Source organism: Photobacterium indicum, assembly GCF_003026215.1.
GTDB lineage: Bacteria > Pseudomonadota > Gammaproteobacteria > Enterobacterales > Vibrionaceae > Photobacterium > Photobacterium indicum.
Genome location: NZ_PYOC01000008.1, coordinates 115,344 through 229,586, shown reverse-complemented (window position 1 = coordinate 229,586; position 114,243 = coordinate 115,344). Strand labels below are relative to the sequence as shown.

Genomic DNA, 114,243 nt, shown 5'->3' with positions numbered 1-114,243 from the left:
TCACCCGTCCGCCGCTCGTCAGCAAATTAGCAAGCTAATTCCTGTTACCGCTCGACTTGCATGTGTTAGGCCTGCCGCCAGCGTTCAATCTGAGCCATGATCAAACTCTTCAATTAAAGTTTTGTTGGCCGCTCTTGTTAAAAGGCGACCGGCTCAATGATTTTTACTGATATTCTTGTTTCATTCTTCTTGCGAAGAAATGAAGCATAAATTGACTGTGTCATCTTTCGATGATTAAGGTCACTCAGTTCATTGATAAATCTTTCGACTTAAAATCTTACGAGTGCCCACACAGATTGCATGGTCAAATTGTTAAAGAACATACTGACTAGGTTGCTGGCTAAGCGCCGTGCTCCGTGTCAGTGAGGTCGCATTATAGGGGGATTTTTGCGAGTGACAACTCTTTTTTAAACAAAAAAAACCAACCGTTCAAAATTTGAACACGATTGGTTTTTGTGGGCTAAATCTTACTCGCAAGACGTAATTTTAAAGGCTAATCAAACTCGCTATATTTAGATATGACAGTATCTAAATCCACTGTCTGGGGGGTATTCCAACGATCAGTCCAGTTTACTGATACTTTAATGTGTTTAGTACCAAGTACAGGAAAATCATTTTTTACGACAACGACTCTACTGACTGTTGTTCCAGCCATTGATAGCGATTCAGTACTACCCTTTATGTCGCTATATAACATAGTGCCAGTTCCTGCACTTTGTGAGCGGGTCCGAAATAACTCTAGTTTTTCTTCTGCTAAGTATAAAGTATCAATGCTGTGAAGCGCATTTTCAGATTTCACTTCCATATAAGCTTGAAGCTTTACAAGACCAAGTACACCGACAGTAAGAACAACAAAGGAAATCAGTACCTCAATAAGACTAAAACCTTTCGATTTAGAGATCATACCAAGATCCCTCAAGCCAAGTTAATTTACCATTAATAAACTCACCTGATTTACCTGCATTATATGAAGGAATGATAGAGCCATTAATTCTAACGGTTCTATCAGGAGCATCAATACCAATAGCTCCATCAATATAAGTTGAGCCATTGACAAAAAAGCTTACATTTAAAAAATTAGGATCTATATCCGATTTATTAAACGCTCTGACAGGAAATGTAATATTATCAACTCGGTCTTCCCATATTGATTTTGCATTTAGTGCTATTGATGCATATTGATATAACAGCCCATTAAATGCACCCGAAGCATTAAACTCCACAAAACCATCATGAATCACCAACATGATTGACTTGTCAGAAACCACACCGCCAAAAATATTAGCACCTAATGCACATGACCCATCAACCCAGATCTTTTTATTTCCAGCTAAAAAGGAAGCTTCAACTAATTTCGAACATTCTGTAATCCATCCTTGCGCTGTAACTGCATCCCCACCTTTTCCATTGACTATACTTGGGCTAATAATATCTCCCTTTGAATCTTGAGCAATTTCACTTCTAACTGTTTTCCATTCGGCATGGTCAACACCAAAAATATCCTGAAATACATCTACAGTGGTGTTTTCGATAATATCCAAGCCCTTGACTAAATCACTCACAACAAATCCAGTAGGTATATTTGTTGTATCAAACAGATTAGAACGATAACGACTATCACAAGTAAATGTGATTGCCCCTCCCGGCCCTCCACCATGGTGACTAACTGTGCTATCCGTTGTTAAAAAGTGTTCATCTGTACCACTTGCGCTACTTATATAGCTAACAACCCCACTCGTCACAACTGACTGACAAGCGAAGTTGTCAGCGCTAATAAACGTTTCTGTCGGATTGGGGACAAAGTGCTGAGAACCTGTAAGTTCTAGAACGGAAGCATTCATCTTAATAGTGCTATTTATCCCTCCGCCAAACTTAGCAGTCTTTGTGACAGTTGATTTTGCTACGATACCAGATGAAGCTTCTGACACAATTCTAATCTGATTGCTTGACGGAAATGAAAAACGTATATCCGTATCCACAAGATTATTACTACAAGTATTCATATAGGCTGGATCATTTGGCAGATTACTTGATGCATTCATTTCTGAAAAAGCACACTCAAGCCCACCCTCAGCTCGCCAATGCGCTTGCCTTGCCAACACCTCATTTTGCGTTCGCTTAATTTGGTAAAAAGCATTTTTATAAGATGCTAATGAAAATAATAACGACACCACTAATAACATGGCCGTTACTAATAAAGTCGCCATTCCTTTTTGACTCTTCATTAATTCCAATTCCTTGTTTTAATTTTTGTTGATACCGTTTTTATATAACTCGTTTTTGGTAATGTCGCTGATAAGCGAATATCGACAATTGAAGACGTTGCAGATGATGTCGATAGAGGAGTTGGCACCACATCAAAATCAGTAACGTTTATGTAAGCTTGATCCATTAATGAAAAGACGGTTCCAGCTCCGCAACTTGCATCACTCTGGGTTATACCACCTACTGACGGTGTAACCATATCAACACACATTTGAATCACGTTATTAGGTAATGCCGACTTAAATCGAAACTTCACAATTCGCCATTCAGCATTTTCATCTTCATACACATAACTAATTGAATCATTTGCGGAGTTAACAACAATGGTCGAAGAGGCGCCAGATAAGGTCAAAGTTCCTGAATTATCCGAATTATAACCTGCTCGCTGTATGTCGTTTTTCATGATCCTTATTGCATCATTCATATCTTGAGCTAGCATCAACTGTTTTATTCGTTCAGCAGCCATATTATGCCCACTTAGAAAAATGCTCCCTACAGAGGCTAAAACAATGAGGCCTAGACTCGAAGCAACCAACAATTCAATCAGCGACATACCTCGTTGAAGGCAAACAAGATTAACCACACGATTTATAGCCATAATACTCCCCTGTTTCACCACAAGTTCTTACGCGACCAGTTAACTGATTAATCATAACTTTCACGTCTTTACTCGAATCTATATATAACCAGTAACTCCCTGAATTGCTCGGTGTGGCTCGAACAGGGTCAATCGTATAGCTAACATAATTATTTGATGCTTTTATCGATACTCTCTTGAAATCTTGACCATCGATGAGTGCAATAGCTATATTTTTTGCAGAAGCTCGATCTGTAATTACAGCTGCTTTTAATGTCACAGCCAATACCCAGTTACCATCATCCTGATATGTTAATTCACCTGAATCATCCCGAACAAAATGCACTTTCAACTCTTCATTACGCATCACAGCTTCTGATTTTGCTTGAACCAACAGCCACTCGATTTCTGTAGCTAACCGCTTCACTTTATTTGAATCAATTAACTGACTGAACGAAGGGGCGGCGGCAGAAACTAAAATAGCGACGATTGCGACGGTAATAATCAGCTCTAGCAGAGTAAACCCAAGAGTCTTCCAGCTATTAAAATGTATATGGTGTAATGATTGAACCATTCCGCGAGGCATTCCCCAGTTCCCTTTATAAACATGTCGACAGCATAAGTTCAACTTGATTCATATCGTATCACCAGAGCAAAATACCCCTGATTATAAAGAGATAATTATCGAGTGAATTCGAATATTAGAGGAAGGAGCCGTCAATGAATGAACAAAAAGGCGTGACACTGATCGAGTTACTTATCACTGTGGCAATTATTGGCATATTAACCGCTATTGCTTACCCTTCTTATCAATCACATGTTTTGAAGAGTTATCGCAATCAAGCGATGGGGGATTTAGTAATGATTCAGCTCGCATTAGAAGAAAAGCGAACTAAGGGGCACACTTATAACGATACAAATAATACTGTGGCAAACCTTTGCCCAAGCTGCGATATAAGTGGGGAGCGTTACAACTATGCTATTACCGCAACAACAACCAACTATACAATTACTGCAGCTAGGCAAAACGCACAACTTAATGATTTCTGTACTGATCTAACAATAAAAAATACAGGTCAAACCGGACCAGCTGGTTGTTGGTAATAAAGTTTATGACCCAAACAACTTTCTATCATGCTTTAGATGAAACTATTTTTGTTATTGATACAAAAAAGCCGACTTTCGTCGGCTTTTTTCGTCTAACTAATCAATCAAACATTAACCAGTTAAATCATCAAAAAATTTCTTCACACCATTGAAGAAACCTTCAGACTTTGGCTTATGCTTACTTGCTGCATTTCCACCAAAGCTTTCTTCTAGCTCTTTAAGTAGCTCTTTTTGATGAGAACTTAAATTAACTGGTGTTTCAACAACTAGCTTACAAATCAAATCGCCAACAGCACCGCCGCGTACAGACTTAACGCCTTTACCACGCATACGGAACATACGTCCGGTTTGTGTTTCTGATGGTACTTTTAGATTTACGCGACCATTCAAAGTGGGTACTTCTACTTCACCACCAACGGCGGCCATCGTAAAGCTAACAGGTACTTCGCAATATAGGTTGTTGCCATCACGTTCAAAAATTGAATGCTCTGCAACATGTACCTGTACGTACAAATCACCAGCTGGCGCACCAAATTCACCCGCTTCACCTTCACTAGAAAGACGAATACGATCACCCGTGTCAACACCCGCTGGAATCTTAACTGACAAGGTTTTCGTTTTTTCAACTCGACCTTGACCATGACATGAATTACATGGGTCTTTGATGATCTTGCCGCGACCGTGACAATGTGGACAAGCTTGCTGTACAGCAAAGAAACCTTGACGCATTTGTACTTGGCCTTGGCCATGACAAGTGCCACACGTTGTTGCTGATGAACCTTTCTTGGCACCAGAACCGTCACACGAATCACAACCAACCAATGTTGGTACACGGATTTCTTTAGAGCAGCCACGAACAGCTTCTTCTAATGTCAGTTCCATGTTGTAGCGAAGATCGGAGCCACGTTGAGCACGCGACTGTTGACGTCGACCACCGCCGCCGCCACCAAAGATATCGCCAAATACATCACCAAAGATGTCACCGAAATCAGCGCCGCCGCCACCACCGTAGCCGCCACCACCGCCACCTTGTTCAAAGGCTGCATGGCCGTACTGATCGTATGCCGCTTTCTTCTGAGGGTCGGTCAGAATTTCATACGCAGTTTTGACTTCTTTAAATTTTTCAGTCGCATCTGCTTCCTGATTGCGATCAGGGTGAAATTTCATTGCAAGGCGTTTATAAGCCTTTTTAATCTCACGTTCTCCGGCGTCTCGACCAACACCTAGAACTTCATAAAAATCGCGTTTTGACATACTTAACTGTCACCTGCTTTAAATACAGCTACGGGCGATAGAGTAACCCCTAACGCCCGTTCGAAAATAAGATTATGAATTAACTATCTTATTTTTTTTCGTCTTTAACTTCTTCGAACTCAGCGTCAACAACATTGTCATCTTGCTTTGCTTCTTGCTCGCCTTCACCGCCTGGTGCTTGCTGAGCTTGAGCTTGCTGTTGAGCGATTTCCATAAGCTTCTGAGAAGCAGCAACTAGCGCTTGAACTTTCGCGTCGATTGCTTCTTTATCTTCAGCTTTACGTGCTTCTTCTAATTCAGAAACAGCAGCTTCGATTTTCTCTTTGTCTTCAGCTGGTAGTGCTTCGCCAGCTTCTTCAATTTGCTTACGAGTACCGTGAATTAGCTGATCAGCTTGGTTACGAGCAGTTACTAACTCTTCGAACTTCTTGTCCGATTCTTTGTTAGCTTCTGCTTCTTGAACCATTTTCTCGATATCTTCGTCGCTTAGGCCGCTTGAAGATTGAATCGTGATCTTCTGCTCTTTACCTGTGCTCTTATCTTTAGCAGATACGTGCAAGATACCATCAGCATCTAGGTCGAATACTACTTCGATTTGTGGCATACCACGAGCAGCAGCTTGAATACCTTCAAGGTTAAACTGACCTAGTGATTTGTTATAGCTAGATTGCTTACGCTCACCTTGAAGAACGTGGATAGTTACCGCGCTCTGGTTGTCTTCTGCAGTAGAGAAAACTTGGTTCGCTTTCGTTGGGATAGTTGTGTTCTTCTCGATTAGCTTAGTCATAACACCACCCATGGTTTCGATACCAAGAGATAGTGGCGTTACGTCAAGAAGAAGTACATCTTTCACGTCACCCGCAAGAACACCACCTTGAACAGCCGCGCCTACAGCAACAGCTTCATCAGGGTTTACGTCTTTACGTGCTTCTTTACCAAAGAACTCAGCAACTTTTGCTTGAACCATAGGCATACGAGTTTGACCACCAACAACGATTACGTCAGTGATTTCGCTTACAGATAGACCAGCATCAGAAAGAGCAACTTTTAGAGGCTCAAGAGAACGCTGTACAAGATCTTCAACTAGAGACTCAAGCTTCGCACGAGTCACCTTGATGTTCATGTGCTTAGGACCAGATGCATCTGCAGTGATGTAAGGAAGGTTTACATCAGTTTGTTGTGCAGAAGAAAGCTCAATTTTCGCTTTCTCAGCAGCTTCTTTTAGACGCTGCATTGCAAGAGGATCGTTGCGAAGATCCATGCCTTGTTCTTTTTTGAATTCTTCAACTAAGTAGTTGATCATGCGGTTATCGAAATCTTCACCACCAAGGTGTGTATCACCGTTAGTTGAAAGAACTTCGAAAGTCTTCTCGCCTTCTACTTCATCGATTTCGATGATAGAGATATCGAATGTACCACCACCAAGGTCGTAAACTGCGATAGTGCGATCGCCGCCTTTCTTATCAAGACCGTAAGCAAGTGCAGCTGCTGTTGGTTCGTTGATAATACGCTTAACTTCTAGACCTGCGATACGACCAGCATCTTTCGTTGCTTGACGCTGAGCATCGTTAAAGTATGCAGGAACAGTAATTACTGCGCCTGTTACTTCTTCGCCTAGGAAGTCTTCAGCTGTTTTCTTCATTTTCTTAAGAATTTCAGCAGATACTTGAGGAGCAGCCATTTTTTGGCCTTTCGCTTCTACCCATGCATCACCGTTATCAGCTTTGATGATTTTAAAAGGCATGATTTTAAGATCACGCTGAACTTCTTCATCTTCAAAGCGACGACCGATTAGACGCTTAATTGCGTATAATGTGTTCTCAGGGTTTGTTACCGCTTGGCGCTTAGCAGGTTGACCTACTAGCGTTTCACCATCTTGGGTGTAAGCAACAACAGATGCCGTAGTACGCTCACCTTCCGCATTTTCAATTACGCGCGGTTTGTCGCCATCAAGTACTGCTACACAAGAGTTAGTTGTACCCAAGTCAATACCAATAATTCTACCCATCAGGCTTTTCTCCGAAATTCATTTAATTTTACAAGCGCGTCCGAAATGAACGTCGCTATATGGGTTATACCCAGACAAAATAAGTTTACGATGTCGTATGATTACTAAATAAGGCCAATCATCCCCATTTCAAGGGCAACACCCAAAAAATATTTAAATAAAATAAAAAACCCACCGTAGTGGGTCTTTTTAAAGCATTTATACAGTTATGCTTGCATATCTACACTGCCAGCAGCAGCTTTAGATACCATTACCATTGCAGGACGAATAATACGGCCGTTAAGCTCATAACCTTTCTGCATAACAAGCATTACCGTATTTGGTTCATGCTCTGCACTTTCCTGAATAGACATTGCTTGATGGAATTCAGGGTTAAATGCTTCACCTACAGGGTTGTGCTGCTTCAGACCGAATTTCTCAACCGTTGCAGTCATTGTTTTAAGCGTTAGTTCAACACCTTCAATCATTGACTTCAACGCTTCGTCATTCTTATCTGCCATCTCGATAGCACGTTCAAGATTATCGATAACAGGCAATAATTCTTCAGTAAATTTATTCAATGCAAATTTACGAGCCTTATCGATTTCTACTTCTGAACGTCGACGAACATTTTCACCTTCTGCGCGAGCACGAAGCACGTTATCTTGCGCTTCTTTTACTTTTGCATCACTTGAAAGTAGCGCTGCTTCTAATTCAGCAATACGTGCGATTTGCATTTCTTCAGCAGTAATTTCTACAAATTCTTCCTCAGCAGAAACAGTCTCAGCCGCTTCTACAGTCTCTTGCTGCAGCTGTTCATCCTGTAGTTTTTTGTCTTCATTGTTCATGCTTTTACTTCTCCGCCAAGATACTGATGTATTTTAAATACAATTGTTCACAAATTTGAGTAGATAAACCAGTATTATCTGCTCAAAAAAAACATTCATGTGCCTATTATGGGGATGAACGTCAATGATTCAAGCAGAGTTCGCTAACAAAGCGCGACAAGTCTCTAAACCTAAGGCTATACTGGCCTCACTATCATTTGTCGGATCAAGGACATGAAGCGCATTTTTCAAACAATCGCGTTAATTGGTAAGCCAAGAAACCCAGATGCTCTGCAAACTCACAAAACCCTCTTTGACTGGTTAACAGGCAAAGGCTACGACGTTTTAGTCGATCATCGATTAGCGAACGACCTTGATGTGCCTCAAGACTGTTTGTGCGATTTACTTACTATTGGCGATAAAGCGAACCTCGCGATTGTCGTCGGTGGCGATGGCAACATGTTAGGCGCAGCGCGCGTGCTATCGCGTTTCGACATCGCTGTTATTGGGGTTAACCGTGGTAATTTAGGTTTTCTGACAGATCTTGACCCAGAAAGCTTCAAAGAAGAATTAACCCGAGTTTTAGAGGGTGAATTTGTAACGGAACGCCGCTTTTTATTAGAAGCAGAAGTTCATCGGCACGGACAAATAAAAAGCCGGAACGCCGCATTAAACGAAGCCGTATTACACCCAGATAAGATCGCTCACATGATCGAATTTGAAGTGTATATTGATGATAACTTCGCCTTTTCTCAACGTTCTGATGGTTTGATCATTGCAACCCCGACAGGCTCAACAGCCTATTCACTGTCTGGTGGTGGCCCTATTCTGTCGCCAAGTTTAAATGCAATAGCCTTAGTGCCGATGTTTCCACATACGCTATCAAGTCGTCCTTTAGTGGTCGATGGTGATCGTTGCATTAAATTACTAGTGTCGCCCGATAACGGCAGTACATTAGAAGTAAGCTGTGATGGACAGGTTTCCCTACCTGTTAGCCCTGGTGATGAGGTCCATATCTATCAAAGCCCTGAGCAATTACAGCTTATTCACCCTAAAAATTATAACTACTACGGTGTACTCCGCGCCAAATTAGGTTGGTCAAGTAAACTGTTTTGATCACGCATTTTTTCTGAAAGCAAAAAGCCAGCATCTTATTGCTGGCTTTTTATTACCTGAAATTCATCGACTTACCATATTCGACTTTTTCATCAAATATTTCACCACAGTACTTTACTGTACTTAGATACAGTATATACTGTATGAAAACACAGGTGTTGATTTAAACAGGTGAACACATGCTTTCTCATATGACTATCTCTAACTTTGCTATTGTCAAAAACCTAGAATTTGAACTCAAGTCAGGAATGACCACTATTACTGGTGAAACCGGTGCAGGTAAATCGATCGCGATTGATGCGCTTGGTCTCTGCCTTGGTGATCGCGCTGAAGCGTCTATGGTTCGTCCTAACGAAGATAAAGCAGAACTTTCTGCCGCATTCTCATTAAAAAATAACCAAGCAGCGCGCCGCTGGCTCGAAGACAATGAATTGGTCGATGGTGAAGAATGTATTCTTCGCCGAGTGATAACAAAAGAAGGTCGTTCTCGTGGGTTTATTAACGGCAGCCCTGTTCCTGCTTCTCAGCAGAAGTCATTAGGCCAATTGTTGATCAATATTCATGGTCAACATGCCCATCAGCAACTAATGCGTCCTGATTATCAACAGCAAATGTTGGATCAATATGCGGGTCATCACCTTTTAATGGATAAAACACGTCAGGCTTATCAAAACTGGCGTCAGACGAATAATGAATTAAAGCGCCTAACTCAAAATCGTGAAAAAAATGAAGCACAAAAGCAACTTATTCAATACCAAGTAAAAGAACTGCATGATTTGGCACTTGGCGAAGACGAATACAGCGAGATAGAAGAAGAACATAAACGCTTATCAAATAGCGGTGAACTTGCACTTTCGAGCCAAACCGCCCTATCGATTTTATATGACAACGATGATGGCAATGCCTTACAGCTGCTTCAAATGGCAAGCCAGCAAGTCGTATCCTTAGGTGAGTTCGATAATAGCTTGAGTGCAATTCCACAAATGCTGGAAGATGCCATTATCCAAGTTCAAGAAGCTAGCCAAGAGCTACGGGGTTATTTAGATAATCTGGATATGGATCCCCAACGCTTAGTCTACCTAGAAGAACGCATTGCTAAAATTTTATCGTTAGCCCGTAAGCATTACGTTATGCCTAACGAACTCTTCCAGAAACACCAAGATCTACTCAAAGAGTTAGAACAACTTGATTGTAGCGATGAGCGACTGGAAGAACTTGCAGAGCTTGTTGAAAATAAACGACAAGCATTCTTAGCAACAGCAGAAAAACTCAGTAAAAGTCGCCACCGTTATGCCAAAGAGCTTGATAAAAAGATCTCTTGCAGCATGCATGAACTCAGCATGGAACATGGCATCTTTAAAATTGACGTACAAAATGATGCAGAAGGTATGTTAAGCCCACTAGGCTTCGACACCATCACCTTCTTAGTATCCACCAACCCAGGTCAGCCGCTGCAGCCCTTAGGTAAAGTCGCATCTGGTGGTGAGTTATCGCGTATATCGTTAGCCATTCAAGTGATAACAGCCCAGAAAATTGAAACACCCAGCCTTATATTCGATGAAGTCGATGTCGGTATTAGTGGGCCAACAGCCGCAATTGTCGGAAAAATGCTGCGTACTTTAGGCAATTCAACCCAAGTCATGTGTGTAACACACTTACCGCAGGTCGCAGGCTGTGGCCACCAGCAAATGTTTGTCGCCAAGAAGAGCACCAAAGGACAAACAGAAACAAGCATGTGCCCTTTAAATGACGACGCACGTGTTGCCGAGCTAGCAAGATTGCTGGGTGGGAGTGAGATTACCGACCGTACACTAGCAAATGCGAAAGAATTACTGATTGCAGCATAAATATTGATATAAATTAGCATTATGTTCTGATTAATGAGACATATCGCTAATCATTTTGGCTAAGATGAAATAAACTTAAGTAGAAATGCAACTATAGGGGCTGACAGCAGTCTCAATTAGAGTTTTTTCTTTACCACTTTTTTTACTTCTGCTTTGACCTTGTTTATCATCGCAGCAGTTAAAGCTAAAAAGCCAGGATGCTATGAGTTGGAAAAATATCGCCGCACTAACACTAGCGTTAAGCTTACTTAGTGGTTGCTCAGTAATTGAGAAATTGGTTTACCGTATTGATATCAACCAAGGTAACTACCTTGAGCAATCTGATATTGATACGCTTCGAATGGGCATGAACAAAGAACAAGTAAGCTATGTACTAGGTTCACCAATGCTTGTAGAGCCAAGCTACCCTGACACTTGGTATTACGTGTATTACCAACAACCAGGTCATGAAGAAAGCGTACAAAAGAATTTGATTTTGACGTTTGATGCTCAGAACAAGTTGCTTGGAATGAAAGGTGATTATCAGCCTGGACCAAACTTCTTAACTGCCATCAATTAATGAAAAAGCTCGCATTGGCGAGCTTTTTCTTTATCTGCTTTATAATACCAATCTAGACAAGTACCTGATCATTCTTGCTGGTTTAAATTGTTTATAACTACGTTAGAAATTTTATAATTAGAACCACTAGTTACTTCAATTTCTGCCTTGTTATTATCAATTTTTCCTGCGCAATTATCTGACCATTTACTTATCCAGAATGGTATAACGTCAAGAGCGACAAGCAAACCACATTACTACCGTTTTATTTCGCCTCAGATTTTGCTTTTAATGCTTCTTTCTTGGCTTGTTCAGCACGCTTACGACGGATCTCTTTCGGATCGGCCAGTAAAGGTCGATAAATCTCAATCCTATCGCCATCACGTACCGTCGCATTGAGCTTCACATTACGACTGTACACACCGATCTTATTTTTCTTCAAATCGATCTCTGGAAACATCGCCAATATTCCGGATTGCTCAATGATCTCTTGAACATCCGTTTCTGAGTTAATCGCCAGCTTGATCACTCGCTGATTATTAGGCAGAGCATACACAACCTCTACATGAATCAACTTATCATTAGAACTCATAAATTTCTTTTGCTCGCTTGGTAAAGGCACTTACCATATTGCTAGTCAAATCGCGGAACACTTTACCAAATGCCGCATCCACTAATCCGTTGGTAAATTCAAAATCTAAATTCAGCTCAATTTTACACGCTGTCGCATCAAGCTCTATGAATTTCCAACCACCCACTAACTTCTGAAATGGGCCATCAACCAACTGCATGTCGATGGTATTAAAATCAATCAGCTGATTACGAGTCACAAACGTTTTACGTATGCCCGCTTTCGACACATCGACAGAAGCCATCATATGCTCACCAGAACGTTCAATAATTTTAGTACCTGAACATCCAGGTAAAAACGCGGGGTAAGATTCAACATCATTAACAAGTTCAAACATTTGCTGGGCACTAAACGGTACAAGTGCAGAGCGACTGATCTGAGGCATAGATTCTCCTTAAGCTTCACAAACCCCTCACGCATAGATTTTACAGCGATAAAATCAAAATCTATGCGAAGAAGTGGCTCAATGATACCATTAGTCGGTAAACAGCCAAAATCAGAGCGAATACAGTTAAACTTTCAACGACATAACAACGTAGAAACCTGTATTACACTCTACTCGACCAAACTGATGAACATCTGTTTTGGGAATAGCAACATAAAGAAATGGATACCCCATGGCTAAGAAACCGAATAAGTCAGATAACACCATTGCCAAAAACCGTACCGCCAGACACGAATTTGCCATCCAAGATGATTATGAAGCCGGGCTTCAACTACAAGGCTGGGAAGTAAAAGCAATTCGTAACGGTAAAGTAAACATCGCCGAAAGCTATGTGTTTCTGCGTGATGGTGAAGCGTTTATTTCAGGTGTAACAATCACACCACTGAATGCGGCCTCAACCCACGTTGTCGCCGATCCAACGCGTACTCGTAAACTATTATTGAATCGTAAAGAAATCGATAAGCTACTGGGTGCGGTAAACCGTGAAGGCCAAACTATCGTTGCATTATCTATGTACTGGAAGGCATCTTGGGTTAAACTAAAGATAGGTACAGCACGTGGTAAAAAGCTGCATGATAAGCGCGCAGATTCTAAGAGCCGAGACTGGGCTCGCGATAAGCAACGCATCATGAAACACAGCACACGATAGTAAGAAAAACGTAAACTGATGGATTTTCATACACATCCACCACGTTCAATAGTAATTTCGTTGACGTGAAAGATTTATATGCTACTATCCATCTCGAAACACCTCTGGGGCTGATTCAGGATTCGACAGGATCAAGAAGGCTTGTGGAGCATGCCGTGGGGCGGTTGGCCACGTAAAAAGCCGCAAAAAAATAGTCGCAAACGACGAAAACTTCGCACTAGCAGCTTAATAACCTGCTAGCGCACTTCTACCCTAGCTTCCGCTTGTAAGACGGGGAATCATAGAAGTTCAAACCCAAACGAGATAGCGAGGGAACCTTTGACTAGAGAGGTGAACCGCGAAATAGAATTCTGGTATGTATTTACATGGCGTGTCTGTTCGCAGTGTACTTACGAGAATAAAGATAGACTAAGCATGTAGCGCCTATGGTTGGATTGCTCTTGGACGCGGGTTCAAATCCCGCCAGCTCCACCAATTTCGTATACGAAGACATCCTAGGATGTCCAGAGAGCCCCCTAAATCAATGGTTTAGGGGGATTTTTTGTATCTATAGTATCCATTAGCGTTTGCTAGTATCCGCAACTTTTGGTATTCCAAGTGGTATTCCATACAAATTGGAGTAATATTTTGGAATACCAATAGGCTTAGAGGCTAGTTAGCATGGGCACTAAAGCAGTACGTCTAAACCAAAAGCAAATCGAACACGCCAAACCCAAAGAGAAAGATTACGTTCTCTCTGACGGTGACGGCCTACAATTACGTGTTCGTACCAACGGTTCTCGCCTATGGAATTTCAACTACCGTCACCCTCAAACTAAAAAACGCGTTAACATGGGCTTAGGCGCTTTCCCTGAACTCACCTTAGCCAAAGCTCGTCAACTTACACTTAAAGCTCGCTCGTTGGTCACGGAAGGAAACGATCCGAAAACCTTTCGAGAACAACAAAAAATAGATGAACAGAAAGCTAGTAAGCACACACTAACCAATGTTACTTCTGATTGGTTTGAGATAAAGAAAGACATTGTCACTATTAACTATGCTGAAGACATTTGGCGCTCCCTAGAAAAACACATCTTCCCTAAACTGGCTAACTACCCTATATCTCAAATAACGGCACCAATGGTGATTGCGATTCTTCGCCCTATTGAAGCCAAGGGCAGTTTAGAAACAGTGAAACGGCTTACCCAGCGGTTAAATGAAGTTATGATCTATGCCGTTAACTGTGGATTAATATTTTCCAACCCACTCAGCGGTATTAAGGATGCTTTCAAGAAGCCCAAAAAAGAAAATATGGCTTCCCTAAAGCCTGATGAATTACCTGAGTTAATGAATGCGATAGCTAACGCTTCTATCAAGCGTACAACACGCTGTTTGCTTGAGTGGCAATTACATACCATGACACGACCAGCGGAAGCATCAGGTGCTCGTTGGGATGAAATAGACCTAGATGCCAAAGTATGGACTATTCCACCCGAGCGAATGAAGAAACGTCGTGAGCATCGTATTCCACTAACAGAACAAGCATTAGATCTACTTGAAGTCATACAGCCTATTAGTGGACATCGAGAGTACGTGTTTCCATCAGATAGAGATCCAATGAAACCATGTAACAGCCAGACGGCAAATATGGCATTAAAACGAATGGGATTTGCGGGAAGACTCGTTAGTCATGGTTTACGTTCACTTGCGAGTACTACACTCAATGAACAAGGCTTTGAGGCTGATTTAATTGAAGCGGCATTAGCTCACGTTGATGATAATCAAGTACGCAGTGCTTACAATCACACTGATTACTTGGAACGTCGCATTCCCATGATGAGCTGGTGGAGTGGGAATATAGAAGAGGCCGCACAAGGCAGCCTCTCAGTGACGGGGACCAAACAAATGAAAATCATTGGTTAAATTAACGGTCAAACCAATCGATTCGTGCAGTAAATTAGCCCTATGCCATTATTTAGATTCTGGTAGCCCTGCCGCAACCTCTTTGAATGCAGCCAATGCAGCCTCTAGGTGATCTATGATCTCTTGTTGCAAAATATCAGGTGCAGGCAGGTTATCTAAGTTGTCTAGGCTATCATCTTTAAGCCAAAACACATCTAGGCTAGCTTTGTCACGGTTGATTAGCTCATCGTAGCTGTAGTATTTAAATCGCTCCTTCTCTGTACGAGCGTGACGATTTTCAGGGTTATAACACTGGATAAAGTCTTTAAGGTCGCTCAACATCATTGGACGTTGTTTCAGTGTGAAATGCTTATTTGTTCTCAAGTCATAAAACCAAATACCTTTGGTATGGACTTTTTCATCACGAGCAGCATTATCAAAAAACACTACATTAGCTTTAACACCATTAGCATAAAAGATACCTGTCGGTAATCGTAGAATCGTATGTACGTCGCAGTTGTTTAGCCATTTACGACGTATGCGCTCACCTGCCCCACCTTCGAATAGCACGTTATCAGGTAAGACTACTGCGGCTTTACCTGTGTCTTTTAAGCTCGAAACGATATGCTGTAAGAAGTTTAATTGTTTATTGGTGGTTGTCGCCCAAAAATCCTGACGCTCATAGGTTAGTGCATCTTTATCTTCCCCACCTTCAGCATTAGTAATGGTCAAGCTGCTTTTTTTACCAAAAGGAGGATTCGCTAATACATAGTCGACCTTATCTTCCCCTTTAATAGGAGTTAGCAACGCATCAGCTCGCTCTACTTCTGGTTCACCATCAATACTACCGATATTGTGAAGGAACAAGTTCATAAGACACATACGGCGAGTTGATGGAACAATCTCATTACCACGGAAAGTATGATCACGCAAAAACTTCACTTGGGCTTTGTTTAGTTTTGATTTTGCTATGGTACTTTCGTCATGCTTTGATGGATTCCAATGGCTCATGCCTTTTTCAATCCACTGTTCGTCACCATAGGTGACCCAATCACTAGCCGTTAAGAAGAACCCACCTGTACCACAGGCTGGATCGGAGATTGTTTTCTTAGGCTCTGGACGAACACAAGCCAACATAGCGTCAATCAATGCGCGTGGCGTAAAGTATTGGCCTGCACCACTTTTGGTATCTTCCGCATTCTTCTGCAATAGCCCTTCGTACAAGTCGCCTTTAGCGTCTGAGTCTAAGCTTATCCAGTTTTCATCGTTAATCATTTTAACGATACGAGCCAGCTTAGCAGGATCGGGGATCTTATTTTCAGACTTGTAGAAAATCGCACCAATCATGCCACTTTCAGATGCTAATTTTTTTAATACCTTACGGTACTGTTCTTCTAGCTTCTCGCCTTTTAAACCCTGCAATGTTTCCCAATTGAACTCTGTCGGAACTTTGGTATCCCTTGAGTAAGGCGGCTGAGCATACTCATGTGCCATTTTTAAAAACAATAGATATGTGAGCTGCTCTAAGTAGTCACCATAACCAACGCCGTCATCACGTAATGTATGACAGTAATTCCAAACTTTTTGTACTAATGCTGGTGCGTTCATTTGTCAATCTCAATAATCATGTGTATAGCATCTCACTTATACTATCAACCTACGGTTCTAATTAATTCACCAATCCATGGATGCAACGTGTCTTTATCTTTATCTTGCTCTAACTGATAAACAAGGAACCCCAGATAGGTATTTTTGCTTTTTGGATGAAACCACATCCCTACTTTCCGCAACTCTTTCTCAAAGCAGGCATCAGCACCTTGGTCCTGTCGAAGTTTTTTCAAATACCACTTCTTAGCATCATCGATCAGAGGCTTAAACAGCCTCCACTGACCTACACGTCCTTCGTTTAATCGCTTTTGATCAAGATGGTACAACCTTATAGAAAGCCTTACTTTAATATCTTCAGGGCTGTCTTTTTCGAACCTAGAAAATGGAACTCCAGACTTATCGTACGAAAGAAGCCGCCATTCTAATCTTTTGCACGGGTCGAGTAAAACGGGGACCTCATTGTCTTCGTCTAACTCATCATAAGCACGTTCAGGCTCATTCACTAAGGGAAAGTAGTTCCACTTCCCGCCCCCGGTCCCTTGCAAATCCTTTCTGTATTCGTTGCAGTGTTGACATGAAAAGCGGAAATTCTCATGTTTAAATGCTGCCCACTTATAACCTGAATGCTCTGGATTTAAGTTATATCTGGCTAAAGTTTTTTCATCCTCTGAAAATTCAACTCCTTGCACTTTTCCCTTGGGTCGATAATGATCTACCGCATTGTCTGTTCGAGGAATGTTAGTTTCACAATACCAGCACCTTCCATTTGATAGTTCTTCTAAACTTTCTTTTAGTGCCTTCCAGACCGAGCTACGGTCATCAGCGACAATAGTGCCATCGACCAATGCTTCTGTAGCTGATTCAGCTCTATCTTCCCAACCATCAGGTAAGTCGATAAATGTGTTATCTACAAACCTCACTGATTATCCTCACCTAGTAACTTTGTAATCGCTTGCTTAGCAACTGCGTCACGATCCTCTTGAGATAGGCTTAGTGCAAAGTTAACCAGCTCTTGAAGGCTATCAGCATCAGATTTTTCATAAAGGAGAGTATTACGAATTTTTATGTAGCGCTCATAGTCATCATCACGCTGTGACATACTGAATCTATCATTATCTAACCACTCTGAAATGACTTGAAAACGCAACTCTTCAAATTTGGTCTTATTATCAATACTTGCTAATGCTCTGTATGTTTCTAACCGTTTTTGAGTTCGTTTATCTAGTGAAGAACCTAGCCCAAACATATCGCTAGTAATAATGCCCGCATACCCCATCCCTTGAGGATCGTAATGTGGTTTATGAGACTCAATGCTTCTAGTCTCATCATCACGACTTAGGATTTGGACTTGGTCGCGTGCCAATTCAGCGATGGCTATAGGATTGTGAGTCGTTAGAACTATGTGGCTATTGTTTTCACCATCAGACCCAGAGGTCACAAACTTATTCAAATAGTCTATGTAATCAACGCTCCACTTAGGGTTTAAATGAGTATCTGGTTCATCCAGTAAGAACAAGCTTTCTTCTTCTGCGGTAAACCTCAGCAAGCCTAATACGGTCAGTAATTGCTGTTCCCCCTCACTGAGTTCACGGAAGGTTACGCTACCATCATTCTTTTTAAGCTTAACGCGAATCCGCACTTCGCTGATCAGCTCTGATACATAGGTACTTTCTAGATCACGGAAAAAATCTCTTGGTTCTTGATCACCAACTAATTCGTTCAGCTTGCTGATATCCTTGATAAACATATAAAGGTATTCACGACCTTTTTTGTTCCATAATGTCGCTTCATCTTTTCTTTTTATCTTTATAGGTGCGGTGGAAACTTTATGAACACGATCCAAAAACTCACGAACAATGCCTTCAGCTCCCCAGAATATATCAGGTGCTGTCTTACATGCTCCATAAGTACCTTTAGGGTCTTTATTCTTGTTCAAATTCCATGAAGGTTCGTTTAACTCTAACAATACAGAGTCTATGCTTTCAGCGTTTTCATCTGTTTCTAGTCCTAGTTGCGTATCAAGAAAGTGCCTGACTAGATCATCTTGTTTAAGTACAAATGCTAAAAGCACAAATTGGCTGTGCACAGGTAAAGCATAAAACAACCGCCTTAAACCTGGGTCTTCCGACTTAGCGTTACGAAGTTTTTTATCATATTGCTGAAGATACGGGCGAAATACCGACTGCATGCGGTCGCTATGGCCAGAATAGTAGCCAAACACATATTTCGGTAAGAACTCATCTTGCCGCTTTTTGAAGTCAGTAAACTTAAGCGAAGCTAATATGGGTTTATCAGCTAAAATGCTTAACAAATCAACTTCCAAAGTAGCTACATCTTTAGTTCCACCTAAATCACGATAACTGATTAAATAAGCATCTTTAGTACGTTCAGGATCTGCGCTGATCTCAATTTCTTTTTCATGACAAAAATACCTAAGGGTATAAGCAAACGAAGGTTTGTCTTTTTCATTTTTGTCGTTCTTTCCCATGATTAAATCACGGAAAAGTACCGCCAACGCCTCAAGTACATTTGACTTACCCGTGCCATTCCAGCCTATAACTAAGGTGATCCATTCTTCTTCTTCAAAATCGATTGTGACGTTTTTTAAGTTTTTAAACCGTTGACGATCACCCTCTCGGTCTGAACCTATTGTAAATGAGGCTAAGCGCATTAATCTTCCTTAACTTCTTGCGTAATCAGCTTTAATTGATCGTAACCACCATTACGTTCAATTTCAATTTTGCCTGCTTTTTCTAATTTCCGCAGTTCTGTGTAAATCTCTTCGATGCGATCAGTTGAGGTCTCATCGACAATGCCACACTTTTTAAAGGCTTCTTGGGCATCAACCCAGCCGTCTTCTGCGGTTAAAACTTCTAGTAAGGTATCCATCACATCAACTTTTTTTTTAGGTTTACGCGGCGTTCGAGGCTTGGGGATTTTTGCCAAGGCTTCACGTTCGGCTTTTATTTTTTCTAATAATACCGAAGCTGGCTCATCGTTGGGATCTAGAGGTACCAGTTGACCAGAGAATGCTGATTTAAGAATGTTTTTTCGTTGGGCTTCGGATTGTTTTAAGCCAAGTGCCGTTGCTTTTTTTTGATGCTTTATATTTTCTAATTTAGTATTCAGATACTCAACAATCGTCAATTGCTCTACTACTGGTGGTAAAGGGATAACTTCTTTATATAAGATTTCCAAATTTATGTTTTTTTGCGCTGTCGCAGGCGCTTCATCATTAAGCTTGTGTTTTAGAATTCTAAACACATACTCAACGTACTCAATTGGCATATCTTCAATAATTGTCGAAAATCCAACAATGCTGTCCGGAAAACAAGCTTCGATATCTAAAATAGCTGTTTCACCAATATTCGCAGCAATAGTTATACACATTGTGCCTTTGGGCCAAAGTTTGCTCTGTTTGAGCCCTTCTTCACTGTATGTTTTTTCTGTGTGTCTTATATATTGATCTGCACTTCGAATCTCACCTGTTTGTACAAATGGATAAGCACCACCATACAAATGCTCTGCATTCCTAGGCCTATGTTTTGACTTTCCTCGATCCAGCCAGCCGATTTGAGATAAACTCGCCCAAACCCAACCTGCTGGTAGTTCAGGCAAGTCTGCTGTGTCGGGTCTTACTGGCTCTGGGTATTTCTCTTTCCAGTTTTTCGGTGGTTTTTTATCTTTGGCTTGAAAGTCTGCTAATTTTTGCTGCTCCCAACGTTCGCGACGTTCAGTAAGAATTCGCACTAACAATTGTTCGCCACTTTCCCGAATACTACCGCTGTTAGCTTCTCGCCATTGTTCTGTGAGCGAGCCTTCAACAGCACTTCTCAATAGGGATTGGCGATATTGAATGAGTTTGATTTGCGCCGCTTTGAGTTCTTTTACGCCAGCATCGAGTTCAGAGAAGAGTTCATCGAGTTTTTCTACTAGACGTATTTGTTCATTCATTGGCGCAACATTTATAGGCCAAGCCTTTACAATCTGCTGTGAAATGTTTGGCTGTGCGCCTCCTTTACCTGCATCTATAAATTTCTGGGTTTGAGAAATGAGGTAATAGTAAAGATATACAGGCGTAACAGCATCGGTGATGCCAACCGCACAGGCTTGATTTGTAGCTGCATCAATGCCTAGAATTGATGCCTTGCCAATTGTGGCACCGTACATAGCTAACACAACAGAGTTTTTTGGAAAAACCTTTGCACTAGAGTTTCTAATTGCGTCTTCAGTAATGAACTCTTCAGCATCACAAACTATTCTGTCACCTAGTTCACCCGTTTTGAGCCACGGAATATTACCCTTAAAGTAGTCGGGTACTTTTCTAGAAGGCGTTCCACCAGATGACCAAACTGCAACATCTTGTAAACTAGCCTTACTCCAACCTTGCGGTAATTGTACTATTTCACTCACGCAATTAATTCCTGATTCATTTCAGCCAATAGGCTATCTAATTCGTTTTTATCGTCGTTGTTAAACAAGCCCCACACTTTTTGTAACCCGCCATGATCGGAGAAAGGGCTGTAGTCAAAGTCATCGCGTTCTATAAAACAGCTGGCGGAAATATGGTCTTTAATCAAACGCAGCCATTGGGTTTGTTGCTCGGTAAAGGCGGTTGAACGCTGAGCGTTGTGGCGGAAAATCCACTTTTTAAACTTGGCGTCCACCTGTTCGACAAAAGGCTTCAGCTCTGCATCTAGGCCAATGGCAAACTTTATTAACGAGATTATATCGGTTAGTTGTCGTTGCGTGTTGGCTTTTTGCTTAGTGTTTTTATCACCGCCTTGATTTAGCCGTTCATAGGCAGTCCACAACTTTTCTGTGGTGAGTAACAACGGTGGCTTGCTTAGCGCTTGGTGCAACTCTTCTAACATGGCAAAGGTTAAACCCCTACGCTGGTATGGTTGTTGATAGAAAAAGCTCAATGCTTGAATGTCGTCTTTATGTTGTTCAATAAAATCTTTGAACGTTTGAATTACTTTTTCCGCATCATCAGTAGCTTGGCCGCTATAACCTGAATACGTAACTGTATCGAGGTTTATATGGTCGATAAGCTGTTCGTGATCTCTACGCGCTGACTCTATCACTTCGCGAGTTTCTGGGTTATCAAAGCTTTGGCAGGCTTGATCAACAAGCTGGTCTTTAGCGGTTTGGCGCTCGGTGTCCGTTAGTGTTTCTTCACTACGTGTAATACCCGCCTCTTTAGCATTGGTTAATGCTTTTTGATTGATAGCATCTGGGTCAATGGCGGTGAGCAGTTCTCTAGCTAGTTGCGGTAATGGTTTTCCTGCTAATTTCTCTACCTTATCTAGACCGCGCTTATCGAGTTGTTTGCTTAACCGAGTTAAACGACTGGCTAAACTTTGGATGGTCTCATCATCTCTATGTCCCATTGCCACACCTTGCAACAGGTCTTTCATTGAAAGGTTAGGCGCTCGCTCTAATGGTCGGCTTTCTGTTTTTAGGGATTTCTCTACCCCAACGGCGTCAATAAGAACAAAGCGATCTTTATCGGTAGTCGCGCTTTTGCTGACATTATGTAAATCCTCGTAGCTTAAACTACGCACACCACGACCTTTCATTTGTTCGTAATAGCCTTTGCTGCGTACGTCTCGCATAAAGAGCAAGATTTCTAGTGGCTTTACATCAGTTCCCGTTGCAATCATATCAACGGTAACCGTGATCCTTGGGTTAAAGTCGTTACGAAAGTCATTGAGAATACCATCAGGGTCTTTCGCGCTATAGGTTACCTTTTTGCAGAATTCGTTACCTTGGCCATATTCTTCACGGACAATCTGAATGATGTCATCAGCATGGCTGTCTGTTTTGGCAAAGATCAGTGTTTTCGGTACTTCTTTGCGATTAGGAAATATCTCTATTTCAACCGCCCTTTTCATCGCCTTTATTACTTGGCGAATTTGACTTTTGTTGACCACCGAACGGTCGAGATCTTTGCTGGTGTAATTGCTACCTTCTTCGGCCTGTGCCCAACGTTTTTTACGGGTGAGTTTATCTCGGTGATCGAGCCACTCTTTAGCTTTTAGTTCGGCACCTTTGTTACCAATTTCTGTTTCTATCTCATAGACGTCGTAGCCTACGTTCACACCATCGAGGACCGAATCTTCGTAGCTGTATTCAGCAACAATGTTTTCATTAAAGAACCCAAAAGTACGCTTGTCTGGTGTAGCGGTTAAACCAATGGTGAAAGCATCAAAGTAATCAAGTACCTGTTTCCATAAGTTGTAAATAGAGCGGTGGCACTCATCAACAATGATAAAGTCAAAGGTTTCGATAGGTACTGCTGGGTTGTACTTTACCAACTTTCCCTGTTGTTGATTTTGTTTTATTTCATGTAGTGATACATCTTCAGCACTTTCATCTATAGGCTTGCCGCTCAAGATAGAGTACATGCGTTGAATGGTACAAATACACACTTCAGCCGCATCGTCTATTGTGCTGCTGTTTAAGCGCTGAACAATGTGATTCTCATGGAAGAAGGTTTGTGTACCTTGTGGTTTAAACGCATGGAACTCTTGTTGTGCTTGTTTACCTAAATTTCGAGTATCTACTAGAAAGAGTATACGTTTCGCACCACCATGATTAAGCAAGCGGTAGACTGCATTAATGGCGGTAAAGGTTTTACCCGCGCCTGTTGCCATGTGTATCAGCGAACGTGGCCTATTTTCAGACAGCGATTTCTCAAGCCCTGTAATGGCACTCACCTGACAATCACGAAGAGTCGCTTTCTCCAATTCTGGCATACAGTTTTTTAAACTGTAACGTAATGAGTTGTCTTGTTTGGACCACGTTTGTAGAGTTTCAGGCTTAAAAAAGTAAAAGACTTCGCGAGCTCTTGGGGCTGGGTCTCTAAGGTCAGTAAAATGAATGACTTGGCTTGTTGCTTCAAATAGAAACGATAAAGGTGCTTCTTCTTTTCGGAACTTGATTTTACTAGTGGCATAGCGAAGAGTTTGGTCTTCCACCTGTGAAAGAATTGTTTCATCTTTTTTTGCTTCGATAACACCAACAGCTAAACGGTTAACGAATAACAAGTAATCGGCACTATCTGTATATTGCCCTTTCCCACTGTCAATTGGATACTCGCGAACCGCTACACCCAAGCCTTCGCCAAGATTAACCTTGGGCCAAGTCTGTATTTTCCAGCCAGAGGCTTTCAATTGCTCATCAATTGATAAGCGCGCCTGCGTTTCCGGTTTTAGTCCGTCAATATCCATAGTTCAGTTCCAAGCTCTGTTTAATTGATTAACCTTCGAAAAACTCTTCGTCAATTCTTTTCAAATGCAATACGTCTTCATCTCTACTGCCGATGTTGTAGCGCAGCATTAGTTTTGCTAGTTCTTTTCCGTTGATAAGCACGATACGCATACCAAGGTCTTTCGCTGTTTGAGTAGCTGATGAGGTAAATTCTGAAGTGGTAATAAAAATACCTTTCTGTGCTTTCTTCAGATTAAGCGCACCAAAGAAGTCTCGGATTTCACCAGCGCCTACGTTATTGCCATCCGCATAGCGTTTCGCTTGAAGATAAATCTGATCTACACCAAGTGGGTCTTGGTTAATAACACCATCAACACCATTATCTCCACTCTTTCCAAGTGTATGAGCCATTCCTTCATCGCTGCCGCCGTAGCCCATAGCCAAAAGCAGCTCAATAAGAAGTTGTTCAAAAAATGCAGGTGTAACTTTGCGGGTACGTGAGAGAATGTCAGACGCTAGAGCATCGTTGATTTGCTTATAAGCAGCTCTAAGCACTTCATCCGGAGTAGAGTCGCTATTAGCTGCATTAACATCATCAACTTTCTCTACATCACTATTCTTCGGCTTAGTGAACGTATTAAAGTCATCAAAACGCTTCAAGTAATGATTATTGACTTCTTCACCACTATCTAATGCTTCACACCCCAAATCAGTTATAACGAAATGACCACGCCTTGTGGCTTCAAGTAATCCAGCTTTAGCTAGATACGTTTTTGCCCAACCGACCCGATTAGTAAAAGCTGCTTGTCGTCCACTAGGAAGTAGCTCGGTTCTCTGATCTTCAGAAAGATTGAATTGCTCCGCGAGTAAATCAGTAACATAGCTAAGTTTTACTTCTTGATTCTTTGCCGCCTCTAAAACGGGCTTCATTAACTCTTGGTAAGTTGGAAGCATTTAGGCACCTACATTCTTTTGTTGCGCGATCCACGCATCAAGATCTTCACGTTTGAAGCGCCATGAACCGCCGACTTTGAAACCAGGAAGCTTTCCTTCGCTTACTAATCTATATGCTGTTTTTTCGGCCAACTTTAGATAAGCAGCCACCTCTTTCAATGTTAAAATTTGGTCTACCATTCAGAGTGTTATCTCATATTGGTTTAATTCATCAGAATTGATAGTGAGAGAATATGGGAAAATAGAGGAAGCGGCAATGATCTAAGTGGGGTTATGGGATTAGTTGCTTTATTAAATCCATGATATTCAACACTACGAACATTTCAATCGTAAGCGAGCCATAAACCCCGCATTCAGTTAACTGACATCACACTTTATGATTGTGTCTTCAACAACTAATGAAGACGAGAGCATTGATGTCGGCAACGTTTTTATCTCTATGTTTCAAACATCACTTTACTTAGCTCGGATGCCCAATAGCTATCGAATCTCATAACCGTATCAAAAACACACATAGCTTTAGTGATACAACAGAGCCATTTTAGTCGAGGGATAAGTGATTCTTAATATTGGCTTAATTTTCATATATAACCTTCAAAAGAGCCCAATGGAATAGGGTCGTTTCAACTTCTTCTTTAGCTCTTTTTCTTTTCTATATGAAAAACATGGAGCATTGATAGATAAGGAATGCTCTATGTTTATTATTTTGCACAGTTTCTAATATTTCTATTACTAGCTATGTGAAATTATCTAATCGGAATCCCGCCCTGAAAAATATTTTTAAGTGCTTGAATGAAATTGTAGTAATAGTTTTTATGTTCCTACTCGGAATAACGGTCGTTTATAGTTCCTTAGTGTAACTTGTTTATATGTTCCTACTAATTGCCATTACACCTTTTTATGTTTTTTTTACTGTGTCGGGAATGAATGAAAGGAACAAAGCGGGTGAATACTCAATAAATACGGGCATAAACTTCCCGTATTTTTGCAACGGTCAGCATAATTTCGGACATTAGCGGGTTATTTCGGTCGTGGCGTGATAGGCGTCATTGTTTTGTTTGGGGCGTTCTCTATGATTCTTCCCAAGCAGCAATAATAACGATGACAAGGTGTGGCGTGAAATCTTTTACTCGGACAAACCAGATAGTGAAAATAATCACTCAGGCAGGTCAAGCTACCGTAGTCGACTTATCTATTGAGTTGGGTGTCTCCGTTGAAACAGTGCGTCGAGACTTGAAAGCACTCGATGAGAAAGGTGATCTTGTTCGTGTTCACGGCGGTGCTGTCAGTAAAGAATATCAGGATGTTGGTACTTCATTTGTAAATCGTGCAGGCAGTAATGTCGAAGACAAGAGAAAACTTGTAGACCAGGCGATATCAAATGTTTTTGAAGGCGCAGTGATTGGTTTGGATGCGAGTTCGTCAAGCTGGCATTTTGCTCAGGACATGCCAGATATGCGCTGCACAATTGTCACCAACTCTATTAATAATATAAGCGCCTTGTCTGGTAAGAAGAATATTAGCGTGATTAGTTTGGGTGGTTGTTATTCTGAAAAGTATAAGGCCTTTTACGGAATGATAACGAATAACACTCTTGCTGGGATGGCTTTAGATTTTTGTGTGATTTCATGTGCCGGTTTTGATGTTGATAGTGGTGTATGGGATTCCAATGAGTATAACTATGATGTTAAAAGGATATTAATTGAAGTATCTGAAAAGACGATACTAATTGCCGATAAAAGTAAGTATAAAAAACGCAGTTTACTGAAAGTGTGCGAAATAGATGATATTGATATGATTTTATCAAACGCAATATTATCTGATGAGGATGAAATGAGAATAAAAGGAAAGATGAATATCCTTCCTTAATAATAAATATATTCATAACAACTCTAAACGCGTCCTTAAAATAATGGATGGGACGCGTTACACCTAAAGGAAATGTAACCATGACTGATACTCTACTCGCCTCCGGTTCGGGAGCAAATAAAAAAAGTACGGCAGAGGTAATACCAAAAGCCATTTTAATACCATTTATATTACTAACTTCATGTTTTGCACTATGGGGTTTAGCTAACAACATGACTGATGTGCTTATTGCGCAGTTTAGAAAAGTATTCACGCTAACAGATATGCAGTCGGGTCTTGTTCAGACTGCGTTTTACGGGGCTTATTTTGTGCTGGCTTTACCAGCTGCATTGTTCATTCAGCGTTACAGCTATAAAGCGGGTGTCCTGTTGGGCTTGGGTATGTTCGCATCTGGTGCATTACTCTTTTATCCCGCTGCCCAAGCAATGGAATACATGCCGTTCCTGATGGCGTTATTTGTATTGGCTGGTGGCTTATCAATTCTTGAGACTAGTGCGAACCCCTACATCATTGCAATGGGCCCACAAGAAACCGCAACAAGACGACTGAATATCGCACAAGCTTTTAATCCTGTTGGTTCTATTACGGGTGTATTGATTGGTAAGTTTTACATTTTATCGCAATTAAATCCTGCGACAGACGTAGAACGCGCAGCTATGACTTCTACTGAGTTAGGGGTGATTCAAACAGGCGAATTACATGCAGTGATGACACCTTACTTGTTTGTCGCTGCGGTGATTGTTCTTGTGTGGTTAGCCATTGCCTTTACTAAGATGCCCGCGACAAAAGATGCGGTGATTGAAACTGGTGAAGATCAGTCGATGCGTGCAACGTTTGGTCGATTGCTTCAAAAGAAACACTTTGTACGTGGTGTTATCGGTCAGTTTTTCTATATTGGCGCTCAAATTGGTTGTTGGTCTTGGACTATTCGCTATGTCATGACTCAGGTAGGTGGCACAGAAGCTGATGCATCAACGTACCTACTGATTTCAATTGTGACCTTTAGTGCTTTCCGCTTTATCTGCGTGGGCTTAATGAAATACGTCGCCCCTGAGCGTCTACTGGCTGTATTAGCGTTGGTTGCTTCGATATTAGTGTGTGTCGTGATGGGTGTTGGCGGTATTACTGGTGCTTATGCGTTAGTGGGTATCTCTGCATGTATGTCTCTTATGTTTCCGACAATTTTTGGCCTTTCACTGCACGGTCTGGGTGGCGATTCAAAATTTGGTGGTAGCTGTTTAATCATGGCCATTCTTGGTGGTGCATTGCTGACTGCAATTATGGGTCAGATTTCAGACTCGATTGGCATCCAAGCGTCATTTGTTATTCCTTTGATTGGCTTTCTTTACCTTATTTACTTCGGTCTTAAAGGCTACAAAGCAGATTAATCTCATTCCTTTTCAAGAGTAATTATTATGAACAACTTAGTTAAAGTCGGTATCCGCCCTACTATTGATGGTCGTCAAATGGGTGTTCGTGAGTCGCTAGAAGCGCAAACCATGAACATGGCAAATAATTTGGTCAAGTTCATTGAGCAGAATATTCGTCACCCTAGCGGTGAAGCTGTCGAGTGTGTTGTGGCTGATTCAACCATCGGTGGTGTGGCTGAAGCAGCGGCATGCGGTGAGAAGTTCAGACGTGAAGGGGTTGGTCTGACAATCACAGTGACGCCTTGTTGGTGCTACGGTACTGAGACGATCGACATGGATCCGCATATGCCAAAAGCTATTTGGGGCTTCAATGGTACTGAACGACCAGGAGCGGTGTATTTAGCGGCGGCTATGGCGGGTCACTCGCAACTAGGTCTTCCAGCTTTCTCTGTCTATGGTGAAGAAGTACAAGACGCTGACGACACTACTATTCCTGCTGATGTACAAGCTAAGTTGTTACGTTTCTGTCGGGCTGGTTTGACAGTTGCTTCGATACGCGGAAAATCTTACCTATCGATGGGTTCTGTTTCTATGGGCATCGCGGGTTCAGTTATTGATCCTTCATTCTTCCAAGAATATTTAGGGATGCGTAATGAATATGTCGATATGACAGAAATTAAACGCCGCCTAGATCGTGAGGTATATGACAAAGAAGAATTTGAATTAGCGTTGGCATGGACGAAAGAGAATTGCGTCGAAGGAAATGATTTAAACGGCGAGCCTCTCTCTACTGAACGCAAAGAAGAAGATTGGGCGACGGTTGTTAAGATGACAATGATCATGCGCGATTTAATGAAAGGTAACCCAAAGCTTGCGGCACTTGGCTTTGGTGAAGAGTCATTAGGCCATAACGCAATTGTTGGTGGCTTCCAAGGTCAGCGTCACTGGACTGATCATCTTCCAAACGGCGACTTTAGTGAAGCTATCTTGAATTCGTCTTTTGATTGGAATGGCATTCGCGAACCAATGGCGATTGCGACCGAAAATGACAGTTTAAACGGTATAAACATGCTGTTCGGCAAGATGTTAACGGGTAAAGCACAAGTCTTCTGTGATGTACGTACTTATTGGTCACAAGAGTCTGTCGAACGCGTTAGTAATTTCAAACCTGAATCGGGTTTTATTCATCTGGTTAATTCTGGCTCTGCGGCACTTGATGGTTCGGGTGAAGCTCGAGATGAGAATGGTAACCCAGTGATTAAGCCCCATTGGGACATGACAACAGAAGATGCAGTTAACTGTCTGGATAAGACCATTTGGCCACCAGCGATTATTGAATACTTCCGAGGCGGTGGTTTCTCGTCTAACTTCCTGACTCACGGCTCAATGCCATTCACTATGCACCGTATTAACTTGATTAAGGGAGTAGGACCAGTACTGCAGATCGCAGAAGGTTTCTCCATTGATTTGCCGGAAGATGTGCATGCTACGTTGAATGACCGTACTAACCCAACATGGCCTACAACATGGTTTGTACCAAAGCTAACGGGGGAAGGTGCATTTAAAGATGTGTATTCGGTTATGGCTAATTGGGGCGCTAATCACTGTGTCATTTCACACGGTCATATTGGAGCTGATCTACTGACATTAGCGTCCATGCTGCGTATCCCTGTATCTATGCATAATGTCGATGCTAAAGAAGTGTTCCGTCCTCATACGTGGTCTGCATTTGGTCAAGATGTTGAAGGTCAAGATTATCGAGCTTGTGCCAACTTCGGTGCGTTATACAAGTAGGTATTAGGTTTATCTACATCACTTTCATTGTTACATGGGTGCTCAATCACGAGTGCCCATGAATAAGGAATATTATGTCTTTGGCGATTATTTTAGATTGTGGTGCGACGAACTTGCGCGCTATCGCTATTAACAAAAAAGGCGACATTGTTGCTTCTCACTATACCCGTAATGAGACAGTACAAGGCGTGGAACAAGCTGATTTTCATACTTGGGATTTTGAACAAATTTGGCAAAAATTAAGCCTATGCTGCAAGCAGGTTATGAGCAAGCTCGATGGGCAGACGGTAAGCGCTATCTCGGTGACAACGTTTGGTGTTGATGGCGCCCCTTTTGATGCTGCTGGCCATCAGATTTACCCCATTATTTCGTGGAAATGTCCACGAACAGTTCCGGTAATGAGTCAAGTTAATCAAGAGTTTAAGCGTGAAGCGCTATATCAACAAAATGGTATTGGCAATTACAGCTTTAACACGTTGTACAAGTTGAAGTGGTTACAAGACAACGAGCAAGATATTTATGCTCGCATGGATAAGTTTATTTTTATCTCGTCAATGATCACCAAACAGCTAACTGGTGTTGTTAGTACTGATAGGACCATGGCAGGTACGTCTATGTTGACTGATCTGGTTGATGGTGGATGGAACAAGAGTGCTTTTGAGTACCTAGGGTTAACCCCTGATCATTTCGCTCCGATGGTAAATGCGGGTGATGTGATTGGTGTGGTAGATGAAGCCGCCGCATTGGTGACGGGGTTACCTGTGGGGACTCCAGTGATTTCGGCTGGTCATGACACACAATTTGCGTTGTTTGGATCGGGTGCTGAGGAATCACAAGCGTTTTTAAGTTCGGGCACATGGGAAATCCTCATGGCACGTTCACAAAAACCGCACTTAAGTGCAAAAGAATTATCGCAAGGGTTGACGGTTGAATTTGATTCGAAAGAAGGTTTATTCAATCCCGCAATTCAATGGCTATCAAGTGCGGTTATGGAATGGGTGGCGAATCGTTTTTATGCGGACGTGAGTGATTGCACAGATAAGTATGAATTAATGATTTCAGAGGCGGAATCGGTGCCTCCAGGCTGTAACGGCGTTCGTTTTGACCCTCACTTTTTAATCAATGATTTGGATAAAGGTGGGGGTGAGTTAACGGGGTTATCAATCACAACAACTCGTGGCGAGATTTACCGTGCGGCGTTAGAAGGCTTGGCTGTGCAGTTATGCGAAAGCGTAGACAAGTTGACACACAGCTGTCAGCTAAAAGAAGACAGCTTAATGGTTGTTGGCGGTGGTTCTCGCAATCGCTTATGGAATCAAATTCGTGCAGATATTTTGAATCGACCTATTCAGATCGTTGATCAGCCTGAGTCCACGGTGATTGGTGCTGCGATGTATGCGTTTGCGGGAGTGGGAGAATTCGAGAGCCCTTATGAAGCACAACAGGCGATGAAGCCACGCTTTAATACGATCTACCCTGCTCATTTTAACGCTAAGGAAGAGATAAAGGAGTATTCCCATGCTTAAAGGTATTCACCCTGCATTGTCACCAACGTTATTGGCGGTTTTATGTGAGATGGGCCATGGCGACGAGATCTTGTTTGCTGATGCTCACTTTCCGGCACACACATTCAGTAAGAACGTTATTCGAGCAGACGGTGTATCGGTAGACACCTTATTAGAAGGTACGCTTGGTTTGCTGGAGTTGGATCAGTATGTCGACAAACCGTTGGTCATGATGTCGGCGGTTGAGGGTGACAAGTTAGACCCTTGTGTGGAAGAGAAATATAGATCAGCGATGTGTCGCGTTATAGAGACATGCCCAGAGATTGAACGCGTTGAGCGCTTTGCATTTTATGAGCGAGTTAAAGCTTGCTACGCAGTTGTGCTCACCGGCGAGACAGCAAAATACGGAAACATTATTTTAAAGAAAGGTGTAACAACCTGCTAAGGAGTTAATCATGACACGTAACGAAATCTCTCAACAAATCATCGACACTTGTATTGAAATGACTCAACTAGGTCTAAATCAAGGTACGGCAGGCAATGTCAGCGTTCGCTTTGATGGTGGCATGCTTATTACACCCAGTGGTATTCCTTATGAAAAATTAACACCAGACCATATCGTGTATGTATCTAGTGATGGCACATTTGAAGACGGTAAATTGCCCTCATCAGAGTGGCTGTTTCACTTGACGTGTTATCAAGTGCGTGAAGATGTGAATGCCGTGGTTCATAACCATGCGATTAATTGTGCGGCTGTGTCTATTTTGAATAAGCCAATTCCTGCAATCCATTATATGGTTGCGGCATCGGGCGCGAAAGTGATCCCGTGTGTACCTTACGCAACATTTGGTAGTTCAATGCTAGCGGATTATGTTGAGAAAGGCATTAAAGCCAGTAAGGCGATCTTACTGCAGCATCATGGCCTCATCGCAGCAGAAGTGAACTTAGATAAGGCGTTATGGTTAGCTCATGAAGTTGAAGTGTTGGCTGAGCTGTATCTCAAGACGCTGGCGGTAACTCCGAATGTGGCGGTACTGGATGATGCTGAAATGGATGTCGTATTGGGTAAATTCCAATCTTACGGATTACGTGTAGAAAAATAATCGTATTGTGCCCACATTACGACAGCGTAATGTGGGCTTTATTAAAAGGGATATTTCATGGCATTTTCATTAAACCTGCCAAAGCTCAGTATTATGGGGCAAGGCGCGGTAGCAGATTCAATAGAAGAGCTTGCCCAGCAGTCAATTAAAAGACCGTTGATTGTGACGGATAACAATTTACTGGAGCTTGGTGTGTTGGATTCTCTGTTTGCGGCACTAGAGAGTAAAAGTATTGAGTATTATGTATTCAATCAAGTAACGCCTAACCCAACAGCCAATTTGGTTCGTACGGGTTATCAAGCTTACTTGGATAATAACTGTGATTGTTTTATTGCGGTTGGAGGGGGAAGTCCTGTGGATTGTGCAAAAGCAATTAGGATCATGTCCGCCAACCCTGGTGATATTTGTGATTATAATGGTATTGGGAAAGTAGTTAACGCGGGTGGGTATTTTATTGCCATTAATACCACTGCGGGTACTGCCGCTGAAATGACGTCTAACTCGGTGATCACTGACGAAGAAAATAAAGTAAAAATGGTCATTATTGATGCGAAGCAAATTCCTGATATTGCGGTTAATGACCCGGGTTTAATGATTGGTTTACCAGCTAATATTACGGCATCAACAGGAATGGACTCTCTTACTCATGCCATTGAATCTTATGTCACGCCAGGGGCTCATACCTTAACGGAGCCTACTGCACTTGAAGCGATTAAGCTGATTGCTAAATGGTTGCCGGTAGCGGTCAAAGATGGCGCTGATATTGAAGCGCGGGACAAGCTAGCGTGCGCTCAGTTTTTGGCGGGAATGTCATTTAACAGTGCTGGTCTTGGTTTGGTTCATGCGATGGCGCATCAACCAGGGGCCACCCATAATCTGCCGCACGGTGTGTGTAATGCTATATTGTTACCGATCGTGTGTGAATTTAATGCGGCTGTAAGCCCTGAACGTTTTAGAGCCATTGCAGAGGCTATGGGGGCTAATACAAGCAAACTTAATGATGTTGAAGCTGCTAACCTTTCGGTTAAGAAAATCAGGGATCTATCTGAGTTAGTTGGTATACCAGGTGGACTTGCTGAGTTGGGGATTGTAGAGGATGACATTGGTGGCTGGATTGATAAAGCCATGTCTGATCCATGTTTAGGCGGTAACCCGAGGCAACCTAGCCCTAAAGATATTACTGAATTATTCAAACGAGCTATGTAAGCATTAGAAATCCTCTTACATGTATTAATTTTTCATTTATTCATACTACATGAGCAGAATGAAAGGCAAAAAGAGTTAGGCCGGAAACCCTAAATGTTTATTTGGAGTGACTTAACGTGTCTACTTCTGTGTCAAATATGTTTGAAAGGGAATGCCTTTCTTGCAAAGAATACACCTAAAAAAGTCACAACATCACTAAGGCACTTGGCCGATGAATCAAAACCGATCACACAGAGAATTACAGACTTCCCAAAAGAACCATTCAACCTATACGGTTTAGGGGAGTCTGCTATCAAAGAGTTCAATTGTTGGTACTATCCAAATAAGTATCCCATCTGGAACAAAAAATCTGATAGAGCTCTAAATATACTAAGGTTTGGTTAATTTCGACCCTCTTAAAACTTGCCACTATTAATAAGTTAGTTGTAGTGGCAAGTAACTTCACGTTTATGATAATCATTATTCCACAAACTAATATTAGGCATATTCGCATTCCTTAATCAACAAACTTCCCCCCGCTCTGCTATCCGCTCTTCAATCCACATTTCCACTTCACTCTCGACCCACGCAACCGCCCTATCCCCCAACGACACACTCTTAGGAAATCGTTCTTCGTCCATAAACTTATAAATACTTGAACGGCCTAAACCTGTGATGTTCATTACTTCTTTCAATCGGATGAGTCTCATGATGAATTCCTTCTATGTTTTCATTCATCCAATTGACGAGATGTGTAATTTTTAAATCTCTTCCACCAGCCCTTCCCCCTTAAAATCTAGAATCAACAAACTTTCAAACACATATCACCACTGTGCACATACGCAAATAAACCAAAGGAACATGCCTTATGCACAGTAACGTTGAATACGCGATAGTCGACCCTATGACCGCAGACCAGGTACTCGATAAAGCCGCAGAGATCGTTGCTAGTCGTTATCTACGCGGTGATGTATTTACTAACCCACAAGCCACGAAAGACTACCTTCAGTTCAAAATGGGAGGATATGAGCGAGAAGTTTTCGCGGTATTATTACTGGATAATCAGAATCGGCTTATTGAATATAAGGAGCTCTTCTTTGGCACCATTGATGCTGCCTCTGTTTATCCAAGAGAAGTCATAAAGCTAACGCTCGATCATAATGCTGCTGCGGTGATCTTCGCTCACAATCACCCATCAGGCATATCAGAACCCTCGGATGCCGATAAACGCATTACTCAAAAGCTAAAAGATGCCTTAGCGCTAATTGATGTACGAGTACTGGATCACTTTGTCGTTGGGGAGACTTGTGTGTCTTTTGCAGAAAGGGGCTACCTATGATCGAACAAGAATATGGTGAGATTACGTTATCCAACGCCTTCCACCGCAACTTGGAAAAGCTGCTTCGTAATCATTCCATACCGATTGATACCTCTAAGCTAGTGATCAATTGTCGGGCGTTAAATTACTACCGCGATCAACAAGGGGCTCATCCGGTTGAAATACAACTCAAAAAGGAAAATGAAAAGTGGCGAGTTATTTTCATCGCCAGCTTCTCTTACCCAAGCGAGCAACATTCCTCAGTGGAAGTAGAACTGTATTTTCACCTCATCAATAATTGGTTCTACCAACCCGATGCTGGTGGACGCTGTAACCTCAATCATCCCCAAGTCAAAGCTCTCTTTACCACATGGATAAGTGCGTTTTGTCAGCAACTAACATCTCGACGCTTCGATGATATCAGCATCACGTTGATCCAATAGTCTTCAACCATCACACAATCATTCCTTTATCTTGTCGCCGCAGGAGGCTTCACTATGTCTGAATTTTCATTCGTTTCCGTTCCACTCCCTGTAACCCCGAAATTGTATACCTTACTGAATACCACGTTATGTGAACACTTCACGCAGCAATCCAAACCCAAAGACCATTCAGCAGACTTCTATACCTTGCACTTTAAAGACAGTAGTTATAACGCTGAACAAGGTGGATCCCATCCCATTGAAATCGCAATCAAACAACAAGCATCTGGGGAATGGAAAATAATGTACATCACGGAGTTCGCTTTCTTCGGTAGTTACTACCCTGAACTTGAACGGGATGTAGATTTTGATATAGAGAATGACATGGTGTTCATGACGGGGAGCGGATGGCAAAGCTTGAAATCAAAAGGCTTATCTGATTTTTACACCCTATGGGAAAACAACTTCCGAAGTTACATTGAAATGGCTGCCTATGATGTCATCAAGGTCAATCAAGCCTAAACACCAACAGGTAACTATAAGCACTCTCGCCCTCCCCCACATGCCACGATAAAACACTCTGTATCCCATCCTACCAAGCCCAACAATCCATGCGGCAAGTAATGCCGCACCTATCCATAAGATAGCGCCACAACGATCAGTGAAAGATCTGAATGCCTTTAGACTTGGACATACGACCTTGTCAGCTATCAGCTTCTCATCACTCATCCAATAGCGGCGTCAGTGCCATCACAACCATGACATTCCTACGCTCTCCCTAACGGCATTACTGCCTATGGGATAGGAATGTCTTCTATGTGTCGGAATAGAGATATGGAAACCATCAAGACCTCAACAGCAGATAAGATCGTACTGGTACTTGAGCTCTATAAGCGAATTCCAAAAAGCCACAAGGTAACGGCAAAAACACTACAAACACTGTTGAGTGATTCAGGAATTAAACGCGATATCAGAACCATTCAGCGCAACCTTGAACTGCTCATTGAGTTTTTCGATGTTGATAAAGATGATCGTGATAAACCCTACGGTTACTCACGCCGCTCTAACAACATTCTGAAAATTGGACCACAAGAAGCCATTTTAATTAATCTGGCTGAATCCTACTTGCTCAACCTATTACCCGCTTCATTAACCAAAGCAATTCAAAGTACGTTTCTGGACGCTAAGCAACAGTTGTACCCAAGTCATTCAAACGTGAAAGAAAGGCAATGGCTACGCAAGGTAAAGCTTGTCAGTGAAACACAACCACTCTTACCACCGCTTATCAATCAGCGTGTCTTTGAGAATGTCAGTATTGCGTTATTCAACAACCGTTGGTTAACGCTTCACTACCTCAATTCACACAGTGAGCAAGCGTCTCATGACGTCATGCCTTTGGGATTAGTACAACAAGGTACTCGCTTATTTCTCATCTGCCGTTTGAAAGGAGGACATAACGAGCAATCACTCGCGCTTCATCGCATCAGTAAGGCAACACTGTCTACATTCACTTTCACATACCCTGCCGATTTCAATTTGGCGTTATGTGATACCGAAACATCAGGCACTCAACATAACACTGGTCGTGTGCGACTTCAGTTTTGCATTACGTACCAGGCAGGTCAGTACCTCTATGAAACACCTTTATCCATCGATCAACACATCGAGATTAAAGGTGACTACTTACAGGTCAGCGCCACCCTCACGGATTCATCACGTCTGACTCGCTGGTTAAACAGTTTCGGGAAAGATGTATTCAACGTTCAAAAAGGTTCTACCCATACGCAGCCAGAAACGTCATTCGAACTGGCTGAGTATTCCTCTGAAATCAATTCAAACCACATTAAGGAATCAATATGAAAAAGCTACTCACGCTATCTGCAATCATCATCTCTTTTACTGCATCGGCTGGTGGTACATTAGGCGGTAACGTTCCTGCTGACTCTGGCGCGGTAAATACATCCGTAGGTGTTTGTGTCACTTATCGTGCCGCAATTAAGAAAGCACAGGCTGAAGGTAAAGACATCAAGGCAATTGCCAAGCCTAAAGATGTTAACTGCGATAAATAATCCGCTATCTACCTATTCAGGACAATTAGGACAAACCATGAAGGAGCATGTTGTTAAGTATCCACTCTCTATCCTGCTGCTCTATGCAACGTACTCAATTGCAGCAATGGATAAGTTAGATAGTTTTGATACGGCTATTATCAACAAGACACTGACGAAAGTAGAGATACAATCTATCGTCAATCATTGGTATAGCAGTGAGTTAGGAAAGGTCGAGCAAACAGCAAACCGTGTCAGCAATCATATTCCTCTCAACGAACGTACCAAGCTTGTTAAAGTAGCATTAGATGAACACTACCAAACGCTTTGCGATCAGCTGAGCATAGAGTGCAGCATCCAATAATATAATGAGGTAGGCATATGCCTACCTCATTAATATCACGATATCTCACCATTCTTTTTTTAAACATATATCACTATAAAAAAAGACCTTTTTTAGCTGACTTAATAAATATCCCATTAATTATATAAAACTACACCCAATATTTTTCCCACCACTGCCATACTGCTTAGTTTCTATTTTTGCTAAGTAGCTTAAACGCTTAAACACACTGTGATATTGGATTTTATAATTGACAGCATTGACATCTAAGTAATACAAAGGCGTATTTTGAGGGAAATGAACCAGTCCAATTATATCTTTGAACTCAACCTTTAATGCACTTGCCCAAGCATTCTGTATCTTCGAACTCAAATTATTACCGAATGACAAATAGTCCCCCAGCGTGTGGTATGTATCTTTGTTTAAGAAAATAGCCACATGGTAGTGAGGTTGCTGTGCCTCATTCCTTTCTTTCACCCATACAAAACGTACCCTGCAATTATGTACTCTTATATTTTCACGTTTCTTCCTTATCAGATCTGCCTTTATCTGTGCTTTTAACGAATCCATAAATCTTGAAATAACATTAGGTTCATCAGGTATTGGCAAATCGATACAACTAGGTATCGCTGGCATATGTAAATCAAATCTAACCACCAGCGTTCTAGGATATTCCGCTAATGCTTTATTCAATACAATATTAATTATTTCAAGGTAGGCAGGGACAAACGTGTAATGAGGTAACAGGTCTCTATTTTGAAATTGATGTTGAGGTTGGTATGTCATTTAATCTCTCCTTCTGTTAATTACATAAGAGAGTCGATACCTGTAAATTTATAATTGCTACTAGATAGAGATCCCTACCTAACCACCTTCTAACAGGAAGAGAGTAGTAGTATTAACATACCGACATAGCACTCGAATAAAATCCTCGGAGACACCGTCACTTCCACCTCAACATCACTGATAATGTCTATCATCATTCACTCTGGAGATAGAACAGCTATCCAATCCTAGTAAAAAACGCTGAATCCTTATTTTACGGGCTCAAATCTCAACTTTTATTACGAAAAAACTTATGAATAATACTTGTGAAACTCTTCACAAAATTTATGTTGAAAACTACGTAAATTACTACGCAGTAGTTAATGATAAGTGAGTAAAAATCGATGCATAGTTCAGGTAAAAGAACGATACAAACTAAGGATAAAAGAACGGCTCAATTCTACTGGATTATGTGGGCTCGCTATCGAGGAAGCTCATTAATGAACCAACCCAATTCTTTAGAAGGAATTTGTAAGGAGATAAATAATGGGTTAGAAATATCAAATGGAAATTTAAATCGGACAGATTTTATTGAAAATACAATAAAAACCGCAGATACACATTTATTAAAAAATACAGAAATCAGCTGGATAGATGAAAAAGAAAAGAGACTAATAAACTGGCTATGGATGATTATAGACTCTAATCGCACCTATCAAAATTTAACTATATACTTAGACTTCCAACTTCCATACATCAGTAAATTAGAGATTCTAAATCACAAGGCAAATAATGACCAAGGTATAAGAACAATAATAAATGATGATATTTATCAGACATATGGATTATTACAGAAGCCACAAAGCATTACAGAAATGCATGAGTTAATATTAAAATTCTTAGACTTCATATTAATACCAACAAATTACAAAAGAGAACTAATTGACAAATTAAAAATAAAATGGGGTGAGGTATCAAACTTTGAGAAGTTCACATGGCTTGATATTAACAATTTAGAACAACACATATGGGCATTAGATTACATTGACAATTACCGAAAAAATGAATATTTATATAAAACAACACCAGGATTACGCCCGACAAGCACTGAAAGGTACTATGAGTACTTTATATCTTGTATTGACTCATGGCAAACAACTAATGACACAAAAGAATTATTTCTTATTAAAATAAAAAAAGCTTGGAATCAAAAAAAACACCGAGATAAGCTCGATGGAAAAAAACCTTGTAGCTTCAATTTATCACAGGCCACAAAAGATCAATTAGACTATTTATCCAAGCGTTCTAGTAAACATAAAAATGAGATCATTGAAGAGCTGATCAATACGAAACACCAGCAAGTAAATAATATATATAACGATATATAGGGGGACTAATTCCCCCCTTAGCACTCTTAACGCAACTCTATCTTTCTTTGAATCCAGGATTGGATCTCTCCATCTTCCCATCGCACAGAGCGTTCACCAATAGGGATCTGTTGTGGGAATTCTCGTGTACTGATGTACTTGTAAATCGTGGAGCGAGACAAACCAGTTAACGCTATGACTTCTTTGAGTGTGATTAGCTTTTTCGGTGTGTTTAACATTAGGTGACCTCTTAATTTGTGATTTCAAAGAGGTGATATATGTTTGAGAATTTTTTGAACCATTGTTGAGCGATGTAAAATATCACAAAAAATAAAGACGCTTACCTAAAAATCTTCAATGACTTTTCATCATGGTATTCCAAAAGGTATTCCAAATAAAAATCAAACCAACAATAGTCACTAATAAACAGCAGCTTGAATGACAAATTCAACTTACGCCAGCCCACCAAACGTTTGGAAAGCCCGATAACTCAATGAGTTATCGGGCTTTTTTGTATCTGCAGCATCCATTAACGTTTACTAAACTCCAATCCTATTGGTATTCCATACACATTGGAGATAGATTACGTTCTTTCTGACGGGGACGACCTACAACTACGTATTCGTAGCAATGGTTCTCGCCTATGGAATTTCAACTACCGCCATCCTCAAACTAAAAAGCGCGTTAACATGGGCTTAGGGGCTTTTCCTGAACTCACCTTAGCCAAATCTCGTCAACTTACACTTGAAGCTCGCACTGACTAACTTGGCTAACTACCCTATATCTCAAATAACAGCACCAATGGTAATCGCTATTCTCCGCCCTATAGAAGCTAAAGGCAGCTTAGAAACCGTAAAGCGACTCACCCAACGGTTAAACGAAGTTATGATCTATGCCGTTAACTGTGGATTGATATTTTCTAATCCACTCAGTGGTATTAAAGATGCGTTTAAGAAACCGAAAAAAGAAAATATGGCTTCCCTAAAACCTGATGAACTCCCTGAGCTCATGAGTGCCATTGCTAACGCTTCTATCAAGCGTACAACACGTTGCTTGCTTGAATGGCAATTACATACCATGACACGACCAGCGGAAGCATCTGGTGCTCGCTGGGATGAAATAGACCTAGAAGCCAAAGTATGGATTATTCCTCTTGAGAGAATGAAAAAGCGTAGAGAGCATCGCATACCTCTAACAGAACAAGCATTAGATCTACTTGAAGTCATGCAGCCTATCAGTGGACATCGAGAATACGTGTTTCCATCAGATAGAGATCCAATGAAGCCATGTAATAGCCAAACAGCTAATATGGCATTAAAGCGAATGGGGTTTGCGGGAAGGTTGGTTAGTCATGGTTTACGTTCGCTAGCAAGTACAACACTAAACGAACAAGGCTTTGAAGCTGATTTGATTGAAGCAGCATTGGCACACGTTGATGATAACCAAGCGCGAAGTGCTTATAACCGTACAGATTATCTAGAACGACGAATTCCAATGATGAGCTGGTGGAGCGGGCATATAGAAGAGGCAGCCTCTCGGTGACGGGAACTAAGCAACTAGAAGTTGTAAGTAACTGATAAAATTTAAGTGAATGCTTTACCTTGTCACACTAATGATAGATCAATATGGATACATAGGCATATTCAATATAACTTACTTTCATTGCTATTGAATGAGAGTAGGTTATGACTATTAATTTCAACCAAAAAGTACGTGGAACAAGAGTCTATCACAACGGAAAAGCTACTAGATCTCGTTCACTTGAAGAACCAAACAAAATAGCTCAACAAGGAAGCTTTGAAAGTGATCGAGGTCGTATCCTCAATTCAGCTGCAATTCGAAGGCTTCAGCAAAAAACTCAAGTATTCCCCTTAGAGCGAAATGCTGCGGTGCGAAGCCGATTAACTCACTCCTTAGAAGTCCAACAAGTTGGCCGTTATATCACTCAACTAATTTTCAATAAGCTACCTGAAAAAGATCTTGAGCAATACAAGCTGGCTGGATTAGATCGCCAAATAGAATCCATCGTTGAAATGTCTTGTTTGATGCATGATGTTGGAAACCCACCTTTTGGCCACTTTGGTGAGCAAGCAATAAACGATTGGTTTTCTAAAAACTTAGTATCTTTAACGACAGATGGAAAAGGCAAGCCAAGAGTTGATTTACCAGCACCTATCCACCAAGATCTTATTAATTTCGAAGGTAATGCACAGGCAATCCGCTTAGTTCACACCCTTCTAGGTCTCAATCTCACCTATTCCCAAGTTTCAGGAGTATTTAAATATACTCGCCGTGGAGATCAAGTATCTCCGAAAGATCTGCCAGAAAATGATCAACTCAAAGACTATAACTATTTGATGAAAAAAGTTGGTTATTACCTAAGTGAGCACCGTTACGTTGAATCTCTAAAAACCGTATTATCTATGGATTCTCATTGCCGTTCTCCATTTTCATACATAATGGAAGCAGCTGATGATATTTCTTACGGTATTGCTGATATCGAGGATGCTGTAGAAAAAGGCATACTGACTATTGAACAACTAAAAGGTGCTCTTGATAAAGAATTCCAATTACTCGCTAAACAATATGGATTAGACGAAAAAAGGACAATGCAAAATATCGTCAACATTGCTTACGAAAGTGCTTTGAGGGCTGATTACTGTGCCAATAGCCATTTTTTTGTAACTCTACGCGTAGAAATAAATAAACGCTTACCACAACATGCTTGCAAACAATTCATTAAAAATATCGAAAAGGTATTTCACGGCACATTTAATAGAGCACTAATTGAAGATCAAAGTGTCAATCATGCCCTTGTTAAAACACTAAAAAACGTTGCGATGAACTATGCCTTCTGTGACCCAGAAGTAGAAAGAAGTGAGTTGCAAGGGTATAGGATTATCACAGGGTTACTAGAAACCTATAAGCCTTTACTGCTGCTAAATAAAAAGACCTTTACTAACATTCAAGACGCTCCACTATACGAGAGAAGACTCTATAAGAAGCTGCCGAACAAGCACTTAAAGGCTTATGAAATCGCAATAAAAACATTAGATGAGGAAAAAGGGAAAGTACTGGATATTCCATATCTACCCTACAATTTTTCCGATGAGGTTTGGGAGTTTTACTTTCGTGTTCGACTAATTCAAGATTATATCAGCGGTATGACTGACCAATATGCTTATGATGAGTATCGCGCTTTGAATGTTCTAGATTAGTATAGTTCTAAGGCCCCCTCTAAAAAGGTGAAGGTAAAATCATCTTCCCTTTTTATCCTTGTACAGACCTCACCACTCACCTACCAACAACCTGCTTTTGACTCCCCGCACCTGTAACCCCATTGCTTCAAATACAAGTTCAAAGTCTTGGCATTTCGGTGGGATATTTGGCAAGGTTAAAGCAGCTTCTGAAAAGAAACGTGTTTGTAATGATTCATCTTGCCCCCAAGCTAGACCCCACCAATCCAGAATGCGTTTTTTTGAGGCTTGTAGGCGATAAGCTGTGGGCAGTTTGTCGCTCTTTTTTAGGTTCTCGCTAGCCGTTGTTGGCAGCAGGTTCCATTTATCATTGTTGGGCCAATAAGCAAAAGGGAGGCAATGATCAACGTGGTATTCACTTTTGAGCTTATGGCCACTCCATACACTGTGTATCTCTACACTTTGCTGGCGTAATTGTTCCACCCGCTTACGTATATCTCTCGTATCGTGGTCTTTATCTATCCACACTAAGCAATCATGGTAGGTTTGCAGCGTAATCTTACGCTGACGATTTAACTCAAATCGCTGCATTTCCAGTATCCATTGGTTCACAACCAGTGGTTCGATCCATGAATTATATAGACGGAAGCACTCCCACAAACTTTCATCTAATACAAAACAGCCAAAGCTACTTAAAAACTCACTATCGATAACTAGCGAATCCAAAGATTTACGTTTTACCGTGGGAGGAATTATCTCAAATAATCGATTGTTTTTGTCACCTTGATAAATGAAGGTAACTGGACCGCTCTTAATCGTCGCCAGAGTATGAGTAAACGTTTTTTGTAGTGCTTTTGCCTCTATCCCTAGAAACATCGCACCTATGGTTAAATCATCTGCCACTAAATGCTTTAGTTGATTCCAACCATCGTCTTTAACAAATCCCAGCCCTTTGCTGCTATTTGCACTTTGCTGAATACCTTCAACACCATCAATATTAATATCAATCAAGCGCTTAAACTGGCGTATCCAATAAAGGGCGACCAAGCCGGCAGAAATCGTAACTTTGCCATCGCTACGATCAATAACAGCACCAGCATGGGCATCGGCCACACGTAATAAGGTTCTGAGTAACGCCAATTTATACGTTGCGACTTTGTTGTCGTTCACAATAATGTGCCGTACTCGTTTAAGGTCGCCAGATCCGTCATCAGGCAAGCTCATTATCACCGTTTGCCAATGCACATCATCACGCTTGAGTGAGTCATCGCTGCTACTGATGTGGCGAACCAACAAAGCGCTGTTTTTAGCGAACTGCTCTAATTCTTCGACAGACACACCATAATTTCGGCGCGAATCTTTAAATTCACCGTGGCGGAGAGTGATGACAAGTCTGCCATTCGAGGCTAACAAGTTGGAGAGTTTACGAAAGGCGCGTTCTCTGTAACTAGGGACAAGATGCATCCAAACTGCGCTAACCAATATAAGGTCAAAACGCATTCCAAGATTTTCAGTTTTGCTTAATGCGGGCAGTGCGTCGTCTAACCACATGACAGCAGCCCCTGTATACGCACTACCAACCTTACGAAAAGAGTCACAAGGTTCAAGTGCAATGATTTCACAGCCTTGTTCAGCCATCCACTTCGTATCACGCCCACTGCCAGCACCAACATCGAGAACTCTGTCGCCTTTATGCGGCCAGAATGCCTTCCAGCTTTGGTGTACCGTTTCAAATGCTAGAGAGTTGTATTGCTCACAGAGCATTGTCGTATTTTGATCGTAAAAAGAGGTAGTCGCTGACATGAGGAAGACTTATTAATTAAATTGATTTCATCATAAATGGGATGACGTGTGATTTCTATTTAAACCATTGTACCTATAGGTAATTTTTGCTTAAGCAATGTAATGTCTAGCGGCTTTTGTAGAAATGCTATATCCGAAAATGTTTTAACCTTCTGGATTTCATCTTCAGTATGGGCTGATAAGATAAAATAATGCTGTTGGCGGTAGCCTTTAGCTTTCATCGATTCAATCAGCGTGAAGCCATCGGTTTCTGCTAGCATGTAGTCCATTAAGATGATTAGCTCATCGTATACGGCTTCGTCATTATGCGTAACGCGATGGTCACTCAGTGTTGCCATTGCAGAGAAAACCTCTCGTTCGTTTTCTGCGGTGGTAACGTCAAAGCCTTCGTCTTCAAGCATCGCCTTACATACTTCTAAGTTAAAGCGATTATCATCCACCAGCAATACGCGCCCTTGCCGTTTAGTTACCGTGCTTTGTGGTTTATGTGCTTGCTCAATAAACTGAGCAGTATGTACTTGTAACGGCCTATCATGTTGCTGCGTGGGTGCCTCTTTATCTTGCGACACAAGAACGAGCTCTTCAGTTTCCGAACAAACGCGGTAGGGAAAATGAAATATCACTAAGGTGCCCTTTCCTTTTCGGCTGCGGATTTTGATTGCGCCACCCACACTTTCGATCACAGTTTTGCATGTATATAAGCCGATACCAACGCCAGATTTTAACGCAGTTGGCGAACTATCGTCGGTGGTAAAAGGCTTACTTAACGCTTGCTGAGATGCCGCAGACATTCCCTTGCCAAAGTCTCTTACTGCCACCCGAATAAAACCATCCACTTGCGAACACAGCGCGGCATTACGCCGACTAGCAACGTCTTTAATCGCCTTAACTTTAACATCTAAAATAACAGTATCGCCGCTACTGTATTTAAAGGCGTTGTTAACAAGGTTGGTGGTCAATTGAAAAAACTTGGTTGTGTCTAACAGAATGTGGGGCGGCGTCGCATCCCTAAGGTTTAGCATTAGCTGTTTTTTATGGGTGCTACCGAATGCTCGGTAATAATCATCAATTTGATACAAATACTCAATCAAATCGACCTTCTCATAATAGAGCGTCAAGCTACCTGAAGATGCTTTGGTATAAGTAAGAGTATTTTGCGCGACACTGTTCAGCAGGTTCGCCGACCAAATAATTTTCTCTACCGTATTTTGCCTTTGCGCATCATCGCAAGCCATGTTGTTGAGCATGCTGGCATAACCCAATACGGCATTAATGGGTGTTCTAATCTCATGATTGAGGGTAGACAGTAAGGCAAATTTTGAATTTGTTTCAATGCGCTGTTTATTTATATTGATCCGATGTTGCACAAGAATAAAAAATAAGACCGACAAGCCAACGCCAAGCAGTGAAATCGCTAAGATAAGCAAGCTTATACCTAATAATTCCTTCTTCGTCGGCACATAATCAACGGCCAAGTTAAAGCTCGTACCATATTCAGGCAAATCAACAAATTGCTCGGAATGAAAACCAAACATCGCAGTCCAGTCTTGTTCTTTGTCGCAACCACGGTTAAATAGCGTAATACCACCAAATGTAAGGCGGGCACATACATCGCTATGCTGATCGATACGCTGTTGGATCTTTTGATGGGATATCGCATAAACGATATAGGGCATCTTAGGTTCATCAATTTTAATCACTATTGATGAAAAGTTATCGATTAGGTAGGTAATATTACCGTTCTTATCTGTTTCCGCTTTGCCTTTTTCTATCGCAGATTTAAATACGGGATCAGATATCAGTACTGGCGTTAAAACCGGACTCAGCGTGAAAGCCACCGCCGATTTGATCTTTAATAAATTTTGGGCAAATAACGCAAACTCCACTTCAGTAACTTCGTCAGAAGCGTTAAAGAATGCGCGTAATGCATCGGTCATAATACGGTGCTGTATCAACATCTCTCTTGAAGAGTCCAATACAAGATCAGACTTATATTGATACTGTTTATTAAGCTCATTTAGGGAATAATTCCAGAAAGCGATATTAATCAGCGTCGTGACAGCTGCCCCTATCAATAGCACCATACCAGCAGCACGATTACATCTCACTTTCGATATCATTTAATAGTTGTTGTAAAATAAGGGTGCTAGCAACCAATTCGCTCTTGTTCTCTGTTGCGAATTCAATCGTTTCATTTTCAATTTTAAGATAACGGCAAATCCCTTTGAGCTTGTGCTGCTGAGCAACAACCAGATCAAGTTGGGCACTATCTAACGCCATCGTTTGGGTTAACAATATATCAAGTTCTATTGTTAATACCTTATACATGTGACGTTTTCTCTCATCGTTATATTGATTAAAAAACGAGATTAATTTGGCATGAATACATTGGCTAGTGGTTAGCATTTTTAACCTCACCTTGATGGTTATAGTCATTTACCCACGTCATTAAATAACGCCCTTCTATTGGCGGACTAAAGTAATATCCTTGCGCAGTATGGCAACCTAATAGCTGTAATCGATTCAGTACACCTAACGTTTCTACCCCTTCAGCAACCACTTTAACGTTGAGCTTTTTCGCTAAAGCAATGGTCGATTCAACAATCGCTTGATGCTGAAGATTGGAGTCAAGATCCGAAACAAAGTCTTTGTCTATTTTGATTTCGTCAAACGGAATGCTGTCAAGCCTATCGAAGGTGGAGTAGCTTTTACCAAAATCATCAAGAGAAATCGGAATATCATTAATGATCAATTTAGCAATCGCCTGCAAAGAACGCTCTTGATTGATGGTGTGTTGTGACTCTGTTAGCTCCAACATCAGCTGAATATCACTCGCTGCTAAATGTTTTTCAATCAAGTGATTAATGAGCTCTTCTGATAAAAGGTCGCTAGCGCTGATATTAATAGACAGGCCATACTGTTTTAAAGCCGGAAATAGTTGCCAATGAGAAATAGCCTGATCAAGTACCAATTTAGTAAATTGACAATTAAGCCCAGCTTGCTCGATCAGAGGGATAAACTTATCAGGATAGATAAAGCCATCGCCTTGAACCGTTAACCGCGATAGCACTTCAAAACCGATGAGTTTGTTAGATTTGATATCGACCTTAGGTTGATAACAGAGAAATAAATTATCTTCATTGAGCAAAGAAGCAATATTGGCGCTGTTACAATTGGCTTGCTCCGCTTTAGATTCCGGCACCTCTTGGGCTAAAAACTGTTTAGTATTCACTAAAGTGAGTACTTCATTAACATTTAACGGCTTTTGAAATACGCCAACAAGGTTAAGGTTAAAGCTGTTCGTAATATTACCGATCAGATCTAAGGTACGTTGATCAGACGAGCTAACGATAACCAAAGGAATATTTTTACTTTTTGTCGTTGCCATATAATTGATGATCGCAAGGCCATCACCATTTTCCATTTTAAGATCGGTGATGATAAGATCAAATTCAGGTTCAGTATTTAATGTCGATTGTTCTAGTAACTCGATGGCTGAATTACCGCAATCGGCCTCAAAAAAGATAAAACTTTGTAACGGATCCACACCTACCAATTCACTTTTAATTGCTTCCCTAATAAAAGTTTGGTCGTCAACAATCAATATTTTCAATGTGGTTATCCCTTACCTTTGATATTGAGAAAGTCTACAAGCTGTTTTGGCGATATTACGGCAAGTTTCAGTAAAAAACGGTTCGCCATCAATTCTGAGCGACTCAGCAAGAAAGAGTGTACCGCAACCGTTTTGTCTTCTAACTGTATGGTTCTCACCTTAAAGGCATCTAATTTGGCGGCATTAAGCTTCTTGATGAACCCCTCATCACACACACTAAAACAAAGATAACGTAGATTTTTTTGATTAACGAAACGGTTGATATAGGTAGACATCATACTGTTCTCTACCTCTTTCGTTGCGCCAGCTGACGATAGCACTAACATGGTATCGGGCAATTTTTTAGGATTTTTAGTAACGATCTCGTTTAAATCGCTCTTGATATTCACCAACTCCAATACATATTGAGAAGACGTTTCAATATAGAGTGCATGCCCTATGATCTGATCATTGAATGCATTGGCGACATGGATCTTTAAATCTTTAAGCCCATCAAACTCTGCCAAAGGTAGCTTTAAGACAAGGCTTGGGTTGTTTTCATAACGCAGAATCATTTTCAGCATTATGTAGAAGCTGTCGTCATTAATATCAATAACTTGGATATCATAGTTATCATTGGTGTAATAGGGATGAGAGGACTTGAACCGACTCTGATTCGGAATTGACACTAATGTACTGCACTCCTCCAAAAATTGAGGATCATGGCGATAAATACTGGTCAGTTCATTATCATACAGCTCAACAATTTCAGCTTGTTTTGCCAATGATGGAATATTAACGCTTCGCTCCCAGCGGCTCACGGTTATGGTATCGAGATTGTAGAATAGGCTACTATGTTGGCGTAAATACAAACAAAGCTGTTCTTGAGATAATTCGTTACTTTGGCGTAGATGTTTCAAAAACATCGCAAAGACATTTTGTTTTTTTTCTTTTGAATAAGAGCAACTTGTCGGTGTCATAACGCTTTCCATTCGTCTTGCTTAATTCTTTTAATAATCCCATATACTGTTCTCTATCGATACCATCGATACGCTTTGCGTATAACTATGTATACATAATCAACATTCGGTCAGGAATTTCATGAAATACAAGCCTGTTGTTTGTTCGTTTCCCACAACATCACAGACCATAATTTATTCATTAACTATCGTATTAGTATAATATGCTATGAAACTCGGCAACATTGGCAACACTAAAGCCAAAACCTCTACCGTATGCCTAGCTCATATAAAGAGACAGCGGCATCTCATACCCCAGCGCAATGTGAAGCCCCAAAGATAGTTTTCGTCTCAAATAACGCGTGTGAGCTCATGAGTAAGGTACAAAAAAGCCATCAGGCACTTCACCTTGATAATCAGGTGGCTGAAACGAGCATCTTGAGGTAACTTGGGTATATGCCTTCTGGCACTTCAATATCGAGAAAATTATAAACGTGCCTATAAAACCATCATATTGACGCTTTACACTCGACAGTTTTGGTTTGGAGTTCGGTGCGCTTGGGGAGTTTATCGTGGCGCACCTTATTGCGGGCGTTGGTATTTATAAATGTAAAGTTTGTTTCTTACCCTTCATTACGACTCAGGCGACGAATAATATCTTCATGTTGTGGATACATTGCCATTAATGTTTCTTGGTTAAACAGCTCAAAATCATTAAAGGTAAACCCAGGTGACACCATGCACCCCACTAAAGAGAATCCAGGTTGATTCATTGCTGAACCAAAAATACAGCCTTTAGGCACCAGAAATTGCGGGCGTTCACCTGCCGCAATATTGAGACCCAGTTGCGCCGTCGTCAACTCACCTTGTTCCGAGATCATATAGATGGTTAGCGATTCTCCCGCATGGAAGTACCACATTTCGTCGGCGGTTAAGCGGTGGAAATGTGAAACCTCACCAGTACGAAGCAGAAAATAGATGCTGCTCCATAATGAACGAGTCTGATCGAAATTGCTCTGTGAGCTATAAGAGGAGCGATAGTATCCCCCTTCAATATGCTGTTCCAGTTCTAAAAGTTGAATGAATTCATCGGCTGTTTGCATAAGTTATACTTATTCTCATATATCGGTGGTTATTCGGTGAGAGTTAAAATGCCTAATAAATACATTAATATAATACCAATAAAAAAACCGACCTATGATCGGGTTTTACTGTTACACAATTAATTCGTATTTGTACTATTTAGCTGCGTTGGCGACTTTTTTGGGCTTTTCGTTTTTACTAACAGCCTTGTCTTCTTTTTGTTGGCTGTTAATCACAGTGACGGTTTCTTCACTGGTTGGCTGCGTCTCACCAAGGAAGCTTCCACCACGCTCGATACTTAAATCATCACAATGAATCGTACCGCTCGCCTTACCGTCTTGCAGTATTTCGATGCTATTCGCGTAACACGTGCCATCATACATACCGTTAATCACGATATGGTTGGCGATAATTTCACCTTTCACCCGTCCTTGATTACTGATCACGAGCGTTTGGTCGGTACGAATTTTACCTTCGACATACCCATCAACTTGAATATTACACGTTAGTTCGATATTTCCTCTGATGGAACAACCTTGTGCAATGATAGTTGAAGATGTGTGCTGGCTTGATCTTGCAGGATTTTTACTAAAGAGTCCCATCGAATACTCCTTTCATGGTCAAATAGTACTTCAAAATCGGTCGAGTTCCAGTCCAAAAACGACTTTGGATTTAAGGCTCGGCCAAGAAAACGAACTTCATAATGCAAATGAGGTCCAGTGGATATGCCACTATTGCCAGTTTCGGCAATAATGTCGCCTTTACGGATAAAATCACCGCTTTTGACATTAAATGAGTGCAAATGTGCGTACAAGGTCATAAAACCATAGGCATGGTTTATTTTAAGCAAATTACCATAGCCTTTTTTGCTTGGGCGAACCAATTCAACGACACCATCAGCCGGAGCGCGTACCAGTGTGCCTGTTTTAGCGACGAGATCGATCCCAAGGTGGCGACGTTTCTTACCTTTTATAGGATGAATGCGATTACCAAAACCAGAAGACATTCGTCGGTACTCAATCGGGCTGCCATTTGGAATAAGCTGTAACATGGACAGGCGCACGGCTGAGTTAACCGCAGCAGTATCTAACCGATTGTTGAGCGATAATTCAACTTCCGACTCTATACCAAGTACGTGTTCCAGTTCCCCCATTCGCCCGGTGACTAGTTCAAGTTCATCGTTTCGTTCTGCTAAATCTTGCTCGAGTGTATAGCGGAACCTTTCTAGCTGTTCGATTTCTGATGTTAACTGCTTTGAATGAACATTTAATTGTTGCTGGCTCTGCCGGGATTGATCGACCTCGCCAACAAGGTAATTGATAACGATTGCGGTAACAATAACGGAGACCGCCACAAAGATTGAGGCTGCAACCACGTTACGCTTGAAAAATTTCCCCAGATGAAAGTGCCGCGAACCATGGATATTGGATATTGATATAATGAGTTGATCTTTCATTGTTATACATAATTAAAGATGCCTATCAGTCAAAGCGACCAGTTGGCCAGCAGCTAAAGGAATTTTTGTAAATATCTCAGGTTATGATCCCGACGATGTCATACTGATTGGCACCACTACAGAAAAACCTCTTTTTCTTATGCTATCTTTAACGAATAATAAAAAATAAGGAGATCAAAATGGAATTTGATTGGGTGGAATGGTTCGGCTATCTCGCGTCACTGGTCGTGTTAGTGTCTTTAACGATGACCTCTATCGTAAAACTAAGGGTGATCAACTTTACTGGCTGCTTACTTTTCGCTGCTTTTGCATACTTTATCGATTCTCTTCCTACCATGTTAATGAATCTTGGTATCGCGGGGATTAATGTTTATTTCCTATATAAAATTTACAGTGTTAAAGAACGCTTTAAGTTAATTACAGCCTCTACGGATTCAGAGTACTTTTTACATTTTATAGAAATGAATAAAAAAGACATCGAACTGCAAGTGTCGAGAGAAGAACTGAGATTATCGAATACGGCTTTTTATATGCTGCGTAATAATAATATTGCGGGGGTATTAGTTGGCTCTAAAGATGAAAATGGTGTGCTGAACGTTTTATTAGATTATGTGACTGAAGAATATCGTGACTTTAAAATTGGGACTTATTATTTCGAGACGAACCCTGAAGTTATAAAGAACCGAGGTATTAACACGCTTCATGTGCGTACAAGTAATGTCGAACATCGTTCTTATCTTGAAACGGTGGGCTTTAAGCCATCTGAAGATGATCGCCAGCTGTATATTAAATTGTTATAAGTCACTTAGAATATCAACTTGTAACCAAGCCGATATTCTTCACATTCAATTATAAACTTAAAAACTGACCGTTAAACCTGTTGTAGACAGTATTAAATCTTGTTGAATAGGGTCTGCAATCTCAAGCTGATCATCGCCTATCTCAGGATGATCTTCGCTGCCATTACACACCAGTGCCAGATCATAAGTGCCGAATGGAACATAACCAACATTGAACGAACCATTCTGAGTTAATGGATCGACAGCAACAGCAACAGATGTATACGGTTCAAATTCAGATCCTAAGTCACCGTGATCATCAGTTGAAGCTGGGTAAACGTAAACGAAGGCATCATTAATATTATTAGTTGTATAATCATTACAGGCAACACTGCTCACTGTGCCATCGATAGCAGCGACATTTTCATTATTGACTAAGCGTACACCACGTGGTTTTAGCTGATAACCATTGGCATTTTGTACCATACTTTTACGTAAATCGAATTCGAGCGTATAAGCTTGTGTCGCATCCGCAACAACATCGAAACCATCTAATTTTAGCTCGCCACTGGGTACTCGAATACCTTCCTTGTTCTCGGTATCGGTTTCTTCCACATGGGAATACGGTGTGCCATCGCTATAAGTGCCTTTTTCTAGCACTGATAATCGCATTTGAGTGTATTTACCCGATTCCATCAGTTCATCGCTTAATACTTGTTGCGAATGATTACCTTGATATGCCATCAAATTAATCACCATAAAATCAGGGTTGCCGTTGCTATCAGAAGGTATTGTCAGATCTTCTGGTACACATTCAGGCGAGCTTTGATCAGCAGCAAAAGATGTTGTGCCCCAGCTAGATTCGCCACCATTAACGTGATGAACTGAAATCTGATCAAAGGCGACACATACTTTACTTAGGCCATCAACAGGAGCATCAGAAAAGGCTAACGAAAAAGTACCTGTACCATTGCTATCTGACGAGTCTGAACCACCACAACCAGCCAAAGCGGCACTCACAAGACCTACGATTACTGCTTTTTTCATTACTCACCCTCTTTATTATCGAGAATAAAGAATAGCCTCAATTCAAATCGACTGACAGACACCAACACTCGCTACTGATAATTCTGACAGTAAAATTACATTCAAGGTGCAACTTTACCTGCTATCTACCCCACTTACCGTTTATCTGCAATACCGCCCGTTCATCGCATTGATAAGAATAGAAGCATGTTTGTCAGTAACCTTTCAGTATCAACATATGAAAAGGACTGCAACCATGACAATTCAAGCACAGCATTCAGCTCTTTATTACATCAGTAAAACAACCCGTTATTCACTGGCTATTGTTGGTATCGTATTTAGCAGTATTGTTATTACAACCATCAACCCTGTGCTAGCAACCCCTTCCGTAGAGACCTTGGCACTGTATAACCAAGCCGCTTCGGGCGACGAAAGTAAAGTTGATGAGGCATATAAGCAACTGAGTGACAACTTAAATCAACAAGGGGCCACACCACTTAACTTGGTTTATCTCGGCAGTACACAAACGTTGCAAGGAAGGGATGCTTTTCTGCCATGGAACAAAATGAAGTTCACCGAAAAAGGGTTGGCAACGATAGATAAAGCGCTGAACTTATTGGGCAATTTTAATACGCCTCTCGAGCAACAAGATATCGTTCAAGGCCTACCTGAGGCTTACTTAACCCAGGCCATGGCAGCGGTAACTTATTCTCAACTGCCCGATCTCTTTAATCACTTCGAACGTGGATACGATCTGTTTATCGACTTGCTGTCTGAGCCTCAATTTGAACAACAACACTTTGCGGCAACAGCGTGGATTTATCACTACGCCATTAAAGCCTCTCTTCGTGCTAACGATCTTGAACAAGCTAAACAATGGTTACATATCATGGAGAGTAAAGATCCTCAACATGCCGATACCATCGCCGCAAAAGCATTAATCACTAATACCTAATATCTAATATCTACTGCCTAATCTCTAGCACCTAGCACCAGAGATGACTCGTGATAAACATGGTCAGCGAAGCCTAAGGAAAAGGGGAAAACGATGATCCGATTTAATCAAATACAAAAAACTTACCAACTAGGCAATCAATCAGTGCCTGCTTTGCAAGGTATCGACGGGCATATTCAAAAAGGTGACATGATTGCTCTATGTGGGCCTTCAGGTTCAGGCAAAAGCACCCTACTGAATATTCTTGGATTACTGGACATGGATTACCAAGGCGAGATCACACTGGATGGGAAAGCTTACCCAACAGAGCGATTAGCCGCTGCCAAAGTCCGTCGCCAGAAACTTGGGTTTGTGTTCCAACGGTTCAACTTAGTGCCAGTCATGACGGCATTAGAAAATGTTGCTTACCCGCTACACCTAAATGGATTCAGTAAACAGCAACAAGACGAACTTGCGTTACAAATGCTAGAAAAAGTGGGATTGGCCGATTTTACTCAGCACTGGCCCGATAACCTTTCTGGCGGTCAACAACAGCGTGTCGCGATTGCTCGGGCATTGGTTCATAAGCCAGCCTTGGTTATTGCTGACGAACCGACCGCGAGCCTAGACAGCCAAAGCGCTAACGTAGTAATCGATATAATGAAGCAGCTGGGGCATGAAATGGGCACCACATTTATCGTAGCGACTCATGATCCTCGCATGGCGACCCGTTGCGATAGAAGCATCGCGCTATTTGATGGAAGGCTTGTTAATCACGCTAGCGATATAAGGGGCATGTTATGGGCAAGTTAGCTGCACGGTTACCACATTTTCCGGTATCACTTCGGTTTGCTTGGTTGAACCTATTGCGCAATGGGCGACGCAGCTTGTTGTCGATTTTAATTATCGCCATCGCGGTATTCGCCCTCACCAGCGCTGGTGGCTTTGGCTTATACACCTATGAATCGCTGAAAGAATCGACCGCCAGAGACACCGGACACCTAACATTAAGCCAACCCGGTTACTTCACCAGAGATGAAGACATGCCGCTCAGCAATGGTTTGGATAATAGCCAAGCATTGATCAAACAAATTATCGCCGATGATGCCATACGCGGTATTCAACCTCGTATATACCTCAGTGGTTTAGTCTCTAATGGCAGTAAGTCGACCATATTCATGGGCACTGGTGTCAACGATCGTGAATTTGATATGAAAGGACCGTTCCTCGATATCAGAGCAGGTCAAAGCCTGTCTGATGTAACCTCTAGCCGTTATGACCCTGCCGAACCACAAGTAATGCTAGGGGTCGATTTAGCCCGTAACCTAAAAGTCGATGTAGGGGATTGGGTAACATTACTCGCAACCACTAGCGACGGGGCGCTTAACGCATTCGATTTCAATGTACGTGGCATCTATTCAACTGGCGTTCCAGAACTCGATAAACGTCAGCTATACATTCATATAACAAGTGCACAAGAGTTATTAGCGAGCGATAAAGTCAGCACTTTATCGGTATTCTTATTTGAAACGGCGCAAACCAATGCTGTGCACCAACGGCTCTCTCAACAACTACATCAGCGATTAAGCTCTTCTGATCAATTATCAAAAACGTCAGATCAACTGTCTCAGCCGATTGAAATCACCCCTTGGCAAGATCGCGCATTCTTCTACAACAAAGTAAAAGATTTGTACGACCGCATCTTCGGCATTATGGGAACAGTAATGGGCTTAGTGGTATTCGTCGCTCTATTTAACACCATGACCATGACAGTAACGGAAAGAACCCGAGAAATCGGCACCTTATCGGCCCTTGGTAGTTACCCATCAGAGATCGTTCGAGGATTTTTATGCGAAGCAGGATTATTAGCACTCATTGGTAGCATGCTAGGCGCAGTATCTAACGCCTTAATGTGCGTGTTGTTACTGTTTGTCGATGTTCAAATGCCCCCGCCGCCAGGAAGAAGTGAAGGCTATCCGCTGAATATCAACTTCTCGTTTGAGCTTGTCGCGTTTACCACTATCGGCGTGATGTTTATTTGCTTATTAGCTGCATTATTCTCTGCGCGTAAAGGCGTAAACAAACCCATTACCGAGGCATTAATTTATGTTTAATGGTTATTTCAGCCCTAACACGGCACGTACTTTTCAATGTAAACGAATGCTGGTTTGCTCTGTTTTACTGGCACTTACATTACCGATATCGTCGTTGGTTTTTGCCAATGAAAGCATCGATCAACTTGAAGGCATAAACCAGCAAGCCGTAACAACAATGATAACCAAAGCCGACAGCTATCGCATTCAGCCCGGCGCTGCGAAAGTGGTTTCATTGGTGAAGCTTTATAAGTCAAACACGTTAGATAAAACGCGTCTGTACAATGTGTATTCCCGCCCTAATCGCGAATCACTGGTGGTATTTAAATCAGCAGTGGAAACTGGGCAAAAAATGCTGATGATTGAAGATAACTATTGGTTATTGATGCCCAAAAGTCGTCGTCCTATTCGTATTACCCCCATGCAAAAATTACTGGGTGAAGCATCCGTTGGTGATATTTCAACACTCACTTGGAGTGAAGATTATCAAGGTGAATGGGTAAAATCGACAATCATCAAAACACTTAATGGTGCAGAAGTAACAACCCACCAATTAAAATTGACCGCCAAAACCAAAGGGGCCAGCTATCAAACCATCGATCTGTGGTTAAACGCCAATAATGATTTTCCAATCAAAGCGGAGCTGTATTTACGTTCGGGCAAAATGGCAAAACAAGCGTGGTTTACTCAAGGTTTGCGTGAAGGGGCAACCAGCGTTGTCGCCATGACTCTACTTGATAAGATCCAACCCAATAAAAAGACGATCATTGAATATCAAGCAATCTCACGCCAGACGTTAGAAGATAAATATTACAACCCGGCGTATTTGTCTCGCAATAGTGTGTCAGAGCTATAATCATGAATAAAAATAAGGCGATTAATGCATTCAAAAACATCGGGGGATTGATGATCCTAGTGTTACTGAATACGCCATGTTCAGCCGCCAGTAATAGTGATTTATCGCTACATTGGGATTGGATGATCAGTGCTGAAAGCGTGCAATCAAGAAACTCGCCATTTATTCCGCCACAACCTGATAGCCGTCAAACCATTGATGGATTATTAGAAGTGGAAGTGGGATACAAACAATGGCTCGGATTGATTTCGCTTAAAACTACTGACCTATATTCAGAGACTCAAGGCGATGCTTCAAGCACTAACCAAAACACCCTCTCAAGCAATGACCTAAACAATGATCCAAGCGCTGAATTCATTATTCGAGAGCTGTACTGGCAAGGCGGTTTTTCCTTGGCGAATGAAGCACTCGGTGAACAGTACATTGATGTCACACTGGGGAAGATTCGATTAGATTGGGCCGTGGGTTACGGCTATCGCCCGCTTGATATCATTAAGCCATATCGCAGAAATCCCGTAGGAATAGTCGCAGAAGAAGGGGCTGGCGTAGTGGCATTGTCTGTTTTCGATGCGACAGGTGAATGGACGCTGCTTTACACCGATTCATCATGGACATCGCAATCACTGAATGACCTAGAACAGCAATCTCAACAACAAGGTGTGGGCGTTCGCCACTATGGGATGCAGGGCGAACAAGAATACCAATGGCTGGCTTACTATGACGATGTACGCCATGGATTAATAGGTGGCAGCGTGGTGTCGGTATTAGATCTCGCTTGGGAATTTCATGGATCCGCCACTTACCAGCATCAAAGCCTAGGTTATGAACTACCAAGTTCGAGCCTGCACCCCGTAATTTTAGGTGAGCAAGGTAACGCTTTTCAAACCTTATTGGGGTTAACGTGGGCTAACGAAGTGGGCAATAGTATTATTTTAGAATACTGGTATGACAGCCGAGCTTGGTCTTCATCGCAATGGCAGCAAGCGATCGATACCACCACCAGCCTAAATAAAATGGCAACACCACCGACGAATTCAGCTCAGACTGGAACATCGCAAAACACAGCATTGAGTGCATCGTATGCGCAAGGTTTTCAGCTTAGCAATATTGTTCAGCATAATGTGATGCTGCATTGGTCACTCAATTCAACAGCATGGGCACAATGGGATTGGAGTCGAGAAATAAATTGGATTCAACACGTAACGCCAACCTTTGATTTGCTTTACTCCCCTCAAGATAATGGGATTATCGCGACACAGTGGCTGAACTATGAATGGATAGATACTGGAAGTGCATCTCTCGATTTAGAGCTTGCTGCACGATTTTTGACTGGGCAATCAAATTCAGCTTATGCTAACTTGCCAGATAAGCATATGATTTTGCTAAACCTGAAAGGGCGATTTTAATGAGCAATATACAAATGGACGTAAAAAAAGAAACGAATTACTCATGGGGTAAATCGTTCTTATTCACCAGTCTTTTTTGTTTTATCATCGCCTTAACAACTCAATCGGTTTGGCCTAGTTCGCTTTTTAAACACCTCATTATCAGCTTTGGCTTTGGCTATAGCGCTATTTTCAGTGCCAAGCTTATTGATCTTGTGTTCCCTTCAGTTTCACGCCACCGAGAAATCATCTGTACCCTGAGTTTTTCGATGATATTTGGTACCTTAAATGCGCAATATTGGGTGAATGATTTTCTTGGTGAAGATGGTTGGAGCAACCTAAAACCCGTTATATTACTTGGGCTTATTTTTACTGGTTTTTGCTATTACTACTTTTATTCAAAAGAGCAAAAACTCATTGCAGATAAAGAACTCGAAACCCTTAAAAGAAAGCAAATAGAGCAAGAAAAAGTACTATTAGTCAGCCAACTAAAGCAACTGCAAAGTCAGATCGAACCGCATTTTTTATTCAATACACTAGCCACAATCAGTGTGCTGATCGAAACTGACAGTGATAAAGCTAAATTGATGCTAGAAAAACTAACAGAGTTACTGCGCGCAACCCTCAATAACACGAGGCACCAACAAACTACGGTAGAGCAAGAAGTCTCATTGGTTGAGGCATATTTAAAAATCCAACAGGTACGCCTTGGGGATAGGTTAGATTATGCCATCAATATCGACGGCATCTCATCAACCCAAGTATTACCACCGCTATTAATTCAACCGTTAATCGAAAATGCATTAACACATGGTATTGCACCAATAGCCAAGGGTGGGAAAGTCACACTCGATATAGTCAATATTGGTGGGAATATGCAGATCAGCGTAACGGATAACGGGGCAGGATTCAGCCCCACCCCGCATGCAGTAGGGCATGGATTAGGGCTAGAAAACATTCGCCAGCGCATAGAGATGTTATTTGACGGGAAAGCCAGTATATCGATAAAAGAGCACCGTTCTGGTGGCGTCATTTCAACTTTAACCCTACCTATATAAAAACATGATTAGCGCCATGAGCTCGCTAGTAAATTAAACGATCTAAGGACGGATAAGATGACACAATTTGCAACCGCGATAATTGCCGATGATGAACCGCTTTTACGTCATCATTTAAATCGTTCTTTAGCCGAAGTATGGCCAGAACTCGAGATAGTGGCGAGTGCTGAAAACGGAAAAGAAGCGTGGTTGAAAATCAATGAGCATCAACCAGACGTTGTATTTCTTGATATTCGCATGCCAGAATTAGACGGTATGGCACTGGCTAAAAAACTCAAAAAAATGCCGACCCCACCCTTGATTGTTTTTATTACTGCGTATGATGAATATGCAGTAAAAGCGTTTGAACAAAGTGCGGTTGATTACTTATTAAAGCCTATTTCCGAGTCACGCTTACAGACTGCCTGCACTAAATTACAACACCAACTTTCAGTACAGCAATCAGAACAAAAACACCCATCAAATGCACAATCGCAACCCGACATATCAGCATTAATCCAACAAATTCAACAGTTATCGACACAGTCTGAGCCACAATACCTCACTTGGATAAAAGCCAGCGCGGGTGATGACATTCATTTAATTGCGATATCCGATGTGATCTATTTTAAAGCGGAAGACAAATATGTATCGGTGTTTAAGCGATTACCCAATAACGCCGCTCAAGAATATATTATTCGCACATCACTGAAGGAATTGCTTGCACAGCTCAATCCAGATTCATTTTGGCAAATACATCGTTCAACCGTCGTTAATGTCGCAACCATTGAGAAAGTGAAGAAAGATCTAGCAGGAAGAATGTCAGTCATCATTGATGGGCAAAAGCTGCCTGTTAGCCGAACAGCACAGAGTTTATTTAAAGGAATGTAATAGTTAGATTGATAGATTGATAGATTGAACCAACAATAAACTGTTATTAATCGCACCAAGCCCAAACATATTTATCACTAATAAATAACATCATTTAAGCTTTTTAAAGAGCCTAAAATGAGTATAAAAACGAAAGAACACCACGACAAAAAGCCTAACAAATAAGACATTTTAACGAGAATCAGCCCGCGAGGTGTATAGGTTTGTCATCATCCAGATATAACGCGATAGTATCACCAACCCTCTATTTATATTCCTATGGGGTATTCACTATTTTTACCCATTAAACGCCGAGCAGAATTCTCCATGACGCCTCTTGATAAACCAGTAAATTACTTGAAATTTTACATGCCAAATTTCAAGTAGAAACATCAGTGCCCCTCAACAGAACCATCACTAAAACAGTAATAACAACCTAAAATCATATAATAGCCATAAGAATCATATGATAACAATGATAAACAGCGATACCAATCATACAGGAAATGTATAAATAACCTTGTTCTGACGGTTAAAAAGGAAGTCCGTTATAGGTCTGCACCTTCTCTTTATTTTATAAATTACCTTCACTAAAAACACGTTCTTGATAAAAAACTTAATTTATGACGTGAATTTTGTTCCATTTTTTACCCATTCTTATTGTAAACTATATTCCTTTAACGAAATCAATCGCACTTTTTATACCTCATAGATTCCTTTGATAAGGATGTCAGTAGAATTAGGTATGACTTTTAAGAATGCCCTTTGCATTCGTATAACGGTAGCGGGAAGCTTTATAATGGGATATTTAGAAAGAATTAAACAGTTAGCTAAAATCCAAGGAATTAGCCAAAAGCAACTTGGCGAATCTTTGGGCCTTCAGCAAGGAACAATGAGCCGTAAGTTATCGGGTAAATACGGTATTGAAGTCCGCGAGCTAGAAAGAATCGCTGAGACATTAAATACGTCTATCGGTTACCTTTTAACAGGGCAAATCGATACAGGCACTCAAGCAACGACAGCCATTACTCATGAGTCTTCACAAGGTTCAACCTGTACTTACATCCCTATTATTCACCGTAAAGATTTTGGATCTTTCATCGGCGGTGAATCAGTAAATGTGGTCAGTAAACGCGTAATACCACAACACCTTGAACGTGATGATTGCTTGGGTTTATTTGTTGATAACGAAAATATTTCGCAATGTGCACCTATTGGCAGCTATGCATTAGCCACCAAGCAAGCGACTTACCGCCCTAAACAACCAGTATTTGCATCGGTACGTAACAGTGAGCCTGATTTTTATCACATGACTCAATTAGCTGATGGTGTCATATTTTCGACATCCCAACCCGATTTCCCTAACCTCTTTGTCAATAATGATGAATTTAAAGTTCACGGTTACATCATTCAATCAGATTGGGCTTTCGATCGTTAAGCTCTGCTTGTAATAGGTATGTGATTTATATACCAACCTATGCTTTTAACTAGAAAGAGTTTCAAAACAGGCTGCTTCGATTATTTCAACGGGTCTGATACTTGTTTAGGTTGGTATTCACTTTACGACTACGTAGAATAGCGAGGGTAAAAAACCGTCGATATTATTCTTTAGCTAGTGGTAAATCATGTCAAAAATTATTGTTGCCTCTGCCAACCCTGCAAAAATTTCTGCTGTTGCTTCAGCATTCTCACAAGCCTTTCCTGAGCAATCTTTTACTGTCGAAGGCATTAGTGTCGCCAGCGAAGTAAGAGATCAGCCTTTATGTGCAGACGAAACCTTACTCGGTGCAAGAAACCGTGTTAAGAATGCACGAAAGTTGCAGGCTGATGCTGATTTTTACGTAGGACTGGAAGCGGGAATCGATGGAAATTTTACCTTCGCGTGGATGGTGATTGAAAACCATAAGCAACGCGGTGAAGCACGCTCGGCTTCTTTGCCTTTGCCCCCTATTGCGCTAGAAAAAATCCAACAAGGCATTGAACTTGGTGATGTGATGGACGATATGTTTAACCAACAGAACGTTAAACAAAAAGGTGGGGCCATTGCAATGTTAACCAATCATACGCTCAGTCGCAGTTCGGTCTATCAACAAGCCCTGATTCTAGCATTAATTCCATTTATGAATGAACAATGGTTTCCTTGCCGCTAGCGCTGGTGCAAAACGTCAGGCATTAAAAAATCCCGTTACGATCCTCATTATTAAAAAAAGAGTATCGTGACGGGATTTAATGTATTCAGAGCGACTGGCTTATTGGAGAACTTATTGCTGTTGCTTCTTTAATAAAGAAGCCAGCCATTGTTTTGTATCGTCGCTCTGATGCTTTAATTCATTAGATCCTCGGGTAATCGTTGCTACCCCAACCCCTAACAATTCACTAATTTTTCGTTGGCTACGCTGCCCATTCATTAGCTCATGAAGAATATTCACGCGAGCCAATAACGCTTCTCTTTCATCAGGGGTAAGTAATAGCTTCAGCATCACGTCATCTTTCTGCTCTAATGCTGCCTGACGAAGTAAATCGACGACCTGTTGCCACTCGGTAAAATCAGCCGTTTCCGGAGTTGTTGACATGTAAACCTCATTAAGGCGTTTTGAATCTTCAAGGAATGTTAACCTGTTCTGATCCTGTTGCACACTAATTTGATAAATTCTGCAAGATTTCAGCCTTGCAGAATCACCGTCAAACACCCTTTAGTAACGGGTTGTTAATTCATTCTTTTTAAGTAATACCGATTTTTTACCCATCAAATCGCTGTAGTAAATTTCAAACATTAAAACGTTCTGTACATAGCCACGGGTTTCATTAAATGGAATCGCTTCAATGAAGGTATAAACATCACGAGAACCGCTGTTTTGGCCCTTCCAGCGATTCACTCGACCAGGACCTGCGTTATACGCTGCAAACGAATAGACACGGTTATCATCGTAGCGTTCTAGCATCATTTTCAAGTAGCCACTACCAAGGCGAATATTCACACCTGGATCAAACAAACTGTTTTTCCCAGTATAGTTACGCCCCAATTTTTTAGCCGTTTCTTTGGCAGTGGCTGGCATCAATTGCATCAAACCTCGTGCCCCGACGGGTGATTGTGCTTGTGTGTTCCACGCACTTTCCTGACGGGCTAATGCCATCATCGTCGTGGTGGGTAGATCGCGTTGCTTGCTGAAGAAATCAAACCACCACTTATGAGCCATCGGAAAACGCAATGTAACGTGGTCCCACAACTGTCCAGAAATGGTTGCCTGTACCGCTAAATGATGCCATTTATGTTTGCCCGCATAAGCGGCCAACATACGCTTTTGCTCAGCCGTCTTTCCACTTAATAAGTAATACCATTCACGATTCGCATCAAGCGACTTATCCAATGCAATCAGCTCTTGAATACGCACCAAGGTTGTCGTGTACTGCTTACTTTGCTTTGCAATACTTTCCGGCACCGTTTGGGTTGGATAGACGATCGGCTTATTTAACACGGTGGCCGCCGCGGCGCTGTAGAAATCACGTTGCCCTAAAATCGAGCTGTATAGTTCAGTCGCTTCTGCTTTTTTACCGTTACGCGCAAGGAAGTAGGCTTGCCAGAATGTCCAACGCGTGGTGTCTTTTGCTGCTTGTGGTAAACGATTCACCCACTTTTCAGCTTCCGCATAATCCGCTTCGCGTAACGCCAATCGAATACGGCGCTCTAGCGCATTAATGCTGGAACTGGTTTTTAGCTTGTTATCACGCCACTGAATAAGATCGGGCTTATCTGTCGACATTAACCTTAGCACTGTGTAATCCGCAATGTGCTGGGCACGTGATGGCGTAAGGTGTTGCCCATCAACGGTACGCTGAAATTGTTTAACCGCTTCTTTTACATCTTTACGGGCTAAACGCTTATAAGCGGCTTCCGCTAATTGTTGATTAAACTCGGTGACTTTACTGCGTTTGGCAAAATCAGCGACGTTCTGTGGTTTATCTAATAAGCCTAAGACATCGTCACCTATCGCTTGGCTCGTACCTGATAATTGTTTATCGAGGTATTTCAGTAAGCCACTGCTGCCTTGCTCGTACGCTAATAACATACGGTCGAGAACCCGCTGATTCGTCCGTTTACCCGCTTTAGTCCAGTCGGACAATAAAGGGTCACACTCATCGTTGATAGAAGTGCCAGTTAGCCAAAGTGCATTGGCGCCCTGCCAAGCAAGGTCCTTATTGCCCTTCTGGCTTTGCGCATAATAGTAGTAACACTTTAGTGTTTGTCCGTTCGGCTCATTGGGCTGAACCGTTAAAAAGTCATTCCAGCGTTCTGCTTTTGCTAGATAATTTAAGTAATTTCCCTTAACTGTCGTATTAAAAGGGAGATCCTTATAATCAGCGACAAACTCAGTCACTTGCTTGGGTGTTTTCTTACTGAGATCTTTAGAAAAATCATGATAATCTAAGTATGGCGTTAAAGGGTATTCATCTAATTTTTCACGTAATTGGCGATAACCATCTTCATCTTTCTTATCTAACGCTTTACCCGCTTGTACATACCACTCACGTTGCTGATCAAGCTTAGAGGCGTGACTTGCTGGCACACAACTTAAACCGAATATCACCACGGTTACGGTTACTACCTTATGGACTGAAAAACTAAGCACAAGAAAACTCCATTTCGGTTTTAGGATGATATTTATTCATAGTAAACGCTAATTATGAACAATGCTGTTAATCTTATGTCTAGATTGGGTAAAATACCTTCTTCATTTTAGATTAGAGATCATAAACTGATTATGGCTGAATACGTTTATACCATGCAGCGCGTGGGCAAAATTGTTCCACCAAAGCGTCAAATCCTTAAAGATATTTCATTAAGCTTTTTCCACGGCGCCAAAATTGGTGTTTTAGGCTTGAATGGTTCAGGTAAATCAAGCCTGCTCCGTATTATGGCTGGTATTGATAATGACATTGAGGGTGAAGCACGCCCACAAGCAGGGCTGAAGATAGGCTACCTGCCTCAAGAACCTGTTCTTGACGAAGAAAAAACAGTACGTGAAATTGTTGAAGAAGCAGTTTCTGACGTAAAAGACGCCTTAACACGTCTTGACGCGGTTTATGCAGCGTATGCTGAACCTGATGCAGATTTCGATGTGCTTGCTAAAGAGCAAGGTGAGCTTGAAGCCCTTATCGAAACCAAAGACGGCCATAACCTAGAAAATACTCTAGAGCGTGCGGCTGATGCATTGCGCCTTCCTGAATGGGATGCACCGATTAAATTACTGTCTGGTGGTGAACGCCGTCGTGTGGCAATCTGTCGCTTATTGCTTGATAAGCCCGACATGCTGTTACTTGATGAACCAACAAACCACTTAGATGCTGAATCGGTTGCATGGCTTGAGCACTTCTTATGTGCGTACACTGGTACTGTTGTGGCGATTACCCACGACCGTTACTTCCTTGATAATGCCGCAGGTTGGATTCTAGAGCTTGACCGTGGTGAAGGTATTCCATGGGAAGGTAACTACACATCTTGGCTTGAGCAGAAAGATGCACGTCTACAGCAAGAATCATCTCAAGAGAATGCACGTCAAAAGACAATTGCTAAAGAGCTTGAGTGGGTTCGTCAAAACCCTAAAGGTCGTCAAGCAAAATCAAAAGCACGTATGGCGCGCTTTGAAGAGCTTAATACGAGCGACCACCAGAAACGTAACGAAACCAATGAACTGTTTATCCCACCGGGTGAGCGTTTAGGTGACAAGGTTATTGATGTAACCAACCTAACGAAATCATACGGTGATCGTGTATTGATTGATGATCTATCGTTCAGTATGCCAAAAGGTGCCATCGTCGGCATTATCGGCGCCAATGGTGCTGGTAAATCAACATTGTTTAAAATGCTAAGTGGTGCTGAGCAGCCTGATTCAGGTACGATTGAACTCGGTACAACGGTTAGTCTTGCATCTGTTGATCAGTTCCGCGATAGCATGAACGATAACAACACCGTTTATCAGGAAATTTCTGAAGGCGCTGAAATTATTCGTATCAACAACTACGAAGTACCAGCACGCGCTTATGTATCACGCTTTAACTTCCGTGGCAGTGACCAGCAAAAACGCATTGGCGATCTTTCTGGTGGTGAGCGCAACCGTGTTCACTTAGCGAAACTGCTGAAAGCAGGCGGTAACGTACTACTACTCGATGAACCAACCAATGACTTGGATGTTGAAACACTTCGAGCACTGGAAGAAGCATTACTTGAGTTCCCTGGTTGTGCCATGGTTATCTCGCACGACCGTTGGTTCCTCGACCGTATTGCGACCCATATTCTAGACTACCGTGATGAAGGCAAAGTTAACTTCCATGAAGGTAACTACACCGAATACACCGATTGGTTAAAGAAGACACTGGGGGCACAAGCTGCAGAACCACATCGCATTAAATACAAGCGTATGACTAAGTAATGTAGTCACCGTGAGTCACGATAAAAAAGAGCCGTTCTAGCGGCTCTTTTTTTTATGCAGGAATCTTCTAATGACGCACAGATAGCTCTTTGATATCCCTTTCCATTCATAAGTGAACAATACAAAACGCTTCGTTTTATCACTTAACCATAGATATAATGCCGATTTCTTTAACTTTGTCTTAATAAGCAACTGGTTTTAATAAATTTGTGATCATATTCCTAGAGATAAATCTCTTTTCTCTTTAGACTTATGTGACGGTAATCCAAGAAATAAGAAGATTATGGTTGAACGTCGTCATTTCATGCGCATTATTTATCAGTCATCAGCAACGCTTTCTCAGGCCAATGATGAATGGACTGCTAATGTCTGTGATCTCTCGTTGCAGGGGATACTATTAACCCGCCCAACAGATTGGCAACCTAATCACGATACGCACTACAGCGTTCGCTTTTGCTTACATGAATGCGATATCGAATTGGTCATGGACACCCAATTAGTTCGACACTGTAACGATTATTTACGCATGCGCATTCATCATATGGATATTGATAGCGCAAGCCACTTAAAGCGCCTGGTCGAATTGAACATCGGAACTGATGAACTATTACATCGCGAGTTAGAACAACTTGCCGACTTAGAAAGATCTATTAACGAGCAGTAGAAACGAATTATTCATCATGTCTGACAGTATTTGCATCTCGGTTTCTGATAACCGAGGAACCTCACATTACCGTATTAACCGTTTTAAAAAACGTTATGTCGTATTGCTATCAACCGTGCTTCTCTCTCTTTTGATAGGTGGCGGCTACAGTATTTATTTTCTCTATCAGCAAACACAGTTATCTGATCACCAACTTAATCAATTAAACGTGCAAGCAGAGCAACTGTCTGAATCGCTGACAGCTGAAAACACCACAAATGACGATCTCACCAAACAGCTTGCAGATAAGAACGCAGAATTATTGCGCCTTACCCAGCGCGTGGATGATGTAGAGACGATTTTAGGTTTACAAGGCGATAGCCCTGAAGACATCACCCTTGATCAGCGTATTGATAGCGCTGCAATTAGCTCTGCCGTTAGAGGCACATTATTTCGCTTAATACCTAACGGTAACCCTACCGATGATGTTCGCCTATCATCGAGTTTTGGCACCCGTATTCACCCAATAACCGGTAAACGTAAAAGTCACCGCGGGTTAGATTTTGCAGCGAATACTGGTGCGGCAATTTATGCACCAGCCGATGCCGTAATAGAGCTTGTTCGCCCAAGTAACAAAGGCTACGGTAATCATTTAAAATTGAGTCACTCCCTTGGTTTTACGAGTTCTTACTCTCACATGAGTAAGTTCAATGTGAAGCGAGGGCAGTTTGTCCGTAAGGGGGATTTAATTGGCTGGACAGGCAATACAGGCATGTCGACAGGTCCGCATTTACATTACGAAATCCGCTTCTTAGGACGCGCGATTAACCCTCGCCCGTTTGTCGATTGGACACCTGATAATTTTGATAATCTGTTTGAAAAAGAAAAAACAGTACAATGGGCAGCACTGTTAGAGATGGTCAACAACGTTGTTTCAATGCAAGTGCAACTAACATACGTACCTCAGCCGGCAGAGCCAATAGAGACTGCGAGCACTCAAGTCGTTTCAAGTGATGAGCGAAAGATCTAGGGGACTGCGCAAGAAAGGCTGACGATAAAAGCATTCACCAAAAACGCATATAAAAAACGAGAGCATCTGCTCTCGTTTTTTGTTCATCGATTATCAATAAGTCATTATCGATGAACCTTTATCAAGCCATATTACAGATAACGGCATCAGATACTCTAAGACACTCGATCAAATGCTTCTAACGCTTCTTGCAAATCTTCTACTGCAATAATTTCAATCCCGTTAATTTTCCGGCTCGCATTCGCCTTTGGTACAATCGCGCGTGTAAAGCCCTGCTTAGCCGCTTCCCGAATGCGTTCCATGCCATTAGCTGCTGGGCGAATATCAGCATTCAAGCCGATTTCACCAAACACCAGTACATCTTGTGGAATTGGCTGATTCTTGAAACTCGAGAAGATAGACAACAGTACTGCCAAATCAGCAGAGGTTTCTTCAATCTTAATGCCACCAACACAGTTCACGAAGATATCCATATCAGACAACATCACGCCACCGTGTCGGGCTAATACGGCAATCGACATGGCTAAACGGTTAGAGTCATAACCAACCGATAAGCGACGAGGGTTCTCTGTCACTGAGTTATTACACAATGCTTGGATTTCTACCAGCAACGGGCGTGTACCTTCCCACAACGTTGTACAGGCTGATCCTGCATGGTTCTTATCTGAACGACTCAAGAAAATAGCCGAGGGGTTTTTTACCTGCTTCATGCCTTGTTCGGTCATTGCAAAGAAGCACGATTCTGAATCAGCACCAAAACGGTTTTTAGAAGTGCGCAATACGCGAAACTTTTCATCCGATGTCGAAGATAAAGCAAACAATCCGTCCACAATGTGGATTAACTGCATAGGGCCAGCCACATTCGAATCTTTATTAATATGACCAATCAGTAAAAAGGTAACGCCTTCCGTCTTGGCAAAACGCGTTAAAGCTGCCGCAGATTCTTTGACTTGGCTTGGGCTACCTGCCGCTGAATCATTGTGTGCGACCGTCATGGTTTGAATCGAATCAATAATAACGAATTCAGCGTTCAGTTGAGTCACTAAATGTAAGACTTGCTCAACCGACGTTTCAGCAACAACATTAATTTTATCAATGTTTTGAGTTTTTAATCGCTCTGCTCGTTGAGAGATCTGATGAATAGATTCTTCACCTGACACATACAATGCCGATTTTATTGCCGCTACCGCCCCAATACTTTGCAACAGCAAGGTTGATTTACCCGCCCCCGGATCACCACACAAGAGTAATACTGACCCCGGTACAATGCCGCCACCTAACACGCGATCAAACTCACCAATACCTGAACTAAAACGTGGCAAATCTTTAGTTTCGACTTCAGACAATTTCTGTACTTTGGTTGAAGCACCTGCATAGCTGGTTGCAGCACCAACAGAGCCTATCGCTGCTTTTGTTTTAGGGACCGTAAACTCTGTTATGGTATTCCATGCCGCACATGCGCTGCATTGTCCTTGCCAACGAGGAAAATCTGCACCACAGTCACTACACACATAAGCGCGCTTCACTTTTGCCATTTTGTATCCTAATTTATTGATCAAACACTCAATATTTATTGTAATTACGGTTAAAAGCCGTTTTTAATCGATTAATATCACTACACGCTTAAGATTTACTGCAAAATGCAGATAATAGAAGCATAAGTAATGTATCAGAAAATAAGATGTTACTGGACGAATATAAAGGACTAATCGAGCAACTCATCCCCGTTTACGATAGTGAAGACTTCGACGATGTCTTTTTAATGCTAACGTATGAGGAAACAGGCCCAACTCGCCTTCAGCTCAAACTCGAAATAAAACGCATGATGGCACCTTGCCTTCAAATTGTTGATCTTCGCGGTCGAGTAAAAGGAGAATGCCGCCCGTACGATCTTCACGGTCTCACCCATTGGTTAGATGATGTCGCGATCAATACTTATCACAAACGCATAAAAGTATACGGTGGTAAATTTCGGGTCGGTTTATATGAAGCTTTAATCAATACGCGTAATAACTTTCGCGTGCTGCATCATCAAGAAAAACTCAAACCACAAACCATCGAAAAAACAAAACAAGATACTCAATTTGATGCCAATCTGATTCGTTTTGGTCATTATTTAACACGTGAAGAAAACCGCCTGCAAATATCGACGCAAGTGAATCTGCGTCTTCCTTTTGGTCAAGCCGTGCATGGGGTGACGTCTGATCTCTCCTATTCAGGGGCTAAATTTAAAGTGCCATCAGCCTTTAAATATAATCTTGGTCAAACGGTGAAAGCTAGTTTTCCAGCGTTGGCAGAAAAATGTCATGATGCTCGCCTTGCGAAAGACATTGAATACCGCATTCTTGGCATTGATGATAATAAAGATAACGACAGCTTCAAATGGTTACGCTTAACGCTACTGAGCGATAACCAAGTAATGAAAGACACCATCAAGCTGAATCAAAACCTGAACACGAGTCGCTCTCGAAATAATCATGAAGACAAAGTGATTCAAGCCCGAACTAAAGGCTATGAGCATTGCTTCTTAAAACATACCGCCAGCTTGCCATTATTTTTCTCTGGTGCGGAACTAAAATACAGCCTGTTAACCGAGCATAATCAAAATATTTGGGAAGATTGGCACGACGAACGAAACCAGCCCGTTATCAACCACCTTCTGTCAGAAGCTCGAATGGCAACTCTTGGCAAAGCAGGGTTGAAGCAATGTAGCACTCTGATTTACAGCTTTTACCACGAGCATAATCATAAGAAATTTTTCTACTCTGCAGCACTGCCAGAGATGAATCAAGAACAACGACAGCTCTTTTGGCAAATAGGGGCAACACGTAAAAGCTGGCGAGTCACACGTATAACGGTATACCCAATCGGGTCGAATGATCTAGAACGCCTGCAAGATGTTGCACCTGAAATGGTGGAACAATTCCAGCACTTAACGCATATAGGGGTCATGCAAAACCTAACCAATGACCAAGCACAGCAAGATTACAGATTAAGCATTAAATCGCAATTACCGTCAAAAGCCTTGCATGTGTTTAGACACCAACGCGATCCTATTTGCCAAGCAAAAGGCGTATTTTTCGATCCCAAACCACAGCGAAGTGAAGATCGTTTTAAATTTAAAACCCCAGTAGAGATCCAACACCCAGAGCTCGGTAATGTACTCGGGGCTTCTATCGATTTCTCCACTCGCGGGTTAAACCTCAGTCTTGCCCAGCCACTAGCCGCGAAGAAAGACGACAGTGTCATTATTAAATTTACCCAGCTACACAAGTTAGATACAAATTCATCATTAGATAAAATGCCTTACCGCATCATTAGAATTAGTCCAGACTGTCTCAATATTCAATTAACGTCTGGCAGTGGTGAAGACGCTCTAAAAGGCGAGCATTTTTTACGACGATTAATCAATCATAATGAAAAAAAACTGCTTTTATCTAAAGAAACTTTCCCCAAAGGCCCGCTATTATTAGCCATGCACCAAATGCTACTAACACGTCTAAACTCTGTGCCTTATTTTGCTGAAAAGATTAATCACAAAGTCACCGTAAAAGCGATTGGCTGTAATTTCCCATTGCCCCCTCTCGCGAAATTATTTAATCAATTAACTGATGGCAAAGGGTTTTCGTTACAACCTATTTTTAAAAATCGGGTACAACGAATGCTGGCTGAAACCATGCGTCCGGTTGAAATTCGTCAACCATTTGTACATGAAGTTTACCTTTGGGTTCAACGTCAAGGTGATTCAATTCAGTATATTGAAAGTAAATTGTTAGATGAGTTTGATGATTTAGAACAGCGAATAAGTTTTGTCAAAAAAGCCCGCCAGCAAGGTGAGTTCATTGCAATTCGTATTACTGCCGTACCCGTTTTAAATCCAATGACGGCATTAATTGGTGAAGAGTTAGGACAACTGGCTCGTTTAACGATGCACCGTGCACGCGCATTAGAAGTCGAGTTTACGTCATTAATTGGCAGTGGTGAGATGTTCGATATTACAGATGAAGTACTGGTTAGACTCGAAATTAATTAAGGTGCTAGCCAGACATAATACGATGAGAGAGGACCATGATCCTGACAGTTCATGGTCCTCTTTTTGTTTATTGATGCTTAATGGCTTTTAATGATTAATGCCGTAATACGCAAAGATAGCAGCTGTACTGTTCTAGATAAGTAAATGCTACCAACTCACATTTTGCGGCATTAGCGAGGCAGACAAAATACAAAGCACCCCACCTAAATCTGCATGACGAATAGCAACAGGCGCATCTGCCTCTACTTTTGGTTTCGCATGATAGGCAATCCCCAGACCAGCGGCAGCCATCATCACCAAATCATTCGCGCCATCGCCAACAGCGACGGTGTTATGTGGTTCAATATCGTATTCATCAGCAAGTTCATACAGAATATCGGCTTTTGCTTGCGCATCAACGACATCACCTAGCACTTTACCAGTTAGCTTGCCGTCCACAATTTCTAGCGTATTCGACTGGGCATGAACTAAGTGCAATTCATCTTTTAAGTAGTCAGAGAAATAGGTAAACCCACCCGATGCAATGGCGACTTTCCAACCATAGCTATGCAATGTCGCCACCAACTCTCGCAGCTCAGGCATCATGGGTAATGTTGAACGAACGGCTTCAAGAATAGATTCATCCGAACCTTCTAGAGCCTCAACACGCTGGCGAAGGCTTTGCTCAAAATCTAATTCGCCCTGCATTGCACGTTCTGTTACTTCTGCCACTTGCTCGCCAACCCCAGCCAAAACAGCAATTTCATCAATACATTCGATTTGGATTGCGGTGGAATCCATATCCATGACTATCAGCCCAGGCTCAAGTAGATCGGGTAAATCAGCAGTACGAGAAAAATCCAGCTTTTGGCTAAGTACAGCCATTGCAAACGCATCCGTTAATTCGTTCCCTATCAGCAGTGCATCATAAGAGCCCACTTTCCATGCTGCGACAATATCCAGCTCTTGTCCTGCACTGTCTCCTATCTTATAGACATCAAGCTCAGTAATATGCCGACCGTACAATAACCAAGAGGCTTTCTGCTTGGCTAAATTAGGTACAGCCAATATTTCAGGAAAACGCTTGTGAAGCGAAGTATGTTTTTTAATTTTAAGCAGTGGTTGCTCATCCATGTTCATTTATATCCATTTAATTCAAAAACAGCTTGGGCGTGACTGTGATTTATTCATAATCACATACAATTTATAATGGCTGGTTACGCGTGATTACATTCTATTATAGTCAGTTATAACGCTTTCACGCCCAAGTTGCTCTTTACTGTTACTATAAAAGTACCCTATTGCAATTTGTTTGGGCAAGCCCCAATATGGCAATCGTTTGATTTTGCTGTGTAGAATAAGACAATATGCACCTTATTCTACAAAGCTTATACCTGAATTACGTTGGTAATTATGAAAATAAAGAAAACACGATTACAGCGAGTATGGCAATTATTTGTCTTAGTTTTCAGTCTGGGCGGTTTAGTTACCATGCTGGAGTACGGCTCTGATGTGAATATACGTAACTACGAGGTGCTAAGTGAACAAACGCAATCATTGTCTCGCCTAGTTGTTCGCCAAGCAGCTGAAAGCGCTGCAAAGGATGTGGTTGATAACAACCAAGACAAATTAAAAGCTCTGGTTCAACAGATCTCGCAAGAGCCTTTGATTTTAGATGCCAGCATCTATGATTTAGAAGGTATTACCCTTGCTAAAACTGAAGAGGCAATGCCACTTGAGCAAGTCACTGGGCTATCTACTCCCTTAGCGATAGCAAGCTTTGGACGCCAACAAATTGTGGAGCCCATTTTTTCTGGCGATAACATTATTGGTTTTATGCGCATTACACTGGAGCACGGTAAGCTACTCGAGAATGCCAATAACCAAATAGAAGAAATGACCAGCATTGTTCGAGGGCTCATTATTGCAGCCTTACTCATTGGCTTCTTGCTGGCTTACACCTTCGGGCGCCGTAAAGATATCTGGCACTTCCCATTTTTACTGACAGCCAATGCTAAAGATTGATGGCTAAATAACCTGCTTAAATCAAGCAGAATGAACAACCCCATCTTACAGCCATAAAAAAAGACGACCTCGTGGTCGTCTTTTTTATATCTGGCTTAATGTTATCGAATCATCGATAAATTATGCTTCGTCTGCATCACCAAGTAATACAGATTCAAGTGCGATTTCCATCATTTCATTAAACGTTAGTTGACGCTCTTCAGATGTTGTCGCTTCACCACGTAGAATGTGGTCTGAAACAGTACAGATAGTCAGTGCTTTAGCACCAAACTCAGCAGCTACACCGTAGATACCAGCCGCTTCCATTTCTACGCCTACGATGCCGTATTTATCCATCGTTTTGAAAAATTCAAAGTCAGGATTGTAGAACAGATCAGCAGAGAAGATATTACCCACTTTAACAGGGATGCCTTTTGCTTTTGCTGCATCAACGGCATTTTGTACCATACCGAAATCAGCAATCGCAGCAAAATCGTGGCCGCCAAAACGGATACGGTTTACTTTAGAGTCTGTTGATGCGCCCATGCCGATAACTACATCACGTAGTTTCACGTCATCACGTACTGCACCACAGCTACCCACACGGATAATTTTCTTAACACCAAAATCTTTGATTAACTCTGTCGCGTAGATTGAGCAAGAAGGGATACCCATACCGTGACCCATAACAGAGATCTTACGACCTTTATAAGTACCGGTATAACCAAACATACTACGTACGTTACATACTTCTTTTACGTCTTGTAGAAACGTTTCTGCAATGTACTTCGCGCGTAATGGATCACCCGGCATCAGTACTACGTCAGCAAAATCACCCATTTCAGCATTAATATGTGGAGTAGCCATAGTTGTGTCCTTATTTCGTTTTTATAAACACTAAGTCGCGTTTTCTGTCATTACTAATAGCTGCTATTTCACGAAGGGGCAAGTATAAATAACCTCTTAATCAGTGAAATAGCAAAATGCGAAATCATTAACCTGAATTACAGGAATGACTTACCGTATTCCATGTCAGATGTACCGAAATACTCTGCAAGGCTTTGACCAATATCTGCAAATGTTTCGCGACGACCTAAAGAACCAGCAGGAATCTTAGGGCCCGTTACGATAACAGGAATGTGCTCACGCGTATGATCTGTGCCTTCCCATGTTGGATCACAACCATGATCCGCAGTCAGAATTAACACATCATCTTCTTGAAGCAGTTCAAGCACTTCTGGTAAGCGCTTATCAAAGTATTCAAGGGCTGCAGCATAACCTGCAACATTACGGCGGTGACCATAAGCTGAATCGAAATCAACAAAGTTAGTAAAGACTAAGCTGTTATCACCCGCTTGTTTAATTTGCTCAAGCGTTGCTTCAAACAGAGCAGGAATACCATTCGCTTTCACTTTTTTAGTGATACCACAGCCTGCATAGATATCTGAAATTTTGCCGATAGAAATAACGTCGCCGCCTTTCTCATCCACTAACTTCTGCAGTACTGTTGTTGCTGGTGGCTCAAGGGATAAATCACGACGGTTACCCGTGCGTTCAAATTGCCCTTTACCTGGACCTGTAAATGGACGCGCAATTACACGGCCAATGTTGTAATCTTCCAGCTCTTCACGTGCGATTTGGCACAGTGTTAGCAAGTTATCTAAACCAAACGTCTCTTCATGACATGCAATTTGGAACACTGAGTCAGCAGAAGTATAGAAGATAGGCATTCCCGTCTTCATGTGTTCTTCACCCAAGGCATCCAATACGTGTGTACCAGATGCATGGCAGTTACCTAAGAAGCCAGGTAAGTTCGCACGCTTTAGGATGCGATCTGTCAGCTCTTTCGGGAAGCTGTTGTCGTGATCAGAGAAGTAACCCCAATCAAACAATACGGGTACGCCTGCAATTTCCCAGTGACCCGATGGTGTATCTTTGCCTGATGATAATTCTTTTGCGTGACCGTAAGCGCCAGTAATTTCAACACTTGGATCTAAACCTTCAGGGAAGTAGCCAGAAGATTCTTCACACGCTTTACCTAAACCAAGTTTATTTAAGTTAGGTAGGTGAAGTGGACCACTACGATCACCGTTATCAGCTTCGCCACGTGCACATGCCTGAGCAATGTGACCCATGGTATTTGAACCTACGTCACCAAAGTCAACAGCGTCTTCTGTTGCGCCGATACCGAAAGAATCAAGAACTAGGATAATTGAACGTTTCATTTAAACTCCATTAAATATCTTCAGCGCGAATGCGACGGTAAACGTCAGGGGTTGGCGTAGGCTTTTCATCAGCAATAGTGATATTCGCACGTACGGCATTTGCCGCTTCTTGCCACTGGGCTTCGCTACGAGCATGGATCACACATAACGCGGTATCAGTATTCACTTCATCACCCAAACGGATCATGTCGCTTAAACCTACAGCGTAATCAATGCTGTCACTCGCCACACGGCGACCGCCACCCATTCCTACAACCGCCATACCTAAACCACGGGTATCCATGGCGTAAGCGTAACCTGTTGTTTCAGCAAACACTGGCTTAGCAATCTCTGCTTTCTCTAGGTAGTTGTCGTAATTTTCCATGAAATCGACTGGGCCACCTAAACCTGCAACCATTCTTCCGAAGCATGTTGCTGCTTTACCGTTATCCAGAACTGCTTGTAACTGCTCACGTGCTTGCTCAATATCTGAGGCTAAGCCACTGTTTACAAGCATTTCAGCACACAATGCCATGGTCACTTCAAATAAGCGAGGGTTACGGTATTCACCGGTGAGGAATTGTACGGCTTCGCGTACTTCCAAAGCATTACCGGCAGTAGACGCCAATACTTGGTTCATATCTGTCAATAATGCTGTCGTTTTAGTACCAGCACCATTTGCTACAGCCACGATCGATTTAGCCAAGTCTTCTGATGCTTCGTAAGTTGGCATGAATGCGCCCGAACCTACTTTCACATCCATAACCAAAGAGCCTAAGCCCGCAGCCAGTTTCTTTGACAAGATAGATGCAGTGATCAATGAGATATTATCAACCGTTGCTGTTACGTCACGCGTAGCGTATACACGCTTATCTGCTGGTGCAAGATCGCCTGTCTGGCCAATAATTGCAACACCTGCATCTTTGGTCACTTGACCGAAGACATCGTTGGTTGGAGTAATGTTGTAACCAGGAATTGATTCTAATTTATCTAGCGTACCGCCAGTGTGTCCCAAGCCTCGGCCTGAAATCATTGGTACGAAACCACCACATGCTGCAACCATAGGGCCAAGCATCAAAGATGTTACGTCACCCACACCACCGGTAGAATGTTTGTCGACGATTGGGCCATCAAAGTTCATGTGGCTCCAGTCGATTACCATGCCTGAATCACGCATTGCACAGGTCAGTGCTACACGCTCATTCATGGTCATATCATTAAAGTAAATTGCCATTGCAAACGCAGCAATTTGACCTTCAGACACAGTCTCTTTTGCGATGCCTTGAATGAAGAAGTTAATTTCGTCAGCAGTTAATTCAACGTTATCACGTTTTTTTCTAATTATTTCTTGCGGTAAATACATGGTATTCCTCAATCAAAAGTTGGTCGTAGGATAGATAACTATTCGACTGTTTTTAAATGAGAAATATCAGTTATTCCCCATAATTCGCCGGCATTAAGGCGCAGCGATCCACACAAGTATTGTGTTGTTTTAACAGAAACAATGAATAGTCACAGGTAGAGCTAAGATAAGGTGGCATTACGCCACCTTATTTATTCAGACTTAGTAGCCGCCTTGAGCAGCTTCTTCGCCTTCACCTAAAGTGTGCAATAAGTTTGCAAGTAGGCTTGATGCACCAAATCGGTAGTGCATGTTGTCTGCCCAGTCACCGCCTAGAATGCGGTCTGCCATAGCAAGGAATGCTTGAGCATCTTCTGCAGTACGAACGCCACCAGCAGGTTTGAAACCTACTGTTTTAGCAACATCCATATCTTTAATTACTGTCAGCATAATTTCTGCAGCTTCTGGTGTTGCGTTAACAGGCACTTTACCCGTTGATGTTTTGATGAAGTCTGCACCGGCTTTGATCGAAAGCTCAGAAGCCTGCTTGATTAGCGCTTCAGTCTTAAGCTCACCCGTTTCGATGATAACTTTAAGCAGAATATCGCCACATGCCGCTTTACATTGCTTAACTAGCTCAAAACCAACTTCTGCATTGCCAGCAATTAATGCACGGTATGGGAATACAACATCAACTTCATCAGCGCCGTATGCAACAGCCGCTTTTGTTTCAGCAACTGCGATTTCAATATCGTCGTTACCGTGTGGGAAGTTAGTAACGGTTGCAATACGTACTTCTGGTGTACCTTGTTCACGCAACTGCTTCTTAGCAGCAGGAATGAAACGTGGGTAAATACATACTGCTGCTGTGTTGCCTACCGCTGTTTTAGCATTCTTACAAAGCGCGATCACTTTTTCATCAGTGTCGTCATCGTTCAGAGTTGTAAGATCCATTAATTTTAATGCACGTAATGCAGCAGCTTTTAAATCGCTCATGACTATCTCCAGTCCAGTTATTTTCTACCAAGCTTATAGAAACTGTTCCATACGCTTAACGATACGTCTTTTCATACCGCCAAACGGCCCGCTGACAGCGAACAGTTAGATAAGCGGACTTGATTCCTTGAAGACTCAAGCAAACAACGCGAGATCGTTTTACTTGATTGCTATCCTTTTCACCGCGCGAGACGTTCTATTTTTCTTTCTGTAATACTTTTGAACTGTAATACAGAGACAAATAAATAAACGCCTTGCAAGTTCGTGTTGTTCAGCAAAACCGTGACAATACTTCCATCACGATGGGGGAACGCTGAAACAACAGTCGTATCTTTATGATGGTGCTCACCAATAATACCAAGGTACGATGCACGTCACCATAAAAGTCGTGTTTCCACACGTGGACAATGTGTTTACCTTGAGAACTAACCCTAAGTAACTAATAAATAAAGTTAAGTTTATTTATCCACAACGCACACCACTGAAACATGACTTATTAATTCACCACTTATGAATAAACTACCCTGCCGATAAGTGTATTCATAAGTGTAGACAGTCGTAATACAAGTATTATCTGAATCAATATGCAAGATGCTATCAAAAGAATAGAGCAGAAAACGGAGCGCAATCGATTTTATGAAGGAAAGAAACAAGGTGAACGTAGTTTTTACCAAATCTGTTGATCATTAAGATGATCTGGAAACAATGGTGGTAATACTAGATTAGATGAGTAAACAGACATAAATTTGCACAGAAAAAATCGGTAAGAAAAAAATAGGAATTGAAGTAACTAGTGGCTCTAATTATAAAATTTCTAACGTAGTCATTATCGACTTTACTAGCAAGAATGAGCAGATACTTATTTTGGTTGGTGTAACACCTATTTGGATAAGTAAAGAGACATAAAAAAACGCCACAGCAAGCTGTGGCGTTTTTGTGCTGACAGAGTCAGGTATTACATTGCGCTTAGCGAGAAGAACAAACCAGCGATTGTTGCAGACATTAAGTTAGATAATGTACCTGCAGCTACTGCACGCATACCGAAACGAGCGATATCGTGACGACGGTTTGGAGCAATGCTACCAAGACCACCTAGTAGGATTGCTACTGAAGATAAGTTAGCAAAACCACATAGTGCGAAAGAAATGATTACTTTCGTCTTCTCAGCAAGGATAACTGGAGCCGCATCGCCTAGGTACGGTACGTAACCTAAGTAAGCAACAAATTCGTTCAAGATCAGTTTCTGACCAATGAAAGAACCAGCAATGTTTGCATCTTCCCATGGCACACCGATTAGGAATGCTAGAGGTTGGAATACATAACCAAGAATAAGTTCTAGTGTTAGTTCAGGCATACCGAACCAACCACCGATACCACCAAGCATACCGTTAACTAATGCAATTAGACCAACGAAAGCCAATAGCATTGCACCAATGTTTAGTGCTAGTTGCATACCAGAAGACGCACCGCCAGCTGCCGCATCAATTACGTTAGCAGGCTTATCGTCAGCAGAATCAGCATCAGATGCTAATTGCTCGATAGGCTCTTCAGTTTCAGGCTTGATGATTTTAGCAAACAGTAGACCACCTGGGGCTGCCATGAAAGATGCAGCGATCAAGTATTCTAGAGGAACACCCATTGCAGCATAACCAGCAAGAACACCACCAGCAACAGATGCTAGACCACCACACATTACTGCAAACAACTCAGATTGCGTCATCTTTGGTACAAACGGACGCACAACAAGTGGCGCTTCTGTTTGACCAACAAAAATGTTAGCAGTTGCAGACATTGATTCCGCGTTTGATGTACCTAGTACTTTTCTTAGACCACCACCAAGAACATTGATTACTACTTGCATAACACCCAAGTAGTAGAAAACGCTAATAAGTGCAGAGAAGAAGATTACTGTTGGTAGTACTTTAAAGGCGAAGATAAAACCAATACCTTCAACAGAAAAGTTAACTAAGCTACCGAATAAGAATTCGATACCAGTGTTACCGTAATCAATAACGCTCTGAACACCGCTACTCGCAGCACCTAGAACGTCCTTGCCCCAAGGTACATAAAGAATAAATGCACCCAACAAAAATTGAATGGCAAATGCGCCACCAACAGTACGTAAATTAATAGCTTTACGGTTATCAGATAATAGAAGTGCTAGACCTAGCAATACTACCATCCCAACCAGGCTCATAAACATGCTCATAGTTTATGGCATCCCTTTATAGTTAAGTTTGGCGTCTCGACAATTTGGCTCATTAAGAGTCCGGCAGCATTATACTCATGCGGGTAACGATAAAGTAATGCGGACATCACACTTTCTAAGGAAAGGAGATGTAAGTTTAGTGGCAATTGTGACAGCAATCACACTAAGCTCGTTCGTTCACGCAAACGTTTCGCGCAAACGTTTCGATCTGAGAGTGACATCACAATGAAATACGAAATAATTCAGCGGTAGTTAAGGTTGTTACCTCTTCTATCACAGATTCAGATTCCATTCTAATACTCGCTAAAGTTCGCAATATATTACATATCCTATCAGGGCGATTAGGCTCACCTTGGAACCCTGATATCGGCATATCTGGTGCATCGGTCTCTAATATGAGTTCTACCAACGGTAGAGAAGCTATTGTATGGCGAGTTTTACTGGCACGGCTATATGTAATCGTTCCACCTACGCCAATTTTGATACCTAGATCAATAAGTTGCTCTGCTTGTTGATAGCTACCACTAAATGCATGATAAACACCACCCGCAATGGGTGAATTTTGTCTCAAAACGGCCATTAATTCAGGAAAGGCTTTACGACAATGCAAAATAACGGGTAAGTCAAACTGATTGGCTAACGTTACCTGTTCACTAAGCAATTCTATTTGTTGGTCTTTATCTGCATTAACAATGGCAAAGTCTAGCCCACATTCCCCGACAGCTACGCACTTTTTTCGATAAGCGTCTGAATATTGAGACACTTTTTGGAGTCGTTCTTTAAGTAACGGTAAAGCGTGTCCCGAATGTTCATGGCTAAAGAAAGGATGCAAGCCCAGTGCATAATACAACTCATCAAATTGGCGACTTAACTGCTCAACTACATGCCAATTCCTCTCTCCTACAGAAGGGATAACAATACGCTTAACCCCCACATCTTTTGCCAATGTTAAGTAATGTTCAGGGGCATCTATAAAAGGGGCAAAATCAAAATGACAATGGCTATCAATCGACATAAAAACGCTTTTTATTCTGTAAATCAGAGAGCGAACTGCACTTTTTCTGTTGAAAATGTGCGGCTCGACGTTTGGGGTGTCGCTCGTCATCTTCATCGTAACGAATAGGCGCACAGCAGCGCCTATTTTCAGGCGTAAAGCCCATACGTTCGCACCACTGATCATACTGAACAATGCATTTTTTCAACCATGCCAACATCTTCATTCTCTCTTTTGAACTTCAACCTATTTTAGTATATTCACTTTTTAGCAACCATCACCACCATGCTTCGTCCTAAGACTAAAATGCTATCAGGGTTATAAGCTGGTGCATCATCAATATCATAAATATCAAATGGGCTTGCTTGCCCCGTGTTTATCAATAAATGCCAATCACTCTGCTCGCGATTAGGCAGAGTAAATTCAAGCGGATCCCAATACGCATTACAAATAACGTATAACTCATTTTTGGTTAAAGGATGATTCACCGTAAGCGCCAACGAATGTGAATACTCCGACCAATCTGGTTGATTGGGCTGTACACCATGCCAATTAATATCAACGCTTTTGATAACCGAGCTTAATGACATGTGCATGTTCCAATCAATAGTAGGCTCTGCGCGTCTTATTTGGCTTAGCTGTTTCACAAAACGGTGAAGATCTGCATGCTGTTCGACAAGTTGCCAGTCAAACCAACTTAACTCATTATCTTGGCAATACGCATTATTGTTTCCTTGCTGGGTACGACGAACTTCATCCCCCATATTGATCATCGGTGTACCTAAAGACAAAAATAACGTTGCCAGCATGTTTTTACATTGCCGATTCCTCATCGTATCAATTTCGGCTAGCTGCGTCGGTCCTTCAACCCCATAATTACAGGATATATTGTGGTTATCGCCATCGCGATTATCTTCCCCGTTGGCGTAATTATGCTTCTGGTTGTAACTCACAAGATCATTTAGCGTAAACCCATCATGGGCACAGATGAAGTTCACTGAACGATGTGGCGAGTGATGGTGGCTACAGTAAATATCAGGCGAGCCTAAAATACGGGAGGCAAATGTTTCTACACAGCCACTATCGCCACGCCAAAATGCGCGTATATCATCGCGGTATTTGCCGTTCCATTCATTCCAGCGGTCACCAATAAATGATCCTACTTGGTACAGACCTGCGGCATCCCACGCTTCAGCAATGATCTTAGTGCCACTCAAAATCGGATCGGAATCTATCGACCATAGCAATGGCGGCTCTTTCATCGGATGACCTTGCCCATCACGAGCCAGCACCGATGCTAAGTCAAAACGAAACCCATCAACCCTCATTTCAGTTACCCAAAAATGCAATGCATCAATAATCATTCGACGCAAGACACTGTGATTCGCATTACAGGTATTGCCACAACCACTGTAATTAGCGAACTTGCCACTACCCTCAGTCAAATAATAGGCTTTGCTCTGTAGCCCTTTAAAGCAAAATGTTGGACCGTTTTCATCCCCTTCAGCGGTATGATTAAACACCACATCCAAGATCACTTCGATATCCGCTTTATGTAACTCGCGCACTAGTATTTTGAATTCATCAATGGCAGCTATGGGGTTTTGCTCAACACTGTATTGAGCATGTACCGAAAAAAAGTTTATCGGACTATAGCCCCAATAGTTCTGCCGCCCTTCTGGTGCATCATGGATATCAAATTGCTGTACTGGCATTAACTCAACAGCCGTTATGCCTAATTCTTTAAGGTACGGTATTTTTTCAATAATGCCTGCAAATGTGCCTCGTTTGGCCTCGGTAACACCAGATGATGGGTGTTTGGTAAACCCAGCAACATGCATTTCATAGATAACGGTATCAGTCAGAGAGTGACTGGGGGCGCGTGATTCTTGCCAATCAAAATGGCGATGATCAACCACAATGCTTTTCATACAAGCATCCATGTTTGAGCCCGGTTCTATCGCTCGTTGGCGGCTGTAATTTTCACTGAAGCAAACTGCATGGCTGTAAGGATCGATTAGTACTTTGTCTTTATCAAATCGCAGCCCTTTATCGGGTTGCCAAGGGCCATTAACTTGAAAAGCATACACCTGACCATGACCAATATTGCCTACGAACATGAACCAATAATGGCCACGTTTATGAAGAATAGGGTCTAGTTCAAAAGACATGGAAGGTGCGTCAGCGTGTTGGTGGTGAAACAGGTGAAGAGTGACTTTCGTGGCATCTTTTGAATAGAGACTAAAGTTAACGCCGTCGTCTTTGGCTGTAGCCCCTAGAGGTGATGCTTCACCAATCCATGTGAAAATATCTCGGTTTGCTACATCAGTATTTGCAACACGACTCTTTTGCTCACCCGCAGGTACTACATTATCCATTGTTTAACTCCTTGTTGCCCATATGCACAACGGGAGTATACACCCAAGCAACCTAAAGATGCAGGATTCAGAGTTATATCAGGTTGTTGGTTGATATCAGGACATAAAGCACAAAAAAAGCCGCCACAAATGTGACGGCCTTCTGAACATGTTACTCGTTGCTGGCTCTAATTGTGATTAGTGCTCACGAGTGGCATGGAATTCAACAGCAGGGAAACGCTCTTTCGCCAAATTCAAATTGACCATGGTTGGTGCAACATATGCTAAGTTATCACCGCCATCGAGAGCGAGGTTCTGTTGGTTTTTACGTTTGAATTCTTCTAATGTTTTCACATCATCACACTCAACCCAACGTGCTGTCGCAACATTAATACCTTCGTAGATGGCTTCTACGTTGTATTCTGCTTTTAAGCGTGCCACAACCACATCAAACTGAAGCACACCCACCGCACCAACAATCAAATCATTGTTTTGTAAAGGACGGAAAACCTGTACAGCACCTTCTTCAGATAACTGTACTAAGCCTTTAAGCAATTGCTTCTGCCTCAATGGATCTTTTAGGCGAATACGGCGGAACAGTTCAGGTGCAAAGTTTGGAATACCAGCAAACTTAAGGTTCTCACCTTGGGTGAACGTATCACCAATCTGAATCGTACCGTGGTTATGCAAACCAATGATGTCGCCCGCATACGCTTGTTCTGCACGTGTACGGTCACCAGCCATAAAGGTTACCGCATCAGAAATACTGATATTTTTACCAGTACGTACATGGTTCATTTTCATGCCTTGGTTATAAGTACCTGACACGATACGCATAAAGGCGATACGGTCGCGGTGCTTAGGATCCATGTTGGCTTGAATTTTAAAAACGAAACCCGAGAACTTCTCTTCGATAGCTTCTACATCGCGCTCATTAGCTTTACGTGTTTGTGGTGCTGGCGCCCACTGCGTTAAGCCTTCAAGCATGTGGTCAACACCAAAGTTACCCAGTGCTGTACCAAAGAATACTGGTGTTAATTCACCTTTCAAGAACAACTCAAGATCAAATTCGTGCGCAGCACCAATAACCAACTCAAGTTCTTCACGTACGCTTGCAGCCAGTGACTCACCAACAGCAACATCTAACTCAGGGTTATCTAACCCTTTAATGGTGCGTACTTCTTGAATCTCGTGGCCATGGCCAGATTCATACAAAATAGTTTCATCACGGTGAATGTGGTAAACACCTTTAAATTCTTTACCACACCCAATCGGCCATGAAATTGGCGCACAAGCCATATTTAGCTCGGTTTCAACTTCATCTAATACTTCCATTGGATCACGTACTTCACGGTCCATTTTGTTCATGAAAGTAACGATTGGCGTATCACGTAAACGGGTTACTTCCATCAACTTACGCGTACGATCTTCGACACCTTTAGCGGCATCGATAACCATTAGACATGAGTCCACAGCCGTTAATGTACGGTACGTATCTTCCGAGAAATCTTCGTGTCCAGGAGTATCAAGAAGGTTCACGAGGCAATCATTGAATGGGAACTGCATCACAGAAGTCGTTACTGAGATACCACGTTCTTTTTCCATTTCCATCCAGTCTGATTTCGCGTGTTGATTAGAACCGCGACCTTTTACGGTACCCGCTTTTTGAATAGCGTTTCCGAATAAAAGAACTTTTTCAGTAATGGTGGTTTTACCCGCATCGGGGTGAGAAATGATGGCAAACGTTCTACGTTTACCCACTTCTTGTAAAAAAGACATAAGTGTTGATAATCCTGTGAGAGATTCCAATAGGGGCTGACCCTAGAAAAGTGCCATCGCCTGCGTAGGCAGGGAACTGCGAAAATTGTGTTATAGCAACAAATTACATGTCGACCTCAATCGTACGCAGGAAATAGATGGAACTCAGGAGCCTGATAATGGCGGAATTATACGCAAATCCCACGAAAAGAAACAGAGATAACAAAGGAGATATAAAGGCTACATAACCAAATACGTCATAATTAACGCATCTTCACGTCCATTTTCAGAAGGATAATACCCTTCACGGCGGTTTATCTCGTTAAAGCCTGTCGCTTCATACAGTTTATAAGCACGAACATTACTGGCGCGCACTTCAAGCCAAATATCTTCAGCATTCCGCTGTTGTAATATATCAATAAAGCCGTCTAACAACGCTTTACCGTAACCCTTTCCTTGCTGATTAGGATCAACCGCAATATTCAGTAATGTTGCCTCACCAGCTACCAGCTGACCATAACAATAGCCCACGAGTATATCATCGACTAACAAAACAAAATTCGTCGCGATATTGTTAGGCTCTTTACGAATCATCGATTCAGCCCACGGAAAAGTGTTGGCGGCACGTTCTATACGCCAAACATCATCATAGTGTTGCGCTTCAAGTGGAACAATTTTATTTATCATAAGAACAAATCTGCTGCCATAGGGCTTTTTTACTGGATGGGTTTGAATGCATTGCTTGCAATGAACTGGAATTCAACACTTGGCAACCAACAGGGTGTGCGCCTTGGCAACCTGCAAACCAACACCAGATTAAATGATGTTCTGCAACTTGCTCTACCGCTTCTAAAGGTAATGATAACGCTTGTTCAGGCGTCAATTTCATACTGCCTAAAATACGCCCAAACAACCAAGCATCATGCTCATTCAGTTCATCATCAGTAATAAACAATAGTTTGCAACTTTCAGGTAGATCGATGACAGGTACTTGCATATTAGGGAATAACTCCGGTTTGCGTACCTGCCAATAGGTTAACCCCATTTCTTGCAATACCTGAATATCACGCTGTTTCATTCAATACTCACAATAAGCTTTTAGTAGTGGTAAACACTTTGGGCGGCAATCCTATCAAATTCATACCACACCACCAAGATATACCCAGTATGCGTTTAATATAGCCATCATCAAAAATAAAAAACCACCTTTTAAGGTGGTATTTATGATGAATATGGAATCAAGCTATATTCCATGATATTACCGGAATTACAGAGCTGAAAATTCTTCACTGTATTTAACGACGCCAGATTTACCAGCTAGATGCTCAGGTATCACTTCTAACACCATGAAGGCTTCATCGGGTACTTCCCAAATACAACCAAGACCGTATTCAGAGGCTTTCTCGAAACCCACTTGTGGATAATATTCACTGTGACCAAGCACAACGACAACCGGGTAACCAAAATCAGCAAGCATTAATTTTGCTTCTTCCATTAATGCTTTTCCGATACCTTGTCGTTGGTATTCAGGTTTTACCGCTAAGGGTGCTAAGCCTTGCCAATTGTCATCCACATCATCAACGGTAACTGGGCTAAAGAGAATATGTCCAATCACCTCGCCGTCATCGCTACACGCAACAAGAGATAATGTACGGTGACTATTCTCACGTAATCTCATCACTAAATCAGCTTCAGCATCGGTCTCAAACACCGTCTTCAGCAATCGATCTATGGGTAGAATATCCGCAGGTGCTTCAGTTCTAATGAGCATTCATAACCTCTTTTTCAGCACCAGCATCTTGCATTCCTTTTTGAATGAAGTCTGCCGATTGCTGTAACAAAAATTTGAGTGGCGAAGGCAAAGAATCTAGATCAATACTGTCCATCAAGTTCTTTACTTCCAGTCCTAACTCAGTATCCCCTTCTATACGAAGACGACGTTGAAAAAATAAGGTGTCAGGGTCTTCTTTACGTGCGGCAATTAAGACTAAGTCATTACATTCGCCACTGAAGCTAACATCTTCTTGCTCGATATGTTCAGAGACGACTAGTTTGTCATCTTGGTAGCTAATATACCAGTGCAGTTCTAAATCCCTGACTTCGACTTTTAACCATCGTCCATCAAGAAATTCAAAATCACCATCTTCTAACGCTTCCTTAAAAACGAGTGTTAAGCCTTCTAACATCATTTTTTTCTGAACCGTAAAAGGCGTCAATTTTGCTGGAACGCGAAGTAACGCAGGACCATGTTGAACAATGTGCTTTCGAAGTTGGGTTATCACTGTATGTATTTTCCTATCACTACCGCTATTAATACCTGATTGTATTGCAACCTTGGGAAACATTTTCATGCCTTGAGTCAAAAAAAACGCTTCTCTCAACGCAAAATTTAGAATTCTTCCTCATTCACGGGTTATATTACAGAACACGACTCATGAGATGAAACATTAAAATCATAGTCACCCTTTATAGTGCTACTCATTATGGTTATTCAATTTGGTAACCCCGCGCTATTTTCAATCTGAATATGGATATACGGTGCTTTAATGCCGACAGAGCAACTTAATTATTGGTTTCCTCTGCTCACAGATAACAGTCCGTTTCTGTTTGCAGTATTAGATCCACAACATAACTACTTAGTCGTTAATAATCGTTACTGCGAAATAAGCGGTCTTCAGCGTGATGATCTTGTTGGTCAAAATGATAGAGATATTCTAGGGCAAGCCTTCTATCGCTCTCTGCGTCCATTTTATGAACGCGCCTTTCAAGGGGAGTCGGTTGAAGGTGAAGTGGTTCTGGATGACAGCCGTCATGAAACCAGCATGCATTTCAGCCTGTCACCACTGCGAAATAAAACCGGAGATATTAGCCATATTGTACTGCATTCAGTCGATACGTCTGAACGACAAGTTTTAGTTAACTCACTAGAAGAACTTGAACATCAATTAAATCAGCTGAACGAATTGATCTCTGACGGCATGTGTATTGTTGAAGCTGACATAATTATATCGGCTAACCAAGTTGCGGCGAATTTATTAGGATTCGATAATTCTAAAGAATTATTAGGTGAAGAACTTGGCCGTTTACTGATTGATGGCCATAGTCAGCGCATCTTAGGTGAAACTCTGTCTCAAATACCGAGTGGCGCTCCCCGAAAATGCCACACAAGCCCACGCTGCTGTACTGAACGTCCATTATTGGTTACCACATCAGACATTACTTTAATGGGCTCACCCGCTAAGCAGGTTAAACTACAAGACGCTGCTGAACACACCGTGCAACAAGGACAAGTTGAACAGCTTGTTCATACAGACCCATTAACAGGTTTGTACAATCGCCATGGTTTTAGCCGTCGATTAGAAAGTCTAATCACCAGTGAAACACCACTGGTCATGCTGTACCTCGATATCGATAACTTCAAAAATATTAATGATTCATTAGGTCATCATATTGGTGATCGGGTACTGCAAGAAATATCACAACGCTTACGCCGTTTATTGCCGGAAAATGCCATTATTGGTCATTTGGGTGGCGATGAATTTGGGATTGTTTTATCTGAACCCGAGCACGATAGAGCGGGCGATCTCGTTGCTCAGCAAGTTATCTCGTTAATTAACCAACCTTTTGATCTGCACCATTTCAGCAAACATTTGGCGTGCTCAATTGGCATGGTGTCTTACCCTGGTAATGGTAATGATGCACGTATTTTGCTGCAAAATGCCGATACCGCGATGTATGAAGCCAAAAATCGTGGGCGTAATCGTTTAGTTAAATTCAATGAAGCCATGAATAAAGAAGCGCGCATGCGCTTGTGGTTAGAAATAGAACTTCAAAAAGTACTGCAAAATAATGGATTAGAAGTCTGGTACCAACCTAAAGTAAATGCTCGCGACTTTGCTATTGATGGTGCTGAAGCATTAGTTCGCTGGAAGCACCCTGTTGAAGGTTATATTAGCCCAGCACAATTTATTCCCGTCGCTGAAAACTCAGGATTAATCGAGCAGCTTGGCTTGGTCGTTATGCGAGAAGTTTTCACAACGGTAAGACGCTGGAAACAACAAGGTATCTTATCTGGACGTGTGGCGATCAACTTATCACCACAACAATTTGGTAACCCAAACCTCATTGATTTTGTGAAAAAGCTACTCAAAAGCACAGGCGTCAATGCCACTGATATTACCTTTGAGTTAACCGAAAGCGCCGTAATGAGTGATGGTGAACACACCATACAAATGTTAAACGCGATAAAAAACCTCGGGTTTGCACTATCGATAGATGACTTTGGTACTGGCTATTCATCATTATCTTATTTAGCACGTTTTCCACTTGATGAGCTCAAAATTGACCGCGCCTTTATTAATGACATCGATACGGTGCCCAAGCAAGTAACCTTAATTGAAAACATCATTAACTTGGGTAAAGCCCTTAATATGAGTATCGTCGCGGAAGGGGTCGAAACACGTCAACAAGCAACCTTGTTGTCAAACCTCAATTGTGACTATATCCAAGGGTTCCATTTCTATCGTCCGTTGCCAAAAAATGAACTCGAAGCGATTTTAGTAAAAAACAGTCGAAGTAAAGATTAATCACTTTTATATGTCCATCTACCACTAAAAAGTTGTCCTAAATCAACAAAAACCTGCCTGACATCAAAACAAGGGGGCACTAAGCCCCCTACTATTTGCTCTATTACTTATTATTCCCATCAAAGACTGGTTGATAAAAATAATATGGAGCTACTTTGCCCCGCTGGTAACCTTCCAGCCTTAAAAACAGCGATTGATAACGGTGCTGACGCGGTATACATCGGCTTTAAAGATGATACCAATGCCCGCCATTTCGCTGGTTTAAACTTTACAGGTCGTAAGCTAGAAAAAGCTGTTCAATATGTGCAAGATCACAACAGAAAGCTGCATGTTGCCCTTAATACTTTTGCCCACCCAGACGGTTTTAGTCGCTGGACGAAAGCGGTAGACAATGCTGTTGCTATGGGGGTAGATGCCCTCATCGTGGCTGATATAGCGGTATTAGAATATGCCGCAACGCGTTATCCTGATCTTGAACTGCACTTATCGGTTCAAGCATCAGCAACCAATACTGCAGCCATTGATTTCTATAAACAGAACTTCAATGTGAAGCGCGTAGTATTGCCGCGTGTACTGTCGATTCATCAAGTAAAGCAACTCGCACGTAATACCGATATGGATCTAGAGGTATTCGCGTTTGGTAGCTTGTGCATTATGGCTGAAGGTCGTTGTTACTTATCTTCTTACATGACAGGTGAATCGCCCAATACGGTAGGCGCATGTTCACCGGCTAAATTTGTTCGCTGGCAAGAAACGGCGCAAGGGCTTGAATCTCGATTAAACGATGTGTTAATTGATCGTTATGCCGCAGGTGAAAATGCAGGATACCCGACACTGTGTAAAGGTCGCTTCGATGTCAATATTGAGGGTGATAATAAGCGCTACCATGCCTTGGAAGAACCAACGAGCCTCAATACGTTAGAAATATTACCAGAACTCTTTGCCGCCAATATTGCGTCGGTAAAAATAGAAGGTCGTCAACGTAGCCCGGCTTATGTTGAGCAGGTAACTAAAACATGGCGAGCAGCCATTGATCGTTATAAAGCCAACCCTGAAGGCTACAGCGTCGAGCCAGCTTGGAATGCTTGCTTAGGCAACGTCTCTGAAGGTAAACAAACAACACTCGGTGCTTATCACCGCAAATGGCAATAAAGGAGCCAAACATGAAATACTCTTTGGGCCCTCTTCTTTATTTTTGGCCAAAAACCGATGTTGAAGATTTTTATCAACAAGCAAAAGAAACAGACACCGATATTATCTATCTTGGTGAGACGGTTTGCTCAAAACGTCGTGAAATGAAGCCTGCTCATTGGTTTGATATCGCAAAAGATCTCTCTTCTACCGGTAAGCAAGTTGTCTTGTCGACCATGGCATTGCTAGAAGCACCTAGCGAAGTCAACATCATGAAAAAGTACATCGATAACGGCGATTTCATTATAGAAGCTAACGATGTATCAGCGATTCAACTCGCTCATGAGAAAAAAGTGCCATTTGTAGTTGGTGCCGCGGTTAATTGCTACAACGCCCAGACACTAGATCTTTTTTTGAAGAAAGGCATGACACGCTGGTGTATGCCCGTCGAGCTGTCTAAAGAGTGGCTCCAGAATGTTGTCGTCGAATGCGAAAAATTAGGTATTCGAGATAAGTTTGAAACGGAAGTTTTCAGCTACGGTTATCTACCACTGGCCTATTCAGCTCGTTGTTTTACTGCACGCGCGGAAGATAAAGCCAAAGATGATTGCGAAACTTGCTGTATCAAGTATCCAACAGGCATTACCGTTAATAGCCAAGAAGACCAAAAAGTCTTTACGCTAAATGGTATTCAAACCCAATCTGGCTACTGTTATAACTTGGTCAACGATCTGAAAAGTATGCAGGATCTTGTTGATGTCGTTCGCTTAAGTCCGCTCAGTATTGATACGTTAAGCAAAGTAAACGACTTTAAGTTAAATGAACAGAGCACCACTCGCCACACACTTGTGGGGGGCCATCATTGTAATGGTTATTGGCATAGCGTTGCGGGTCTAAATATCGAGTAATATTTTTTATTCAAATAATTGTTATTCAAACATTTTTAATCAGATACAAAAAAGCCGCGACAAATCGCGGCTTTTCTTCATAGCGTTATGTGGCAATCAATAGAAAGAAACTAGTTAGTCTCTTTTTGTCCATTTTGTGCTTCATAAGCTGTCATAATTCTACTGATTTCTAACAATGAGAAACGGTGCTCAACAAACTCATACACGTTCCCCGCTAAGGCTAACTTGTATAGCATCACAGCCGCAGAAAAGTCACCTTGTTGTTGATACGCCTTCGCAAGGTAGAAGTACCCTTCAGTCAAGCGCTCTGCTAACTGATCATTACTTTCACTTTCCGTCGCAATCTCATTCAAAAATTGAGTTTCTGTGATCTCACCAAGATACAGACGTACAATTTGCCATCCCCAATCTTGCTTATCACTGGCATCATAACGTAGCTTTAATTTTTGAGCTGCTGTTTCTGAATCTTGTTCAAATTCAACAAAATATAACCAAATAACACGATAAGGGTCATTCACACCTTGTTGGTAATGCACCAACAAATCATCGTGAGCCAATGCTAAACGACCACCATAATATAAAGCGATACCACGGTTACGCTGAGCAAACGGATGCTGAGGGTTTAACTCTAGGGTTGAATCAAACGCTTCATACGCGGCATCAAAATGGGCACTTTGGGTAAAATACACACCGAGAATATTAAAAACATCAGGCTGATTTGGCTTCAATGAAAGAGACTGGTTAAAATCAAGGCGTGCCAAATCACGTAAGCCCAGGCTGTCATTCAATAAACCACGCTCATAAAACATTTGTGCAACAGTCGCTTTATCGAGATCATCACGCTTTAGTAATTGATCAATACGCGCCAATTGTATTTGCTGTTGAATCGTAGGCTGAAATGGTACTGCCATCGGAGGATGGGTCCATTTCGCTTGAGACGATGCACATCCTGTTAGTACCATCACTGCGGCAATGCATACGAGCTTTAACCTGTTTGCAATCAATGCTGTTCTCCCTGAAGTACATAATTTAGATATAAAAAAAGGGGCTAATCAGCCCCTTTATAACATGCTTTGTGAAGAAAGACTTAGCCTTGTGGCTGTTCGTCTTGTACTGGCGCAGGATTTTGATCTGCAACAGCTTCTTTCATGCTTAGGCGAATACGACCCTGACGGTCGATTTCAAGTACTTTAACTTGTACTTCTTGACCCATTTGTAGATGGTCAGATACTTTCTCTACACGCTCTTGAGCGATTTGAGAAATGTGTACCAAGCCTTCTTTAGCACCGATAACTGATACGAATGCACCGAAGTCTACGATACGCATTACTTTACCAGTATAGATGCGACCAACTTCAACGTCAGCAGTGATTTCTTCGATACGACGGATAGCTTCTTTAGCTGCAGCACCTTCAGTTGCTGCAATCTTGATTGTACCGTCGTCTTCGATTTCAATTGTAGTACCAGTTTCTTCAGTTAGTGCACGGATAACTGCACCACCTTTACCGATAACGTCTTTAATCTTGTCAGAGCTGATCTTCATCGTATGAATACGAGGAGCAAACTGAGAGATATCATCACGGTGAGAACCAATTGCATCGTCCATCACGCTAAGGATGTGCTTACGTGCACCTTTAGCTTGATTTAGAGCGATCTGCATGATCTCTTTAGTGATACCTTCAATTTTGATATCCATCTGAAGTGCTGTGATACCGTCATCAGTACCCGCAACTTTAAAGTCCATGTCACCTAGGTGATCTTCGTCACCAAGGATGTCAGAAAGAACAACGAAATCGTCGCCTTCTTTAACAAGACCCATTGCGATACCTGCAACAGACGCTTTAATTGGCACACCAGCATCCATAAGCGCTAGAGAAGTACCACATACAGAAGCCATTGAAGATGAACCGTTAGATTCAGTGATTTCCGATACAACACGTACTGTGTATGGGAATTCTTCAACAGACGGCATTACTGCAGCAATACCACGCTTAGCAAGCTTACCGTGACCAATTTCACGACGCTTAGGTGAACCAACAAAACCAGTTTCACCAACACAGTATGGAGGGAAGTTGTAGTGTAGAAGGAAGTGATCTTTCTTCTCACCCATGATGCTGTCGATAATTTGTGCGTCACGTTGTGTACCAAGCGTAGCAGTAACTAGCGCTTGAGTTTCACCACGTGTGAACAAAGAAGAACCGTGAGTACGTGGAAGTACACCAGTACGTACGTCTAACGCACGAACCATGTCTTTTTCACGACCATCGATACGTGGGTTACCCGCAATGATGCGACCACGTACAACGTTCTTCTCTAGAGAGCTTAACATGCCACGAACTTCACGCTCATCAAGCGTTTCGTCTTCAGCAAGAAGGCTTGCAACAACATCGTTCTTAATAGAACCAACTTCGTCGTAACGCGCCATTTTTTCAGTGATTTGGTATGCATCAGAAAGGCGTGTTTCAGCTTTATCAGCAACGCGTGCTTTAAGTTCAGCATTAACTACTGGTGCAGTCCAATCCCAAGCAGGAGTTGCTACTTCAGCAGCAAACTCGTTGATTGCATTGATAACAACTTGTTGTTGGTCGTGACCATAAACAACAGCTTGTAGCATTGTTTCTTCAGATAAGCGATCGGCTTCTGATTCAACCATTAGAACTGCGTCTTTAGTACCAGAAACAACGAGGTCTAGACGGCTTTCTTCTAGCTCAGTGTTGCTTGGGTTAAGAACAAATTGGTCGTTAATGAAACCAACACGTGCCGCACCGATAGGACCGTTAAACGGTAGACCTGAAATAGCAAGTGCCGCAGACGTTGCAATCATAGTGATCATGTCTGGGTTTACTTCTGGGTTTACAGAAACCACAGTTGCAATAACTTGTACTTCGTTTTTGAATGCACTTGGGAATAACGGACGGATAGGACGGTCGATTAGACGTGCCGTAAGCGTTTCGCCTTCAGATGGGCGACCTTCACGCTTGAAGAAACCACCAGGGATTTTACCTGCAGCGTATGTACGCTCTTGGTAGTTTACTGTTAGAGGGAAGAAATCTTGGCCTTCAACAGCCGCTTTCTTACCAACAACAGATACAAACACAGACGTATCGTCCATGCTTGCCATAACAGCAGCAGTCGCTTGACGTGCCATAACACCAGTTTCTAGGGTAACTGTATGGTTACCGTACTGGAAAGTCTTTACGATAGGATTCACGTGAATTTCCTTAATATTATTCGCATTTTATTTGCGCCATTGAGTATATCTGACACAAAGAAAGGCGTCATGTGATGAAACCCACTTTCACGATGATTTTACATATCGCGACTAATGAAAATTATCTATCGAATTACTATGTTCGCTTATTCGTCAAATAACATTCATTAGCCGCGACCTTAAGGTCGGGAAAACGACTGCGTAATCAGGGTAAAGGTGTATTTCAGTAAATATAGAGCCTAATAAAAAGAAAGGAGCCATAAGGCTCCTTTCTCGAAAGCAATCTTAGCGACGTAGGCCTTGACGCTTGATAAGATCTTGGTAACGATCAAGATTCTTACCTTTAAGGTAGTCTAGAAGCTTACGACGGCGAGAAACCATACGTAATAGACCGCGACGGCTGTGGTGATCGTGTTTGTGGTTAGCAAAGTGACCTTGAAGGTGGTTGATTTGTGCTGTTAAAAGCGCAACCTGAACTTCAGGTGAACCAGTGTCGTTTTCGCATTGTGCGTATTCAGCAACGATAGCTGCTTTAGTTTCTGCATTCAGAGACATAACTCTTCCTAATACTAGATGTTTTTAATTTGTGTCGCCAATCTCTGATTCAGCCGACACCCGAACCGCGGATTATACTGGCAGCTTAGAGTTGCTGCAAGAAAAAAGAATAGAAAGAAAAACGCGATGAAAATAGTGACTATTTTCATCGCGTTTATTATTCAAATATCTGGCGCATAACTGCTCAAATAACAGTTAGCTAACGATTATGCTTCATCTTGCTTGTTAGCCATTACACGCTTAGGTGCAACCATATTGTTTTGGTCTATTTCACCAATACCAATGAAGTCACGTTGTTTCCCAACGGTAATGCGAACTAATGTACCTTGTTCTGGTACTTTGCTCGCTTTGACAGGTTGACCGTGCAAAATAGCATCGCCACCCTCTACAGTCACATTCGCCTCTGGCAAATCTTGTACTGCAGAATCTGTCGGTAACAATAGTGGATCAAGTAATTCGCCAGGTTCAATACCTTGCTCTTTTGCCAGATCAAGCAATGCTTGAAGTTGTTCTAAGGTAACAACTTTTTCCATCGGGTAGTTAGACACACCAGTACGACGTAAATATACAACGTGTGCGCCACAACCCAGCATTTCACCAAGATCATCAGTAATAGTACGAATGTAAGTCCCTTTTGAACAATGCACTTCCATTTCAACTTCATGACCTTCAAAGCGAAGAAGTTCAATAGAGTGAACGGTGATTTTACGAGATTCACGAGGAATTTCGATACCTTCACGGGCATATTCATAAAGAGGGCGACCCTGATACTTCAATGCTGAAAACATTGAAGGGATCTGGTCAGTCGTGCCACGGAACTTAGCAATGCAACGCTCAAGCTGACCACGGTCAACTTTCACTTCACGCGTTTCAACAACTTCACCATCAGAATCAGAGGTATTTGTACGCTCACCTAATTTTGCAATTACGCGGTAGCGCTTATCTGAATCCAACAAAAATTGAGAAAACTTCGTCGCTTCACCAAAACAAATCGGCAGCATACCTGTCGCTAATGGATCTAGCGCTCCAGTATGACCCGCTTTTTGAGCAAAGAAAATACGCTTTACTTTTTGCAGCGTATCATTCGAAGTAATTCCGGTTGGTTTATCGAGAAGAATAACTCCATCGATTGGACGACCCTTACGACGACGTGCCATTACTTATCCTCACCTTCTTCCGTGTTATCTTCATCAACACGACGCTCTTCGTCATCACGAACAGCATTAGAAACTAAGTTCGAAATACGCATACCTTCAGTCAATGATTCATCAAAGATAAACGTAAGTTCAGGGGTTACGCGTAGGCGAATTTGCTTACCAAGAAGTGAGCGAATGTACGGTGCCATTTCACGCAAAACAGCTAGGCTGCCTTTTGCTGTTTGTTCACCGATAGTGAAGAATGTTACAAATACTTTTGCGTAACACATGTCACGTGATACTTCGACACTTGAAATTGTTGTCATGCCAACACGTGGATCTTTAAGCTCACGCTGAAGGATAACAGCAAGTTCTTTTTGTAGCTGCTGCGCAACACGTTGGGTACGACTGAATTCTTTAGCCATTTTAACTATCTCTCTTAAAGAAACGGGCTGTCTTAAAGAAGAAAGCGCTCTTGAAAGAATGGGGAGCCTAAGCTCCCCATTGGGTTGTATGTTTACTTAATTAGATAAGTAACAACCTTGATGATTAGTCAAGAGTACGTTGAATCTCAATGATTTCAAATACTTCGATCTGGTCACCAACGCGAACATCATTATAGTTCTTAACGCCGATACCACACTCGTAGCCATTCTTAACTTCGTTAACATCATCTTTGAAACGACGTAGTGATTCAAGCTCACCTTCGTAAATAACCACGTTGTCACGTAGTACACGAATAGGGTTGTTACGCTTGATAGTACCTTCAGTAACCATACAACCAGCGATTGAGCCGATCTTAGGAGATTTAAATACATCACGAACTTCAGCTAGACCAATGATTTCCTGACGGAATTCAGGAGCAAGCATACCGCCCATTGCTGCCTTAACTTCATCAATCAATTGGTAAATGATTGAGTAGTAACGTAAGTCAAGGTTTTCGTTATCAATCATACGACGAGCAGGAACATCAGCACGAACGTTGAAACCAAGAATGATTGCATTAGACGCTGCTGCAAGTACTGCATCAGTTTCAGTAATACCACCAACACCCGAACCAACAACCTTCACTTTAACTTCGTCTGTAGACAACTTCATTAGTGAATCAGCGATTGCTTCGATAGAACCTTGTACATCAGCTTTCAGTACAACGTTCAATTCAGCAACTTCACCAGCTTCCATGTGTGAGAACATGTTTTCTAGTTTAGCTTTTTGCTGACGTGCTAGTTTAACATCGCGGAATTTACCTTGACGGTAAAGTGCAACTTCACGTGCTTTACGCTCATCACGTACAACAGTCGCTTCGTCACCCGATGCTGGCACACCAGAAAGACCTAAGATCTCAACTGGAATTGAAGGACCAGCACTCTCGATGTCTTTACCGTTTTCATCACGCATTGCACGAACACGGCCATGCTCAAGACCACAAAGAACGATATCGCCCTTGCGTAAAGTACCGGATTGAACTAGTACTGTTGCAACTGGACCACGACCTTTATCAAGACGAGATTCAACAACAACACCGCTAGCCATACCTTCTTTAACTGCAGTCAGTTCAAGAATTTCAGACTGAAGCAAGATAGCCTCTAGCAAACCGTCAATGTTAGTTCCTTCTTTAGCAGAGATGTGAACAAACATGTTCTCACCGCCCCACTCTTCAGGAATAACATCGTACTGAGCTAGCTCATTCTTAACGTTGTCTGGGTTTGCGCCTTCTTTATCGATCTTATTCACAGCAACGATCAAAGGAACACCTGCCGCTTTAGCGTGCTGGATTGCTTCGATTGTTTGAGGCATAACGCCATCATCTGCTGCTACTACTAGAACAACGATATCTGTCGCTTGAGCACCACGAGCACGCATAGCGGTAAACGCTGCGTGTCCTGGAGTATCAAGGAAAGTGATCATACCGTTGCCAATTTCAACATGGTAAGCACCGATATGCTGCGTAATACCGCCAGCTTCGCCAGAAGCAACGTGTGCTTTACGAATGTAATCAAGCGTTGATGTTTTACCGTGGTCAACGTGACCCATGATAGTAACAACAGGAGCACGAGACTCAGCAGCTTTATCTTCACCGCGGTCAGACATCAGTGCTTCTTCAAGTTCATTTTCTTTACGGAAAATAACTTTGTGACCCATTTCTTCAGCAACAAGCGCAGCTGTTTCTTGGTCGATTACCTGATTAATGGTAACCATAGCGCCCATCTTCATCATCGCTTTGATGACTTCAGTCGCTTTTACTGACATTTTGTTAGCCAGTTCAGAAACAACAACTGTTTCGCCAATCACAACATCTGATTTAGCTACTGTCGCTGTTTTATCAAAACCTTGCTGCATTGAAGTAGGAGCATTAACCTGAGGTTTTTGCTTACCACGTCCACCACGTTGGTTACGACCACCACGACCTTTACGGTCATCTGCTTTTTTAGCAGCTGGCTTTTTCTTACGACGAGTACCAGTGGTTTCTTCTTTACGATCTTGCTCATCTTCCGCAGCACGGGCGTGAGTAGATGTTGTTACGTGGTAATCTGATTTTTCCATACTTGTTGTTGCATTCTGCTCAGTAGCTGACCAGTTTTTTTCATTTGTTTCTGCCATTTTGCGGGCCTCTTCTAGCTGACGCTGACTATCTTCTTCGGCTTTACGCTTGGCTTCCTCTTCCCGGCGAAGTTGCAATAACTCAGTTTCACTCTTAGCCTGTTCGACAGCGACGGTGCGTTTAGCTTTCTCTTCGGCTTTACGCTTATCTGTAGCTTCACGCTTCACCGTATCCTCGGTGTTACGTTTAGCCTTATTTTCTTCGTCACGCTTTGCTTTTTCTTCAGCCAAACGCGCGTCTTCTACTTTACGTTTTGCAGCTTCTTCTGCTTCTCGCTTAGTGTTCAATTCAGCATCTTGCTGAGCTTGAACTTCACGTTGTGCAGTTTCTTCTGCTACACGCTTAGCATCATCAGCAGCACGCTGCTCTTCTTCAAGAGCTGAGCGCTTCACGAAAGTACGCTTTTTGCGTACTTCCACTTGAACACTTTTACTTTTACCACCCGTACCCGACACACTTAAAGTGCTGTGTGTCTTACGTTGTAAAGTAAGGCGAGTTGGAGTGCTATCAGTACTCTCACCACCGTGCTCTTTTTGCAGGTGTGACAATAGAGACTGCTTCTCGGTTTGGCTTACGTTATCTTCAGCTTTCTTGCTGATACCAGCATCGGAAAACTGTTGAAGCAAACGGTCAATTGGTGTTCCCACTTCTGCCGCTAATGCTTTAACTGTAACCTCTGACATACTGCTCCTCCCTTGCTAATTTTTTATTACGCTTCGTCGCTAAACCAACAAATGTTACGCGCAGCCATAATCAGCTCACCCGCTTTTGCTTCGTCCATCTCTTCGAGATCGAGCAAATCATCTGTGCCTTGGTCAGCAAGATCTTCCAGCGTACAAATACCTTTCGCAGCTAGCTTAAACGCCAATTCACGCTCTAAACCGTCAAGACCAAGAAGATCAGCTGCAGGCTCTACACCTTCAAATGATTCTTCTTGCGCAAGGGCAAGCGTAGTCAGTGCTTCTTTCGCACGCTTACGTAGCTCATTAATTGCGTCTTCATCAAGACCTTCAACATCCATAAGCTCGCTAACAGGAACGTAAGCGATTTCTTCTAGTGTTGTGAAGCCTTCTTGAACCAATAGCGTCGCGAAGTCTTCATCAATGTCTAGGTGTTTAGTAAACGTATCAATCGATACTTGTGCTTCTTCTTTGTGCTTCTTCTGTAGATCTTCTACAGTCATTACATTTAGTTCCCAGCCAGTAAGCTGTGATGCTAAACGGATATTCTGACCACTACGACCAATTGCTTGAGCAAGGTTATCTTTCTCAACAGCAATATCCATTGTGTGGTTATCTTCATCAACAATGATTGAAGCAACTTCAGCAGGCGCCATTGCGTTGATAACATACTGTGCTGCGTTTTCGTCCCAAAGAACGATATCAATACGCTCACCAGCAAGTTCACTAGAAACGGCTTGCACACGTGCACCACGCATACCAACACACGCACCAACTGGGTCAATACGTTTGTCGTTTGTTTTCACTGCAATTTTCGCACGTGAACCAGGATCGCGAGCTGCGCCCATTAGTTCAATCAGCTCTTCACCGATTTCTGGCACTTCAATGCGGAATAGTTCTAACAACATTTCTGACTTAGAACGTGTCATGAACAATTGGAAACCACGCGCTTCAGGACGCACTGCGTATAAAAGACCACGAACACGGTCACCTGAACGGAAGTTTTCACGAGGAAGCTGATCATCACGTTGGATTACGGCTTCTGCATTATTACCTAAATCAATAATTACTGCATCACGGTTTACTTTTTTAACGATACCTGTGATTAGCTCACCTTCGTTATCCATAAACTGTTCAACAATTTGCTCGCGTTCAGCTTCACGTACTTTTTGTACGATTACTTGCTTAGCAGTTTGTGTTGTAATGCGGTCGAATGTTACTGATTCGATTTCGTCTTCAACAAATCCACCAAGTTCGATGGTTTCATCATCGTATTGTGCCGCTTCAATCGTAATCTCTAATGTCGGTTGAGTGACTTCGTCAACAGCAATCCAACGACGGAATGTTACAACTTCGCCCGTCTTACGATCGATAGCAACACGAACATCAATTTCTGCTTCGTGTTTTTTCTTAGTAGCTGTTGCCAGTGCGATCTCAAGTGCTTCAAAGATACGCTCACGAGGAACAGCTTTTTCATTGGATACCGCTTCAACGACAGCCAAGATTTCTTTGTTCATTTCTAATGCCTCTGCTTAGCGGTTAGAATTTTGGAATCAGGTTAGCTTTGGAAATATTGCTAAGTGCGAATGTTTCATCATTACCATCGACTTTCAGAGTGATAAGTTCACCCTCAACAGCAACAATGTCACCTTTCCACTTACGACGATTATTCATCGCCATTTTCAACACCAAGTTGACCTCGTGACCAACAAATTGTTGGTAATGTGCAGCTTTGAACAGCGGCCTCTCGAGACCAGGGGAAGACACCTCCAGGTGATAAGCCACAGTGATAGGATCTTCTACGTCCATAACTGCACTGATTTGACGGCTTGCTTCGGCACAATCTTCCACATTAATACCATTTTCATGATCCACGAAAACACGTAATGTAGAATGTTCGCCTGCGCGAATAAACTCCAAGCCTACCAGTTCATAACCTGAAGCATTGACAGACGCCTCAAGTAGTTCGGTTAATTGCATCTCTAAAGCTGTCAAGACAACCCCCTGAAAACAAAAAAAGGGCCAAAAGCCCAGTGAATATCTGAATTATCATATTTCAGATAATAAAAAACCCCGAATACGGGGTTTTTTATTACTGGACCCTGATTACCACAGCAAGCTGTGATAGAAAAACAACATCTCTATTAAATAGGATAGTCGCTTTTCGGGAAAGTGGTTGCGGGAGCTGGATTTGAACCAACGACCTTCGGGTTATGAGCCCGACGAGCTACCAAACTGCTCCATCCCGCGTCCGAAATCTAAGCGTATTATATCGCTCAGATGTTACTATTACAAGTAACCAGTATAATGGTGCCGAGAAGGGGACTTGAACCCCTACACCTTGCGGCACTAGCACCTCATGCTAGCGTGTCTACCAATTTCACCATCTCGGCTAAATCTTTTATTACTGAGGAATGTCGCTATTTAGAGGCGCAGTCTCAGTTTTTTCTACAACTTGCTCTGAGTTTACGTTACCACTCAGATCTTCCCAGCTACTTTTTTCAGATGCTTGCTTTGCACTCATGTTGCCAAGAACAAGACTAATAATGAAGAAAATTGCCGCACAAACTGTAGTCATTCGGGTCAAAAAGTTTCCAGAGCCGCTAGCGCCAAACAGAGTTCCTGATGCACCAGCCCCAAATGAAGCTCCCATATCCGCGCCTTTACCTTGTTGAACCAGTACTAGGCCAATAACACCAAGCGCAGCCAACAGATAAATCACAAGTAGAATTTCGTACATGGGTTCCACCTATTGTCAATTTTGCTGTGCCGGCTTTTGTTGTAGTACTGCCAGCGCACTCCCATCACTAAGGAGCGGGAGAATACTAGCGAATGCATGTAGATGTGACAAGCACTATTTCATCAAATAGTTATTAAGGCGAGCCACTTGTACAACATTTAAACAAAAACCAACACGGAACTATTAAATATCACCTAGAAATAAAACCTGATGATAACCGACCAACACTTAACAGTTGTCTTTTACTGCTTGAGCGATTTCAAGTGCGTATTGCTGTACTAGATCCGCATCTTCACCTTCAACCATAACGCGAATCAAAGGTTCAGTACCAGACTTACGTAATAGAACACGGCCAGTATCACCCAACTTGGCTTCAACCGCTTTTTGAGCGGCAATAACAGCATCAGACTCTAACGGATTACCTTCACCTTTGAAGCGAATATTTTCGAGTACTTGCGGGAACATTGTCATGCCATCGCTAAGTTCTTTCAATGTCATCTTACTACCAACAATTGACGCCATCACTTGCAAGCCAGCAACAATACCGTCACCTGTCGTGATTTTATCTAATAAGATAACGTGACCTGAATTCTCAGCACCAATTAACCAATTATGCTTCTGCAATTCTTCCATCACATAACGGTCACCCACTTTTGAGCGAACAAAGGGAATTCCTAAATTCTTCAGGGCGACTTCCATACCAAGGTTAGTCATTAATGTACCAACAACGCCACCTTTTAGTTCACCGCGACGTAATGCATCACGGGCAACAATATAAGCAATTTGGTCACCATCAACCTTGTTGCCTTCATTATCAACCATGATCACCCGATCGCCGTCACCATCGAGGGCAATACCAAAGTCGGCCTTCTCTTCTAGTACTTTAGCTTGTAATGCACGTACATCGGTTGCGCCAACTTGGTCATTAATGTTTATACCGTTTGGCTCACAACCAATGGTAATCACTTTAGCGCCAAGCTCTCTGAATACATTAGGGGCAATATGGTACGTCGCACCGTGAGCACAATCGACAACGATTTTATAATCAGAAAGATCATACTGAGAAGGGAAAGTACCCTTACAAAATTCGATGTAGCGACCAGCTGCGTCACTGATACGGTAAGCCTTACCCAACATTGCTGATTCAACGCAAGTCAGTGGTTTTTCCATTTCAGCTTCAATCGCTAATTCAATCGCATCAGGTAATTTTGTGCCTTCCGATGAAAAGAATTTAATACCGTTATCATAATACGGGTTATGCGATGCTGAAATGACAATACCCGCTTCAGCACGGAAGGTACGCGTAAGGTATGCAACAGCAGGTGTTGGCATAGGCCCGGTAAATGCTGCTTGCAGGCCTGCCGCAGCAAGACCGGCCTCTAATGCAGATTCAAGCATGTAGCCAGAAATGCGCGTATCTTTACCAATCAATACCTTTTTGGTGCCTTGCTGAGATAAAACACGCCCAGCAGCCCAACCCAACTTCAGTACAAACTCGGGGGTAATAGGGCCTTCGCCAACCAATCCACGAATACCATCGGTACCAAAAAACTTACGTTCCGCCATTATATGCTCCTAGCAATTTCTTTTATTTTTTAACATGATTCTAAAAATATCGGTGTTTAAAAAAAACATCGATATCCACATTGAAATCACGCTTAATTCTATTCTTGTGCCAGCGTCATACGACACACTTTTAGCACATCGACAGTTTCTTGTGCATCATGAACGCGCATTATTTGCGCTCCTTTCATTGCTGCAATTGTTGCACATGCTAAGCTACCGACAAGGCACTCACTTGGCTGTTTATTCAATAATTTTGAAATCATTGATTTTCGAGACATCCCCACTAAAAGAGGGAGTCCAAATTGATGAAATTTATCTAAATGTGCCAGCAAGTGATAATTATGCTCCAAGGTTTTACCAAAACCGTACCCTGGATCTAATAATAATTGTTCGCGGGCAATACCCACTTTTTCACATGCAGCAATACGTTCGGCAAGAAATTCACTTACATCAGTAATTAAATCGCCATAATGTGGTTGAGCCTGCATTGTACGCGGCTGACCTTGCATATGCATTAAACAAATAGGAACATTGGCTTTTGCCGCTGCCTCTAATGCTCCCTCTTCACGTAATGCGCGCACATCATTGATCAAATCAGCACCAGCAGTAACCGCTTCCGTCATCACAAGCGCTTTACTCGTGTCTATTGATACCCAACAATCAAAGCGCTGTCGAATTGCCTCAATAATAGGCACAACACGTTCAAGCTCTTGCTCTTCTGAAACATCTGCAGCACCAGGACGAGTCGATTCACCACCGATATCGAGAATACTGGTGCCAGCCTCTAGCATTGCCTCGACATGCCGCAGCGCATGATCAAATTGATTGAATTTTCCCCCATCAGAAAATGAATCAGGGGTAACATTTAAGATCCCCATAGTATGGGGGTAAGACAAATCGAGTGTTTTTTCTTTGCTTGTCAAAATCACGAATCATTACTCCATGATAATTTAAATAAAAAAAACCCCGACACAAGTTCGGGGCTTTAATATTTGAAAGGCAATTAAGCTTGAGGCTTATCGTCTTCTTTTGGTGCTTGTTCTGTTTTCGGCTTTAGCTCTTCACTGTCAGTTGCAACTGGTTTTTCTTCAGTTTCAACTTTAGCTTCTGCTTTCGCTTCTGGTGCCGGCTCTGATTTAGCTGCTGATGGTTTTATTACATCATCAGTATCGCCCCAACCTTTCGGTGCACGAATTTCTGATTTACGCTCCATCAAATCATCGATTTGACCAGCATCAATCGTCTCATACTTCATCAATGCATCTTTCATTGCATGCATGATATCCATATTTTGAGCCAGAATTTCACGAGCACGTTCATAGTTACGGTCGATAAGAGCACGAACTTCCGTATCAATAGCACGAGCGGTATCATCAGACATATGCTTAGTCTGTGTAACCGAACGACCTAAGAATACTTCGCCTTCATCTTCAGCGTAAAGCACTGGACCCATCTTTTCAGAGAAGCCCCACTGAGTGACCATCTTACGTGCAATATCAGTCGCACGTTCGATATCGTTAGAAGCGCCAGTAGACACTTTATCAGCACCGTAGATCAACTCTTCAGCTAAACGTCCGCCGTAAAGGCTTGAAAGCATAGATTCAAGGAATTCACGAGAGTGACTAACACGATCCTTTTCAGGCAAGTACATCGTCACACCCAACGCACGACCACGTGGAATAATTGATACTTTGTATACTGGATCGTGATCCGGTACCAAGCGACCAATAATTGCGTGACCCGCTTCGTGATATGCCGTTGATTCTTTTTGGTCTTCAGACATAACCATAGATTTACGCTCTGCGCCCATCATGATTTTATCTTTCGCCAATTCGAACTCAACCATTGAAACAACACGCTTGTTACCGCGAGCAGCAAACAATGCAGCTTCGTTCACAAGGTTTGCCAAATCAGCACCAGAGAAACCAGGTGTACCACGAGCAATCAAAGATGGTACGACATCTCCTTCAAGCGGTACTTTACGCATGTGAACTTTAAGAATCTGTTCACGACCACGTACATCTGGTAAGCCAACCACAACCTGACGGTCGAAACGACCAGGTCGAAGTAATGCTGGATCCAATACATCGGGGCGGTTTGTCGCAGCAATAACAATGACACCTTCATTGCCTTCAAAACCATCCATCTCAACAAGCATTTGGTTCAATGTCTGTTCACGTTCATCGTGACCACCACCAACACCAGCACCACGTTGACGACCTACTGCATCAATTTCATCGATAAAAATAATACAAGGTGCTGCTTTTTTTGCTTGTTCGAACATGTCACGTACACGAGATGCACCTACACCAACAAACATTTCAACAAAGTCAGAACCAGAAATAGTGAAGAACGGTACTTTCGCTTCACCGGCGATTGCTTTTGCCAACAGCGTTTTACCCGTACCAGGAGGACCAACCAACAAAATGCCTGTTGGAATTTTACCACCTAGCTTTTGGAAACGGCTTGGATCGCGTAGATAATCAACCAGCTCTTTAACGTCTTCTTTTGCTTCATCACAACCTGCAACATCTGCAAACGTTGTTTTGATTTGGTCTTCACTCATCATACGTGCTTTAGATTTGCCGAACGACATGGCACCTTTGCCACCGCCGCCGCCTTGCATCTGACGCATGAAGAAAACCCAAACACCAATAAGGAGTAACATTGGGAACCACGAGATGAAGATTGAAGCAAGTAAGCTTGGCTCTTCAGGTGGAGTACCCAACACTTTCACATTAGCGTTGATAAGATCGTCTAGTAGTTTCTGATCGTTAAAAACAGGCAGATAAGTGACGTATCGCGTATTGTCACGCTTAAATACGGTGATTTCACGCTCGTTGAATCGTGCTTCCCTTATCTGATCCTGACCGATTTCACGGACAAACGTCGTATAATCGACTTGACGGCCAGCGCTATCACTAGGACCGAAGCTCTGAAAGACAGACATCAGAACCACAGCGATAACCAACCACAAAATCAAGTTTTTTGCCATGTCACTCAAGGTGTTAGCCCCGCAATAACTTAAAGATGAATGTAGAGTACTACAGTTTGTAACCTGTAGCCACAATATAGACCTCACGAGAGCGATCTCGAGAAGAATCCGGTTTCCTTATTTTTACTACTTTGAACATGTTACGAATTTCAGCTAAATATTGATCAAAGCCTTCACCTTGGAAAACTTTAACAGCGAAGCTGCCATTCGGAGCAAGAACTTGTCGGCACATATCTAATGCTAGTTCAACAAGATACATTGCTCTAGGTTGGTCTGAAGCAAGGTTACCGCTCATATTTGGTGCCATGTCTGAAAGGACAACATCAACCATGTCTGGTTGAATGCGTTCTAACAATGCACTTAACACCGCCTCTTCGCGAAAATCCCCTTGCAAGAAGCTGACGCCCGGTAATGAATCCATCGACAAAATATCGCATGCGATAACTTGTCCTTCATCACCAACCACTTCAGCGGCGTACTGTGACCAACCGCCAGGTGCAGCACCAAGGTCAACCACTGTCATGCCAGGTTTTAATAATTTATCTTTATTTTGAATCTCTTCAATCTTGAAGATGGCACGAGAGCGATAACCCCTTTTTTGTGCCTCTTGGACGTATTTATCATCAAAATGTTCTTTTAACCAACGACCAGAGCTGGCCGATTGTTTTTTTCTACTCATACTAAACCTAATGAGTTGATGTATTTATCCAGTATACTGCGTTGAAAATGTTCTGCGTATACTAAACAAATTAGTCTTCTAGTCTAGATGGCGTTAGAATGTCGTGTTTTCAACCCTAATTCACAAAATAGAGTCATCATGAATCTAAGCACCAAACAGAAGCAACACCTAAAAGGCCTTGCTCATAATCTAAAACCTGTTGTTCTTATGGGATCAAACGGTTTAACTGAAGCAGTAATCGCTGAAATCGAAATTGCGCTTAATCACCATGAGTTAATCAAAATCAAGGTTGCTACTGAAGACCGCGAAACCAAAATATTGATTGTTGATGCAATCATTCGCGAAACGAAAGCAGACAAAGTTCAAGTAATAGGTAAAACACTTGTTCTTTACCGCCCAACGGAAGAACGAAAAATCGAACTTCCTCGCAAATAAAAAAGGCCGCCAATGCGGCCTTTTTTACATCTACTCATTTTGAAATTGTAACATCTCAGCTTTAAATAACCGTTCAAATGTAACATTTACTAACAGTTAAATATAATTACCACTTTTAACCGCTTGAGCCACTATCGGTTAAATGTATTGAACTTGTTCAATTTCAAATTCTTTTACGCCGCCAGGGGTAAAGATAGAGACTTCATCACCTTCAAGCTTACCGATTAATCCACGTGCAATCGGAGAATTTACAGAGATCAGATTTTTCTTAATATCTGCTTCGTCATCACCAACGATACAATACATCACTTCATCATCAGTATTTATATCAATAAGCTTAACAGTCGTACCGAAAATCACTTTACCGGTATTTTCCATTTTCGTGACATCAATAACCTGAGATACAGAGAGCTTATATTCGATATCTCGAATTTGTGCTTCGCAAATACCTTGTTCTTCACGCGCAGCGTGATACTCAGCATTTTCTTTTAAGTCACCCAATTCACGAGCTTCACCAATCGCCTTAGAAATAATAGGACGACGCTTTAACAGTACCTCCAGCTCTTCACGTAGAGTCTGTTCACCACGCACAGTCATTGGAACCTTTTCCATAAATTTCACTACCTCAGTACACCCCAAGACGCTCGTCACTCTTAGGGGAAAAAAAGCCAGACCAGCATTGGCTGAACCAGCAGGGTTTAAAGGGTTACTGTCATTTTAAACAAAGATGACAAAGAGATCACCTTCGAAAATCATTATTATTGAACTCTTACAAAAGTCAGCCTGTAACACAATCAAACAGCATAAAGATGTGTTAAACCTCACAATTTAACCAACAGTAACGATTTAAACATCCGAAAAGATATCAACAAAACTCTAAATACAACTAAATCAACACGACAGCATCGAACTTTTTTACAATTAAATAAGACACTGATAAATAAAAGGATAAATACAAATATAGCTATCAAATTATCCCCATGTAGTATTTTTCAGTTTTTTTTACTAACAAAAACCAAAATAGATCAGTAAAAAGAACGCCATGCATTTAGAACTTAAATGTACATAAATAAAATAATTTTAAAAAGGATTCGGCAATGAACAAGAAACTGATTGCTCTAGCAGTAGCAGCAGCATCTATCTCTTCTGTAGCAACAGCGGCAGAAGTTTACTCAGACGAAACATCTAGCCTAGCAGTTGGCGGTCGTTTTGAAGCGCGTGCAGTACTAGCTGACGTAGAAAATACAGACAAGACTAAAACAAACAGCGAAGTGTCGGACAAGAGCCGCGTACGTATTAACGTTGCAGGTAAAACAGACATCACTGAAGATTTCTACGGTGTTGGTTTCTTCGAAAAAGAATTCAGCAGTGCTGACAGCAAGAAAGACGAAACACGTTACGCATACGCTGGTGTTGGCAGCCAATACGGTCAGCTAGTATACGGTAAAGCTGACGGTTCTCTAGGTATGATCACTGACTTTACAGATATCATGGCTTACCACGGTAACGAAGCAGGTAACAAACTTGCTGCAGCTGACCGTACAGACAACAACCTTAGCTACGTAGGTTCTTTCGACATCAATGGCGACAACCTAACAGTTAAAGCTAACTACGTATTTGGCGGTAGCGACGAGAACGAAGGTTACTCTGCTGCAGCAATGTACGCTATGGACATGGGTCTAGGCTTTGGTGCTGGCTACGGCGAGCAAGACGGTCAAGACGGTCAAGACAAAACTGGTAAGCAAGCATTCGGTGCTATCTCTTACACCATCAGCGATTTCTACTTCTCTGGTCTTTACCAAGATTCACGTAACACTGTAGTTAACGACAAGCTAATCGATGAGTCTACTGGTTACGAATTCGCAGCAGCTTACACATACGGTAAAGCAGTATTCATTACTACTTACAACTTCCTAGAAGATTCTAACGCGTCAGGCGATGCATCTGACCTTAAAGATTCAATCGCTATTGACGGTACTTACTACTTCAACAAGAACTTCCGTACTTACGCATCTTACAAGTTCAACCTACTTGATGCTAATAGCTCAATTACTAAAGCACAAGCTTCAGATGAGTTCGTTCTTGGTGCACGTTACGACTTCTAATCCCGCTTGGATTAGTTAAACTTAACGCTGATACTTTTAAAAAACGCAGATCGTAAGATCTGCGTTTTTTTATGTTTATCTACTATATGATTAGCACTACTGTTTTCAGATAATTGTGCATACTCATGTTTAAAAAAATCTTATCACTGTCGCTGCTCGTTATGAGTCTGCCTTCACTAGCGGCCTTCAACCCCCAAGCCGCCATCAATAAATTGCCTAACGGGCACGATTTAGCGTTAATGATCCTTGACCCTGCAACCAATCAGGTATTTTATTCTCAGCGAACAGAGCAATTACAAGCCCCAGCCAGCACACAGAAAGTGATCACAGCGCTTGCCGCTAAGCTCTATCTCGATGACAACTACCGCTTTAATACCGATCTTGAAGTGAGTACTAACGATGTGATTCTTCGCTTTAATGGCGATCCAACACTATCTCGTACTGAGCTCGCCTCGCTGTTAAAAGTACTCAAAAAGAATAACCTTTCAACAATTAAAGGTAACCTATACCTAAACGGCAATGCATTCTCTGGTTATGAGCGCGCAGCTGGCTGGCCATGGGATATTTTAGGCGTTTGCTACAGTGCGCCATCAAGCAGCATTACACTTGAACACAACTGTGTACAAGGCGCTTTATACAGTAATAAAGCTATCGGTCAGCAAACGCGTATTAATGTTCCCAGCCACCAACCGATTAACGCGGTATCTAATGCGCTTATAGTGACAAAAGAACAACAAAAGCAGCAACACTGCGAATTAGAATTAGTTGCAAATCCGAGTAACAACTATCAACTAAGTGGCTGTTTACCACAAAGTAAGAAACCACTGCCGTTAAACTTTGCCGTGCAAAATACCGAAGCCTATACCGCTGCAGTGATTCAGCAGGAATTAAAACGTACGGGGATCCAGCTAGAAGGTAAAATTCTACGTAATGACAATATAAAAGGTAAACGCATTGCACGTCATCAATCGGCACCGCTGGCGGAACTGATCGATGTAATGCTGAAGAAATCAGACAACTTAATCGCTGATAACTTAACCAAAACATTAGGTCGAGAATACTTTAAACAAGCAGGCACATTCAACAATGGCGTGGCAGCAATCAAAGCCATTTTACAGAAGCACGCCAATATCGACTTAACCGATACTGTTATGGTCGATGGTTCAGGCTTATCGCGTAATAACCGCATAAAAGCAAGCTCACTGATGCAAGTGATCACTCACCTCTATAACAACCCTTCTCTGGGTTTACTGAAAAACATGCCAGTATCAGGAGAAAGTGGCACGTTACTTTACCGACAAAGTCTTCGCCAAGCGCCACTGAAAGGCAATATAGTCGCCAAAAGTGGATCGTTATATGGCAGTTACAATCTAGCAGGAGTGATTAAGACCCAATCAGGTAAAGCACTATTGTTTGTCCAATTGGTAAATAACTATTTTCTACCCGACAATGTGAATGATAAGCCCACCACGCCACCTATCACTGAATTTGAAAAGGCCTTATATCTAAGTATTTACAACCAATATTAAGAAAATTGAGATAAACCGGCGGTTAAAAAAACAAAGCCCTAACGCATCGAATACGTTAGGGCTTTCGTTATGTTTTTAGCGTAATACTACGACAACCCAAGCATCCAATTGACGGTGGTAAAGTAAATCATCATACCGGTGATATCGACCACAGAGGCCAATACTGGGCTTACCAATACCGCAGGATCTAATCGGCATGCCCGTGCCACCATTGGCAGTACACCACCAACACTCGTTGATAATACAACCTGAAGCGAGATTGCCATACCAATTGCCATTGCGATATCTTCTAAATTCATACCTACAGGCAACAAGGTACTACCGCTGAACATCATCACACGCCCCATA

General features: G+C 42.0%; 102 protein-coding genes, 2 tRNA genes, 1 rRNA gene, 1 other RNA gene and 1 pseudogene (1 of these 107 cut by a window edge). 44 read left to right on the top strand and 63 right to left on the bottom strand.

All coding sequences use genetic code 11. The features are described from left to right. The 5 genes from C9J47_RS19675 to C9J47_RS19655 form a co-directional block, all read right to left on the bottom strand. Positions 1 to 116, bottom strand: a 16S ribosomal RNA gene (locus C9J47_RS19675); the annotation flags it as partial. A 377-nt stretch (positions 117 to 493) separates the two neighbouring features. Beyond that, on the bottom strand, positions 494 to 904 hold the full coding sequence (locus tag C9J47_RS19670; protein ID WP_107255015.1) for a type IV pilus modification PilV family protein: 411 nt from the start codon (positions 902 to 904) through the stop codon (positions 494 to 496). Next, positions 894 to 2,225, bottom strand: coding sequence for a hypothetical protein (locus tag C9J47_RS19665; protein WP_107255014.1), 1,332 nt, complete (start codon positions 2,223 to 2,225; stop codon positions 894 to 896). Before C9J47_RS19665 ends, C9J47_RS19670 begins: the two co-directional genes overlap by 11 nt. Next, positions 2,225 to 2,863: a PilW family protein gene (locus C9J47_RS19660; RefSeq protein WP_107255013.1), complete on the bottom strand. Its 639-nt coding sequence runs from the start codon at positions 2,861 to 2,863 to the stop codon at positions 2,225 to 2,227. Before C9J47_RS19660 ends, C9J47_RS19665 begins: the two co-directional genes overlap by 1 nt. Beyond that, positions 2,841 to 3,428 (bottom strand): GspH/FimT family pseudopilin, encoded by a 588-nt coding sequence (locus tag C9J47_RS19655; protein WP_107255012.1) that lies wholly within the window; start codon positions 3,426 to 3,428, stop codon positions 2,841 to 2,843. Before C9J47_RS19655 ends, C9J47_RS19660 begins: the two co-directional genes overlap by 23 nt. Before the next feature lie 134 nt (positions 3,429 to 3,562). On the opposite strand from C9J47_RS19655, the gene C9J47_RS19650 reads away from it, so the two are divergent. Continuing rightward, complete coding sequence (locus C9J47_RS19650) at positions 3,563 to 3,946, top strand: type IV pilin protein (RefSeq protein ID WP_107255011.1); 384 nt, start codon at positions 3,563 to 3,565, stop codon at positions 3,944 to 3,946. A gap of 114 nt (positions 3,947 to 4,060) precedes the next feature. Here the strand turns inward: C9J47_RS19650 and dnaJ are convergent, their stop codons facing one another. The 3 genes from dnaJ to grpE all read right to left on the bottom strand — a co-directional run bounded on the left by dnaJ (position 4,061) and on the right by grpE (position 8,038). After that, complete coding sequence (gene dnaJ, locus C9J47_RS19645; protein WP_107255010.1) at positions 4,061 to 5,203, bottom strand: molecular chaperone DnaJ; 1,143 nt, start codon at positions 5,201 to 5,203, stop codon at positions 4,061 to 4,063. 88 nt (positions 5,204 to 5,291) lie between these two features. Beyond that, on the bottom strand, positions 5,292 to 7,211 hold the full coding sequence (gene dnaK, locus C9J47_RS19640) for a molecular chaperone DnaK (RefSeq protein ID WP_107255009.1): 1,920 nt from the start codon (positions 7,209 to 7,211) through the stop codon (positions 5,292 to 5,294). A 206-nt stretch (positions 7,212 to 7,417) separates the two neighbouring features. Further along, positions 7,418 to 8,038, bottom strand: coding sequence for a nucleotide exchange factor GrpE (gene grpE, locus C9J47_RS19635; protein WP_006230755.1), 621 nt, complete (start codon positions 8,036 to 8,038; stop codon positions 7,418 to 7,420). A 213-nt stretch (positions 8,039 to 8,251) separates the two neighbouring features. On the opposite strand from grpE, the gene nadK reads away from it, so the two are divergent. The 3 genes from nadK to bamE all read left to right on the top strand — a co-directional run bounded on the left by nadK (position 8,252) and on the right by bamE (position 11,539). Continuing rightward, positions 8,252 to 9,133 carry an NAD(+) kinase gene (gene nadK, locus C9J47_RS19630; protein ID WP_107255008.1) on the top strand — a complete coding sequence of 294 codons (882 nt, stop codon included), beginning with the start codon at positions 8,252 to 8,254 and terminating at the stop codon, positions 9,131 to 9,133. 179 nt (positions 9,134 to 9,312) lie between these two features. Continuing rightward, positions 9,313 to 10,980, top strand: a complete 1,668-nt coding sequence (recN, locus tag C9J47_RS19625) for a DNA repair protein RecN (protein ID WP_006230753.1) — start codon at positions 9,313 to 9,315, stop codon at positions 10,978 to 10,980. A gap of 202 nt (positions 10,981 to 11,182) precedes the next feature. Next, positions 11,183 to 11,539, top strand: coding sequence for an outer membrane protein assembly factor BamE (gene bamE, locus C9J47_RS19620; RefSeq protein ID WP_107255007.1), 357 nt, complete (start codon positions 11,183 to 11,185; stop codon positions 11,537 to 11,539). 244 nt (positions 11,540 to 11,783) lie between these two features. On the opposite strand, the gene C9J47_RS19615 is transcribed toward bamE, so the two are convergent. Together C9J47_RS19615 and C9J47_RS19610 are read right to left on the bottom strand one after the other, a co-directional pair. Next, a complete protein-coding gene (locus C9J47_RS19615; RefSeq protein WP_006230751.1) occupies positions 11,784 to 12,110 on the bottom strand; it encodes an RnfH family protein in 327 nt (108 codons plus the stop codon). Then, entirely contained in the window at positions 12,100 to 12,534 is a 435-nt protein-coding gene (locus C9J47_RS19610) for an SRPBCC family protein (RefSeq protein WP_006230750.1), read from the bottom strand. The genes C9J47_RS19615 and C9J47_RS19610 overlap by 11 nt, the downstream gene beginning before the upstream one ends. A gap of 232 nt (positions 12,535 to 12,766) precedes the next feature. Here C9J47_RS19610 and smpB point away from each other — a divergent pair, with 232 nt between their 5' ends. From smpB to C9J47_RS19595, 3 genes are all read left to right on the top strand, one after another. Beyond that, entirely contained in the window at positions 12,767 to 13,243 is a 477-nt protein-coding gene (smpB, locus tag C9J47_RS19605) for an SsrA-binding protein SmpB (RefSeq protein WP_006230748.1), read from the top strand. 106 nt (positions 13,244 to 13,349) lie between these two features. Then, positions 13,350 to 13,717, top strand: a transfer-messenger RNA (tmRNA) gene (gene ssrA / locus C9J47_RS19600). A 186-nt stretch (positions 13,718 to 13,903) separates the two neighbouring features. Next, a complete protein-coding gene (locus C9J47_RS19595) occupies positions 13,904 to 15,145 on the top strand; it encodes an integrase domain-containing protein (RefSeq protein ID WP_107255006.1) in 1,242 nt (413 codons plus the stop codon). Positions 15,146 to 15,193: 48 nt separating this feature from the next. Here the strand turns inward: C9J47_RS19595 and C9J47_RS19590 are convergent, their stop codons facing one another. Genes C9J47_RS19590 through mads1 form a run of 7 tightly spaced genes read right to left on the bottom strand, consistent with a single transcriptional unit; the run spans position 15,194 to position 25,081 of the window. Next, the gene (locus tag C9J47_RS19590; RefSeq protein WP_107255005.1) at positions 15,194 to 16,732 is read right to left on the bottom strand and encodes a class I SAM-dependent DNA methyltransferase; all 1,539 of its coding nucleotides are present in this window, start codon (positions 16,730 to 16,732) and stop codon (positions 15,194 to 15,196) included. 44 nt (positions 16,733 to 16,776) lie between these two features. After that, on the bottom strand, positions 16,777 to 17,652 hold the full coding sequence (locus C9J47_RS19585) for an HNH endonuclease family protein (protein WP_107255004.1): 876 nt from the start codon (positions 17,650 to 17,652) through the stop codon (positions 16,777 to 16,779). Continuing rightward, positions 17,649 to 19,403, bottom strand: a complete 1,755-nt coding sequence (locus tag C9J47_RS19580; RefSeq protein ID WP_107255003.1) for an AAA family ATPase — start codon at positions 19,401 to 19,403, stop codon at positions 17,649 to 17,651. The genes C9J47_RS19585 and C9J47_RS19580 overlap by 4 nt, the downstream gene beginning before the upstream one ends. Next, positions 19,403 to 21,145, bottom strand: coding sequence for a restriction endonuclease subunit S (locus C9J47_RS19575; RefSeq protein ID WP_107255002.1), 1,743 nt, complete (start codon positions 21,143 to 21,145; stop codon positions 19,403 to 19,405). The genes C9J47_RS19580 and C9J47_RS19575 overlap by 1 nt, the downstream gene beginning before the upstream one ends. Further along, positions 21,142 to 23,967, bottom strand: a complete 2,826-nt coding sequence (locus C9J47_RS19570) for a type I restriction endonuclease subunit R (protein ID WP_107255001.1) — start codon at positions 23,965 to 23,967, stop codon at positions 21,142 to 21,144. Before C9J47_RS19570 ends, C9J47_RS19575 begins: the two co-directional genes overlap by 4 nt. 28 nt (positions 23,968 to 23,995) lie before the next feature. Beyond that, the gene (locus C9J47_RS19565; protein ID WP_107255000.1) at positions 23,996 to 24,901 is read right to left on the bottom strand and encodes a restriction endonuclease; all 906 of its coding nucleotides are present in this window, start codon (positions 24,899 to 24,901) and stop codon (positions 23,996 to 23,998) included. Beyond that, the gene (gene mads1, locus C9J47_RS19560; RefSeq protein WP_107254999.1) at positions 24,902 to 25,081 is read right to left on the bottom strand and encodes a methylation-associated defense system helix-turn-helix domain-containing protein MAD1; all 180 of its coding nucleotides are present in this window, start codon (positions 25,079 to 25,081) and stop codon (positions 24,902 to 24,904) included. A gap of 936 nt (positions 25,082 to 26,017) precedes the next feature. On the opposite strand from mads1, the gene C9J47_RS19555 reads away from it, so the two are divergent. The 7 genes from C9J47_RS19555 (at position 26,018) to fucO (ending at position 33,748) form a co-directional block, all read left to right on the top strand. Further along, positions 26,018 to 26,770, top strand: coding sequence for a DeoR/GlpR family DNA-binding transcription regulator (locus C9J47_RS19555; protein WP_211321773.1), 753 nt, complete (start codon positions 26,018 to 26,020; stop codon positions 26,768 to 26,770). 80 nt (positions 26,771 to 26,850) lie between these two features. Continuing rightward, positions 26,851 to 28,158: an L-fucose:H+ symporter permease gene (fucP, locus tag C9J47_RS19550; RefSeq protein WP_107254997.1), complete on the top strand. Its 1,308-nt coding sequence runs from the start codon at positions 26,851 to 26,853 to the stop codon at positions 28,156 to 28,158. A 27-nt stretch (positions 28,159 to 28,185) separates the two neighbouring features. Next, positions 28,186 to 29,934 (top strand): L-fucose isomerase, encoded by a 1,749-nt coding sequence (gene fucI, locus C9J47_RS19545; RefSeq protein WP_107254996.1) that lies wholly within the window; start codon positions 28,186 to 28,188, stop codon positions 29,932 to 29,934. A 74-nt stretch (positions 29,935 to 30,008) separates the two neighbouring features. After that, on the top strand, positions 30,009 to 31,460 hold the full coding sequence (gene fucK / locus C9J47_RS19540; protein ID WP_107254995.1) for an L-fuculokinase: 1,452 nt from the start codon (positions 30,009 to 30,011) through the stop codon (positions 31,458 to 31,460). After that, on the top strand, positions 31,453 to 31,884 hold the full coding sequence (gene fucU / locus C9J47_RS19535) for an L-fucose mutarotase (RefSeq protein ID WP_107254994.1): 432 nt from the start codon (positions 31,453 to 31,455) through the stop codon (positions 31,882 to 31,884). Before fucK ends, fucU begins: the two co-directional genes overlap by 8 nt. Positions 31,885 to 31,894: 10 nt before the next feature. After that, entirely contained in the window at positions 31,895 to 32,542 is a 648-nt protein-coding gene (fucA, locus tag C9J47_RS19530) for an L-fuculose-phosphate aldolase (RefSeq protein ID WP_107254993.1), read from the top strand. A 57-nt stretch (positions 32,543 to 32,599) separates the two neighbouring features. Then, complete coding sequence (gene fucO, locus C9J47_RS19525) at positions 32,600 to 33,748, top strand: lactaldehyde reductase (protein WP_107254992.1); 1,149 nt, start codon at positions 32,600 to 32,602, stop codon at positions 33,746 to 33,748. A 500-nt stretch (positions 33,749 to 34,248) separates the two neighbouring features. On the opposite strand, the gene C9J47_RS19515 is transcribed toward fucO, so the two are convergent. After that, on the bottom strand, positions 34,249 to 34,437 hold the full coding sequence (locus tag C9J47_RS19515) for an AlpA family transcriptional regulator (RefSeq protein ID WP_107254990.1): 189 nt from the start codon (positions 34,435 to 34,437) through the stop codon (positions 34,249 to 34,251). Positions 34,438 to 34,595: 158 nt separating this feature from the next. Between C9J47_RS19515 and radC the strand changes: the two genes are divergently transcribed. From radC to C9J47_RS19485, 6 genes are all read left to right on the top strand, one after another. Beyond that, positions 34,596 to 35,066, top strand: a complete 471-nt coding sequence (gene radC, locus C9J47_RS19510) for a RadC family protein (RefSeq protein WP_107254989.1) — start codon at positions 34,596 to 34,598, stop codon at positions 35,064 to 35,066. After that, on the top strand, positions 35,063 to 35,488 hold the full coding sequence (locus tag C9J47_RS19505) for a DUF2787 family protein (protein WP_107254988.1): 426 nt from the start codon (positions 35,063 to 35,065) through the stop codon (positions 35,486 to 35,488). The genes radC and C9J47_RS19505 overlap by 4 nt, the downstream gene beginning before the upstream one ends. A gap of 54 nt (positions 35,489 to 35,542) precedes the next feature. Further along, complete coding sequence (locus C9J47_RS19500; RefSeq protein WP_107254987.1) at positions 35,543 to 35,989, top strand: DUF2787 family protein; 447 nt, start codon at positions 35,543 to 35,545, stop codon at positions 35,987 to 35,989. A gap of 312 nt (positions 35,990 to 36,301) precedes the next feature. Further along, a complete protein-coding gene (locus C9J47_RS19495) occupies positions 36,302 to 37,327 on the top strand; it encodes a helix-turn-helix transcriptional regulator (protein ID WP_107254986.1) in 1,026 nt (341 codons plus the stop codon). Beyond that, on the top strand, positions 37,324 to 37,536 hold the full coding sequence (locus C9J47_RS19490; RefSeq protein ID WP_107254985.1) for a hypothetical protein: 213 nt from the start codon (positions 37,324 to 37,326) through the stop codon (positions 37,534 to 37,536). The genes C9J47_RS19495 and C9J47_RS19490 overlap by 4 nt, the downstream gene beginning before the upstream one ends. A 37-nt stretch (positions 37,537 to 37,573) precedes the next feature. Continuing rightward, a complete protein-coding gene (locus C9J47_RS19485; RefSeq protein WP_146150855.1) occupies positions 37,574 to 37,879 on the top strand; it encodes a hypothetical protein in 306 nt (101 codons plus the stop codon). 120 nt (positions 37,880 to 37,999) lie between these two features. On the opposite strand, the gene C9J47_RS19480 is transcribed toward C9J47_RS19485, so the two are convergent. Further along, positions 38,000 to 38,644 carry an inovirus Gp2 family protein gene (locus C9J47_RS19480; protein ID WP_107254983.1) on the bottom strand — a complete coding sequence of 215 codons (645 nt, stop codon included), beginning with the start codon at positions 38,642 to 38,644 and terminating at the stop codon, positions 38,000 to 38,002. A gap of 479 nt (positions 38,645 to 39,123) precedes the next feature. Between C9J47_RS19480 and C9J47_RS19475 the strand changes: the two genes are divergently transcribed. Further along, a complete protein-coding gene (locus tag C9J47_RS19475; RefSeq protein WP_107254982.1) occupies positions 39,124 to 40,011 on the top strand; it encodes a hypothetical protein in 888 nt (295 codons plus the stop codon). Positions 40,012 to 40,037: 26 nt separating this feature from the next. Here C9J47_RS19475 and C9J47_RS19470 read toward each other — a convergent pair whose 3' ends face one another. Continuing rightward, the gene (locus C9J47_RS19470; protein WP_107254981.1) at positions 40,038 to 40,229 is read right to left on the bottom strand and encodes a helix-turn-helix transcriptional regulator; all 192 of its coding nucleotides are present in this window, start codon (positions 40,227 to 40,229) and stop codon (positions 40,038 to 40,040) included. 315 nt (positions 40,230 to 40,544) lie between these two features. Here C9J47_RS19470 and C9J47_RS19465 point away from each other — a divergent pair. Both C9J47_RS19465 and dgt read left to right on the top strand, forming a co-directional pair. Then, positions 40,545 to 41,567 (top strand): annotated as a pseudogene (locus C9J47_RS19465) (tyrosine-type recombinase/integrase). 108 nt (positions 41,568 to 41,675) lie between these two features. Continuing rightward, the gene (dgt, locus tag C9J47_RS19460; protein ID WP_107254980.1) at positions 41,676 to 43,208 is read left to right on the top strand and encodes a dGTPase; all 1,533 of its coding nucleotides are present in this window, start codon (positions 41,676 to 41,678) and stop codon (positions 43,206 to 43,208) included. Between the two features lie 69 nt (positions 43,209 to 43,277). Here the strand turns inward: dgt and C9J47_RS19455 are convergent, their stop codons facing one another. From C9J47_RS19455 to C9J47_RS19420, 8 genes are all read right to left on the bottom strand, one after another. Beyond that, positions 43,278 to 44,990, bottom strand: coding sequence for a class I SAM-dependent methyltransferase (locus tag C9J47_RS19455; protein WP_107254979.1), 1,713 nt, complete (start codon positions 44,988 to 44,990; stop codon positions 43,278 to 43,280). 59 nt (positions 44,991 to 45,049) lie between these two features. Beyond that, the gene (locus C9J47_RS19450) at positions 45,050 to 47,098 is read right to left on the bottom strand and encodes an ATP-binding protein (protein WP_107254978.1); all 2,049 of its coding nucleotides are present in this window, start codon (positions 47,096 to 47,098) and stop codon (positions 45,050 to 45,052) included. Next, complete coding sequence (locus C9J47_RS19445; protein ID WP_146150854.1) at positions 47,088 to 47,318, bottom strand: hypothetical protein; 231 nt, start codon at positions 47,316 to 47,318, stop codon at positions 47,088 to 47,090. The genes C9J47_RS19450 and C9J47_RS19445 overlap by 11 nt, the downstream gene beginning before the upstream one ends. 64 nt (positions 47,319 to 47,382) lie before the next feature. Then, positions 47,383 to 48,603, bottom strand: coding sequence for an EAL domain-containing response regulator (locus C9J47_RS19440; protein WP_107254976.1), 1,221 nt, complete (start codon positions 48,601 to 48,603; stop codon positions 47,383 to 47,385). Between the two features lie 5 nt (positions 48,604 to 48,608). Then, a complete protein-coding gene (locus C9J47_RS19435) occupies positions 48,609 to 49,562 on the bottom strand; it encodes a hypothetical protein (protein WP_245903538.1) in 954 nt (317 codons plus the stop codon). 602 nt (positions 49,563 to 50,164) lie between these two features. Continuing rightward, positions 50,165 to 50,644 (bottom strand): cupin domain-containing protein, encoded by a 480-nt coding sequence (locus C9J47_RS19430; protein WP_011217425.1) that lies wholly within the window; start codon positions 50,642 to 50,644, stop codon positions 50,165 to 50,167. Between the two features lie 135 nt (positions 50,645 to 50,779). Further along, on the bottom strand, positions 50,780 to 51,226 hold the full coding sequence (locus tag C9J47_RS19425) for a bactofilin family protein (RefSeq protein ID WP_107254974.1): 447 nt from the start codon (positions 51,224 to 51,226) through the stop codon (positions 50,780 to 50,782). Then, positions 51,130 to 51,999, bottom strand: a complete 870-nt coding sequence (locus C9J47_RS19420; RefSeq protein ID WP_245903536.1) for a M23 family metallopeptidase — start codon at positions 51,997 to 51,999, stop codon at positions 51,130 to 51,132. Before C9J47_RS19420 ends, C9J47_RS19425 begins: the two co-directional genes overlap by 97 nt. 260 nt (positions 52,000 to 52,259) lie before the next feature. Between C9J47_RS19420 and C9J47_RS19415 the strand changes: the two genes are divergently transcribed. Next, complete coding sequence (locus C9J47_RS19415) at positions 52,260 to 52,880, top strand: GNAT family protein (protein WP_107254972.1); 621 nt, start codon at positions 52,260 to 52,262, stop codon at positions 52,878 to 52,880. A 57-nt stretch (positions 52,881 to 52,937) separates the two neighbouring features. Here C9J47_RS19415 and C9J47_RS19410 read toward each other — a convergent pair whose 3' ends face one another. Continuing rightward, entirely contained in the window at positions 52,938 to 53,906 is a 969-nt protein-coding gene (locus tag C9J47_RS19410; RefSeq protein ID WP_107254971.1) for a DUF4382 domain-containing protein, read from the bottom strand. A gap of 235 nt (positions 53,907 to 54,141) precedes the next feature. Between C9J47_RS19410 and C9J47_RS19405 the strand changes: the two genes are divergently transcribed. The 9 genes from C9J47_RS19405 (at position 54,142) to yjjX (ending at position 63,210) form a co-directional block, all read left to right on the top strand. Next, positions 54,142 to 54,840, top strand: a complete 699-nt coding sequence (locus C9J47_RS19405) for a hypothetical protein (RefSeq protein ID WP_107254970.1) — start codon at positions 54,142 to 54,144, stop codon at positions 54,838 to 54,840. Positions 54,841 to 54,933: 93 nt separating this feature from the next. Continuing rightward, positions 54,934 to 55,632 (top strand): ABC transporter ATP-binding protein, encoded by a 699-nt coding sequence (locus tag C9J47_RS19400; protein WP_107254969.1) that lies wholly within the window; start codon positions 54,934 to 54,936, stop codon positions 55,630 to 55,632. Next, positions 55,620 to 56,933 carry an ABC transporter permease gene (locus tag C9J47_RS19395; protein ID WP_107254968.1) on the top strand — a complete coding sequence of 438 codons (1,314 nt, stop codon included), beginning with the start codon at positions 55,620 to 55,622 and terminating at the stop codon, positions 56,931 to 56,933. The genes C9J47_RS19400 and C9J47_RS19395 overlap by 13 nt, the downstream gene beginning before the upstream one ends. A 46-nt stretch (positions 56,934 to 56,979) precedes the next feature. Further along, on the top strand, positions 56,980 to 57,768 hold the full coding sequence (locus C9J47_RS19390) for an outer membrane lipoprotein-sorting protein (protein WP_170107549.1): 789 nt from the start codon (positions 56,980 to 56,982) through the stop codon (positions 57,766 to 57,768). A gap of 2 nt (positions 57,769 to 57,770) precedes the next feature. Beyond that, positions 57,771 to 59,174: a hypothetical protein gene (locus C9J47_RS19385; RefSeq protein ID WP_107254966.1), complete on the top strand. Its 1,404-nt coding sequence runs from the start codon at positions 57,771 to 57,773 to the stop codon at positions 59,172 to 59,174. 14 nt (positions 59,175 to 59,188) lie between these two features. Further along, positions 59,189 to 60,211, top strand: coding sequence for a sensor histidine kinase (locus C9J47_RS19380; RefSeq protein WP_425440610.1), 1,023 nt, complete (start codon positions 59,189 to 59,191; stop codon positions 60,209 to 60,211). A 57-nt stretch (positions 60,212 to 60,268) separates the two neighbouring features. Next, entirely contained in the window at positions 60,269 to 61,081 is an 813-nt protein-coding gene (locus tag C9J47_RS19375) for a LytR/AlgR family response regulator transcription factor (RefSeq protein ID WP_107254964.1), read from the top strand. Between the two features lie 778 nt (positions 61,082 to 61,859). Next, positions 61,860 to 62,498 (top strand): helix-turn-helix domain-containing protein, encoded by a 639-nt coding sequence (locus C9J47_RS19370; RefSeq protein WP_107254963.1) that lies wholly within the window; start codon positions 61,860 to 61,862, stop codon positions 62,496 to 62,498. A 187-nt stretch (positions 62,499 to 62,685) separates the two neighbouring features. Next, positions 62,686 to 63,210 carry an inosine/xanthosine triphosphatase gene (gene yjjX, locus C9J47_RS19365; RefSeq protein ID WP_107254962.1) on the top strand — a complete coding sequence of 175 codons (525 nt, stop codon included), beginning with the start codon at positions 62,686 to 62,688 and terminating at the stop codon, positions 63,208 to 63,210. A gap of 111 nt (positions 63,211 to 63,321) precedes the next feature. On the opposite strand, the gene trpR is transcribed toward yjjX, so the two are convergent. Together trpR and sltY are read right to left on the bottom strand one after the other, a co-directional pair. Next, positions 63,322 to 63,633, bottom strand: a complete 312-nt coding sequence (gene trpR, locus C9J47_RS19360; protein WP_107254961.1) for a trp operon repressor — start codon at positions 63,631 to 63,633, stop codon at positions 63,322 to 63,324. Positions 63,634 to 63,753: 120 nt separating this feature from the next. Further along, positions 63,754 to 65,688 carry a murein transglycosylase gene (sltY, locus tag C9J47_RS19355; RefSeq protein ID WP_107254960.1) on the bottom strand — a complete coding sequence of 645 codons (1,935 nt, stop codon included), beginning with the start codon at positions 65,686 to 65,688 and terminating at the stop codon, positions 63,754 to 63,756. A gap of 132 nt (positions 65,689 to 65,820) precedes the next feature. On the opposite strand from sltY, the gene ettA reads away from it, so the two are divergent. The 3 genes from ettA to C9J47_RS19340 all read left to right on the top strand — a co-directional run bounded on the left by ettA (position 65,821) and on the right by C9J47_RS19340 (position 69,161). Further along, positions 65,821 to 67,488, top strand: a complete 1,668-nt coding sequence (gene ettA / locus C9J47_RS19350; protein ID WP_107254959.1) for an energy-dependent translational throttle protein EttA — start codon at positions 65,821 to 65,823, stop codon at positions 67,486 to 67,488. Between the two features lie 283 nt (positions 67,489 to 67,771). Next, positions 67,772 to 68,152, top strand: a complete 381-nt coding sequence (locus C9J47_RS19345; RefSeq protein WP_107254958.1) for a PilZ domain-containing protein — start codon at positions 67,772 to 67,774, stop codon at positions 68,150 to 68,152. Between the two features lie 16 nt (positions 68,153 to 68,168). Beyond that, positions 68,169 to 69,161 (top strand): M23 family metallopeptidase, encoded by a 993-nt coding sequence (locus tag C9J47_RS19340; RefSeq protein ID WP_107254957.1) that lies wholly within the window; start codon positions 68,169 to 68,171, stop codon positions 69,159 to 69,161. Between the two features lie 155 nt (positions 69,162 to 69,316). Here the strand turns inward: C9J47_RS19340 and radA are convergent, their stop codons facing one another. Further along, positions 69,317 to 70,696 (bottom strand): DNA repair protein RadA, encoded by a 1,380-nt coding sequence (gene radA / locus C9J47_RS19335; RefSeq protein ID WP_107254956.1) that lies wholly within the window; start codon positions 70,694 to 70,696, stop codon positions 69,317 to 69,319. Between the two features lie 146 nt (positions 70,697 to 70,842). On the opposite strand from radA, the gene C9J47_RS19330 reads away from it, so the two are divergent. Next, positions 70,843 to 73,194: a PilZ domain-containing protein gene (locus C9J47_RS19330; RefSeq protein WP_107254955.1), complete on the top strand. Its 2,352-nt coding sequence runs from the start codon at positions 70,843 to 70,845 to the stop codon at positions 73,192 to 73,194. A 147-nt stretch (positions 73,195 to 73,341) separates the two neighbouring features. Here the strand turns inward: C9J47_RS19330 and serB are convergent, their stop codons facing one another. Continuing rightward, on the bottom strand, positions 73,342 to 74,307 hold the full coding sequence (serB, locus tag C9J47_RS19325; RefSeq protein ID WP_107254954.1) for a phosphoserine phosphatase: 966 nt from the start codon (positions 74,305 to 74,307) through the stop codon (positions 73,342 to 73,344). A 279-nt stretch (positions 74,308 to 74,586) separates the two neighbouring features. Between serB and C9J47_RS19320 the strand changes: the two genes are divergently transcribed. Next, the gene (locus C9J47_RS19320) at positions 74,587 to 75,198 is read left to right on the top strand and encodes a YtjB family periplasmic protein (RefSeq protein ID WP_211321772.1); all 612 of its coding nucleotides are present in this window, start codon (positions 74,587 to 74,589) and stop codon (positions 75,196 to 75,198) included. Positions 75,199 to 75,318: 120 nt separating this feature from the next. On the opposite strand, the gene deoD is transcribed toward C9J47_RS19320, so the two are convergent. The 13 genes from deoD to ubiT all read right to left on the bottom strand — a co-directional run bounded on the left by deoD (position 75,319) and on the right by ubiT (position 89,319). Beyond that, positions 75,319 to 76,044, bottom strand: coding sequence for a purine-nucleoside phosphorylase (gene deoD / locus C9J47_RS19315; RefSeq protein WP_006230712.1), 726 nt, complete (start codon positions 76,042 to 76,044; stop codon positions 75,319 to 75,321). A gap of 137 nt (positions 76,045 to 76,181) precedes the next feature. Continuing rightward, positions 76,182 to 77,402, bottom strand: a complete 1,221-nt coding sequence (locus C9J47_RS19310) for a phosphopentomutase (RefSeq protein ID WP_107254953.1) — start codon at positions 77,400 to 77,402, stop codon at positions 76,182 to 76,184. A gap of 10 nt (positions 77,403 to 77,412) precedes the next feature. Beyond that, positions 77,413 to 78,744 carry a thymidine phosphorylase gene (deoA, locus tag C9J47_RS19305; RefSeq protein ID WP_107254952.1) on the bottom strand — a complete coding sequence of 444 codons (1,332 nt, stop codon included), beginning with the start codon at positions 78,742 to 78,744 and terminating at the stop codon, positions 77,413 to 77,415. Positions 78,745 to 78,945: 201 nt separating this feature from the next. Then, the gene (deoC, locus tag C9J47_RS19300; protein ID WP_107254951.1) at positions 78,946 to 79,719 is read right to left on the bottom strand and encodes a deoxyribose-phosphate aldolase; all 774 of its coding nucleotides are present in this window, start codon (positions 79,717 to 79,719) and stop codon (positions 78,946 to 78,948) included. 955 nt (positions 79,720 to 80,674) lie between these two features. Beyond that, entirely contained in the window at positions 80,675 to 81,928 is a 1,254-nt protein-coding gene (locus tag C9J47_RS19295) for a NupC/NupG family nucleoside CNT transporter (protein WP_006230708.1), read from the bottom strand. Between the two features lie 220 nt (positions 81,929 to 82,148). Then, the gene (locus tag C9J47_RS19290; RefSeq protein WP_107254950.1) at positions 82,149 to 82,943 is read right to left on the bottom strand and encodes a TatD family hydrolase; all 795 of its coding nucleotides are present in this window, start codon (positions 82,941 to 82,943) and stop codon (positions 82,149 to 82,151) included. Further along, complete coding sequence (locus tag C9J47_RS19285) at positions 82,933 to 83,142, bottom strand: hypothetical protein (RefSeq protein WP_107254949.1); 210 nt, start codon at positions 83,140 to 83,142, stop codon at positions 82,933 to 82,935. The genes C9J47_RS19290 and C9J47_RS19285 overlap by 11 nt, the downstream gene beginning before the upstream one ends. Positions 83,143 to 83,182: 40 nt before the next feature. Further along, positions 83,183 to 85,300: a glycogen debranching protein GlgX gene (gene glgX / locus C9J47_RS19280; RefSeq protein WP_107254948.1), complete on the bottom strand. Its 2,118-nt coding sequence runs from the start codon at positions 85,298 to 85,300 to the stop codon at positions 83,183 to 83,185. A gap of 177 nt (positions 85,301 to 85,477) precedes the next feature. Continuing rightward, entirely contained in the window at positions 85,478 to 87,058 is a 1,581-nt protein-coding gene (prfC, locus tag C9J47_RS19275; RefSeq protein WP_107254947.1) for a peptide chain release factor 3, read from the bottom strand. A gap of 219 nt (positions 87,059 to 87,277) precedes the next feature. After that, positions 87,278 to 87,724, bottom strand: coding sequence for a ribosomal protein S18-alanine N-acetyltransferase (gene rimI, locus C9J47_RS19270; RefSeq protein WP_107254946.1), 447 nt, complete (start codon positions 87,722 to 87,724; stop codon positions 87,278 to 87,280). Beyond that, a complete protein-coding gene (locus tag C9J47_RS19265; protein ID WP_107254945.1) occupies positions 87,714 to 88,115 on the bottom strand; it encodes a DNA polymerase III subunit psi in 402 nt (133 codons plus the stop codon). Before C9J47_RS19265 ends, rimI begins: the two co-directional genes overlap by 11 nt. Positions 88,116 to 88,304: 189 nt before the next feature. Further along, positions 88,305 to 88,808, bottom strand: a complete 504-nt coding sequence (locus tag C9J47_RS19260; protein ID WP_107254944.1) for a GNAT family N-acetyltransferase — start codon at positions 88,806 to 88,808, stop codon at positions 88,305 to 88,307. Beyond that, positions 88,798 to 89,319: a ubiquinone anaerobic biosynthesis accessory factor UbiT gene (gene ubiT / locus C9J47_RS19255; RefSeq protein WP_107255019.1), complete on the bottom strand. Its 522-nt coding sequence runs from the start codon at positions 89,317 to 89,319 to the stop codon at positions 88,798 to 88,800. Before ubiT ends, C9J47_RS19260 begins: the two co-directional genes overlap by 11 nt. Before the next feature lie 264 nt (positions 89,320 to 89,583). Here ubiT and C9J47_RS19250 point away from each other — a divergent pair, with 264 nt between their 5' ends. From C9J47_RS19250 to C9J47_RS19240, 3 genes are all read left to right on the top strand, one after another. After that, entirely contained in the window at positions 89,584 to 91,623 is a 2,040-nt protein-coding gene (locus C9J47_RS19250; RefSeq protein WP_107254943.1) for a sensor domain-containing protein, read from the top strand. Positions 91,624 to 91,767: 144 nt separating this feature from the next. Continuing rightward, positions 91,768 to 92,775, top strand: coding sequence for a ubiquinone anaerobic biosynthesis protein UbiU (ubiU, locus tag C9J47_RS19245; RefSeq protein ID WP_107254942.1), 1,008 nt, complete (start codon positions 91,768 to 91,770; stop codon positions 92,773 to 92,775). Positions 92,776 to 92,786: 11 nt separating this feature from the next. Next, positions 92,787 to 93,662: a U32 family peptidase gene (locus tag C9J47_RS19240; RefSeq protein ID WP_107254941.1), complete on the top strand. Its 876-nt coding sequence runs from the start codon at positions 92,787 to 92,789 to the stop codon at positions 93,660 to 93,662. A 110-nt stretch (positions 93,663 to 93,772) separates the two neighbouring features. On the opposite strand, the gene nlpI is transcribed toward C9J47_RS19240, so the two are convergent. The 15 genes from nlpI to rlmE form a co-directional block, all read right to left on the bottom strand. After that, a complete protein-coding gene (nlpI, locus tag C9J47_RS19235; RefSeq protein ID WP_107254940.1) occupies positions 93,773 to 94,666 on the bottom strand; it encodes a lipoprotein NlpI in 894 nt (297 codons plus the stop codon). Positions 94,667 to 94,749: 83 nt separating this feature from the next. Further along, positions 94,750 to 96,873, bottom strand: a complete 2,124-nt coding sequence (pnp, locus tag C9J47_RS19230) for a polyribonucleotide nucleotidyltransferase (RefSeq protein WP_107254939.1) — start codon at positions 96,871 to 96,873, stop codon at positions 94,750 to 94,752. Positions 96,874 to 97,158: 285 nt separating this feature from the next. Further along, positions 97,159 to 97,428, bottom strand: a complete 270-nt coding sequence (gene rpsO / locus C9J47_RS19225) for a 30S ribosomal protein S15 (protein ID WP_011217385.1) — start codon at positions 97,426 to 97,428, stop codon at positions 97,159 to 97,161. Between the two features lie 206 nt (positions 97,429 to 97,634). Next, complete coding sequence (truB, locus tag C9J47_RS19220) at positions 97,635 to 98,585, bottom strand: tRNA pseudouridine(55) synthase TruB (protein ID WP_107254938.1); 951 nt, start codon at positions 98,583 to 98,585, stop codon at positions 97,635 to 97,637. Further along, complete coding sequence (gene rbfA / locus C9J47_RS19215) at positions 98,585 to 98,989, bottom strand: 30S ribosome-binding factor RbfA (protein WP_006230692.1); 405 nt, start codon at positions 98,987 to 98,989, stop codon at positions 98,585 to 98,587. The genes truB and rbfA overlap by 1 nt, the downstream gene beginning before the upstream one ends. A 124-nt stretch (positions 98,990 to 99,113) precedes the next feature. Next, the gene (gene infB, locus C9J47_RS19210) at positions 99,114 to 101,849 is read right to left on the bottom strand and encodes a translation initiation factor IF-2 (protein ID WP_107254937.1); all 2,736 of its coding nucleotides are present in this window, start codon (positions 101,847 to 101,849) and stop codon (positions 99,114 to 99,116) included. A gap of 26 nt (positions 101,850 to 101,875) precedes the next feature. Further along, complete coding sequence (nusA, locus tag C9J47_RS19205) at positions 101,876 to 103,363, bottom strand: transcription termination factor NusA (protein WP_107254936.1); 1,488 nt, start codon at positions 103,361 to 103,363, stop codon at positions 101,876 to 101,878. A 22-nt stretch (positions 103,364 to 103,385) separates the two neighbouring features. Then, positions 103,386 to 103,841, bottom strand: a complete 456-nt coding sequence (gene rimP / locus C9J47_RS19200; protein ID WP_006230689.1) for a ribosome maturation factor RimP — start codon at positions 103,839 to 103,841, stop codon at positions 103,386 to 103,388. Between the two features lie 178 nt (positions 103,842 to 104,019). Next, positions 104,020 to 104,096 (bottom strand) — tRNA-Met (locus C9J47_RS19195). Between the two features lie 58 nt (positions 104,097 to 104,154). Further along, positions 104,155 to 104,239 (bottom strand) — tRNA-Leu (locus tag C9J47_RS19190). An 11-nt stretch (positions 104,240 to 104,250) separates the two neighbouring features. Beyond that, a complete protein-coding gene (gene secG, locus C9J47_RS19185) occupies positions 104,251 to 104,586 on the bottom strand; it encodes a preprotein translocase subunit SecG (protein ID WP_107254935.1) in 336 nt (111 codons plus the stop codon). A gap of 228 nt (positions 104,587 to 104,814) precedes the next feature. Then, a complete protein-coding gene (gene glmM / locus C9J47_RS19180; protein ID WP_107254934.1) occupies positions 104,815 to 106,152 on the bottom strand; it encodes a phosphoglucosamine mutase in 1,338 nt (445 codons plus the stop codon). Between the two features lie 98 nt (positions 106,153 to 106,250). Continuing rightward, positions 106,251 to 107,081 (bottom strand): dihydropteroate synthase, encoded by an 831-nt coding sequence (gene folP / locus C9J47_RS19175; RefSeq protein WP_107254933.1) that lies wholly within the window; start codon positions 107,079 to 107,081, stop codon positions 106,251 to 106,253. Between the two features lie 74 nt (positions 107,082 to 107,155). Further along, positions 107,156 to 109,156 (bottom strand): ATP-dependent zinc metalloprotease FtsH, encoded by a 2,001-nt coding sequence (ftsH, locus tag C9J47_RS19170; RefSeq protein ID WP_211321771.1) that lies wholly within the window; start codon positions 109,154 to 109,156, stop codon positions 107,156 to 107,158. A gap of 40 nt (positions 109,157 to 109,196) precedes the next feature. Then, positions 109,197 to 109,826 (bottom strand): 23S rRNA (uridine(2552)-2'-O)-methyltransferase RlmE, encoded by a 630-nt coding sequence (gene rlmE / locus C9J47_RS19165; protein WP_107254931.1) that lies wholly within the window; start codon positions 109,824 to 109,826, stop codon positions 109,197 to 109,199. Positions 109,827 to 109,964: 138 nt separating this feature from the next. On the opposite strand from rlmE, the gene yhbY reads away from it, so the two are divergent. Then, complete coding sequence (gene yhbY / locus C9J47_RS19160) at positions 109,965 to 110,261, top strand: ribosome assembly RNA-binding protein YhbY (RefSeq protein WP_107254930.1); 297 nt, start codon at positions 109,965 to 109,967, stop codon at positions 110,259 to 110,261. A 138-nt stretch (positions 110,262 to 110,399) separates the two neighbouring features. Here the strand turns inward: yhbY and greA are convergent, their stop codons facing one another. Next, positions 110,400 to 110,873 (bottom strand): transcription elongation factor GreA, encoded by a 474-nt coding sequence (gene greA, locus C9J47_RS19155; protein WP_006230682.1) that lies wholly within the window; start codon positions 110,871 to 110,873, stop codon positions 110,400 to 110,402. Between the two features lie 485 nt (positions 110,874 to 111,358). Between greA and C9J47_RS19150 the strand changes: the two genes are divergently transcribed. Together C9J47_RS19150 and dacB are read left to right on the top strand one after the other, a co-directional pair. Next, positions 111,359 to 112,366 carry a porin gene (locus C9J47_RS19150; RefSeq protein ID WP_107254929.1) on the top strand — a complete coding sequence of 336 codons (1,008 nt, stop codon included), beginning with the start codon at positions 111,359 to 111,361 and terminating at the stop codon, positions 112,364 to 112,366. Positions 112,367 to 112,491: 125 nt separating this feature from the next. Continuing rightward, on the top strand, positions 112,492 to 113,895 hold the full coding sequence (gene dacB / locus C9J47_RS19145) for a serine-type D-Ala-D-Ala carboxypeptidase (RefSeq protein ID WP_107254928.1): 1,404 nt from the start codon (positions 112,492 to 112,494) through the stop codon (positions 113,893 to 113,895). Between the two features lie 86 nt (positions 113,896 to 113,981). Here dacB and C9J47_RS19140 read toward each other — a convergent pair whose 3' ends face one another. After that, on the bottom strand, positions 113,982 to 114,243 hold the final stretch of the coding sequence (locus tag C9J47_RS19140; protein WP_107254927.1) for a magnesium transporter. Its footprint extends 587 nt past the window's final position; 262 of the gene's 849 nt are visible here — the last part of the coding sequence; its start codon lies off the right edge, out of view — the gene reads right to left on this strand; the stop codon is at positions 113,982 to 113,984.

Bases quoted from the DNA above. Each gene is read 5' to 3' on its own strand.
- yhbY (WP_107254930.1), top strand. From the start codon at position 109,965: ATGAATCTAAGCACCAAACAGAAGCAACACCTAAAAGGCCTTGCTCAT.
- C9J47_RS19295 (WP_006230708.1), bottom strand. From the start codon at position 81,928: ATGAGCATGTTTATGAGCCTGGTTGGGATGGTAGTATTGCTAGGTCTA.
- grpE (WP_006230755.1), bottom strand. From the start codon at position 8,038: ATGAACAATGAAGACAAAAAACTACAGGATGAACAGCTGCAGCAAGAG.
- infB (WP_107254937.1), bottom strand. From the start codon at position 101,849: ATGTCAGAGGTTACAGTTAAAGCATTAGCGGCAGAAGTGGGAACACCA.
- C9J47_RS19290 (WP_107254950.1), bottom strand. From the start codon at position 82,943: ATGTCGATTGATAGCCATTGTCATTTTGATTTTGCCCCTTTTATAGAT.
- dnaJ (WP_107255010.1), bottom strand. From the start codon at position 5,203: ATGTCAAAACGCGATTTTTATGAAGTTCTAGGTGTTGGTCGAGACGCC.
- dacB (WP_107254928.1), top strand. From the start codon at position 112,492: ATGTTTAAAAAAATCTTATCACTGTCGCTGCTCGTTATGAGTCTGCCT.
- C9J47_RS19150 (WP_107254929.1), top strand. From the start codon at position 111,359: ATGAACAAGAAACTGATTGCTCTAGCAGTAGCAGCAGCATCTATCTCT.
- C9J47_RS19495 (WP_107254986.1), top strand. From the start codon at position 36,302: ATGGAAACCATCAAGACCTCAACAGCAGATAAGATCGTACTGGTACTT.
- deoD (WP_006230712.1), bottom strand. From the start codon at position 76,044: ATGGCTACTCCACATATTAATGCTGAAATGGGTGATTTTGCTGACGTA.
- fucI (WP_107254996.1), top strand. From the start codon at position 28,186: ATGAACAACTTAGTTAAAGTCGGTATCCGCCCTACTATTGATGGTCGT.
- fucK (WP_107254995.1), top strand. From the start codon at position 30,009: ATGTCTTTGGCGATTATTTTAGATTGTGGTGCGACGAACTTGCGCGCT.
- C9J47_RS19590 (WP_107255005.1), bottom strand. From the start codon at position 16,732: ATGAACGCACCAGCATTAGTACAAAAAGTTTGGAATTACTGTCATACA.
- fucP (WP_107254997.1), top strand. From the start codon at position 26,851: ATGACTGATACTCTACTCGCCTCCGGTTCGGGAGCAAATAAAAAAAGT.
- C9J47_RS19500 (WP_107254987.1), top strand. From the start codon at position 35,543: ATGTCTGAATTTTCATTCGTTTCCGTTCCACTCCCTGTAACCCCGAAA.
- radC (WP_107254989.1), top strand. From the start codon at position 34,596: ATGCACAGTAACGTTGAATACGCGATAGTCGACCCTATGACCGCAGAC.
- C9J47_RS19475 (WP_107254982.1), top strand. From the start codon at position 39,124: ATGAACCAACCCAATTCTTTAGAAGGAATTTGTAAGGAGATAAATAAT.
- C9J47_RS19330 (WP_107254955.1), top strand. From the start codon at position 70,843: ATGTTACTGGACGAATATAAAGGACTAATCGAGCAACTCATCCCCGTT.
- C9J47_RS19340 (WP_107254957.1), top strand. From the start codon at position 68,169: ATGTCTGACAGTATTTGCATCTCGGTTTCTGATAACCGAGGAACCTCA.
- C9J47_RS19405 (WP_107254970.1), top strand. From the start codon at position 54,142: ATGACAATTCAAGCACAGCATTCAGCTCTTTATTACATCAGTAAAACA.
- C9J47_RS19395 (WP_107254968.1), top strand. From the start codon at position 55,620: ATGGGCAAGTTAGCTGCACGGTTACCACATTTTCCGGTATCACTTCGG.
- C9J47_RS19580 (WP_107255003.1), bottom strand. From the start codon at position 19,403: ATGCGCTTAGCCTCATTTACAATAGGTTCAGACCGAGAGGGTGATCGT.
- ubiU (WP_107254942.1), top strand. From the start codon at position 91,768: ATGGAGCTACTTTGCCCCGCTGGTAACCTTCCAGCCTTAAAAACAGCG.
- C9J47_RS19650 (WP_107255011.1), top strand. From the start codon at position 3,563: ATGAATGAACAAAAAGGCGTGACACTGATCGAGTTACTTATCACTGTG.
- C9J47_RS19320 (WP_211321772.1), top strand. From the start codon at position 74,587: ATGAAAATAAAGAAAACACGATTACAGCGAGTATGGCAATTATTTGTC.
- C9J47_RS19480 (WP_107254983.1), bottom strand. From the start codon at position 38,644: ATGACATACCAACCTCAACATCAATTTCAAAATAGAGACCTGTTACCT.
- secG (WP_107254935.1), bottom strand. From the start codon at position 104,586: ATGTACGAAATTCTACTTGTGATTTATCTGTTGGCTGCGCTTGGTGTT.
- C9J47_RS19615 (WP_006230751.1), bottom strand. From the start codon at position 12,110: ATGAGTTCTAATGATAAGTTGATTCATGTAGAGGTTGTGTATGCTCTG.
- mads1 (WP_107254999.1), bottom strand. From the start codon at position 25,081: ATGGTAGACCAAATTTTAACATTGAAAGAGGTGGCTGCTTATCTAAAG.
- C9J47_RS19505 (WP_107254988.1), top strand. From the start codon at position 35,063: ATGATCGAACAAGAATATGGTGAGATTACGTTATCCAACGCCTTCCAC.
- prfC (WP_107254947.1), bottom strand. From the start codon at position 87,058: ATGTCTTTTTTACAAGAAGTGGGTAAACGTAGAACGTTTGCCATCATT.
- C9J47_RS19425 (WP_107254974.1), bottom strand. From the start codon at position 51,226: ATGGGACTCTTTAGTAAAAATCCTGCAAGATCAAGCCAGCACACATCT.
- C9J47_RS19385 (WP_107254966.1), top strand. From the start codon at position 57,771: ATGAATAAAAATAAGGCGATTAATGCATTCAAAAACATCGGGGGATTG.
- C9J47_RS19260 (WP_107254944.1), bottom strand. From the start codon at position 88,808: ATGCTCATTAGAACTGAAGCACCTGCGGATATTCTACCCATAGATCGA.
- C9J47_RS19415 (WP_107254972.1), top strand. From the start codon at position 52,260: ATGGAATTTGATTGGGTGGAATGGTTCGGCTATCTCGCGTCACTGGTC.
- C9J47_RS19565 (WP_107255000.1), bottom strand. From the start codon at position 24,901: ATGCTTCCAACTTACCAAGAGTTAATGAAGCCCGTTTTAGAGGCGGCA.
- bamE (WP_107255007.1), top strand. From the start codon at position 11,183: ATGAGTTGGAAAAATATCGCCGCACTAACACTAGCGTTAAGCTTACTT.
- fucU (WP_107254994.1), top strand. From the start codon at position 31,453: ATGCTTAAAGGTATTCACCCTGCATTGTCACCAACGTTATTGGCGGTT.
- C9J47_RS19400 (WP_107254969.1), top strand. From the start codon at position 54,934: ATGATCCGATTTAATCAAATACAAAAAACTTACCAACTAGGCAATCAA.
- C9J47_RS19670 (WP_107255015.1), bottom strand. From the start codon at position 904: ATGATCTCTAAATCGAAAGGTTTTAGTCTTATTGAGGTACTGATTTCC.
- C9J47_RS19375 (WP_107254964.1), top strand. From the start codon at position 60,269: ATGACACAATTTGCAACCGCGATAATTGCCGATGATGAACCGCTTTTA.
- nusA (WP_107254936.1), bottom strand. From the start codon at position 103,363: ATGAACAAAGAAATCTTGGCTGTCGTTGAAGCGGTATCCAATGAAAAA.
- deoC (WP_107254951.1), bottom strand. From the start codon at position 79,719: ATGAGCGATTTAAAAGCTGCTGCATTACGTGCATTAAAATTAATGGAT.
- ettA (WP_107254959.1), top strand. From the start codon at position 65,821: ATGGCTGAATACGTTTATACCATGCAGCGCGTGGGCAAAATTGTTCCA.
- C9J47_RS19665 (WP_107255014.1), bottom strand. From the start codon at position 2,225: ATGAAGAGTCAAAAAGGAATGGCGACTTTATTAGTAACGGCCATGTTA.
- C9J47_RS19490 (WP_107254985.1), top strand. From the start codon at position 37,324: ATGAAAAAGCTACTCACGCTATCTGCAATCATCATCTCTTTTACTGCA.
- yjjX (WP_107254962.1), top strand. From the start codon at position 62,686: ATGTCAAAAATTATTGTTGCCTCTGCCAACCCTGCAAAAATTTCTGCT.
- rlmE (WP_107254931.1), bottom strand. From the start codon at position 109,826: ATGAGTAGAAAAAAACAATCGGCCAGCTCTGGTCGTTGGTTAAAAGAA.
- dgt (WP_107254980.1), top strand. From the start codon at position 41,676: ATGACTATTAATTTCAACCAAAAAGTACGTGGAACAAGAGTCTATCAC.
- trpR (WP_107254961.1), bottom strand. From the start codon at position 63,633: ATGTCAACAACTCCGGAAACGGCTGATTTTACCGAGTGGCAACAGGTC.
- C9J47_RS19435 (WP_245903538.1), bottom strand. From the start codon at position 49,562: ATGACACCGACAAGTTGCTCTTATTCAAAAGAAAAAAAACAAAATGTC.
- C9J47_RS19660 (WP_107255013.1), bottom strand. From the start codon at position 2,863: ATGGCTATAAATCGTGTGGTTAATCTTGTTTGCCTTCAACGAGGTATG.
- C9J47_RS19570 (WP_107255001.1), bottom strand. From the start codon at position 23,967: ATGGATATTGACGGACTAAAACCGGAAACGCAGGCGCGCTTATCAATT.
- C9J47_RS19310 (WP_107254953.1), bottom strand. From the start codon at position 77,402: ATGAAACGTTCAATTATCCTAGTTCTTGATTCTTTCGGTATCGGCGCA.
- dnaK (WP_107255009.1), bottom strand. From the start codon at position 7,211: ATGGGTAGAATTATTGGTATTGACTTGGGTACAACTAACTCTTGTGTA.
- C9J47_RS19455 (WP_107254979.1), bottom strand. From the start codon at position 44,990: ATGTCAGCGACTACCTCTTTTTACGATCAAAATACGACAATGCTCTGT.
- C9J47_RS19285 (WP_107254949.1), bottom strand. From the start codon at position 83,142: ATGTTGGCATGGTTGAAAAAATGCATTGTTCAGTATGATCAGTGGTGC.
- rbfA (WP_006230692.1), bottom strand. From the start codon at position 98,989: ATGGCTAAAGAATTCAGTCGTACCCAACGTGTTGCGCAGCAGCTACAA.
- rimI (WP_107254946.1), bottom strand. From the start codon at position 87,724: ATGATAAATAAAATTGTTCCACTTGAAGCGCAACACTATGATGATGTT.
- C9J47_RS19380 (WP_425440610.1), top strand. From the start codon at position 59,189: ATGGACGTAAAAAAAGAAACGAATTACTCATGGGGTAAATCGTTCTTA.
- C9J47_RS19410 (WP_107254971.1), bottom strand. From the start codon at position 53,906: ATGAAAAAAGCAGTAATCGTAGGTCTTGTGAGTGCCGCTTTGGCTGGT.
- glgX (WP_107254948.1), bottom strand. From the start codon at position 85,300: ATGGATAATGTAGTACCTGCGGGTGAGCAAAAGAGTCGTGTTGCAAAT.
- C9J47_RS19485 (WP_146150855.1), top strand. From the start codon at position 37,574: ATGAAGGAGCATGTTGTTAAGTATCCACTCTCTATCCTGCTGCTCTAT.
- C9J47_RS19655 (WP_107255012.1), bottom strand. From the start codon at position 3,428: ATGCCTCGCGGAATGGTTCAATCATTACACCATATACATTTTAATAGC.
- C9J47_RS19265 (WP_107254945.1), bottom strand. From the start codon at position 88,115: ATGAAACAGCGTGATATTCAGGTATTGCAAGAAATGGGGTTAACCTAT.
- C9J47_RS19345 (WP_107254958.1), top strand. From the start codon at position 67,772: ATGGTTGAACGTCGTCATTTCATGCGCATTATTTATCAGTCATCAGCA.
- C9J47_RS19595 (WP_107255006.1), top strand. From the start codon at position 13,904: ATGGGCACTAAAGCAGTACGTCTAAACCAAAAGCAAATCGAACACGCC.
- C9J47_RS19370 (WP_107254963.1), top strand. From the start codon at position 61,860: ATGGGATATTTAGAAAGAATTAAACAGTTAGCTAAAATCCAAGGAATT.
- truB (WP_107254938.1), bottom strand. From the start codon at position 98,585: ATGGCACGTCGTCGTAAGGGTCGTCCAATCGATGGAGTTATTCTTCTC.
- C9J47_RS19390 (WP_170107549.1), top strand. From the start codon at position 56,980: ATGCTGGTTTGCTCTGTTTTACTGGCACTTACATTACCGATATCGTCG.
- fucA (WP_107254993.1), top strand. From the start codon at position 31,895: ATGACACGTAACGAAATCTCTCAACAAATCATCGACACTTGTATTGAA.
- C9J47_RS19515 (WP_107254990.1), bottom strand. From the start codon at position 34,437: ATGAGACTCATCCGATTGAAAGAAGTAATGAACATCACAGGTTTAGGC.
- radA (WP_107254956.1), bottom strand. From the start codon at position 70,696: ATGGCAAAAGTGAAGCGCGCTTATGTGTGTAGTGACTGTGGTGCAGAT.
- nadK (WP_107255008.1), top strand. From the start codon at position 8,252: ATGAAGCGCATTTTTCAAACAATCGCGTTAATTGGTAAGCCAAGAAAC.
- greA (WP_006230682.1), bottom strand. From the start codon at position 110,873: ATGGAAAAGGTTCCAATGACTGTGCGTGGTGAACAGACTCTACGTGAA.
- smpB (WP_006230748.1), top strand. From the start codon at position 12,767: ATGGCTAAGAAACCGAATAAGTCAGATAACACCATTGCCAAAAACCGT.
- C9J47_RS19445 (WP_146150854.1), bottom strand. From the start codon at position 47,318: ATGTATAAGGTATTAACAATAGAACTTGATATATTGTTAACCCAAACG.
- glmM (WP_107254934.1), bottom strand. From the start codon at position 106,152: ATGGCGGAACGTAAGTTTTTTGGTACCGATGGTATTCGTGGATTGGTT.
- C9J47_RS19470 (WP_107254981.1), bottom strand. From the start codon at position 40,229: ATGTTAAACACACCGAAAAAGCTAATCACACTCAAAGAAGTCATAGCG.
- C9J47_RS19250 (WP_107254943.1), top strand. From the start codon at position 89,584: ATGCCGACAGAGCAACTTAATTATTGGTTTCCTCTGCTCACAGATAAC.
- C9J47_RS19240 (WP_107254941.1), top strand. From the start codon at position 92,787: ATGAAATACTCTTTGGGCCCTCTTCTTTATTTTTGGCCAAAAACCGAT.
- serB (WP_107254954.1), bottom strand. From the start codon at position 74,307: ATGGATGAGCAACCACTGCTTAAAATTAAAAAACATACTTCGCTTCAC.
- C9J47_RS19610 (WP_006230750.1), bottom strand. From the start codon at position 12,534: ATGCCTCAGATCAGTCGCTCTGCACTTGTACCGTTTAGTGCCCAGCAA.
- recN (WP_006230753.1), top strand. From the start codon at position 9,313: ATGCTTTCTCATATGACTATCTCTAACTTTGCTATTGTCAAAAACCTA.
- rpsO (WP_011217385.1), bottom strand. From the start codon at position 97,428: ATGTCTCTGAATGCAGAAACTAAAGCAGCTATCGTTGCTGAATACGCA.
- C9J47_RS19430 (WP_011217425.1), bottom strand. From the start codon at position 50,644: ATGCAAACAGCCGATGAATTCATTCAACTTTTAGAACTGGAACAGCAT.
- fucO (WP_107254992.1), top strand. From the start codon at position 32,600: ATGGCATTTTCATTAAACCTGCCAAAGCTCAGTATTATGGGGCAAGGC.
- deoA (WP_107254952.1), bottom strand. From the start codon at position 78,744: ATGTATTTACCGCAAGAAATAATTAGAAAAAAACGTGATAACGTTGAA.